This window comes from Lichenibacterium dinghuense (assembly GCF_021730615.1).
In the GTDB taxonomy this organism is placed as follows: domain Bacteria; phylum Pseudomonadota; class Alphaproteobacteria; order Rhizobiales; family Beijerinckiaceae; genus Lichenihabitans; species Lichenihabitans dinghuensis.
The window spans coordinates 559,675-671,553 of record NZ_JAJLMN010000001.1 but is presented as its reverse complement, the minus strand read 5'-3'; the positions used below and the strand labels follow the sequence as shown (position 1 = coordinate 671,553).

Here is a 111,879-nt window from a genome sequence, read left to right as displayed (position 1 = left end):
AAGCGCGCGGGCGGGACGTCGCCGGCCAGGCGGTAGGTGCAGGTCCGTAGGAGGCGGTAGCCCGTGTCGTCCGTCGTGGCCGTGAAGCTCAGGCCCTCGCTGGCCGCCAGGGGGACGGCGCCGGTCCGGGCGAGTTCGGCCCGGGCGTATGGGTCGATCGCCGTGGTGCCGACCTTGGGCCGCGTCACCCAGGGGCCGATCGCGACCGCGCCGGGGTCCCAGCCGCGGCCGACCACGACCGCGGTGGCGGCGAGGCCGAGCGCGAGGCCGACGCACAGGATGCCCAGCGCGCCGGCGCCGGGCAGGACGGGCGAGCGCGCCCGTTCGCCGAGGCCGTCCGTCGCCCGCCGGGGCAGGGCGGGGGCGCGGCCGTGGGGCGATACCGCCGTCACGGGATGCGGGGCGCCGCGGCGTCCCGGGCCTCGGACGCGAAGGCCTCGTCGCCGGCCAGCCGCGGTCGCCCGGCGTCGGACACCAGCGACGCGATGGCGCCGAGCGCCGCCGCGGCGCGCGGCGACAGCGTGGAGCGGTCGTTGCCGGCCGGCCGCGTGTTGCCGGCCAGGGGCGCCGCCGCCGCGACCGCCACGGCCTGACCCGACGGGCCGAGGCCGAAGGGCGGGCGCGCCTCGGTGCCGGCCTGGGCGAATTCCATGATGTCGTGCCAGGTCTGGGCCGGCAGCGTGCCGCCCGTCACCTTGTCCATGGGCGAATAGTCGTCGTTGCCGAACCAGACCACCGCCACGTAGTTGCCCGTGAAGCCGCAGAACCAGGCGTTGCGGTACTCGTTCGTGGTCCCGGTCTTGCCGACCGCGACGGCGTCGTCGAGGCGGGCGGCCCGCCCCGTCCCGTCCGTCACCACCCGGGCCAGCATGGTGTTCAGCATCGCGACGTCGGCCGCGGGGGCCACCTGACGGGGCTGCGGCCCGTCGCGGTCGTGGCGGTACACGAGGTCGCCGTGGCCGTCCTTGATGTCCACGGCCGCGAAGGGCTGCACGCGCTTGCCGCCGTTGGCGAAGCCCGCATAGGCGGTCGCCATGTCGATGGCCGTGACCTCGCGGGCGCCGATGGGCAGCGACACCGTGTCTTCGAGCGGCGTGGTGATGCCGAGCGCGTGCGCCAGGGCGACGATCTTGGCGCGGCCCGCGCGGGGCGAGCCGTTGCCGACGGCGATCGACAGCTTGATCGCCACGGTGTTGAGCGAGTGGGCCAGGGCGGCCCACAGCGGCAGCGTGCCCATCTGCTCGCCCTCGAAGTTGCGCACGCAATAGTCGCCGATGCACACCGGCGAGTCCGTCACGGGCGTGGTCGGCTTGAACCTGCCGGTTTCGAGCGCCGCGAGGTAGACGAAGGGCTTGAAGGAGGAGCCGGGCTGGCGCTGCGCCACGATGGCGCGGTTGAACTGGCTGGCGCCGTAGTCGCGCCCGCCCACGATGGCCCGCACGGCGCCGTCCGGCTCCATCAGCACCATGGCGCTCTGCTTGGCGTGGAAGGCCGGGCCCTTCTCGCGGAGCTGGTCCTCGATCACGGATTCGCTGCGGGCCTGGATGGCGGAGTCGAGCGCCGTGCGGACGGTCAGCACGCGGCTCGACCCGAGCTTGCCGGCCAGGGCCAGCCGGCGCACCTCGTCGTAGGCGAAGTCGAGGTACCAGTCAGGGGCGACCTCGCGGGTGCGGTCCACCGGCGTCGCGGGGTTGCGGCGGGCCGGGTACACCTGCCCTTCGGTCATGTAGCCGGCGTCGACGAGGTTCGACAGCACGTCGCCGGCGCGGGCGCGGGCGGCCGGCAGGTTGATGTGGGGCGCGTATTTGGTGGGCGCCTTGAACAGGCCGGCCAGCATGGCGGCCTCCGGCAGCGTGACGTCGCGCACCGACTTGCCGAAGTAGAATTCCGAGGCCGCCTGGATGCCGAAGGTGCCGCCGCCCATGTAGACGCGGTCGAGGTAGGTCTGCAGGATCTCGCGCTTCGTCAGGTGGTGCTCCAGCCACAGCGCCAGATAGGCCTCCTTGATCTTGCGCGAGAAGGTGCGCTCGTTGGACAGGAACAGGTTCTTGGCGAGCTGCTGGGTCAGGGTCGAGCCGCCCTGCACCACGCCGGACGAGCCGGCGTTGACGGTGAGCGCCCGCGCGGTGCCGATCGGGTCGATCCCGTAGTGGTCGAAGAAGCGCCGGTCCTCCGTGGCCAGCACGGCCTGGATCAGGTAGGGCGGCATCTGCGACACGGGCACGCTGTCGTCGTGCAGGATGCCGCGGCGCCCGACCTCCACGCCCGTGCGGTCGAGGAAGGTGACGGCGAGGTCCTGTTTCTTCAGCCAGTCGTCGCTGGTCTCGTGGAACGCGGGGATCGCCAGCGCCAGGGCCACGATCCCGGCGCCGAGCCCCAGCGTCAGCCCCTCGCAGGCGATCTCAACCGCCCAGCGGCGCCAGCCGAAGACGGCGAAGCGCTCGGTGAAGATGGAGAAGCGCTCGTAAGCGTCCAGCGTGCCGCGGCCGCGCTCGAACACGAAGCTGTCGAACCATCCGTCGAAGGACAGCAGGACCCGCCGCAGCCGCGCACCGAACCCTTCGCCGCCTCGCACCACGCAACGCTCCTGCCGCGACGGCAGCCCGTCGCTGATGGTCCGCACCCGCGCCGCGCCCCGGAAGCGCCCTTGACGGCCCGGGTGCCGAAGCGCAACTCCGGCGAGGCCGCGGCGGGTCCGGCCGGCCCCGCCCATCCTACCCGCAACCGAGCGCGATGACCGACCCTTTCTGGCGTAGACCCCTGTCGTCCTTAACCCAGCTTGAATGGGAAAGCCTCTGCGACGGCTGCGGCCGCTGCTGCCTGGTCAAGCTCGAGGACGAGGACACGGGCCGGATCCTCTATACCGACGTCGCCTGCACGCTCTACGACGCGGGCGCGTGCCGCTGCGCCGACTATCCCGGGCGGCAGGGCCGCGTGCCCGACTGCGTCAAGCTGACCCCCGAGGCGGTCGCCGAGCTCGACTGGCTGCCGCCGACCTGCGCCTACCGCCTGGTCGAGCAGGGGCAGGACCTCGCCTGGTGGCATCACCTGAAGTCGGGCAGCCGCGACACCGTGCACGAGGCCGGCGTCGGGGTGCGCGGCAGGATCGGCGCGATGGAGCACGACGTCGCCGTCGAGGATCTGCCGGACCGCATCGTGACCTGGCCGGACCGATGGCCGAAACGGGCCAAGCGGCCGCGCTGAAGCTTCACCGCCCGGCCGCCTCCGCGATCCAGGCGCGGTAGGGCGCGAGCCAGATCGCCTGCGTGAGCGCGCCGCACCGGCGCCGGCCGTCCCCCGCGGACCACAGCGTCAGGGCCGCGACCGCGCCGGACGCGTCGAGAACCGGGCCGCCGGAATCGCCCGTGCAGGCCCCCGCGCCGCCGTGCGACGGGTCCTCGGCCCAGAGCAGGACATCCGAGAGCGGCGCGCGGGCGGCGAGGTCCGCCGCGCGCAGGCGCCCCGAGGACCGCGGCTCGCCTTCCCGCGCGAGGCCGAAGCCCGCGACGGTGAAGCGGGAGCCGACCGCGGTGCCGGCCTCGCTCCCGAGGACGGCGGGCCGGAAGGCCGTGGGCAGCGGCTCCGGCAGGCTCACCACTGCGAGGTCGACCGAGCGCTCGCGCCTGGCGATGGCGTCGGCGCGGTAGCCGGGATGGCGGACCACGCCCGCGACGGGCAGCAGCACCGGCGCGCCCGCGGCGTCCCTGTAGTGGATGCGGATGTCGGCGCCCGGCGGAACGCAATGGGCGGCCGTCAGCACGGCGCGGGGCGCGACCACGACCCCGGTGCAAAAGCCCGCCGCGGAGCCCTGCCGCTGAAGCACCATGACGGCGCTGTCGGCGACCGCGCTGGAGGCGTCGCGCGAGGGGCCGACCACGGCGAGGGCGGGATGACCGGCGCAGGCCAGCGCAGCGGCGGCGGCGGCGCGGCGGAGGGCGCCACGCCTCGCCGTGATGCCGCGGGCGTCCGCCACCTTCCTCCGCCTCAGTGGATGAACAGCTTCACCGTGATGCCGACCAGGAAGGCGAGACCGAATCCCATCATCCATTTCAGAAGCGTCAACTCCCCTTCGATCCGCGTCACGCCGAGCTTCAGCCCGATGACGTCGGCCTTCACGGCCACCATGTCGCTCCTGAGCCCCGAGATGTCGGCCTTCACGGCCACCATGTCGCCCTTGAGCGTCGAGATGTCGGCCTTCACGGCCACCATGTCGCCCTTGAGCGTCGAGATGTCGGCCTTCACGGCCACCATGTCGCTCTTGAGCCCCGAGACGTCGACCTTCACGGCCACCATGTCGCCCTTGAGCGTCGAGATGTCGGCCTTCACGGCCACCATGTCGCTCTTGAGCCCCGAGACGTCGGCCTTCACGGCCACCATGTCGCTCTTGAGCCCCGAGATGTCGGCCTTCACGGCCACCATGTCGCTCTTGAGCTCCGAGATGTCGGCCTTCACGGCCGCCATGTCGCTCTTGAGCCCCGAGACGTCGGCCTTCGTGGTAGCCATGTCGGTCTTCAGCGTCGCGGTGTCGGCCTTCAGCACCGAAACATCGTTCTTCACGGCGGCCAGATCGGCTCTCAAGCTCGATCCGTCGGCCTTGATCGACGCGATGTCGCTCTTCAGGGCCGCCGCGTCGGCGAGCTGCGGTGCGGAAGCGGAGCCGATCTCGGTCGTCAGGGCGCGCGCGATCGAGGCCGCGGCCCGGAGGGCCTTGTCCTCCGGCACGTCGATGGCCCTGAAAGCCTCGAAAACCTCAGCCTGCATCGCGCTCATGGCCGCTCCTGCCGCGTGCGAGGCTAACCGATCGCGGCCTCGATGGCGACAGGCTCTCCCGCGGACAGGCGGCCGATGCCGCGCACGCCTCCGACGGGGGAGAAGGGCGCGCGCTTTCAGTACACGTCGAGCTGGAAGCGCTTGTCCTTCTTGAGCTGGCTCACGAAGGCGATGGCCTCGTCGGTGGTCTTCTTGCCGGCCGTGGCGGCGATGTCGACCATGGCGGCCTCGACGTCCTTGGCCATGCGCTTGGCGTCGCCGCAGACGTAGACGTGCGCGCCCTCCTCCAGCCAGCGCCACAGATCGGCGCCCACCTCGCGCATGCGGTCCTGCACGTAGAACTTCTGCCCCGCATCGCGCGACCAGGCCAGCGACAGGCGGGTCAGCACGCCGTCCTTGCGCAAGCCGTCGAGCTCCTCGCGGTAGAAGAAGTCCGTGGCCGACTTCTGGTGGCCGAAGAACAGCCAGTTCTTGCCCGTCGCCTTGGAGGCCTTGCGCTCCTGCAGGAAGGCCCGGAACGGGGCCACGCCGGTGCCGGGCCCGATCATGATGACGGGCTTCGACAGGTCCGCGGGCAGCGCGAAGTTGTGCGCCTTCTGCACATAGACCTTCAGCTCCTCGCCGGGCTCGACCGCGTCCGCGAGCCAGGTGGAGGCGACGCCGGTGCGCTTGCGCTTGTTGATCTGGTAGCGCACCGCGTCGACGGTGAGCGACAGGCCGCCGACGTTGAGGTTCGGCGAGGAGGAGATCGAGTAGAGCCGCGGCTGCAGCGGCGACAGGGCGTCGACGAAAGCCTCGGGGTGGGGCCGCACGTTGGGGAACTTGTGCAGCACGGCCAGCACGTCGAGCTGCGCGGCGTCGCCGTCCGGGTCCTCGCCCTTGGCCAGCGCGCGGGCCTTCTCGCGCGCCTTGCCGCCCGAGATGTAGGAATAGAGCTCGAACAGCGAGTCGGGCGCGATCCCGAGGTCGACGTCCTCGCGCAGGACGGCGCGCAGCGTCTTGCCGTCGATCTCCGTGACGTGGGACGCGCCCAGCATGGCGATGATCTGGTCGACGAGGCCCTGGTTGTTCTTCGGGAACACGCCGAAGCTGTCGCCGACGACGTAGCTCACGCCGCTCTGCGACAGGTCGAACTCGACGTGCCAGGTGTCCTTGGCCGAGCCCTCCTGGTTGAGGCGCCGGCGCGACTTGAACACCGCGACGGCCGGGTGCTCGCGCGACGTGCCGGGGATCACGTCGGCCTGCGCGGCCTCGACGGCGCGCGACTTGCCGCCTTCGGCGGCGCCGCTGTCGGCGGCCGTCTTGTCGCCGTTGACGTCGTTCAGCTCGACCGCGAGCCCCTTGAGGAGCCGCGCCGTGATCTTGCCGCCGGGCGCGCAGAGGTTCAGCCGCTCCTCGTTCTTGAGGAAGATGGCGTTGGCGTAGTCGGCGCAGTTGTAGCCGCACTGGCCGCAGTCCTGCTGCGCCATGGCGGCCATCAGGCGGGGGGCGATCGGCCGATCCTTGGCCATCTCCATGCGGGCCTCGGGCTCCAGCGACGGGTCGTGCCAGGGCGCCTCGTCGTTGGTGGCGAGCACGGGGCCGTCGGCCACCGTGGCCGAGGAATCGTTGGAGGCCACCGGCGGTCCCTCGGCCGCCATGGCGGCGACCGAGGCCGAGAAGAAGCCCGACAGCCAGGAGCGCTGCTCGGGCGAGAAGGGCGCGGTGTCGGGGATCGTGACGGTGAACTGCGGCGCGGCGCTCATGCGGCGGCTCCTTCCCCGGCGTGGGACTGGGCGAGGCTCTTCAGGGCCTCGACCTGGTGGCGGTTGGCGAAGCTGTGGAAGCTCTCGGTCGGCGCGGCCCGGTGCGCCAGATAGGCCCTGAGCAGGCTCTCGACGCGCGCCGGCGCGTCCTCGGCCCTGGTGTCGGGGAAGATCGACTTGGCGATGGAGGCTTCCGTGCCCCAGCCGCCGCCGACGTGGATGTTGTAGCCCGGCACCGTGTCGTCGTCGCCGACCGGCACCTTCACGCCGATCAGCCCGATGTCGCCGATGTAGTGCTGCGCGCAGGAGTTCGGGCACCCCGTGAGGTGGACGTTGATCGGCTGGTCCATCGGCACGCGCGGCTCGATGTGGCTGACGATCTCGTTGCCGTTGCGCTTGGTGTCGGCGTTGGCGAACTTGCAGCCGAACGAGCCCGTGCAGGCCACGAGGCCGGCGCGGATCGTGGAGGCCTCGGTGTCGAGCCCGATCGCCTCGATGGCGGCGCGGACGGCAGGCACATCGGCGTCGGTCACGCCCGAGATCAGGAAGTTCTGCCAGACGGTGAGGCGGATATCGCCGTCGCCGTAGCGGCGGGAGATCTCCGCGACCGCGCGCATCTGGTCGGTCGACAGGCGGCCGGCCTCCAGAACCACGCCGACGTAGTTCAGGCCGGCCTGCCTCTGCGGATGCACGCCGATGTGGCCGAGGCGGTCATAGGCGGGGCGGGGCGCCACGTGGGCGGCGTCGACGCGGGTGAGCGTCTCGCCGAGCTTCTCCTCGACGAGGCTCAGGAACTTGTCGAAGCCCCAGGCGTCGAGCACGTATTTCATGCGCGCGTGGTTGCGGTTCGTGCGGTCGCCGTGCTCGGACCAGACGCGGATGATGGCGTCGGCGATCTTGATGCAGTCGCCGGGCGGGAGCACGACGCCCGTGTCGCGCGCGAGGTCCTTGTGGCCCGAGATGCCGCCGATCGCGAGCCGGTAGTAGACGCCGGCCGGGACCGGCGCGCCGTCCATGACCTCGACGGCCTGGAAGCCGATGTCGTTGGTGTCCTCCAGCGTCGCGATCTTGCCGGCGCCGTCGAAGCTCACGTTGAACTTGCGCGGCAGGTTGTACATGGCGCGCGTGTTGAGGATGTGGTGGTGCCAGTCCTTGGCGTGCGGGCGGGTGTCGAGCAGCTCGCCGGGGTCGATGCCGGCCGTGGCCGACCCCGTCACGTTGCGGATGTTGTCCGAGCCCGCGCCGCGCGGCACGATGCCGACGTCCGCCAGCCCCTCGATGAAGTGCGGCGCGCGCTCGGGCTGGATCTCGCGGACCTGGAGGTTGCAGCGCGTGGTGACGTGGCTGTAGCCGCCGCCGTCCCGGTCGGCGAGGTCCGCGATCGCGGCGAACTGCCAGTGCTTGAGGATGCCGTTGTGCACGCGCATGCGGCACATGTAGCTGTCTTGCGCGGGACCCACGTAGAACAGGCCGTGGTAGCGCCAGCGGAAGTTGTCCTCTGGCTTCGGCCGCGCGCCCGTCAGCGCCACGGCCTTCAGGCGCTCGAAGGACTCGAAGGGGTGCTCGGCACGCTTCCACTTCTCCTGGTCGGCGAGCTTCTTGCCGGCGGCGACCTGCCGGTCCTGCGCCTTGATCTGCTCGGCGTCCGGGCCGGTCGGCTCGCTCTGCACGGGGGCGGGAGCGCGGCCGATCGCCCTCATGGCGCCGAGGCCCGAGGCGAAGCCGTCCAGCCAGTGCTTCTGGTCGGAGGTGAATTCCATTCCCATGGCTAAACCCTGTGCGGCCGGGGCGAGCGAGCGCGCGGCGCGAGCCGGACCGCGCGAACGCCCGGACGCCTGCGCGGCAGGCCGGACGGAAGCGTCGTGTCGGTCTTCACTCTCGGCGCGTCCTCTCGGCGGCGTGGATCTCGATGCGCGGGCCCGGCGCCCGGGGATCGAATTTGCCGCAAAGGGCAGCAAGGGCCGTGCCACGCCCGGCTTCGCTCGGGCGCCCTCGGAGCTCGCGAACTCCCGGCGGGCCGCGGGTTGCTGCACTGCACAAGCGGCGGACAGGGGACGCGCGCCGGATCGGGCGCGCCTGCTCAATGAGCGGGCAGTAAATGTCGGACAAAACGGAGATGGCGCCTTTACGGTCGGGCGCGACGCCCGTAATCCTGTCTCGCCCGAGGGCGCCGAGTCGAGCGCCCGCGGCCGGGAGACAGCCCATGACATCCGCCGCGCCGCTCACCGGCATCTTTCCCGTGGCGCCGACGCCGTTCCACGCCGACGGCGACCTCGACCTCGCCGGCAACGCCCGCGTGATGGACTGCATGGTCGACCAGGGCGTCGACGGCATCTGCGTGCTGGCCAACTATTCCGAGCAGTTCGCCCTGACCGACGCCGAGCGCGACGCAGTGATGACGTCGAGCCTGGAGCGGGTGGCGGGGCGCGTGCCGGTGATCGTCACCTGCTCGCATTACGCCACCGCCATCGCGGCCGAGCGCGGGCGCAGGGCCGCCGCGGGCGGCGCCTCCATGCTGATGCTGATGCCGCCCTACCACGGCACCGGGCTGCGCGCCGACGAGAACCTGATGGTGGAGCACTTCGCCCGCGTGGCCGACGCGGCAAAGCTCCCCATCATGGTGCAGGACGCGCCGCTCTCCGGCGTGCCGCTGTCCGTGTCGTTCCTGGTGCGGCTCGCCCGCGAGGTGCCGCTGGTGCGCTACTTCAAGATCGAGGTGCCGCAGGCGGCCGCCAAGCTCCGCGCCCTGATCGCCGCCGGCGGCGACGCGATCGAGGGGCCGTGGGACGGCGAGGAGGCCATCACCCTGATGGCCGACCTCGACGCCGGCGCGCGCGGCACGATGACCAGCGCGCTCCTGCCCGACCTCATCAAGCCGATCGTGACCGCCCATCTCGGGGGCGACCGCAAGACCGCGGCGGCGCTCTATGCCAAGTGCCTGCCGCTCATCAACTACGAGAACCGCCAGTGCGGGCTGCGCGCCGCCAAGGCGGTGATGATGGCCGGCGGCGTGATCGGCAGCGACGCCGTGCGCCACCCGTTCGAGCCGCTCCACCCCGCGACGCGCGCGGGCCTGCTGGAGATCGCCGAGGAGCTCCAGCCGCTGGCGCTGCGCTGGGGCAAGTGATAGCCGAGGCCCTTTCCGCGCGGGGGTGAGTCGGCTTGGGCGTCATCGACACGGATCGCCGCTGGCTCGTCGTCGTGGCCCATCCGGACGACGAGGTGCTGGGCTGCGGCGCGCTGCTGTCGCGCCTTCGCGACGTCGACGTCGTCCACGTCACCGACGGCGCGCCCCGCACCGGCGAGGATGCGCGCCGGCACGGGTTCGAGACGCCGGACGCCTACGCGGCCGCGCGCTGGCGCGAAGCGCGGGCGGCGCTCGACCTCGCCGGCGTGGCGGAAGCTCGGCACCACGGCTTCGGCGTCGCCGACCAGGGCGCGGCGTCGCGCATCGCCGAGATCGCGCGCCGGCTCGCGCCCCTCGCGTCGCGCGCCGACGCCGTGCTGACCCACGCCTACGAGGGCGGCCACCCGGACCACGACGCCGTCGCGTTCGCGGTCCACGCGGCGGCGCGGCGGGCGGGGCGGCCGGTCGTCGAGATGCCCTTCTACCACGCCGGCCCCGAGGGCTGGGTGCGGCAGGTGTTCCTGCCCTCGGGCCCATCGTCGGGCGCGGCGCCAGACCCCCTCATCCGTCGTGGCTTCGCCACGACACCTTCTCCCGCGAGGGGAGAAGGAGGACCGTTCGGCGAAGTCGAAACGCTCACCCTCACCGCGGCGGAGCGCGCCCTGAAGCGCCGGATGGCGGCCTGCCACGCCACGCAGGGCGACACGCTGGCCTCCTTCGACCTCGACCGCGAGGTCTTCCGCCGCGCCCCCCCTCACGACTTCTCGCGGCTGCCGCACGGCGGCGACCTCCTCTACGAGCGCCACGGCTGGAACCTCGACCGCGCCGGCTGGCTCGCCGCCGTCCGCGCCGCCGAGGCCGAACTCGGCGTGACGCCGTGAGCCTCGCCGTCCTGTCCGTCTCCTATCCGCTGGCCCGCGTGTCGCCGGACAGCGCGGGCGGCGCCGAGCAGGTGCTGTCGGCGCTCGACCGCGCGCTGGTGGCCGCCGGCCACCGCTCGATCGTCGTGGCGCCGGCGGGCTCGCGCGTCGCCGGCACGCTCGACGCGATACCCTGGGCCGAGGGCGTGCTCGACGAGGCCGCCAAGGCGCGGGCGCAGGCCGCCAACCGCGACGCCGTCGCGCGCGTGCTCGCCCGCGAGCGGGTCGACCTCGTCCACCTCCACGGCATCGACTTCGACCGCTACCTGCCGGAGCCCGGCCCGCCCGTGCTGGCGACGCTGCACCTGCCGCCCGACTGGTACCCGGCCGAGGCGCTGCGCCCGGCACGGCCCCGCACCTTCCTGAACTGCGTGTCGGCCGCCCAGCACGCCGCCTGTCCCCCCTCGCCGAACCTCGTCGAGCCGGTCGGCAACGGCGTGCCGGTCGCCCGCCTCGCGGCGCGCCATGCCAAGCGCGGCTTCGCGCTGTTCCTCGGGCGCATCTGCCCGGAGAAGGGCGTCCATCTCGCTCTGCGCGCGGCGCATCGCGCGGAGGTGTCGCTGCTCGTGGCGGGCGAGCTCTACCCCTACGCGGCGCACCGCGACTATTTCGAGAGCGAGGTCCGGCCGCTGCTCGACGCGCGGCGCCGCTTCGTCGGGCCGGTCGGCTTCGCCCGCAAGCGGCGGCTGCTCACGGCGGCGCGCTGCCTCCTGGTGCCGAGCCTCGCCGCCGAGACGTCCTCGCTCGTCGTGCGGGAGGCCGCGGCCTGCGGCACCGCCGTGGTGGCCTTCCCCAACGGCGCCATCGCCGAGGCCGTGGAGCACGGCCGCACGGGCTTCCTCGTGGCCGACGCCGACGCCATGGCGGAAGCGATCCCGAGGACGGCCGCGATCGCGCCCGAGCAGTGCCGCGCCCTGGCCCGCGCGCGCTTCGACGAGGGCGCCATGGTGGCGCGCTACCTCGCGCTCTACGCCCGGCTGGCCGCGAGCGCGGCATGAGCCCGCCGCTCCGCATCGAGGTGGTGACCGAGGCCGACCGCCTGTGGGCCGTCGAAGCCGCGTGGTGGGACCTCTTCGCGCGCTGCCCGGCCGCGACGCCGTTCCGCTCGCCGGCCTGGCTGCTGCCCTGGTGGCGGACCTTCGCGCCCGGCCCGCTCAGCGCCGTCGCGGCCTGGCACGGCGACGCGCTCGTGGCCCTGGCGCCGCTCTACCTGGAAGAGGCGAGCCGGCGCCTGCTGCCGCTCGGCATCGGCTTGTCCGACGACCTCGACATGCTCGCCGCGCCCGATGCCGGGCCGGAAGTCGGGGATGCCGTGCTGGACGCGCTCGCGTCGCGGGGCGGCTGGGACGCGGTCTCGCTGGAGGAACTCGCGCCCGGCGCCGCGGGCCTGGGCTGGGATCTGCCGCCCGGCTGGCGCGACGACGTCGCGGCGCAGAGCCGCTGCCCGGTGCTGAGCTGGGGCGACGCGGGCGTGGTCGTCCCGTCCGGCAAGGCCCGCAAGCTCCGCATGGCGCGGCACCGCACCGAGCGACGCGGCGGCACGGTCGAACTCGCCACGGAGGCGACGGCGCCGGACCACCTCGACGCGCTGTTCCGCCTCCACGCGGCCCGCTGGGAGAGCCGCGGCGAGGCCGGCGTCCTCGCCGACCCCGCCGTGCAGCGCTTCCACCGCGACGCCACCCCGCGCCTCGCCGCGGCGGGGCTGCTCCACGCGACGATCCTGCGGATCGAGGGACGCGTCGCGGGCGCCTTCCACGGCTTCCGGCGCGGGCGGATGCTCTACGCCTATCTCGGCGGCTTCGACCCCGCCTTCGCCTTCGAGAGCCCCGGCACGGTGCTGATGGGGCACGCGGTGGACGCCATGGCGGCGGAGGGCGCCGGTGCGCTGAACCTTTTGCGCGGCGAGGAGCCCTACAAATACGAGTGGGGTGCGGTCGACAGGGTCAACAGCCGGCGCCTGCTGAGGAGGCCCGCGCCATGAGCGCCGCCGAGGGCCTCGCGGCGCGGCTGCGGGCCGGCGCGCCGGCCAACGTCGCGCTCATGCATCTGCTGCTGGAATCGGCGACGCCCGAGGCCGCGGCCGGGGCGCTCGCCGCTGCGGCGGCGGAGCGCGACCTCGCCTCGCCCCTGGCCGAGGTCGAGCGCCTCCTCGACGCCCACCCCGAGGCCTGGCGCACCGTCCACGCGGTCGCGGGCGGCGTCGACCACGCGCCCGCGCTGCCGTCCTCCGAGGCGACGCTCGACCATTGGCGGACGAGCTTCGACCGGCTGGCCGCCGCCTCGCCCGAGGCCGGCGTCGCGCTCTACGCGTTGGGCGACCCGGCGCTGCTCGCCGCGGCCACGGCCGAGGTGGTCGCGGCGCTCGACGGCTGGGGCCTGCTCGGGCGCGGGCGCGACGCGCTGGACCTCGGCTGCGGCATGGGGCGCTTCGCGGAAGCGCTGGCCCCCCGCCTCCGCTCCGTGCTGGCGCTCGACCTGTCGCCGGGCATGATCGAGGAAGCGCGGCGCCGCTCGGGGCACGCGAACGTGAGCTACCGGGTCGCCACCGGCCGCGACCTCGCGGGCGTGCCGGACGGGTCGGTCGACCTCGTGCTCGCGGCCGACGTCTTCCCCTACCTTGTCGAGGCCGATCTCGCCGAACACCACGTCGCCGAGGCGGCGCGCGTGCTGCGCCCCGGCGGGGCCCTGGTGATCCTCAACCACTCCTACCGCGGCGACCCCGCGCGGGATCGGGCCGACCTCGCCGCGGCGGGGGCGGGTCTCTTCGCGCTGGAGCGGGCCGGGGAGCGCCCGTTCCGCCTGTGGGATGCGGCGGCCTTCGCGCTTCGGCGACTGGCCTGACCGGGGGCCGAAGCGACTACTTGGCCGTCCCCGGCGCGACCGTGCCGGGCTTGATGACCGGCATGGTGCCGGTCTGCGGGGCCGCCTTGTGCATGTCGGGGTCGACGTTGCCGGTCGGCTTAATCACGCCGTTGGTGTCGCTCAGCTTGTCGCTGAGGGTGCCGGGCTTGGCGTCGAGGTCGGTCCTGGGAGCCTGGGTCGCGGGCGCGGCCGGAGCCGCGGTCTGCGCCGAAGCCGGGCCCGCCGCGAGGCCGAGGAAGGCCGCGGCGAAGGCCGCGTTGCGCATGGGTCTCATCGAAGTCCTCAAAGCCCGTAGTTGAAGCCGTAGAAGCCGAACACGTTGCGCTGGTGCTCGGGGTCGCGCCACGGCTCCTCGCCGGGCGCGAAGCTCGGGGCGCGGTCGAGCGTGGCGGGATCGATGTCGACCACGTAGCCGCCCCGCGCCGGGTCGTAGGTCAGCGCCGCCCAGGGCAGGGGGAAGAAGCGCTCGCCGAGCCCGAGGAAGCCGCCGAAGGACACCACCGCGTAGGCGACGCGGCCCGTCACCTTGTCGACCATGAAGTTGTAGACGGACCCGATGCGGTGCCCGTCGCGGCCGAACACCTCCGTGCCCTCCACCTTGTCGGAGGCGATCAGCCGGTCCGTCTCGTCGACCGCGACCGGCGCCGGATCGGCCGCCTGGGTGATCCCGTCCTCCGCCATGGCGTCCCTCCCCGTTGGCTGCCCGTCCAACGGGACGGGGCTCGCGGGGGTTCCCCGCTCACGCGGAGGGGCCGCCCCAGGCGTCGAGGCAGCCGGGGTGGATGCGGGTCACCACGGCCTCGACGCGGAGGATGTCCGCGCGCGACAGGCTCGTGCGCCAGCGGTCCCGCGGCGACGCGGCGCCGACCGTCGAGGCCGACACGCGGGCGAAGCGGGGCGCCCGGCGCTGCGCGAGGCCGAGCCGGGCGCAGAGGGCCGCGAAGGCCGGGGCGGGGTCGTCCGCGACCTCCTCGTAGACGGCCCCGTGCGCCCAAGCGCGGCCGGCGAGGCTCGCCGCGGCGTGCCGCTCGGTGGCGGCCCACCAGGCCGCGATGCGCGACAGGGCGTCGCCGTCGCAGTCGCGCAGCACGGCGTCGCGGTCCTCCATCGCCGGCAGCAGGTGGCCGAGGCCGACGCGCCCGAAGGTCCAGTCCCAGTCGGCGGCGAGCAGGCTCGCCACCACGGCGCAGGGGTGACGGCGGACGTGGAGCACCGGAACGCCGAAGCGGCGGTGGAACCCGTCGAGGTTGAACGGCATCCGCACGTCCTTGACGACGATGCGGGTCGCGAAGGACTCCCGCAGCGAGGAACGGCAGTTCAGGGTGAAGTTGCTCGTGTGCCGCCCCGTGCAGGCGTCGGCGAGGAAGTCCCACAGCGGGTCATCGTCGGGGAGCGGCCCCGGCATGGCGGCCTGCAGGCTGTCGTAGGGCAGCCCCTGCGCGGCCAGCATGGCGCGCCGGCGCGGGTCGAGCGGCGACAGGGGCTCGAACACCGTCTTGGCGGCGAGCGCCTCGGCGAGGCATTCCTGCACCCAGGTGGTGCCGCTGCGCCAGAAGCCGCTCACGAGCACCACCGGGCGGGCGGCGCGGAGCCGGGCCAGCGTCCAATCGACGGTGCGGGCGCCGCCGATGGCGAGCCGCACCCCGAGCGGGCCCGAGCGCGCGCCGTCGAAGTCGCCGGCGATCAGCCTGCGCGTGTCCCGTCCCGTCGCCATGCCGTCGCCCGCCGATCCCGTCCCGACAACGGGCGAGACCGGGACCTGTGTTCGCGCTGGGATTGCGGAGGAGGGCGCGCGGGCTGCGGCGCAAAGGCACGGAGGACGAGCCGCCAGCTTCATGGCGGTTCGTTGGCGGGCGGGCCGGAGCGAGGATATAAATATTCCGTTACCGCGGGGGCCGCCGGCCGTTGTGCGGTGCCTCGGGCGGGGCCAGCTTGAGCGCGGCGTCGGCGGCCGGCCCCGGATCCCGGGCGGCCCGCCGCGCAGCGAAGGCGGCTCCCGTGTTCACGCGGCTCGTCGTGTCCTGTCTCAAGTGGCTCGCCCTCGCGGCGGCCTCGCTCGCCGCCCTCGTATGGGGCTGGTTCTCGGTCGCCGGGCGCAGCGCCCCGGACCGGGACCAGATGGCCGCGATGATGCGGTCGGGCGAGGTCGTGCGCGACCGCGTCGGCGACGGCTTCGAGCTGAAATGCCTGCTGCCGCTCACCGTGTCGGCCGCCGACGTGTCGCCGAAGCTGCGCGCCGTGCTGCTCGGCGCCGAGGACCGCGGCTTCGCGACGGAGCCCTTCGGCCTCAGCCTGCGCGGGCTCGCCGGCGCCGTGTCGTCCGTCCTGCACGGGCGGGCCCGCGGCGGCTCGACGGTCGCCCAGCAACTCGTCAAGAACCTGATGTTCGAGCCGGGCGACCGCCCGCTCGTGCGCAAGTTCTACGAGATCCCCTGGGCCGTGAAGCTGAGCCGCCGCTTCACGCGCGACGAGGTGCTCGGCGCCTACCTGAACCACCTGCCGTTCCAGCACGGGATCTTCGGGGTCGAGGCCGCCTCGCGCTTCTACTTCGGCAAGCCGGCCTCCGACCTCGGCTACCGCGAGGCGGCGCTGATCGAGGTCATGCTGGCGAGCCCGCGCAACGACCTCGCGTCCCGCGACCCCGCCGTGGTGGCGCGCACGCGGGAGCGCGCCCGCACGCTGCTGGCCGCGCTGGTGCGCCAGGGCGTGGTGCCGGCCGCGGCGCTGCACGAGCGCGAGCGGCGCGGCACGCTGGAGCCGCCCGACCTCGGCTGCGGCTACCTGCGGGACTACGTCGCCGCCGAGGCGAAGCGCATGGGTGCGCCGGACGGCGCGTGGCGCGCCTACGTGACCGTGGACGCGGCGCGGCAGGGCGCGGCCGTGGCGGCGCTCGATGGCGCGCGCGACCGCATGTCCGCCGCCGAGGCCGGGCAGGCCGCCTTCGTGGGGCTCGACCGCGCGGGCGCCGTGCAGGCCTTCATGGGCGGCACCGACTACGCCGCCGACCAGTTCGACCGCGCCGAGCGGGCGCGGCGCTCGCCGGGCTCGCTCGGCAAGGTGATCGTGCTGGCGGAAGCCTGCGAGCAGGGCCTCGGCCTCGACGCGACCGTCGACGACGCCCCCCAGCCCGGCGGGCGGCCGAAGGACGACGACGGCCGCTACCTCGGCCCCATCCGGCTCGGTGACGCCTTCCGGCTGTCGCGCAACGCCGCCATGTTCGGCCTCGAGCGCGCGCTCGGGCGCGGCGCCGTGGCGGCGCGGGCGCGGCTGCTCGGCCTCGCCGGTCCCCTGCCGGAGGACGGCGGCATCGCGGTCGGCGAGTTCTCGGCCTCCCCGCTCGCCATGACGGCGATGCTGGCCGGCATCGCGAACGGGGGCTACCCGGTCGAGCCCCACGCGGTGCGGGGCATCGTCGGGCATTACGGCCGCATCGTCGCCTGGCACCGCGACGTCCTGCCGAAGCCGGCGCTGAGCGCGCGCTGCGTGGCCCTGCTCGACAGCGCCCTGCGCTCGGTCGTGGCCGGCGGCACGGGCCGGCACGCCGACTTCGGCGAGGCCCGCGGCAAGACGGGCACCACCAACGCGTTCCGCGACGCTTGGTTCGTCGGCTACGCGGGCTCCATGGTGGCGGGCGTGTGGCTCGGCAACGACGACGACCGCGGCATGGCCCACGTCGAGGGCGGCGGCCTGCCGGCCGAGCTGTTCCGCTCCTACCTGCTCCGCTATGCGCGGGCGCTGGCGCCGACCCGGCCGCCGGTGGCGAAGGTGGCGGCGGGCTGGTAGCCTCCGGGCCACCGGAGGGGACAGCCATGGTCCGCATCGACCCGAGAACCGACGTGCTCGGCATCATCGACGTGCAGCCGACCTTCATGCCGGGCGGCGAACTGCCCGTGCCCGACGGCGCGGCCGTGGTGGCGCCCTGCAACCGCCTCTCGACGACGCTGTTCCGGCACGCCTTCGCGACGCAGGACTGGCATCCGCCGGGCCACGTCTCCTTCGCGTCGAGCCACGGCGCCGCGCCCTTCTCGACCGCGACCCTCCCCTACGGCGAGCAGGTGCTGTGGCCCGACCACGCCCTCATCGGCAGCCCCGGCGCGGCGCTGCACCCCGGCCTCGACCTCACCCGCGTGGACGCGATCTTCCGCAAGGGCTTCCGCCCCGAGATCGACAGCTATTCCGCCTTCCGCGACAACGACCGCGTCAGCACAACGGGGCTCGGCGGCTGGCTGAAGGAGCGCGGCTTCCGCCGGGTGTTCCTGTGCGGCCTCGCGCTCGACTTCTGCGTCTCGTGGTCGGCGATCGACGCGCGAGATCTCGGCCACGAGGTGTTCGTCGTGACCGACGCCTGCCGGGCCATCGCGGCGCCGCTCCCGGCCGGCCACACCACCATGGAGGAGGCCCATCTGGCGATGGAGCAGGCCGGCGTCCGTCTCTGCGGCGTCGATCAGCTCGTCGCGGCCTGAACGGCGCGGAGCGCCCGCGGCCCGCCCGACAGCGCGGCGAGCGCGGCCTCGGCCGCCGTCACGCCCGTCTCGTAGGCGCCGTGGGCCGTGGTGAAGCGCGTCGGATGCGTGGCCTCGCCGGCGAAGAACAGGCGGCCGTCGACCGGCTCGCCGAGCCGCGCCCGCGCGCCCGCGGCGCCCGGCTTCGCGTAGGCGTAGGAGCCGAGGATGTGCGGCTCGCGGCCCCAGCCGGTGAGATGCAGCGGCCCCACCGCGCCGGCCGCCTCGCCGCCGAGCTGCGAGCGCAGCTCCGAGCGGGCGAAGTCGAGCGCCGCCGCGGTGCCGGCGCGCGACAGGTCGCGGGCGAGGTCGCCGCCGAGGAAGCATTCCACCACCGGCCGGCCGAAGGGCCGGAAGTGGTAGGCGGCGGTGTCGGCCGTCTCGCTGGAGCCGAGGCAGAACTGCTCGGCCGGGAACAGCTCCGGGTCGGTGACGGTCAGCCACAGCTTCTCGACCGAGCCGAGCGGCAGCATCGCCGCGGCCTCGGCCTTGCCGGGCAGGGCGGGGTGGAAGCGGATGCGCCCGCCCGCGATCACGTCCGTCGACGCGGTGACGATCACGGCACGGGCCCGCACCGTGCCGCGCGCCGTCTCGATCCGCACCGGGCCGGCTCCCGAATGGTCGACCAGCGTCACGGGCGCGCCGAGCACCGCGGGCACGTCGCGCCCGTGGTGGGCGACGAGGCGGCCGTAGCCCTCGACGACGCGCCAGTCGTCGCCCTCGCCGGGCCGGTAGTCGGCCGTGTCCCGCACCGAGATGCGGTCCGTCGTGGCGCCGCTGACGTAGGTCGACACGGCGTCGATGATCCCGCGCCAGGGGCTGTCCGGCAGCAGCAGGTCCGACAGGGGGCCGTCGCCGCCGCGCGCCGCGGCGAGCTCGGCCCTCGCCCGGAAGTCCTCCAGCGTGTCGGCATAGGCGGCGTGCTGGTCCGGGGTGAGGCCGAGGTCGCGTTCCTCCTGGTCCCAGGGCGCGGGTCGGCGGTCGACCGTGAAGCCCTCGGCGTCGGCGACCGCGGTCCAGGCGTTGGTCAGGCCGCTGTGCAGCCAGGCGCAGCCGAGGTCGACGGGCAGGGGGCCAGGGAGGGTGTGGGCGCGGCCGCCGAGGCGGTCCTTCGCCTCGATCAGCAGCACCGACAGGCCGTGCTCCCGCATCAGCCGCCGCGCCGCCGCGATGCCCGCCGCCCCGCCGCCGATCACCGCGACGTCCACCTCGTCCCTCATGCCCTCACCCGCGCTCGTTCCGCTGCGGCTGAGGTGGTCCCGGCGGGGTGGCCCGGCAAGTGAGCCGCGACCCGGGGAGGCGTTCAGCCGCCGGCCGCGGCCCGCGGCAGCGCCTGGACGACCGCCGGCTTCTGGTGCTGCATGGGGGCGGCCACCGGGGCGGAATAGACGCCCGCCACGGCGGCGTTCTCAAAAAGGCTGGACACCGACTGCTCCTGGGCGATGCGCGCGATGGCCTCGCCGATCAGCGGCGCCACCGACATGGCCCGGATGTTCTTGGCGACCCGCACCGCCTCGGTGGCGCGGATCGTGTCGGTGAGCACCAGCTCCTTGAGGTTCGAGGAGGCGATGCGCGACACCGCGCCGCCCGACAGCACGCCGTGGGTGACGTAGGCCGACACGTCGGTGGCGCCCTGCGCCAGGAGGGCGTCCGCGGCGTTGCACAGCGTGCCGCCCGAATCCACGATGTCGTCGAGCAGGATGCAGCTCTTGCCGCGCACGTCGCCGATGATGTTCATCACCTCGGACTCGCCGGCGCGCTCGCGGCGCTTGTCCACGATGGCGAGGGGCGCGTTGATGCGCTTGGCGAGGGCCCGGGCCCGCACCACGCCGCCGACGTCGGGCGACACCACCATCACGTTGGCGCAGTCGAACCGCTCGGCGATGTCGCGCACCATCACGGGCGCGGCGAACAGGTTGTCGGTGGGGATGTCGAAGAAGCCCTGGATCTGGTCGGCGTGCAGGTCCACCGTCAGCACGCGGTCGGCGCCGGCGTGGGTGATGAGGTTGGCGACGAGCTTGGCCGAGATGGGCGTGCGCGGCCCCGCCTTGCGGTCCTGCCGGGCGTAGCCGAAGTAGGGCACCACCGCGGTGATGCGCCGGGCCGAGGCGCGCTTCAGCGCGTCGGTCATGATCAGCAGTTCCATCAAGTGGTCGTTGGTCGGGTAGGCGGTCGACTGCACGATGAACGTGTCCTCGCCGCGCACGTTCTCCTGGATCTCGACGAAGATCTCCATGTCGGCGAAGCGCTTCACCACGCAGCGGGTCAGCGGGACGCCGAGGTAGGCCGCGATCGCCTCCGTCAACGGCGTGTTCGAGTTCCCCGACAGGATCTTGATGGTTCCGGCCATGGTTCACCTCGAGGTCGGCAGGAGAAGGCGCCCGCGCGGCGCGACACGGGAGGCTGCCGAGCAACGCACCCGCCCCGGGAACCTTCGGTCCCGAGGCGGGTGCGTCATAACAGCGTTGTCGGAGCCGAACAACGGAGCCGGCCGGACGTCATGAACAGTTCACGCCCGCGTGCCGTCGACGCATCACGCACCCGGCACGCCGGCCGGAGGCGGCCCTCACCGCTGCAGGCGCAGGCCGATCAGCGCGATGTTCTGTCCGAAGCTCGAGCCCGCGAGCGTGCTGTTCAGCCGCTCGTGGCTGTAGGTGGCGGTGGCGACGAGGTCGCGCGACAGGTGGTATTCGGCCTTCAGCGTCTCGGCCAGCGTGTTTTCCGTGATGGGCACGCCGACGTAGTCGGTGTTGAGGAAGGACAGCGCGCCGGTGATCGTCGTATTGCGCAGCAGGGCGTGGGACACTTCCAGCGTCACCGAGCGCGACGTGGTGCCGGAGGAGCCCGGCACGTTGGTCTCGTCGAAGCTCGTCGCCGCGCGGAAGCTGACGGTGGTGAGCGGGGTCGCGGCGTAGGTGATGGCGCCGTTGAACACCGGGCTCGCGATCAGCTTGAGGCGCGGGTCCTGGTAGTCGCGGAAGCCGTAGCCGGCCGACAGCTCGCCCGTCAGCAGCCGCGTCAGCTCGAAGCTCGACCCGACCTGGCCCGTGAAGCCGGTCGAGTCGCGCCGGTAGCCGGTGTAGTCGATCTCGTGGTCGTGGATGCGCTCGTCGCCGAACAGGTCGACGAAGGGCTGCAGCACCGGCGTCACCTCGTAGGTGGTGCGCAGCCGCAGGCCGGCGTCGTTGAAGTTCTGGCTCGCGAGGTTCTGCAGGTAGCTGCCCACGACGCCCGCGCCGGTGCCGTCCGCGTTGTCGTAGGCGGTGCGGTCGAGGGAGCCGTGCAGGGCGACGTTCAGGCGGCCGAAGCCTTCCGCCCCGCCGACGGAGCCGCCGAAGGTGGTGATCAGCGGGCGCGAGGTGCTGTTCGCCGCGACGGCGCTGAGCACGCCGACCTCGGGCGAGCCCAGGCGCTGGGTGTCGATGGCGAAGCGCGTTTCCGCGTCGAGCGTGGTGTCGCGGTCGACGTCGAAACGGTAGTCCGCGACCCCCACGGCGTCGGGCCGGTTCGCCTCGGGCGCCGAGAAGAAGGCGTCGTAGCCGCCGTGGAAGCTCGCCGAAAAGCTGTTGCGCGACCAGGTCGAGGCGAGACTCACGCCGCCCTCGGTGCGCTCGAAGGCGGAGGGGCGCAGGCCGGTCTGGGTCTGGTTCGGGTTGGAATCGTAGCCGATGCTCTGCGTGACGTAGGGCGTCAGCCGGAGCGAGCCGACCTCGTAGCCGACCGGGTCGTAGGGCGCGTCCTCGATGCGCCCGCGGATGCGGGCCGTGAAGGGCAGGGCCGCGACCGTCGGACCGGGGCGGATGACGTCGCCCACCGTGTCGATGGCCGCGCCCGAGCCGCGCAGCGCCAGCGCGGCGTCGCCGCCCGCGCCGCGGGGCCGCTGCGACGGCGCGACCGAGGTCGGGTAGGCCTGGAGCTCGGGCAGGGGCGGCGGCCCCTTGCGGGGATAGCGCAGGCGGTCCTCGGTCTTGGCGGTGCTCCGCGGCAGGGCGAAGCGGCCGCGCGGCTTCTCGGGCTGCTGCGGCCCGTTGGCGGTGGTGCGGTTCGTGCCGACGCCGCCGTCGGCGGGGATCGCGGGCGCGGGATTGTTCGGCCCGTCCGCGTCGCCGCCCGCGCCGGACGCGTCGGCGCCGCGGCCGGCCGCCGGTCCGCCGCTGCCCGGCAGGGCCGTCGCGCCGCCGTCGAGCGCGCCGCGCAGGGTCGGGATCGACGTCGAGGCCGCGCCGGCCGCGTCCTGGGCCGAGGCGGAGCGGGTGCCGGCCGGGAGGGCGGCGATGACGACCGCGAGGCCGGCGGCCTGCAGCAGGGCCGTGGAGCCGACCGGACGGCGGTTCGTCGAAGACACGTGTCGCCCGCCCTTTCCGGCTCGCGAGATGCGATGAACGTAAGGTAAGCATCCTTGGTTAATGCGGGGTTAGAGGCTGTTATGAACCATGGAGGATGGCTCGACCGGAGCCATTTTCGGATGATCGGCAGGAGACTTGCGATGAGCGTGGCTGAGCCACGGTCGAGCAAGTCGACGAACCGAGCGCCGAAAAGGGCCCGGCCCCTCCGGGGTTGCGGCGCAGCGGCCGCCTGGTGCGTCGAAGCTCTTGCCGGTACGGACGTACCGGCTGCAAGCTTCTCCTGCCATTCGGCTCGCCGCGCCGCAATGGAGCCGCCCTCCATGGTTCATAACAGCCTCTAGAAGCCCCGCCGGCCCGGCCCCGCCCGGCGTGCAATGGGCGCGCGCCGGTGGTATCGACGCCCGCATGTCGCTCCCGTCCGCCGAACGCGCCCCTCCCGCCCCGTCCGCCGCCGTGCCCTCGGCCCTGCGCACCCTGCGCCTGGAGCGGGCCGGCATCGCGGCGCTGGAGGCCGCGCTGGCGGGGCCCTTCGCGCGGCTCGGCGGCGAGTTCGCCGCGGCCGTCGCGCTGCTGCTCGGGCTGCGGGGCCGGGTGATCGTCACCGGCATGGGCAAGTCGGGCCACGTCGGCCGCAAGCTCGCCGCGACCCTGGCCTCGACCGGCACGCCGTCCTCCTTCGTCCACGCCGCGGAGGCGAGCCACGGGGATCTCGGCATGATCCAGGCCGAGGACGCCGTGGTGGCGCTATCCTGGTCGGGGGAGACGGCGGAGCTGGCCTCCATCATCACCTACGCGCGCCGCTTCGGCATGCCGCTCGTGGCCATCACGTCGAACCCCGACAGCGCGCTGGGCCGCCAGGCCGACCTGTGCCTGACGCTGCCGAAGTCCGAGGAGGCCTGCCCCAACGGCCTCGCCCCCACGACCTCGACCACGATGCAGCTCGCGCTCGGGGACGCGCTGGCGGTGGCGCTGCTGGAAGCGCGCGGCTTCTCGGCCCACGACTTCAAGACGCTGCACCCCGGCGGCAAGCTCGGCAGCCAGCTCACCTACGTGCGCGACGTGATGCATTCCGGCGCCGAGGTGCCGCGCGTGGCGACGGGCGCCACCATGGCCGAGGCCGTGGTGGAGATGACCGGCAAGCGCTTCGGCTGCGTCTGCGCGCTCGACGCCGAGGGGCGGCTCGCGGGCCTCGTCACCGACGGCGACCTGCGCCGCCACATGGGACCGGGCCTGATGGACCTGCGGGTCGACGCCGTGATGACCGCGCGGCCGCTGACCATCGACCCCGAGGCCCTGGCCGCCGAGGCGCTGGCCCTGCTCAACGGGCAGCGGCGTAGCGTGCTGCCGGTGGTGGACGCGGGCGGCGTGCCGGTCGGCATCCTGCACATCCACGACCTTTACGCGATCGGGGTGGCGTGAGGCGGGCCGTCAGTCCCGCGTGTAGATCGCCGAATTGCCGCCGTGCTCGCGCACCTCGACGCTTTCGAGCCACACCCGCCCGGAGCTGAGGTCGCGCACCATGCCGCTCACGCGCGCGTGGACCAGCCGGGCCGTGGCCTCGCAGCCCACGGCCGGCACCACGCGCACGTCGGCGAGGCCGTGCTGGCCCAGCGCTTCGAGCCGCTCGCGCTCCGGGTCGTCGGCCGCGACCAGCAGCGTGTGGTCGAACATCTCGTGCAGCCAGGCCCGCACGGGCTTCAGCCCGCCGAAGTCGAAGCACCAGCCGCGCTCGTCGAGCGCCCGCGCCACGAAGACGAAGCGGAACGCCAGGGCGTAGCCGTGCAGCAGGCTGCAGTGCGAGCCCCCCGCGCGCCACTGCCGGAAGGTGCAGGACAGGCCCTCGTTGTGGTCGTAGGTCTTGGTCGAGCGGTAGGTGCCGCCGCACGCCCCGGCGTCGAAGGCGGCCCACGCCGCGCGGTCGTCCATGGGATCGCCTCCGCGCGGGCTCAGCCGAGCCCCCGCTCCAGCATGGCGCATTCCTGGAGGAACTCGGCCTTGAGCTGCGGATCGGCGGCGAGCTCGCCGTAGTAGCTGGTGTTGACCATCCGGCTCGCGCGCGACGCCCGCACGCCGCGGTGGGTCTTGCACAGGTGCACGGCGCTGACCCGGACGGCGAGGCCGCGCGGCGCCGTGTGGTCGACGATGAAGCGCTCGATCTGCTTCACCATCTCCTCCTGGATCTGCAGGCGCGACGAGAAGTGGTCGACGATGCGGTCGTATTTCGACAGGCCGATGATCTTGCCGTCGCGGGCCGGCAGAACGCCGATCACGGCGTGGCCGGCGATGGGCATGAGGTGGTGGGCGCAGGTCGAGCGGACGTCGAGCGGCCCCGTCACGATGAGCTGGTCGCAGTTCTCGACGTTGTCGAACTCGGTCAGCTTCGGCGGGGGCGAGAAGCGGCCCTTCAGCAGCTCCTCGACGTACATGCGGGCGACGCGGGCCGGCGTGTCGCGCGTGTTGTGGTCGTTGCGGTGGTCGATCATCAGAACGTCGAACAGCTCTTCGATCTTGCGGGCCGCGGCCTCCTGCATGGCGAGCCTGTCGGCGTCGCGCACCAGCCCCGCCACGGGCTGGTTGCCCAGGCCGGCCGCCATCGCCTTGTCGACGATCCTGTTCACGCCCCCGTGTCCTTCCAACTCTCACCCCGGCGACGCGACAGGTCGACCCACGGATCCGGCGCTCCATACCGCACGCGCACCGTCCTGACGAGGGCGGCGGCCGCATGGGTGCCCTGGGAACGCGCTGGTCCCGCAGATCGCCACCGAGCGGTCCCGATGCAAGGCTCGGGGTGGGGTCTTCTCGGCCCGTCGCGCCTGAACCCGCCGCCCGCATGGGCCGTTGACGGGCACCCGCGACGAGGAGCGCCCCATGGACATCATCCCTCCCAAGCACGAGACCGTCGAGCGCGACGGCACGCGCCTCCACGTCGTCCGCCTCGACACGCAGGCGCGCCCCGAGAACAGCGGCCGCGGCTCGGTGGACGGGCGCACGCTGCTGTTCCTGCACGGATGGCCGGAATATTGGTGGACCTACTCGCCCCTGATGGAGCGGCTGTCGGCGCGCGGCTACGACTGCGTGGCCTTCGACCTGCGCGGCTTCGGCGACAGCGACAAGCACCCCGCGGGCCGCTCGGCCGCGGCCGGCGCGGAGGTCCACGCGCGCGACGCGCTGGCGGTGATGGACGACCTCGGGCTCGGCCGCCTCGGCATCGTCAGCCACGACGTCGGGGCCTATGCGGCGCAGGAGTTGGCGCGGCTCGCGCCGGGCCGCCTCGCCGGCCTGTTCTTCTTCGACTGCCCGTATCCCGGCATCGGCCCGCGCGCCGGCGCGCCCGACCGGCTGAAGGAGATCTGGTACCAGTCCTTCAACCAGCTCCCCTGGGCGGCCGAGATGGTGGGCGCCTCGCGCGACGCGATCCGCACCTACATCGGCTCCATGCTGCGCCACTGGGCGGGCGGCAACCCGGCCGCCTTCGACGACGAGACCGTGGAGCGCTTCGTCGACAACTTCGCCAAGCCCGGCAACCTCCAGGGCGGCTTCAACTGGTACGTCAGCCAGGGGGCCGAACGCCTGAGGGTGCTGAAGGGCGAGGCGGAGCCGAGGCCGCCGATCCCCGTGCCGACCTGCGTGCGCTGGGGCGACCGCGACCCGATCCTGCTCTCGGCCTGGGGCGACAGGCTCGGCGAAACCTTCACCGACCTCGACTTCGAGCCTTTCGCCGGCCTCGGCCACTTCCCGCACCGGGAAGACCCGGACCGCTCCGCCGACGAGATCGACCGCTTCTTCCGCGCCCGCCTGCCGGGCTGAGCTCCGTTCAGCCGCAGGCGAGCTTGTCGCAGCGCTTCATGTCGGCGATGGCCTTCTGCAGCGCGTCCGGCCCCGGGTAGCCCAGGATGCCGATGTTGCCGAGCGAGAAGGACGGCGTCGCCTCGAAGCCGAGCGAGGAGGCGAGCTCGGCCTGCCGCTTGACGACGGCGGCCACCTGCGGCAGGTCGGCGGCGGCCTCGATCGCCCTGGCGTCGAGCCCCATCTCGCCCACCACCTGCAGGGCCAGCGGCCCGTCGATGGGACCGTGCTTGGCGTAGACCGCCTGGTGGAACGCGTAGGCCTTGGCGGGCCCCGCGGTGCGCAGCACGGCCTGCTGCACCTTGGCGGCCTGCACCGAGCTGAGGCTCAGGATCGGGTCGTTGACGAGCCCGAGCCTGAGGCCGGGGTTCATGCGCAGCAGCCCGTCGATGTCGGCCTCGGCCTTGCGGCAGAACGGGCAGTTGTAGTCGAAATATTCGACCAGGATCACGTCCGGATGCTTGGCGCCGGTCCACACCACGCCGGGCAGGCCCTCGACCGACAGGTCGGAGGGGAGGCGGTAGTTGTAGACCTGCTTGCCGTCGTCGGCCGTGAAGGGGAACAGGCTGCCGGCCTGCGCCGCGGCGAGGCGGGGCAGTGCCGCCGCCCCGGCCAGCGCCAGCGCGGCCCTGAGGGCGCCGCGTCGATCCGTCACCATGGCTGAAGGGTCCCTCGTGGCTCCGTTTCGGGCGATCCTACGGGTGTATGGTGAACGGCTTGTCAACCATCGGCCCGCTAGCCTCGGGCCGGGCCGGGCCGGGACGTCGGCGGCCGGAGAGCGGGGGAGTTCCACCATGGCGACATCGACCCGGCGCGCTCGGCTGCGCCCCATCGCCCTCGCGCTGCTCGGCTTCGCGGCGCCGCTGACGGGCGCGGCCCTGTCCGCGACGCCCGCCGCGGCGCAGAGCCAGAACTTCTCCGCCTTCGTGGCGTCGCTGTGGCCCGAGGCCCACGCCCGCGGCGTGTCGCGCTCCACCTTCGACGCCGCCTTCGCGGGCGTCACGCCCGACCCCGAGGTGATCGAGAAGACGAAGACCCAGGCCGAGTTCCACAAGACGGTGGGGCAGTACCTGGAGACCGCGGTGTCGGACAAACGCATCGCCCTCGGCCGCGAGAAATATGCCGCCAACGAGCGCTGGCTCGCCAAGGCCGAGGACCGCTTCGGGGTCGACCGCTACATCGTCATGGGCGTGTGGGGGCTCGAAACCAAGTTCGGCACCTACATGGGCGACGACTACGTGGTGCGCTCGCTCGCGACCCTGGCCTACGCGCGCTACCGCGGCACCTATTTCCGCACCGAGCTCGTCAAGGCGCTGGTGATCCTGGAGGAGGGGCACGTCGACCCCGCCCACATGATCGGCTCCTGGGCCGGCGCCATGGGGCAGACGCAGTTCATGCCGTCGAACTTCAAGCCCTACGCGGTCGACTTCGAGGGCGACGGCCGCCGCGACATCTGGAACAGCACGCCCGACGCGGTCGGCTCCACGGCGAACTTCCTGAAGAAGCACGGCTGGATCGCCGGCGAAACCTGGGGCTACGAGGTGCAGCTCCCCGCCGGGCTCGCGGGCGTCGCGAGCGCGCCGGACCATTACGCCCCCTTCGGCGCCTGGGCGGCGCGCGGCGTCGTGAGGGCCGACGGGGGCGAGATGCCGGGCAGCGGCGCCGCGGCGCTGCTGCGCCCCGCCGGCCCGGCCGGCCCGGCCTTCCTGGTCACCCGCAACTTCAAGGTCATCAAGAGCTACAACAATTCCACCTCCTACGCGCTCGGCGTGTGCCTGCTCGGCGACCGCATCGCCGGCTGGGGGCCGTTGAAGGCGCGCTGGCCGGGGGCTACGCTGGCGCAGACTCGGTGACCCGATGAGCGAGCCCTTCTCCCGCGCCCTCAGGGCGGCCTGCCTCGCCGCCGCGCTGCTCGGCGCGGGTGCCGCGCCGCTGCACGCCCAGGGGGCCGCGCCGCAGGCGGCCAAGCCCGGCGCGGCCCGGCCGCAGCCGGGAACCAAGCCCATCGTGCTCGTCGTCGGCGACCGCTTCGCCACCGCGCTGGCCGACGGGCTGGAGGCCGACCCCAGCATCGCGGTGTCGCGCACCACGGGCGACGGCTTCGGCCTGACCAAGCCGAGCTTCGCCGACTCGCTGCCCACCATCCGCGAGCGCCTCGCCCGCGCCGACAAGCCGTCCCTCGCCGCCGTGATGGTGGGCGCCGACGACCGCGACCCCCTGTCCGACGCGTCCGGCCGCTTCGCCCCCGGCACGCCCGGCTGGACGCGGATCTACGGGGACCGCGTCGACCAGGTGTCCAAGCAGTTCCGCGACGCCGGCGTGCCGCTGGTCTGGGTGGGGCTGCCGGCCGTGCGCTCGGCGGACCTGTCGGCCGACATCGTGCGGCAGAACGGGATCATCCGCGACCGCGCCGCCAGGGACGGCGCCGCCTACGTGGACAGCTTCGACGGCTTCACCGACGCCGCGGGCCGCTACAGCCCCGTCGGGCCGGACGCCGACGGCGCGACCGCCAAGCTGCGCCGCGCCGACGGGCTCGGCTTCACCCGCGCGGGCGCCCGCAAGCTCGCGAGCTTTCTCGCCCCCGAAGTGGCGCGCCTCGGCCGCGGCGCAGCGGCGGCGGGCGCCACCGACCTCGCCAACCTGACGATCGATCGGGCGCGCGGCTTCGACGCGGCGCTCGACGTCGACGTCGGCGCGCAGATCCGCCGCGAGGCGGCGCAGGGCGCGGGCCGGCCCGTCGCGCTCGCGGCGCTGCCGCAGGGGCCCGCCGCGGGCCCGGTGCTGCCGCTCACCGCGCCGCCGGTCGCGCCCGACGGGCAGCTCGCGAGCCTCGCGCTGCCGGCGGGCCCTCCGGTCGCCGCCGACCCCGGCGCGCCGCGGATCGGCCGGGCCGACGACTTCTCCTGGCCCAAGCCTTGAGCACCTTGCGCGATGCACGCGCTTGACGCCCGGAATCCGGGATGGTAGCGATCCCGTACTGATAGCAAGCGTGGCCGTCATGTCGACCCAGCTCATCGTAATCCAGGCGCCGAAAGCGGGTCGAGACTAGGTCTCGCATCCGCTTTTGGCGCATTCCCAAGGCCCCTCGCGGGCCTTTTTTGTTGCCCGAATTCCGTCGCACCCCATCCCCGAAACGGAGCACCCCATGTCGAGACAGATGACCGGCGCCGAGATGGTCGTCGCCGCCCTCGAGGATCAGGGCGTCGACACGATCTTCGGCTATCCCGGCGGCGCCGTGCTGCCGATCTACGACGCGCTGTTTCAGCACCAGAGCGTCAAGCACGTCCTGGTCCGCCACGAGCAGGGCGCCGGCCACGCCGCCGAGGGCTACGCGCGCTCGTCCGGCAAGGTCGGCGTGCTGCTGGTCACCTCGGGCCCCGGCGCCACCAACGCCGTCACGGCGCTGACCGACGCGCTGCTCGACTCGGTGCCGCTGGTCTGCATCACCGGCCAGGTGCCGACGCACCTCATCGGCTCGGACGCGTTCCAGGAATGCGACACGACCGGCATCACGCGCCACTGCACGAAGCACAACTACCTCGTCCGCCGCGTCGAGGACCTGCCGCGCATCCTGCACGAGGCCTTCTGGGTCGCGTCGCACGGGCGCCCCGGCCCCGTGGTCATCGACATCCCGAAGGACGTCCAGTTCTCGACCGGCACCTACGTCGGCCCGCAGAACATCGTCCACAAGACCTACCAGCCGACCGTCAAGGGCGACCTCGACAAGATCCGCCAAGCTGTCGCCCTGATGGCCAAGGCCAAGCGCCCGATCTTCTACACGGGCGGCGGCGTCATCAACGCGGGGCCGGAAGCCTCGGCGCTGCTGCGCGAACTCGTCGGGCTGACCAACTTCCCCATCACCTCGACCCTGATGGGCCTCGGCGCCTACCCGGCCTCGGGCGAGAACTGGCTCGGCATGCTCGGCATGCACGGGACCTACGAGTCCAACCACGCCATGCACGACTGCGACCTGATGATTGCGGTGGGCTCGCGCTTCGACGACCGCATCACCGGCCGGCTCGACGCCTTCTCGCCGGGCTCGACCAAGATCCACGTCGACATCGACCCGTCGTCCATCAACAAGGTGGTCAAGGTCGACCTCGGCATCGTCGGCGACTGCGCCTTCGTTCTGGAGGACATGGTGCGGATCTGGCGTTCGGAGGGCCACCAGTCCGACCGCGCGGCCCTGGCCGAGTGGTGGAAGCAGATCGACGGCTGGAGGAAGCGCAACTCGCTCGGCTTCGCGCCCTCCAAGGAGGTCATCAAGCCGCAGCACGCCATCCGCCGCCTCTACGAGCTGACCCGCGGCCGCGACACCTACATCACGACCGAGGTCGGCCAGCACCAGATGTGGGCCGCCCAGCACTACGGCTTCGACGAGCCGAACCGCTGGATGACCTCGGGCGGCCTCGGCACCATGGGCTACGGCCTGCCCGCGGCCATCGGCGTGCAGATGGCGCACCCGAAGGCGCTGGTCATCGACGTGGCCGGCGAGGCCTCGATCCTGATGAACATGCAGGAGATGTCGACGGCGCTGCAGTACCGGCTGCCGGTGAAGGTCTTCATCCTCAACAACAGCTACATGGGCATGGTGCGCCAGTGGCAGGAGCTGCTGCACGGCTCGCGCTACTCGGAAAGCTACTCGGAGGCCCTGCCGGACTTCGTGAAGCTGGCCGAGGCCTACGGCGGCGTCGGCATCCGCTGCTCGGACCCGGCCGAGCTCGACGCCGCCATCCTGCGCATGATCGAGGCGCCGCATCCGGTGATCTTCGACTGCGTGGTGGAGCGCGAGGAGAACTGCTTCCCGATGATCCCGTCGGGCAAGGCCCACAACGAGATGCTGCTCCCGGCCGCCATCGACGACTGGGGCGCGCCCGACCTCGGCGCCGTGATCGACGAGAAGGGCAAGATGCTGGTGTGACGCGCGCCGCGCGGCCCTTCTCCCCTCCGGGGAGAAGGTGCCTCGGCGAAGCCGAGGCGGATGAGGGGTTCAGGGCATGGATCGTCCCGCACTGGCCACCCATCGCGCCCGCGCCCTCCGGCGCGACATGACCGACGTCGAGAGATGGCTGTGGGGCAAGCTGCGCGACCGGCGCCTCGGTGGTCACAAGTTCGTGCGTCAGATGCCAGTCGGCCCCTTCTTCGCCGACTTCGGCTGCCGCGAGGCCAAGCTGATCGTCGAGCTGGATGGCTCGCAGCACGCCGAGAGCCTCAGCGACGGACTCCGGGACGCCTTCCTCGTGGGTCAGGGTTACGGCGTCCTCCGCTTCTGGAATCACGAGGTCGCGCGCGGTATCGCCGACGTCTGTGAAACCATACTGGCCGCGGTGGAAGGACGGTTGGCACCCCACGACCGCTACCGGACCGCTCTGCCCCACAACCCCTCATCCGGCCCTTCGGGCCACCTTCTCCCCGGAGGGGAGAAGGGCGCTAACCCCAACGACCGAGACACGCCATGAACGCCCTCACGCCCCCGCCCGCCTCGCCGCCCTCGCCCTATTCTTCCGCGCTCGTCACCTCCAAGGCCGAGTCCCACACGCTGTCCGTGTTGGTCGACAACGAGCCCGGCGTCCTCGCCCGCGTCGTCGGCCTGTTCTCCGGCCGCGGCTACAACATCGAGAGCCTCACGGTCGCCGAGGTGGCGCATGCCGAGCACCAGTCGCGCATCACCATCCTGACCTCCGGCACGCCCGAAGCCATCGAGCAGATCCGCCACCAGCTCGAGCGCCTCGTGCCCGTGCACCGCGTCACCGACCTCACGGCGCGGGGCAACTTCGTCGAGCGCGAGCTCGCCATGGTGAAGGTGCGCGGGCGCGGCGAGAACCGCATGGAGGCGCTGCGCCTGTCGGAAGCCTTCCGCGGCCGCGTGGTCGACGCCACGGTCGAGTCCTTCACCTTCGAGCTGACCGGCGCGCCCTCCAAGATCGACCACTTCGTCGAGCTGATGCGCCCCGTCGGCCTCGTCGAAGTGTCGCGCACGGGCGTGGCCGCGATCTCGCGCGGCCCGGACGGGATGTGACGCCCGTGCCGGCCGCGCTGCTCTGGGGTCTCGCGGTCTTCTGCTTCGTCAGCTCGATCACGCCGGGCCCCAACAACATCATGCTGATGACCTCGGGGGTGAACTTCGGGGTCCGGCGCACGATGCCGCACATGCTCGGCGTCGGCTTCGGCTTCACCGCCATGGTGGCCGGCGTCGGCCTCGGCCTCGCCGGGGTCATCGCCCGCTACCCCGGCTTCCTCGCCGCCCTGCGCTGGATCGGGGCGGCCTACATGGTGTGGCTGGCGATCAAGCTCGCCCGCGCGGCGCCGGTGAGGGCCGGCGACGCCCGCGGCCGGCCCATGACCTTTCTCCAGGCCGCCGCCTTCCAGTGGGTCAATCCCAAGGCCTGGATCATGGCGCTGACGGCGGTGGCGACCTACACCGACCCCGCCGACTACACCCGCACGGTGCTGTTCGTCGCGGCGATGTTCGGCGTGGTCAACCTGCCCTGCATCTCGACCTGGGTGGTGTTCGGCACAGCGCTGCGCGGCGCGCTCCAGCGGCCCGCCGTGCTGCGGGCCTTCAACTGGACGATGGGCCTCCTGCTCATCGCCTCGCTCTACCCGGTCTTCACCGAGTAGCTCTTGACGCGGCAGCGAACCCATCGCCACATCGTCCGATGGTGATCACCTTCGACCCCCGCAAGCGGGACGAAACTCTCGCCGACCGAGGCCTCGACTTTCTGACCGCGGCCGAAGTCTTCGAGGGTGGGACGTTGGACATCCGGGATCTCCGCAGGGACTACGGTGAGGATAGGATCATCAGCGTCGGTTTCCTGCGCGGGCGCATGGTGATCGTCGTTTGGACGCCCAGGGGCGAGGCTCGCCACGTCATCTCGATGAGGAAGGCCGATGGACGAGAGCAAGCGAGATACGCCGATCGATTTGGCGCGGATCGACGCCCACGTCGTCTCGGACCGGGAATATGAGGAGGTGCCCGAGCTGACCGACGCTGATTTCGCTCGCGGCGTCTGGATGCCCGGAGGAGGCGACGCGAGCGCGGCGGCCCGCCAGCTCATCGACGATGATGTCCTGGACCGCTTCCGAGCCACGGGGCCCGGCTGGGAGCGCAGGATCAACCGCATCCTGCGCGACGCCGCCGAGGCACTCGGGCCAATCTGAGCGCGAAGCCTTTTCTCAAGCGGCAGCCTCCTCGCCTCGCCGCTCCTCCGGGATCAGCGCGTCGTCGACGCGCGCGGGCTCGAGGTGCCACGGGATGTTGACCACCACGACGCCGTCGCCGCCGAAGCGCATCAGCGCCTGGCCGAGGCGGGCGGCGTTGTGGGTGTGGAGCAGGTGCTGCCACAGGTGCGTCTTCGCGACCGTCGGCACCAGCACCGCCACGGTGCGGTCCGGGTGGTCGCGCCGCAGCCGCTCGACGAGCCGCAGCAGGGGTGCGTGGATGCGCCGGAACGTCGCCTGCAGCAGCATCAGCCGCGGCGGGTTCAGGCCCGCGGCCCGCGCGGGCGCGGCCACGTCGCGCTCCCAGGCGTCGCGCAGCCGCCCCGCCGCGCCCTCGTCGTCCTCGCCGTCGAGGTCGAGCAGGTGCACGGCGATCACGTCGGGCGAGATCTGCAGGGCGAAGCGCACCGCCTTGTCGGTCAGGCGGTCCCAGCCGCGGGTCGCCACCAGCACCAGCGGCGCCTCGGAGCGGCCGAGCACCAGCGGCTCCTCGTCGCGGAGCTGCTCGTCGAGCCGGGCGTAATAGCCGTGGATGCCGCGCAGCAGCAGGATCACGGCGGGGATCGCGATCACGGTGATCCACGCGCCCTCGGCGAACTTCGCGGCCAGGATCACGAGCAGCGCCACGCCCGTGGTGGCGGCGCCGAGCGCATTCACCCCGAGCCGGAGGCCGTGCCGGCGCGCGCCCTGCCGGGCCCAGTGCACCACCATGCCGGCCTGCGACAGCGTGAAGGTGAGGAAGGCGCCGATGGCGAAGAGCGGGATCAGCCGGTCGGTGATGCCCCCGAAGGCGATCAGCAGCAAGGCCGCGGTGGCGGCGAGGTAGAGCACGCCCACGGAGAAGACGAGCCGCCGGCCCGCCACCGCGAAGGGCCGCGGCAGGAAGCCGTCCTTGGCCACGAGGCGGCACAGGCGCGGGAAGTCGACGAAGGACGTGTTGGCCGACAGGCACAGGATGCACAGCAGGCTGCCGATGGCGACGTCGTAGAACCAGCCGCGGCCCACCACCGCCCCCACGAGCTGCGACAGCACGCTCTGGTAGCCGGCAGCGCTCTGGTCCATGGCGTCAATGTTGTAGGCGCGGGCGAGGGTGCCGATGCCGAGCAGCAGGAAGCCCAGCGTCACCACGATCACCGTGAGGGTGTTGTGGGCGCGCTCGACGACGGGCTGGCGGAAGGCCGCGACGCCGTTCGACACGGCCTCGACGCCCGTCATGGCGGTGCAGCCGGCCGCGAAGGCGCGCAGGAACAGCCACAGGCCGAGCGTCTCGGTCGCGGCCGGGATCGCGGGCGGCGCCACCACGGGCGCGGGATGGCCGCCGCTCCGCAGCGTCGCCCAGGCGCCGAGGACGATCACGACCACGAAGCAGAGAATGAACAGGTAGGTCGGCAGCGCGAACAGTCGCCCGCCGTCGAGCGTGCCGCGCAGGTTGACCAGCGTCAGCGCGGCCAGCACGACGAGGCACAGCGCCAGCGTGTAGGGCGCGAGCGCCGGCACGGCCGAGATCAGAGCGCCGATGCCGGCCGAGATGCCCACCGCGACGTTGAGCACGTAGTCGACCATCAGGGCCGCGGCGGCCAGGAGGCTCGCGCCCGTGCCGAGGTTGACCTTGGACACCGAGTAGGCGCCGCCGTTGCTCGGGTAGGCCAGCACGGTCTGGCGGTAGCTCACGTAAAGCACCGCCAGCAGCGCCACGAGCAGCAGCATGATGGGGCCCACGGCCGCGAGCCCGCCGGCGCCGAGCGGCAGGAGCACGGTGAGGGCCGCCTCCGGTCCGTAGGCCGAGGAGCCGAGGCCGTCGAGCCCCATGGCGGGCACGGCCTCGAAGGTGCCGAGCTTGCGCTCCTCCGCGCCGTGGGTCGCGAGGAACCCGCCGAACAGGAACCGGCTCACGCGTTCGCCGAGCGGCTGGGGGCGGTCGGCGGGCGGGATGGGCTGGATCAAGGGTGGGGCGTCCTGGGCCGAGGTGAGCCAGCGGCAACGGCAGGAGGGGGGCGTTGTTCCTGCCGCGGATGCCGCGGGCGGATCGGGCCGGGGGATTGCTTAACTCATCGCAGGCGCCCTTCAGGGGCGCCGGGCGCGGTCCCCCGGATCGAGGTGGAGGAAGGTGGGGTCGAAGTCGCCGAGCCGCGCCAGCGCGTCCCAGTCCAGGATCTCCAGCCGCTGCCCGTCGAGCGTGACGAGGCGCCGCTCGCGCAGCTCCCGCACCATGCGGTTCATGTGCACGGGCGACAGGCCGAGCGCGTCGGCGATCTCGACCTGCGTGATGGGCATCGCCGTGGCCCGGTCGGAGGCGAGGCCGACCGCGGCGAGGCGCATGAAGATCTCGCACAGGAAATGCGCCGTGCGGGTCAAGCCGTCGCGCTGGCCGATCGACACGATGCGCTCGCGCAGGATCGCGGCGTCGACCAGCGTGTCGCGCCACAGCGCGCCGGTGATGCGCGGGAAGCGCGCGCTCACCTCGTGCACCGCGTCGTGGTGGATGAAGCCGGCCGTGAGCGGCGTCAGCGCCGCGAGGTTGTGGTCCAGCACCGGCAGGTGCAGGCTCTGCAGGTCGGGGATGTCGCCCGGCACGTGGACGTTGAGGATCTGGCGACGGCCGTCGCCGACCAGCTTGTAGCGGAAAGCGAAGCCGCTCAGCACCAGGCAGCAGTGCGTCGGCCGGTCGCCGATGCGGACGATGTCCTGCCGCGCCGGGATCGCGCGCACCGCCATCGGCAGGTTCTCCAGCGCATGTCGCTCCTCGGCCGACAGTTTGGCGACGCTCGCCACCTTGCGGACGAGCAGATTCCCCGCCCCGTCGTCACCCATGCCGAACTCCACCCCGCGGGACCGCCGCTCCGTCCCGCCACAATAGGCGCGGGGCGCGCGGCCGAACAGGGCAGGGCGCCGCGGAGGGGCTGCACAACCGATCACGCCTTGCCTCGCCGAAGCGCCCATGTCAGCAAAAGCGACCATTTGACAGCGAAGGTGGAGCCGCCGGCATGGCCCGTAAACCGAACTACGATTTCGAACGCCGCGAACGGGAGAAGGCCAAGGCCGCCAAGGCCGAGGAGCGCGCCAAGCTGAAGGCCGAGAAGAAGAGCGCCGCCGCGGCCGAGGGCGAGGGAGCCGCCTCGGGCGGGGCCGACGCCGGCTCGGCCGAGGCCGCGCCCGAAGGCGCCGACGCTTCCGCCAACAAGATCTGAGGTTTCGGCCGGTGCGGGCGCAGCGCCCGCGCCGGCCCGTCAGGACGCGAGCATGCGCCGGCGGAGCGGCTTCAGGGCCGCGAGGGCGAGCACGGCGGTCAGCACGTCCGCGCCGATCGCCGCGGCGAAGACCACGCTCCACGATCCCGTCCCGTCGTGCAGCAGCGACGCCATCGGGCCGCCCAGCACCGAGCCCACGCCCTGCGCGATGTAGAGGCAGCCGTAGTTGGTCGTGGCGTTCCTCGTGCCGAAGGTGTCGGTCAGGGTGGACGGGAACAGCGAGAAGATCTCGCCCCAGCCGAAGAACACGACGCCGGACAGCAGCACGAAGAGCACGGGGTCGCCGCGCGTCAGCAGCCACGCCGTCATGGCGATGGCTTCGAGCAGGAAGGCGACGAACATGGTGTTCTCGCGCCCGATCCGGTCCGACAGCGCGCCGAAGAAGGGCCGCGTCAGCCCGTTGCAGAACCGGTCGACCGTGAGCGCCAGCGGCAGGGCCGCCATGCCCAGCACGGTGGCGCCCGTGACGCCGAAGTCGCCCGCGAAGAAGCCGATCTGCGTCGTCACCATCAGGCCGGTCGTCGACATCAGTGCCATCATGGCGAACATGAGCCAGAACGCCGGATGGCGCAGCATGGCGCCGGTCGCGGTGTCGCGCGCGCTCGACGGCGCCTCGGCGACCGCGGCCACCGGCGGGCGGCGCAGGCCGGCGGCGGCCAGCACGCCGACGACGGCGAAGATCAGGCCGAACTCGAACAGCGCCGCTCGGTAGCCCGAGGCGGCGAGGCGGTCGGCGATCGGGAACGTCGTCAGGATCGCACCCATGCCGTAGCCCGCCGCGACGAGGCCGGCGGCGAAGCCCCGCCGCTCGGGGAACCAGCCCATCACGAGGCCGACCACGCCGATGTAGACGATGCCGGTGCCGAGGCCGCCGACGAGGCCGTAGCTGAGGTAGAGTGCCGCGAGCGAGCTCGCATAGGAGGCCAGGACCCAGCTCAGGCCGGTGAGCAACGCGCCGAGGCCGATCAGCGGCGCCGGCCCGAAGCGCTGGACGAGGTAGCCCTGGAACGGCGAGAAGAAGGTCTGCAGCACGATCAGCACCGTGATCGTCACCTGCAGGGCCGCGGCGCCCGCGCCGAGTTCCGCCGCCATGGGCTTGGTGAACAGCGCCCAGACGTATTGCGGGCTCGACACCGTCATCATGCAGACGAGGCCGAGGCCGAGCTGGACCCGGCGCGCCAGGCCCTCCGAGGTTCTGGCGGCCGCGCCGCCGATCGTCGTCGTGCTCACGATGTTCCATCCGCTTGCGATGATGCCGCGGACTTGCATGCAAAGCGCCTGCCAGCCGTTCGCGGGCGAGGGGCGGCCGCGATGGCGTCACGGGATGGGCGGAGCCTCGTCGTCGGCGTCGTCGACCACAGCCACGCTTCGCAGGGTCGACACGTCGTCGTAGACGGTGCCGAGATCGATGTCGAAGCCGATGGCGTCGAGCGTGAGGCGGTCCGTCGAGCGGGTGGACTCCGACAGGACCCAACCCCGATTGGTCCGGCGATAGTGCTCGACCCGCATCTGGCTCTGGTAGGCGAACACGATGTGATGCAGCGTCGGTAGGCTTCTGTAGAAATCGAACTTCGCGCCGCGATCGCGGTGCATGGTCGAGCGTGACAGCACCTCGACCACCGCGACGGCGTTGAGCGTGTAAGCCCTGTTCGGCCGGGGACCACACTGCACGACGATGTCCGGAATGGCCGCGAAGCTTTCGCCCGCATCGTTTGAACGCTGCACGCGCAGGCCGCCTGCGAAGGCCCGGCAATCTCCGCCGCTGAGGTGGGTCTTGAGGGGAGCGAAGATGTTTCCGACGATCAGGCCGTGGTTCAGCAACGGGTTGGTCATCATCTCCGCGGCACCGCCGATCAGTTCCCAGTGCTCGTGCTCCGGACGGTTCGACAGGAAGCTGTCGAACTCCGCGAGCGTCATGGATGTCGTGCGGAGGGCAGCATCGGACATGGCTTCGCTCCCGGCTGGAACCGCAGCATAGCGCGTCCGCCCCGCGCCACCATATGCACCCCGGTCACCGGAGGGGCGCGGCATCCATGTGCGGACGGTTCACGCAGAGCTACACCTGGGACGAGATCCACGCCCTGTTCGAGGTCGCTGGGGCGGCCAGGAACCTGCGCCCGCGCTACAACATCGCGCCGACCACGGAGGTCGACGCCGTGGTGGACCGCGGGCAGGGGCGCGAGGTCGCGTCGATGCGCTGGGGCCTCGTGCCGGCGTGGTGGAAGAAGGGCCTGAAGGAGGTGCCCGCCACCTTCAACGCCCGCGCCGAGACGGTGGCGTCAAAGCCGATGTTCCGCGACGCCTTCCGCCGCCGCCGCTGCATCGTCCCGGCCTCCGGCTTCTTCGAGTGGACCGACGCCGCGGGCGGCAAGCAGCCGCACTTCTTCTCCGCCGCGGACGGCGGCGTGCTGGCCTTCGCGGGGCTGTGGGACCGCTGGACCGACCCGGCCTCGGGCGACGAGCTCCTGTCCTGCACCGTGATCGTGTCGGGCGCCAACGGCTGGATGGCACCCTACCACGACCGCATGCCGGTGCTGCTCGGCGCGGCCGACGTCGCGGGCTGGCTGTCCGTCGAGGCCGGGCCGGAGGTGCTGCGCCCCGCCGCCGAGGCCGCCCTGCGGGAATGGCCCGTGTCGAAGCGGGTCAACCGGCCGGGCGCCGACGACGACCCGGCGCTGGTGGAGCCCGTGGACCTCGAGCCGGAGGCCGGCGCGCTGCTGTGACGGGCACGGGACGCGCGATGCCGTCGCGGCCGCTGCCCCCCGGCGGCGGAACCGGCATGCGCCGAGGCCGATTAATGCACCGCACAATGAGGGGGCGTCCGTGGCGAAGCGTGTTCTGGTGGTCGAGGACGACCCGGTGCTCCGGATGGACGCCGCGACCATGCTGGAGGACGCCGGTCTCGAGGTCGTGCAGCTCGAGACGGGGGACAGCGCCCTGTCCTACGTGCTCGAGCAGTCCGACGAGGTCGGCGCGGTCTTCTCCGACGTGCAGATGCCCGGCGACACCGACGGGCTCGACCTCGCGCAATACTTGGCCGTCAACTGGCCCGCGATCACCATCGTGCTGACCTCGGGCCACGTCCACCCGACGCAGGACCTGCCCGACAACATCCGCTTCGTGTCGAAGCCCTGGGTCGCCGCCGAGGTGCTGGCGGCGCTGACGGCGGGCCCGCGGCCCGACCCCGCCGCGGACTGAACCGCCGCGGCGGGGCGCATGCGACCCTGGGGTGCGTCGGCTCGGATCGCGGCGGCGTCGACGCCGCAGGGATGAAACCGCGGACCGCCGCCGTCGTATCTACCATGGCGGAACGCGGTCGAGGCGGGAGGGGCGCATGTCGGTGCGGCGATGGAAGGCGGCCTCGGCGCTGGCCGCCTCGGTGCTGGCGGGTTCGGTCGTGCCCGCGCGTGCCGATTGGCAATATACCCGGTGGGGGATGACGCCGGATCAGGTCACGGCCGCCTCGAACGCGGCGGCGCAGCCCAACCCCGACCGCAGGCTGGATGCCGACGGCCTCAAGGCCGCGCTGACCGCGCCCTACCAGGGGGCCGCGATCCCGTTCACGGCCGTGTTCCTGTTCGACCCCGAGAACAGGCTGCAGGTCGTGACCCTCGATCCGGTGGGGGGCATCGCCTGCCCGGTGATCGTGCAGGCGCTGGTCGCCAACCACGGCGCCCCCGAGAACGACGCAGACCCGCTGCGCGCGAGGACGCTGCGCTGGGACGACGCGGACAACGACAACCTCGTGGTCTACGCCGACCTCGGCGAGGGGAGCTGCACGATCCAGTATTCCCGGCTGCCGCCGACGCGGCCGGACGGGAAGGGCCTGTAGCCCCTCCGCTCAGCCCTTGAGCCCGGCCCGCCGGTGGGCGACCTCGGCCAGGGCCGACCAGTCGTGCTCGCCGAGCCCGCCCTCGACGCCCTCGACCAGCGCGTCGCGCACCACGGCGGCGGCCGGCAGCGTGGCGCCCTTGGCCGCGGCGGCGTCGAGCGCCAGCCGCACGTCCTTCAGCCCCAGCCGCAGCTTGAAGCCGGCCGGCTCGTACGACCCCTTCGCGATGTGGGCGCCGTAGCTCTTGTAGGAGGGGCTCGCGAACAGCGTGTTGGTGACGATGTCGAGGAAGTCGGCCGCCGTCACGCCGTAGCTTTCGGTCAGCGCGGTAGCCTCCGCCATGGCCTCGATGGCCTGGGCGATCATCATGTTGCCGGCGAGCTTGGCGGCGTTGGCGCGGGTCGGCTCGTCGCCGAGCGGCCACGTCTTCGTGCCGAGCGCGTCGAGGACAGGCTGCACCCTGGCCCGCGCCGCGGGATCGCCCGCCGCCACGATGTTGAGCTGCGCCGCGGCCGCGGCCGGTGGCCGGCCGAACACGGGGGCCGCCACGTAGCCGATCCCGGCCCGGGCGTGGCGCGCCGCCAGTTCCTCGACGAGCGGGATCGAGATCGTCGCCATCATGACGTGGACGAGCCCCGGCGCCGCGGCGTCGAGCGCGCCGGAGTCGAGGATCACGCTCCGCACCGCCGCGTCGTCGGCCAGCATGGTGCAGACGGCCTCGCCCTTGAAGCAGTCGGCCGGCGAGGCCGCCGCCGTGGCCCCCGCCAGCGCGCGCGCCGCCTCGGGCGAGCGGTTCCACACCGTCACCTCGTGCCCGGCCTTGACGAGGTTGGCCGCCATGGCGCTGCCCATGCTGCCGAGGCCGATGAAGCCGATCCTCATGTCCGTCGCCTCCGATGCTGGGGGGCCTCGCCCGGCCCCGAACATGCGTGCATAACGGCGGCGGCGGGCGTTGGATGCCCGCACCGCGGAGGGACGGGGCAGCCATGCAGAACACCGAGGAGATCTGGCGCCTGGTGGACGCCAAGGGGCGCGACTTCGCCGCCCTGGCCGACCGCGTCTTCGACACGCCCGAGCTGAACTTCTCCGAGCACCGCTCCGCCGCCGAGCACACGGCCATGCTGCGCGCGCAGGGCTTCAGCGTCACGGAGGACGTCGCCGGCATCCCCACCGCCATGCTGGGCGAGTGGGGCGAGGGCGGGCCGGTGATCGCCATCATGGGGGAATACGACGCCCTGCCGGGCCTCAGCCAGGAGGCCGGCGTGGCCGAGCACCGCCCGCTGCCGGGCGACGGCGTCGGCCACGGCTGCGGCCACAACCTGCTGGGCTCGGCCTCGCTGCTCGCCGCGACGGCCGTGAAGGACTTCCTCGAAGCCTCCGGGCTGCCGGGCCGCGTGCGCTACTACGGCTGCCCGGCCGAGGAGGGCGGCTCGGGCAAGACCTACATGGTGCGGGCCGGCGCCTTCGCGGACGTCGACGCCGCCATCTGCTGGCATCCGTCGGCCTTCACGGGCGTGCGGGTCGCGGCCTCGCTGGCCTGCATGGAGGCGGACTTCACCTTCACGGGCCGCTCCGCCCACGCGGCCGCGGCGCCCCACCTCGGCCGCTCGGCGCTCGACGCCGTCGAGCTGATGAACGTCGGCGTCAACTACATGCGCGAGCACATGCCGTCGAGCGCGCGCGTCCATTACGCGCTGATCGACGGCGGCGGCATCGCCCCGAACGTCGTGCAGGCGAAGGCGACGGTGCGCTACCTCGTGCGCTCGCGCGAGCTGCCCGAGCTCTACGCGCTGTTCGACCGCGTCGTGAAGGTGGCCGCGGGCGCCGCCCTGATGACGGAAACGCAGGTCGAGCACCGGATCTTCTCGGGCGACGCCAACCTCATCGCCAACGCGCCGCTGGAGGAGGTGATGGCGGCCGAGTTCCGCCACCTCGGCCCGCCCGTCTTCGACGACGCCGACCGCGCCTTCGCGGCCGCCATCCAGGCGACGCTGCGGCCGGAGGACATCGCGGCCTCGTTCAAGCGCGCCGGGCAGCGCCCGCGCGAGGGCGCCGCGCTCGGCGACTGGCTGGTCGACCGCGACGACTGGTCGAGGGACGACATCGGCTCGACCGACGTCGGCTCCGTGAGCTGGGCCGTGCCGACCGTGCAGGCCGCGGGCACCACCTACGCGATCGGCACGCCGGGCCATTCCTGGCAGCTCACCGCGCAGGGCAAGTCGCCCGCAGCCCACAAGGGCATGGTGCACGTGGCGAAGGCCATGGCGGCGACCGCCGTGGCGCTGATGCGCGACCCCGACGCGGTGGCCCGCGCCAAGGCCGACCACCGCGCTCGCGTCGGCGACGGGCCTTTCGTGCCGCCGATCCCGGAGGGCGTCGAGCCGCGGCTCGACATGGCGAAGGGGATCTGAGGTCCGCGGCCCGCCGGCGACGAGCGACCGCCGCCGGCAGGCTGGCCCTCGGTGTCAGTGCGGCACGAGGTCGAAGCCGAACCACTGGACGGACAGCTTCTGGGCCGTGCCGTCCGCCATGGCCTCGTCGAGACCCTTGTCGAGGAGGGCCTTGAGGTCGGCGTCCTCCTTGCGGAGGCCCATGCCGGAGCCCTTGCCGAGCAGCCCGTTCTTGAAGAGCGGCCCGGCGTAGACGATCCCGCCCTTCGCGGCCTTGACCGCGGCGGTGAGGTTCGTCTGCGAGCCGATCCAGGCGTCGATGCGGCCGGAGTCGAGGTCGAGCGCGACCTCGTCGTTGGTCTTGTAGCTGCGTGTCTCGACGCCGGGCAGGAACTGCGCCATCAGGTCGGCCTGGATGGTGGCGACCTGCACGCCGACGGTCTTGCCCTTCAGCGCGTCGCGCAACGGCGCGAGCTTGGCCAGGGCGGCGTCGTGATCGGCGAGGTCGACCTCGACGCCCGTCAGCGGCATCTTGGCGAGCGGGCTGTCGGCCACGACCGCGAAGGTGGTCGGACCCTGGCTGTAGGGCACCGTGAACGCGATGGCCTCCTCGCGCTTCGGCGTGATGCTCATGCCCGACATGATGGCGTCGAACTTGCCGGCCTTGAGGCCGGGGATCAGCCCGTCCCAGTCCTGCACGATCGTCTCGCAGGTGATCTTCAGCCTGTCGCAGACGTTTTTGAGCAGGTCCGGCTCGTAGCCGACCACCTTGCCGTCCGGGGTGAGGGCGTTGAAGGGCGGGTAGCCGCCCTCCGTCGCGACCCGGACGCGGGTCCAATCCTTTGCCTCGGCGAGCCCGGCGGACAGGCCGAGGACGAGGGCGGCGGCGAGGAGGGGGCGGGCGAAGGGCATGGATGTCTCCGGGATGCTGGCGAAGCGCATGCAACGCGTGTTCCGGCGTGTCAAAGGACCGTCCCCGGATTTCCTTTGATCCGCATCGCGTGTTCGGAGACGCTTTGCCCCGTCCGTGTCCGATCGCTGTCGGCGTCCCGTCCCTCCTTCCCCTGCCAGGGGAAGGTGGCGCCGCGGAGCGGCGACGGATGGGGTGCCACGCGTGCGGAGCCGCCATGACCGACGAACGTGCCCGAGCGTTGCGCAAGGACCTGACGCGCCACGAAGCGCGGCTGTGGCTGCGCCTCCGCACCCTGCGTCCGCAGGGGATCCACATCAGGCGGCAGGTGCCGATGAACGGCTACATCCTCGATTTCGCCTGCCTGCGGGCCAAGCTCGCGATCGAGGTCGACGGCGAGCACCACGGCATCGGCCGCCAGCAGGCCCATGACGTCCTTCGCGACGCGGCGTTGGCGCGGGCCGGATTGCGCGTGCTGCGGTTCTGGAATCATGAGATCGACGCGAACATCGACGGAGTCGTCGAGACGATCATTGCCGCGGCCGAGCAGGGCTTGAAGGCTCGTCGATCATCGGACCTTCGGTAGGGCGCGGTGCGGCCCCGAGGACCCCATCCGTCGCCGCTTCGCGGCGCCACCTTCCCCTGGCAGGGGAAGGAGGGGCGCTCGGAGGTCTTCACAGATCCTGCAAGACGTCGGAAAAGCTGATCACGCGACGCTGGGACTCCTTCCCCTGCCCGGGGAAGGTGGCGCCGCGCAGCGGCGGCGGATGGGGTGCGGCGCGCAGCGCCGCACCGCTACCCCATCGTCTCCAGCGCGTTCGCGCATTCGCCCGCCGACACCTCCACAACCTCGCCGCTCGCCGTCCAGACGAGGTGCGTGCGGACGCGGTGGTCCGGGTAGAGCGGCTCGACGGCGGCGCGGTAGAGCGCGAGCTGCAGCGCCTGCCGCGGCGTCACCGCGCCCGGCGCGCCGGTCTTGAAGTCGGCGATGTGGACGGCGCGCTCGGTCACGCCGATGCGGTCGATCTGCCCCGTCACGTCGATGCGTCGGCCGCTCGGCAGCCCCACGCTGGCCGTCACCGCCACCTCGGCGCGCGACTCGGGCCCGAACAGCCCCGCCAGCGCGGGGTCGTCCAGCAGCGCCATGGCCTGCGAGGCCAGCGCCGCCCGGTGCTCCTCGTCGAGCATCGCGCCCTGCGCGGCGAGGAAGCGCGCCGCGGCGGCCGCGCGCCGCGCCGGCGGCACGTCCGGCAGGTGCTGGAGCAGGCGGTGCATCAGCCGCCCCGCCGCGGCGGCCTGCTTGCGGGCGCCGCTGCGGGTGCGGTCGACGTAGGGCCAGGCCGGCGGCCCGTTCTGGTCGGCGGCGCCGAGCGCGTTGGACGGGCGCACGGGCGGTAGATCCGGCTCGGCCTCCGCGCGCGGCGGGCGGAGCAGCCATCCGGGCAGTTCGATGGCCACCGCTTCCGCCGCGGCGGGGGGCGGGGCCCGTCCCGCCGCGGCGCCCCCCTCCGGCGGGGGATCCTGCATGCGCAGCACCTCGTCCGAAAGATCCCACGGCGCCGGCGCGGGCTCCATCGGCAGGTCGGCCGCCTCGATCATGGCGTACCAGCAGCCCTCGGCCGGCCCCTTCTCGCCGCAGAAGCCGGCGACGTACAGCCGCTCCTCGGCGCGGGTCATGGCCACGTAGAGCAGGCGGTTGTGCTCCTCGACGGCTCGCCGGCGCGACAGCCTGCGGGCCTCCGCGACGCGCGCCGGGTCCGCGTCGGTGCGCGGCGACCAGGCGATGAGGCCGCTCTCGGCCTCGCCGGGGTGGTCGTCGAGGCCGAACAGCGACGGGTCGTGGCGCCCACTCGGCACCGCGCAGGTGTCGGGCAGGAACACGATCTTGGCTTCCAGCCCCTTGGCGGCGTGCACCGTCATCACCCGCACGGCGTCGCCGGCCGCCTCCATGTCGCGCTTGACCGACAGGTTGGTGCCGTCGAGCCGCGCCAGGAAGGCCATCAGCGAGGGCGCGCCGTCGCGCTCGTGCGCGAGCGTCAGGCCCAGGAACTCGTCGATGGCGTCGCCGGCCTCGGGGCCGAGCCGGCCGAGCAGGCTGCGGCGCCCGCCGTCGGCGCCGAGCACCCGCGTGTAGAACGCGAAGGGCGTGAGGAAGGCGGAGTCGTTGCGCCAGGCCGCGATCCGCCGGTGGGCCTCGCGGTGGTGCGGCGCGTCCGAGGCGCCGAGCGCCGCGAAGAGCGTGCCGCGGCGCTTGGGCGCGAGCGCGATGAGGTCGTCGTCGTCGAGGCCCACCAGCGGCGACTTCAGCACGCAGGCGAGGGTGAAGTCGTCGGCCGGGCTCAGCGCCGCGCGCCCCGCCGCGATGAGGTCCATCACGGCGATGTGCTGGGTCAGCGCCAGCCGGTCGGCGCCCGCCACCGGCACGCCGCGCTCCTTGCAGGCGCGGATCATCGCCTCGAAGAAGCTGTTGCGCGACCGGACCAGGATCATCACGTCGCCCGGCCGCACGGGGCGGCGCCCGTCGCCCTCCGCCACCGTCTCGCCGGAGCCGGGCCGGCACATGCGCCAGATCGCCTCCGCGATGCGCCGCGCCACGACGACCGGCGGGTCGCCGGGCTCGACCACGTCGACGGGCAGCTTCCAGTCGCCCGGCTCGGGCTGGGCCACCGCGGTCACGGGCCGCCACAGCTCGACGCGCCCCGGCGCGCGCCGGAGCGCCTGGTGGCGCTGCGGCCCGGCGGGGTCGTGCGTGAGCCCCTGGCCGTTGGTGCCGTGGGCGAAGACGCGGTCCACCGCGCGCAGCACCGCCTCCGACGAGCGGAACGACAGGATCAGGTCGACGCCGGCGAAGCGCTGCTCGGCGTCCTCGGCGCGTTCCTTGAAGTAGGAGCGCATCTCGTCGAACATGTCGGGGCGCGCGCCCTGGAACGAGTAGATCGATTGCTTCTCGTCGCCCACCGCGAAGAAGGTGCGGATCGGACCCGGCCGGCCCGCGCCGGAGAAGAAGTCGTCCGACACCGCGCGCAGGATCTCCCACTGCTCGGGCGAGGTGTCCTGGGCCTCGTCGACCAGGATGTGGTCGATGCCGCGGTCGAGCTTGTACAGCACCCAGGCCGAGCTCGACGTCGCGAGGAGGTTGCGGGTGCGCTCGACGAGGTCCTCGAAGTCGAGCAGCCCGCGACCGCGCTTCAGCGCGTCGTAGCGGTCGAGGATGGCGGCCGCGACCGACATCAGGGCGGCGGTGCGCTCGGCCGTCTCGGCGCCCCGGCGCTTGCCGAGGAGGCCCACGAGGCGCCGCGCCTCCTCGTCCAGGGACTCACACAGCGCCGGCTCCTTCTTGCGCAGCGCCTGCGGCAGGTAGCTCGCGGCGCGGGGCTCGCGCTTGGCCGTGAGGAACACGTCGAGGTAGGGCTCGGCCTGCGCGCCCTCCGGCGCGTCGAAGGCCGCCATCAGGCGGTTGCCCGCCTTGCCGGGGCCGCCGCCGTCGGCGCCGATGCGCCGCGCCGTCTCGGCCCAGTCCGACCACGGGATGCCGCCCTCGACCATCTCGGCCTCGACGGCCGCCGGCGTGTCGCCGGGCCCGAGCCCGAGCGAGGCGCGGAGCGCGCGCAGGAGCCCGTCGAAGTCGCGCGCGTCCCGCACGGCGTCGCGCACGAGGTGGCGGTGGTGCAGGGCCTCGTCGATCAGCGCCTCGAAGGTCGAGGTCGAGACCTGCCCGGTGAGGGCGGCGAGGCCGCGGCCGAGCCCCGACGCCGGGGCGCGCAGCGCCTCGGCCAGCACGGCCTCGCAGGCGCGCAGCAGCAGCTCGGCGGCGCGCAGGTCGTCCAGCACCTCGAAGCGGGCGGGGACGTTGCTCTCGAAGGGGAAGAGGTGGAGCAGGCGCTCGCAGAAGGCGTGGATGGTCTGGATCTTCAGGCCGCCGGGCGTCTCCACGGTGCGGGCGAACAGGCGCCGCGCGTCGTCGAGCGCCGCCGAGCCCCCGGCCAGGGACGGCACCGGCGCGCCGGTCTCCGCGATGGCGCGGCGCAGGTCGTCGTCGTCGAGGCGCGTCCAGCGCGCGAGGTCGCGGAACACGCGGATCGACATGTTGGCCGCGGCCGCCTTGGTGAAGGTGAGGCACAGGATGCGCGCCGGCGCCACGCCCGCGAGCAGCAGCCGCAGCACGCGCTGGGCCAGCACGTGCGTCTTGCCCGAGCCCGCGTTGGCCGACACCCAGGCGGAGGTGCCGGGGTGGGAGGCGCGGCGCTGGCGTTCGATCGTGTCGGCCGGGACGGCGGGAGCTTCAGCCACGAGCATAGGCCTCCGAGCCCGCAGGACGTGGTCCCCTTCTCCCCTCGCGGGAGAAGGTGGCCGGCCGAAGGCCGGTCGGATGAGGGGGAAAGCTCCGTCTCCTCCGACCGGCGGGAACATCGTCGAGCGCGGCGCCATGCCCCCTCATCCGCCTCTGCTCCGCAGAGGCACCTTCTCCCGCAAGGGGAGAAGGGGGCAGCCCCCCGGTTCGCACGAGGCGCGACGGCGCGCTCACGGCTCCGCCCCCTCGCCCGCCCCGCCCGTCGCCGACCATTCCTTGACCCGCGCCAGGTGGTCGTAGGTGCCGAACCGCGACGCGTATTTCGGGAAGGGCCGCGCGAGGTAGCCCGTCGACTCCGAGCGGAAGCTGTTGAGCAGGCGCACAAGCTCCTCGCGGTGCTCCGCCACCACGTCGGCGAAGGGCGGGTCGCCCTTCCAGTCGAGGTCGATGCGCTTGGCGGCGTCGTCGGCGCCGAACTTCACGTAGACGGCCGCCGACACGCCCGTGACCTTGGGCAGCGCCGGGAAGGCGCCCGCCTTGACCATCTCGGCCTCCAGCGTGAGCTGCGGCGCGAAGCCGACCTTGACCTCGCGGATCGAGGGCGAGGCGCCGGTCTTGAAGTCGACGATCGTGGCGCGCCCCGCCGCGTCCACCTCGATGCGGTCCGCCGTGGCCGTGAGGGTGAAGACCGAGCCGTCGTGGAGCGGGATCGGCAGGGTGCCCGATTCCTCGACGAAGACGCGGGCCGGCTCGCGGCGCTGCTCGGCGTCCCAGGCGAGGAAGGCCCGCGCCCAGCCGAGGATGCGCGGCCATTGGAAGGCGCGGAACGAGGGATCGCGCAGCGCTTCGGCGAAGGCCTCGCGCATCAGCGCCTCCATGCCGTCCAGGTCGGGCACGCGGCCGGTCTCCTCCAGCGCCCGCGTCACGGCCGAGATCACGCCGTGGAAGCTCGTGCCGTATTCGCGCGAGGACATGGCGGCCGCGAGCGGCTCCAGCGGGGTCAGGCGCAGCACCTTCTCGGCGTAGATCGCGTAGGGGTCGCGGCGCAGCGTCTCGATGCGGGTGACGCTGAGCCTCGTGGGCCGCAGCGCCACCGGGGGGCGGGGCGAGGGGCGCGCGACCGAGCGCACCGCCGCGGGCCGGTCCAGCGCGCCCGCGAAGGCGAGGAAGCGCTCCCCGCGCCGGCGCGCGGCGTCGAGCGCGTCCGGCGCCACGGCGCCGAGCCGCTGCAGGAAGCGCGACGGCACGGTGGGCGAGCCCCCGCGCTTCTTCGCGCGCGTGAGGAGCACGTTCGGCTGGCCCATCGCCATCTCGAAGTCGTGGGCGGTGCGCCCGAGCCGCCGCTCGGGCGGGCTCAGGCCCAACGCGGCCCGCATGGGCCGGTTGAGGAACGGGTCCTGGCGCGCCGCGGGCGGCCACACCGTCTCGTCGAGGCCGCCGAGCACCATCAGGTCCGCGGACAGCAGCCGCGCTTCGAGCAGGCCGAGGATCTTCAGCCGCGGGTGGCTGCGGTTCGGCCCGCGCACCGGTGCCTCGGCGGCGAGCCGGTCGAACAGCGCCGCGTAGCCCGGGCAATCGAGCCTGATCGCGGGGTCGGCCGCGCCATCGAGCTCGGCGAAGAGCTCGCCCAGCACGGAATAGTCGGCGCCTTCGAGCGACACCTCGCCCTCGGCGTCCCGCGTCAGGGCGGCCAGCACCGCCTCGTGGGCGGCGAGCCAGGCCGGCAGCGGCGCCTCGCGGGGCAGGATGCGCAAAGGGTGCAGGGCGGCGAGGAGGTCGCGCAGGAAGCCGGAGAGGGCCGCGAATTCCGCGTCCGGGATGGTGCGCAGCTCGTGGCCGGCGTGAGGCGCGTCGCGGCGCTCGCGCGCGCGCGCCATCAACCGCTCGGGGTCGCCGAGCGCGGAGGGCGGCAGCACGCCGCGCAGCACCGCGAGCTCCAGGTGGCGCGCGCAGCGGATCACCTCGCCGCGCCCGCGGCCGAGCTTCACGGCCGGGTGGTGCAGGAGCGCCAGCACCTCGACCGGCGCCAGCTCACGCAGCGCGCAGTCGACGACGAGCCGCGCCAGCGCGCCCGCCGCCGTCTGGCCCAGCGGCTCGCCGCTCGACTCCTCGATGTCGATGCCCCAGCGCGTCAGCTCCTCGCGCACGCGGCGGGCGAGCTCGCGGTCGGGCGTCACCAGCGCGGCCGTGCCGGGCCCCTCCAGCACCTCGCGCAGCGCGACTGCGATGCCGCGCGCCTCCTCGTTCTCGTCGGCGGCCTCGATCAGCGTCACGCCGGCCATCGCCGCGCCGGCGTCGAGCGACGCGTCCTCCGCGACGCGCCGCCACAGCTCGGTCGTGGCGGCGGGGCGCAGGGCTTCGCCGATGAGCCGGCCGCGGGCCGCGAGGTCGGGCGGGACGGCGCCCAGCGGCCGCACCGCGGCGCGGTCGACGTTGATGGCCGCGACGAGGCCGCGCAGCGCCGCCTGCGGGTGGCCGGCGACGGGGTCGGTCTCGGCGTCGCCCGGCCCGGTCCCGCCGATCAGCCGCCAGGACGCCTCGTCGATGCCCTGGTCGAGCCCCGGCAGCACCACGGCGCCCTGCGGCAGCAGCGACACGGCGGCGATCAGCCGGGCGGTGGCGCTGTTGGTGCCGGTCGAGCCCGCCACGATGACGGGACCCTGCGGCTCGCCCGAGAGCAGGCGGTCGCATTCGGCGTCGATCAGCGCGATCTGGTGCGTGGCGGCGTCGACCCGGTCGAGGTCGTGGAGGATGGCGGGATACTGCGTAATGGCGACGTCGAGGAAGTCGAGCGTGATGCGCCAGTAGCGGTCGAAGTCGTCGGTGCCGAGCGGCTCGACGCGGTGCCACTCCACGTTCTCGATGGCCAGCTCGTCGATCAGGGTGGCGAGCTCGCCCGACAGGTGCCAGGCGTCGGCCGGCGAGGTGGCGACGAGCAGCGGCTCGTCGGCCCTGGTGGCGCGCCGCCCGTCCGGCTCCACCGCCACGATGGCGTGGCGCACGGCCCGGCCCCAGGCGAGGATGAGGCGCGTCAGGATCATGCGCCGGTGGATCGCGCCGAGCGCGACCGGGAGGCCGGCGCCGAACTCCCCGCCGAGCGCGGGCTCCTCGAAGAGCAGCTCGGTGTCGTCGAGCGCCCCGAGCGGCACGATGCGGGGCAGCAGCGCGGAAGCGCCGCCGAGCCGCGACGCCATCACGGCGCCGAGCGCGCGGGCGGAGCGGCGGGTGGGCACGTAGACCGTCGCGGCGGCGAGGCCGAGCGGGCCCACGTCGCGCGAGAAGCCCGGCACGAGCGTGCCGTCGAGCAGCGCGTCCGACAGCGTCTGCAGGAAGGGCGCGCCGGGCGGGATGGTGAAGACGCGGGGGGCGCCGTCGGGGGGATCGATGGACGTATCGCTCATGACGACGATCCCGCTTGCTCGCCCGAGCCGGACGCGCGCCCTCCTCCCCTCGCGGGAGAAGGTGTCAGGCGAGGCCCGACGGACGAGGGGGCCTGAAGCGCCGCTCGGCGATGGAGCCGACGCCGGAGGGCGCGGCGCACGCCCCTCCTCATCCGACCGGGCTACGCCCGGCCACCTTCCCCCGCAAGGGGAGAAGGGGCAGCGTCACGCGACCACCTCGACACCGGCCTCGGCGCAGGCCGCCTCGGCTTCCGCGATCGCCGCCGGCGTGCCGACGTGCAGCCAGCGGCCGTCGAGGCGCGTGCCGAAGAGGCGGCCCTTCGCGGCCGCGTCGAAGAAATAGGGCGCGAGCCGCACCGGCACGCCGTCTTCGAGGTCCGTGAAGGCCTCCGCCTTCATGATCCCCACCCCGGCGTAGACGAAGGACGAGACTTCGCCCTCGGCGCGGCGCGACAGGCGGCCGTCCGGATCGCGGTGGAAGTCGCCGGGCCAGTCGACGCCGACGCTGCCGGCCGTCTCGGCCACGAGCAGCAGCACGTCCATCCGCTCCGGGTCCCAGTCGGCGAAGAGCCGGGGCAGGGCGGGCTCCGCCCCCTCGATCCACACGGCGTCGGTGTTGCAGATCGCGAAGGCGCCGGGGCCGAGGTGGGGCAGGGCGCGGCGGATGCCGCCGGCCTGGTCGAGCAGGCGGGCGCGCTCGTCTGACACGACGACCGCCGGCGACGTGCGATCCTTGAGCCGTTCCTCGATCTGGTCGGCCCGGTAGTGCACGTTGACCACCGCGCGGCGGACGCCGGCCTCGCCGAGCCGGTCCAGCATGTGGTCCAGCATGGTCCGCCCGGCGATCCGCACCAGCGGCTTCGGGATCGCGTCGGTGACGGGCCGCATGCGCGTGCCGAGGCCGGCGGCGAACACCATGGCGGCTGGGGGGGCGGCCACGGTCAGGCGCTCTCGCGCTGGGCCGCGGAGGCGCGCGGCGCCACCACGCGGGGCATGTAGGTCTCGTACCAGCCGCGCAGCTCGGCCAGCGCCGGGTGGGCCAGCCCCTTGGTGAGGTAGCCCTCGATGCGCGGCAGCATGGCGAGGTACTGGGGCTTGCCGTCGCGCTTGTCGAGCCGGGCGAAGATGCCGAGGATCTTGGTGGCGCGCTGCGCGCCCAGGATCGCGTAGGCGCGCACGAAGCCGGCCATGTCGAAGGCGGGATCCATGCTGGCGCGGAGCTGCGCGTAGGCGCCGAGCAGCTTCAGCTCCAGGGCGTCCGGCACGGTCACGCGCGCGTCCTGCAGCAGGGCCGCGACGTCGTAGGCCGGGTGGCCCAGCACGCAGTCCTGGAAGTCGATCACGCCGACGCGGGCCAGGCCCTCGCGGCCTTCCAGCCAGATGAGGTTGGGGGAATGGAAGTCGCGCAGCGTCCAGGTCGCGTCGCGGCCCACCACCTCGCCGAAGAGCCGCGTGCAGATGGCCGTGAAGGCGTTGCGCCCGGAGGCGGGGATCGCGATCCTGGCCACGTTGGGCGCGTACCAGTCGACCACGAGCTCCGCTTCCACCAGCAGCGCGTCGAGGTCGTAGGGCGGGATGGAGTAGAGGCCGTCGCCCTGCGGCACGGCGGCCGGCAGGGCGGTGGCGTGGAGCCGCGCCAGCAGCGCCACGGCTTCGAGGTAGCGCTCGGCGATCGGCCCGCTTTCCTCGACGAAGGGCTCGGAGCCGAGGTCCTCGATGATGGCGATGCCGTGCTCGGCGTCGGCCGCGTAGACCTCCGGCGCCGACACGCCCTGCTGGCGCAGCGCCGCGTCCACGGCCAGGAACGGCCGGATGTCGCCGGCGAGGCGCGCGATCTCGTGGTAGGGCTTGCCGAAGCGCAGCACCGGCGCGTCGGCCCGGGGCGGCGAGGTCATGAAGAGGGCGGTGCGGCCGTCCGCGGCCGTGAGCCGCTCGTAGGCGCGGGTCGAGGCGTCGCCGGTCAGGTAGGCGCGCTGGGCCTGCGCGAAGCCGGCCTTCTCCAGCAGCGCTTCCACGGCCTGCGTCTGGGCGATGCGGGCCGAGAAATAGCCGAAGCCCGTGACCACGGCGCCGCGGGCCGTCTCGGGATCGTCGGCGTCGATCGACAGAGCGACGTCGAGCCGGTCGGCCGGCAGGGCGTCGCCGATGCGCTCGGCCCATTCGACCAGCAGCAGCGCGCCGTCGGACGCCTCGTCCCAGCCGAGCTCGGCGAGCTCGGTGGCGGAGCGGATGCGGTACAGGTCCGCGTGGACCACCGGGAAGGCCGGGGTGTCGTAGAGCTGCATCAGCGTGAAGGTGGGGCTCGGCACCTCCAGCTCGCGATCGCCCGCGAGGTGGCGGATCAGGGCGCGCGCGAAGGCCGTCTTGCCGACCCCGAGGTCGCCCGACAAGGTGACGAGGTCGCCGGCGCGCAGGAAATCCGCGATGCGGGCCGCGAACCGCACGGTGTCGTCCGGCGTCGGCAGGAGCACCGACCAAACCGCCTGCGATGCCGCTTGCTGGACCAAACCGTGGAACTCCGAACCGCCCGGACCCGCGTCACCGGCGCGGCCCGTCCCTACATAAGGCGTCCATCCTCGACAATCATGGTGAACGGCGGGTAAACCGCGCCGGTCCGCCGCACCGCGCGCGAGGGGACCGCCGCGCGAAATGCGCCGCCGGGCGGGGGCGGGCGGTTGACAGCGGCCGAGCGTCATCCTTATGTGCGCGACACTGATCGAAGGCCGACGACTTTGCCCCCGCGCGCCGATTTTTCGGACGCACGCTTAAGACCTCCCCCCGACCGATTGGTTGCGGAGCCGATCCACAGGCGCCGTACCGCAGCTAGGAACGAAAGGGTTCGGTCATGAGCACCGGCACCGTGAAATGGTTCAACGCCCAGAAGGGTTACGGCTTCATCCAGCCCGACGACGGCACCAAGGACGTGTTCGTGCACATCAGCGCCGTCGAGCGTGCCGGCTTCAGCGACCTCCGCGAAGGTCAGAAGCTCGATTACGAGCTGACCACCGATCGGCGGTCGGGCAAGGTTTCCGCCGACAAGCTCCAGGCCGTCGAGTGATCATCCGAGCTCAGGCGTTCCGCCGGGCGTGAGAAGAGGACAAATCGTTGCAGATTCTGGTTCGCGACAACAACATCGAGCAGGCCCTCAAGGCGCTGAAGCGCAAGCTGCAGCGCGAAGGCGTGTTCCGTGAGATGAAGCGCCGGGCGGAATACGAGAAGCCCTCCGAGAAGCGCGCCCGCGAGCGGGCCGAGGCGATCCGCCGCGTCCGCAAGCTGGCCCGCAAGCAGGCCCAGCGCGAGGGGCTGCTGCCGGCGCCGAAGCGCAAGCCGGTGATGCCGCCGCGCCCCGTGGCGCCGAGCGCGTCCTGATCCGGCCGCGGCCCGCATCGCAGGGCCGCCGCCTCCGAACCTGATCCGAAAAGCGCGGCGCGAGCCGCGCTTTTTCGCGTTTGAGGGCAAACATCGAGGAATTTCGGCAACTTACGCCCGGTCAAGGCGTTGGTGAACTGTTGAGCAGCCAGGATCGTTCCCGCGTCGCGGGCGTGCTTGTTCGACGGTGTCGACCTGGGCCAAGGCCCGATGAGGACTGGACGGATGGCCGATAATTCCGAAGCCGCGCGCCTGCGGGCCGAAGCGCGGTTCGAGAAGCTGCAGAAGACCACGCAGGAGAATGCCGCGGTCTGGGCACAATACGAGGCGTCCTGCGCCGCCGTGCGGGACAGGACCGTGGTGCTGCGGGAGCTTCGCATGGCCAAGGAGGCTCAGGAGGCCGAAGCCGCCGCGGCCGCGGCGCTGGAGAAGGCCGCGTCCAAGAAGAAGCGCAAGGTCGCCGTCAAGGCGTGACCGTCAGGCCCGTGCGCCGGTCCGGATCAGGAGGCGCGCGAGGTCGGCCAACTGGTGGTGATGCAGCAGCAGCACGCCGTTGGCGTCGGCGAGCTGCTTCGCCGAGCGCGTGAAGCTGGCGTTGGACACCACGACGGCGTGGTCCCCGGCGTGGAAGCCGAGGGCTGCGTGGGCCTCCTGGACGGCCTTGTTGCCGACCGGCTTCGAATAGAACTTGCACTGCACGATGACGCGGCAGCCGTCCGCGTCCGCGATGAGGTCGGCGCCCTGGTCGCCCGTCACCGGCGTCGCGTCCACCTGCCACCCCTGCGCCTGCAGGAGGTTCCGGCAATAGGTCTCGTAGTGTTCGCCGGAGATGATGTCGGCGTCTTCCAGAGCGGCCGCGGCGTCGTCCTGGTCCTGGAGCGCCGCCAGCAGCGCGCGCGTGATGCCGGACCAGACCCGCGTGCCCCGCGTGACCGCGCCCGTGTCGATGCCGCGCTCCCGGGCCTCCCGCAGCACCACGTGCGCGATGAAATAGTCGACGTGGTCGATCCAGGGCCGGAGCTCGTAGTTGCCGTAGCCGTCGTGGACGACGAGCTGCTTGCGCTTGACCGTGAGCAGGCGCGCGTAGCGGCGCGTGACGTCGCGCGCCACCGCGAGCAGCCGCGACCGCCGCCGGAGCACCAGCCACGTCCGGCCCGACACGCCGGCCGCGACCAGGGCCCCGCCGGCGCCCGCCACCTCCGCCCATCCCCACGCCATGTCGCCCGTCCACCCCGACCGTCGCTCGGCCGGCAGCATAGGGCGGCGATCGTGTAGAAAGGGTGGGGCCCCGCGCCGTTGAGCCCGATGGGCCTCGGGCGCGGCGCTCAGCTCCTCATACGAAATCCGTTCGATCCCTTCGGGATGCGGATTTCGGCTTCGCTCATGCGCCGCGCGGGCTGGTGATACCGCACCCCGGCCTGTTCGGCCGGATGCCGTATCACTCAGCGGCCGTGATCGCCCCCCCGACGGCGCGCGTCGCCGGGAAGATGCAGGTCACCGCCGTGCCTTCGCCGGGCGCCGAGTCGATCAGCACCTGTCCGTGGTGCAACTCCACCAGCGATTTGACGATCGACAGGCCGAGGCCGACGCCGCGATGCCGGGATCCGGTCGAGTCGGAACGGAACCGGTCGAAGACCCGCTCCACCACGTCGAGCGGGATGCCGCGCCCCTGGTCCGACACCTTGAACACCACGTGGCCGTCGCGGCGCAGCGCCGCCAGCGTCACGGTCTGGCCCGGGGTCGAGAAGCCGATCGCGTTGGACAGGAGGTTGAACAGGATCTGCCGCAGGCGCTTGCCGTCGGCCGTGAAGCTGCCGATCCCGTCCAGCGCCACGATGCTCAGGCGGATGTCGTTCTCGGCCAGCCGGTCCTGCACACCCTCGGCGGCCTCCTCCATGGTCTGCACGATGTCGACGGCGCCGAGGTCCAACTCCATCGCGTCCATGTCGATCGTGGCGAGGTCCAGGATGTCGTTGATGATGGCGAGCAGCGCCGCCGAGGACTTGGTGATGTAGCCGGCGTATTCCTGCTGCTTGGGGTTGAGCGAGCCGACCGCGCCGTCGCCGAGGAGCTGGATGAAGCCGATGATGTTGGTGAGCGGCGAGCGCAGCTCGTAGCTGACGTGGTGGACGAAGTCGTTGCGCAGCCGCTCCGCCGCGAGCAGCGCCTCGTTGCGCTCCGTGAGCATGCGCTCGACGTTCACGCCCGCCGTCACGTCGATGAAGGTGAGCAGGGACGCGCCGTCGGGCAGGGGGGCGGCGGCGCAGTCCACTACCGAGCCGTCGCGCCGCGACAGCCGGCGCTCGAAGCCCGAGCGGGCGTCGTGCAGCCCCGCCACGGAGGAGCGCACCTCCGACCACACCGCGATGTCGACGCTCTGGGGCACGCAATGGGCCGCGATGGCGTCGATGTGGGGCTGGTCGGCGAGCTTGCCGGCGTCGAGGCGCCACATGTCCGCGAAGGCGGGGTTGAACAGCTTCAGGCGGCCGTCGGTGCCGAACACCGCCACGGCCTCCTTCAGCGTGTCCAGCGTCTCGCCCTGGGTGCGGATCATGGCGTTGAAGCGCGACTCGAGGTGGTAGCGCTCGGTCACGTTGTCGAAGAGGTAGATGACGCCGCCCTTGAGGTTGGGGTTCGTCACGACGCGCAGCGTGCGGCCGTCCGGCAGATACCAGATGGCCTCCGACGTCTCGACCGCCTGGTAGCTCGCCATGAGGCCGGCCTTCCAGGCGCGGTAGTCGGCCTGCTCGGGCAGGCGTCGCTCCGCGCGCAGCCGGTCGAGGATCTCGCCGTCGCTGGGCCGGCTGTCGAGGAAGGCCGCGTCGAGGCCCCACAGCGCCGCATAGGCGGTGTTGTGGAAGACGAGGCGCTTGGCGCGGTCGAAGATCGCCACCGCGGTCGACAGCTGGTCGAGCGTGCGGGCCTGGCTGTCGAGCTGCTTGGCGAGGTCGTCGCGCAGGGCGTCGATCTCGGCGAGGTCGGCGGCGACGCCGGCGGCGCCGACGGGGCCGGGGACCTCCACCACGTCGAGCATGTGGCGGCCGCCCGCCACGACCGCGCCGACGCGCCCGACGTAGGGCTGCCCGGACGCGCGGGACGTCGCCGCGGCGCCGCGCGCCGGCGCGTCCAGCAGTTCCACGGCGCGGGCCACGGCCTCGGTGCCGTCGCGCGCCTCCACGGCGCGGGCGTAGGCGGCGTTGACCCAGGCGATCCGCCCGGCGGCGTCGCGCATCCAGGCGGGGTCCGGCAGGGCGTCGTGAAGCGCGCGCCACAGGTCGTTCTCGCCCGCCACGGCGGCGTGGTGGTCGCGCAGCCGCGACAGCTCCAGCCGGTCGCCCGACACGTCGCGCAGGCGCAGGATGGCGCGGCCGCCGATGGCCCGGCCCTCGGCCTCGACGTGGCGCCCCGCCGAGGTGACGAGCGCCATGCGGAAGCCCTCGCCGCGGGAGCGCAGCCGCTCCACGGCGTGTTCCACGGCCTGGGCCGAGGCGGCGGGCAGCCACGTCCCGAAGCCCAGGATGCGGCGCGGCACCATCACGTCCGACAGCAGCGACAGGTCGCCCTCGATGTCGGGATCGTCGCCCGACGAGCCCCAGGCCACGACGATCTGCTGCTCGGACGACAGGAACATCTGGGCGCGGTCGAGCCGCGCGCGCAGGTCGGCCACCTCGGTGCCGAGCAGGCGCTCGGTGGCGAGCCAGCGGCGGCGCCCGGCGAGGTGCAGCAGCGCCGTCACGGCGGAGAAGATCGTCAGCCCGACGAAGAGCGACACGCCGGCGGTCTCGCCGCGGTCGGCCAGATTGTCCAGCGACAGGAGCGGCAGGTCCGGCGCCGCCAGGGCGGCGGGCGCGACGAGGCACCCCACGGCCGTGCCGGCCAGCAGCAGGCCCCGCGCGATCCGGCCCGCACCCTCATGCGGCTGGTCCACCCCGGTTCGGCATCCGCCTCGACGACGCCGTCCGTCCGCAGACTCAGCCCTTTTCAGGCGCTGCCGCCACTTCATCCCCGTGCCCCCTCGCGTCCCCGCGCCCGCGGCCCCGCATGGGGGCCGACGACGCGCATCCGGGACGCTTCCGCCAAGGGCGCCCCGAATCGGTCCACCTTAATCTCTGCCGGGCGCGATCAGGAAGGCGTTAATCATGTTCGGGTCCGTCCCCCGCGGGCTGTGTCCTCGGCACCACGCGCCCGGTTGCATCCCGAACGCGAAGGGGCCGGGCGACGTGTCGCCCGGCCCCTTCGTCGACGCGCTGGAGATGGCCGGCGAGGTCGCCGGCCGGCGCTCAGTAGCGGTAGTGGTCGGGCTTGTAGGGGCCCTTCTGGTCGAGGCCGAGGTAGGTGGCCTGCTCGCCGGTGAGCACCGTCAGCTTCACGCCGATCTTGTCGAGGTGCAGCGCCGCGACCTTCTCGTCGAGGCTCTTCGGCAGCACGTAGACCTTGTTCTCGTACTGGCCCGGCTTGGTCCAGAGCTCGATCTGGGCGAGCGTCTGATTGGTGAAGGAGGCCGACATCACGAAGGACGGGTGGCCGGTCGCGTTGCCGAGGTTCACGAGGCGACCCTCCGACAGGAGGATGATGCGCTTCTGGTCGGGGAACTCGACCTCGTCGACCTGCGGCTTGACGTTGTGCCACTTGAGGTTCTTGAGGCCGGCGACCTGGATCTCCGAGTCGAAGTGGCCGATGTTGCACACGATGGCGCGGTCCTTCATGGCCCGCATGTGGTCCAGCGTGATGACGTCGACGTTGCCGGTGGCGGTCACGAAGATGTCGGCGCGGGGCGCCGCGTCCTCCATGGTGGTGACCTCGTAGCCCTCCATGGCGGCCTGCAGGGCGCAGATCGGGTCGACCTCGGACACCATCACGCGGCAGCCGGCGTTGCGGAGCGAGGCCGCCGAGCCCTTGCCGACGTCGCCGAAGCCCGCGATCATGGCGACCTTGCCGGCCATCATCACGTCGGTGCCGCGGCGGATGCCGTCGACCAGCGACTCGCGGCAGCCGTACAGGTTGTCGAACTTCGACTTGGTGACCGAATCGTTGACGTTGATGGCCGGGAACAGGAGCTTCCCCTCCTTGGCCATGTTGTACAGGCGATGAACGCCCGTGGTGGTCTCCTCGGTCACGCCCTTGATGGCGGCGCCGTTGCGGCCGTACCAGCCGTGGTCGGAGGCGAGCTTCTTCTTGATCGCGGCGTAGAGGACTTCCTCCTCCTCATTGCCGGCCGTGTCGAGGAAGGCGGTGTCGCCCTTCTCGGCGCGGATGCCGAGGTGGATCAGCAGCGTGGCGTCGCCGCCGTCGTCCAGGATCATGTTCGGCGTGCCGCCGTCGGCCCAGTCGAAGATGCGGTGGGTGTAGTCCCAGTAGTCCGTCAGGCTCTCGCCCTTGATGGCGAAGACGGGCGTGCCGGTCGCCGCGATGGCGGCGGCGGCGTGGTCCTGCGTCGAGTAGATGTTGCAGGACGCCCAGCGCACGTCGGCCCCGAGCGCCTTCAGGGTCTCGATCAGCACGGCCGTCTGGATCGTCATGTGCAGCGAGCCGGCGATGCGCGCGCCCTTCAGGGGCTGCGCGGCGCCGTATTCGGCGCGCACGGCCATCAGGCCGGGCATCTCGGTCTCGGCGATGGCGATCTCCTTCCGGCCCCAGCCCGCGAGGGCGATGTCGGCGATGGCGGAGTCGGCGGTGAAGGCGTCGTGCGTCATGGGAGGGCCCGTGCTGATGGCGTCGGGCGGGATGTAGCAGGGCCGCCGCGATAAGGCAATAAAGATATAAGGATGCCTTTATGTGCTCTGGGCCACGCGCGGCCCCGTCACCCTGCCGCGTGCGCCGACGACGCGTAGAGCGCGCGGTAGCGCCCGTAGCGCTCCGCATAGGCGCGGGCCAGCGCGGGGTCGGGCTCCACCGTGCGCTGGACCGGCGGGGGCGGCATCAGGGCCGCGGGGTCGCGGGCGCCGGTCGCCGCCGCCTGGCCGAGGCGGGCCGCGCCGTAGGCCGCGCCGACGTCGGCCGCGGCGGAGACGTCGAGCGGCCGGTCGAGCACGCTGGCCATGATGGACAGCCACACGGGCGAGTTGGCGCCGCCGCCCACCGCGAAGGCGCGGGCCACCTCGGTGCCGGCGTCGCCGAGCACGCGCAGGCAGTCGCGGAACGCGAAGGCGACGCCTTCCAGCACCGCCTGGGTGAGGTCGGCCCGCGAGGTCGTGCCGTCGAGGCCGAGGAAGCCGCCGCGGGCGCCGACGTCGTTGTGCGGCGTCCGCTCGCCCGACAGGTAGGGCATGAAGAAGGCCGGCGACGGCCGCGCGACGCTCGGGCCCAGCGCCGACGTCAGCTCCGGCGCGGGGGCGCCGACGAGCCGCGCGAACCAGTTGAGGCTGTCGGTCGCGGACAGGATCACGCCCATCTGGTGCCACGTGTCCGGCAGCGCGTGGCAGAAGGCGTGCACCGCCCCGTCCGTGTTGGGCGAGAAGCGGGCGTTGGACACGAAGAGCACGCCCGAGGTGCCGAGCGACAGGAAGGCCGCGCCCGGCGTCACGGCGCCGATGCCGCAGGCCGAGGCGGCGTTGTCGCCGGCGCCGCCCGCCACCACGGGGGCGCGGTCCATGCCGAAGCGGGCGCGCAGCGGCTCGCGCAGCCGCCCCGTCGCCTCGGTGCCCTCGAACAGCTCCGGCATCTGCGATCGGTCGAGCCCCGTAGCGCCGAGCAGCGCGTCCGACCAGCGGCGGGCGCCGACGTCGAGCCAGTGGGTGCCGGCGGAATCAGACATGTCGGAGGCGTAGCCGCCCGTCAGCCGCAGGCGCACGTAGTCCTTGGGCAGCAGCACCTTGCGGATGCGGGCGAAGAGCGCGGGCTCGTGCCGGCGCATCCACAGCAGCTTCGGCGCCGTGAAGCCCGGCATGGCGATGTTGCCCGTGATCGCGCGGGCGTCGGGGCAGGCTGCTTCGAGCGCGGCGCATTCGGCCGCGGCGCGGCCGTCGTTCCACAGGATGGCGGGGCGCAGCACGGCGTCGCCCTCGCCCAGCACGGTGGCGCCGTGCATGTGGCCCGACAGGCCGATGCCGGACACGGCGGCCATGAGCTTCGGCTCGGCGGCCGCGAGGGCGTCGAGCGTGTCGCAGACCGCCGACCACCAATGCTCCGGGTCCTGCTCGGACCAGCCGGCGCGGGGGCGGGACACCGGGACTGGAAAGGCCGCGGAGGCGTGCAGCGCGCCGTCCTCGCCCATCAGGACGGACTTGACCGAGGTCGTTCCGATGTCGATGCCGACGAACATGATCTTCCCCGCTCCCGCCTGTCCGGCGGCAATCTGCCCGAAAGGCAGGCCGCGCGGAAGGCCGGGCGGAGGCTCAGCCGTGGGGGAGCTTGTTCAGCTCGATCACGGTCTTCTTCATCTCCGGCGCCACGGTCTTGGCGGCCGAGACCGCGATGAAGTCGCCGTCCGCGTAGGGGTGGTCGGGCGAGAAGCGGCCGCCGGCGAAGACCTTCATGCCGTCCTTGGTCATCACGGCGTCGCCGGAGCGCAGCGTCGGGTCCTCGTAGATCGACACGGGGCCGGTCCTGACCGGCAGGCGGGCGAGGTGCGCGCGGCCGGTGCCGGGGGCGTGGGCCGCCTTCTTCGGGGCGCGCCGGACGGTGAGCGGGCGCACCTGCTCCCCCTCGCTGGCCATGGGGGGCTTGCCGGCCGGGGCCGGCGCGGGGTCGCCCCCGCCGAGCGCGGACCGCAGGAAGCCGAACAGGCCCCCGTCCTCGGCGCGCGCCGGCGCCGGTCCCAGCGCGACGCCGAACGCCAGGGCCGCCAACAACGCGAGGGCCGCGTTCCGGCCCGCCGCCGCCCGTCCCTTCAAAGCCCGCCCAACGAGGCCCCGCATGCTGTGCCGCCCTGACTCGAGTCGACGATCCCGGCGCGACGACGCCCCGTCTGGGTGCCCGCCTCGCGTCATCCGATGCTCGTCGAAAGTTGATGAAATCCTGTCGCAGCGGCCCGCCCGAGGCGCAAGGGGGTAGGCCGCCACAATCGTGTGGTGCAGCGAAACCGCCTCGGCCCTGTGGCGGCGGGATCACGCCCCGGCGGCGCCGGCCCGGAACCGCGACCCGCCGCCGCGGCTTGGCCCGGCACGGTTCCAGGCGAGCGCGAGACGACGACGATGCGACAGGCCCTCCACCGCTTCACCCAGGCGACCCGCGGCAAGAACCTCTACGACGTCACGCCCGAGGTCGGGCGCTGGGTCGCCGCGCAGGACATCGGCACCGGGCTCCTCACGGTCTTCTGCCGCCACACCTCGGCGTCGCTGCTGATCCAGGAGAACGCCGACCCGACGGTGCGGGCCGACATGGCGCGCTACTTCGAGCGCATCGCCCCCGAGGGGGCGGGTTACGCGCACCACGACGAGGGGCCCGACGACATGCCGGCGCACCTGCGCACGGCCCTGACGCAGACGAGCCTCGCCGTGCCGGTGGGCGGGGGACGCCCGCTGCTGGGGACGTGGCAGGCGATCTACCTGTTCGAGCACCGGATCCGTCCCCACCGCCGCGAGATCGTTCTCCACCTCGTCGGCGAGTGACGCGGATCGGCCGGCGCGGTCCCCCATGAGGAGCCCGACTCGGCCGTGCAGGACGACGGGTTGGAGGCGGCATGAACGGCCGCGAAACGCCGCATTCAGCCCCCGTCCAGCGGCGAAAGCCCAGTCTGCGATCCGTGGCCGCGACGGGCGGCCCCGATCGAGGGAGACGGGCGATGACGAGGAACGGGGCGAGGATCGCGGCGCTGTGCGCCGTCGCGGTGGCCGGGATCGTCGGCGGCGGTGCGGCCCGGGCCGACGACGCGCGCGAGGCGCAGCTCATCGGCTTCCACCAGCTCTGCGACCACGGCGACCGCGGCGCCTGCGTCAAGTTCGGCATGCTGCTGCAGCAGAACCGGGATCGCCACGACGAATGGCGCCGAAGCCATCCCGAGTTCTTCTTCTTCGAGCGATGAGCTCGAAGGCGGAGCCGGCCGCGGGCCGGCCCCGCAGGCTTCAATAGCCGAAGCGCCGGCCGTAGCCGAAGCCGCCGTAACCGAACCGGCGGTAGCCGTAGCCGAAGCCGACGCGGCGGAAGCCGTAGCCGTAGTAGGGGCGGAAGAAGGCCCGGCGATAGAAGGGGCGGAAGCCGTAGCCGAAGCGGCGATACCCGTAGCCGTACGGGTATCCGTAGCCGTAACCCAGGCCGTAGCCGATGCCGAAGGCCGGGAAGCCGAAACCGTAGCCGAAGCGCCGGCCATAGCCGAACCCCCGACCATAGCCGAACCCGCGGCCGTAGCCGAAGCCCCGGCCGAAGCCGATGCCGCCATAGCCGCCGCGGAAGCCGCCCCGGAACCCGCCGTAGCCACCCCGAAAGCCGCCGAAGCCGCCGCGCCCGAACCCGCCGCCGAAACCGCCGTGGCGGAACACGCCGCCGCCGCCGAACCCGCCGCCGAAGCCGCGCGCCTGCGCGGGTTCGGCGGTCGCCACCAGCACGGCGCCGAGCGACGCCGCCGCGACACCCGCGACGGCGACCTTCTTCAACGTGCCACCGTAAGACCGGAAATTTTCAAACATCGAACCGCTTTCCTCGACGTCGCGTGATGTCGCCCTCGCCGAGGAAACCGCGATAAACGGTCATGGTTCCGTCGCGAATCGGAGCAACGCGAAGCAGAGACGCCCGTTCATCCGCCATTCATCTTGGCTGCCGCGGGCGAGGCCAAGCATCGGCGGGCGGGCGGGAAGCATCCGAGAGAAGGGGCGTCGTCGACCGCACGATCGCCGCGTCCGCGATCTGCTACCAACGTCGCCCGCGGATTTCACCGGTGGACGTAGCGGAACGAGACCGATAGAGAGTTTCAACAGCCCATTAAGGCTGTCTTAGCGGAACCTGAACCTGATCAGGGTTCGTTAAAGGCCCTGCCGTCAAGGGTGAGAGCACCGAATGCGCGCCGGTTGTCTTCCGGCCGCAGAGCGTAAATGGAGACAGACATGGCTGCTTACTACTCCTACGGTGCTGGCTACGGCTACACGGGCTATGGTTACACCGGGTATGGGTATGCCGATTACGGGTATACGGGCTACGGCTACACCGGATATGGCTACGCCGGCTACGGGTACGGCTACGACGCCTCGGCCGGCTACGGCTACACCGGTTACGGCTATGCCGACTACGGGTACACGGGCTACGGCTACACCGGATATGGCTACACCGGCTACGGGTACGGCTACGACGCCTCGGCCGGCTACGGCTACACGGGCTACGGCTATGCGGGCTACGGTTACGCCGGATACGCGGGCTACACCGGTTATTCGAGCTACGGCTACTCGGGCTACAACTACGGCTACGGCCAGGCCGCGTAAGGCGGGTACGGGGAGCGGCGGCCCGCGGGCCGCCGCTCCCTCCGGATCGGTCGGCGGGTCCGGCCGCAACAATATCGCGGCGGGGCCGTTCTCAACCCTGATCGCGAGGTGACGTCGAGCCCATGTCCAGCCCCGCCGCCCCGGCGGATGATCGCATCGTCGCCTGGCCGGCCTGGTTGGAAGCCGCGGCGCCGAAGCTCCTCTACGGGGCGAAGCTGGCCTTCGCCGTGGCGCTGGCCCTGTTCATCGCCTTCGCGCTCGAGCTCGACAACCCGTCCTGGGCCGGCACCTCCGCCGCCATCGTCTGCCAGCCCGTGCTCGGCGCGTCGCTGCGCAAGGGCTTCTTCCGCATGGTCGGCACCGTGGTGGGTGCCACGATGGCGGTGATCCTGACCGGCATCTTCCCGCAGAGCCGCGTCGGCTTCCTGGTCGGCATGGCGCTTTGGACCGCGGTCTGCTCCTTCGGCAACACGCTGACGCGGAACTTCTCCGCCTACGCCTTCGCGCTGTCGGGCTACACGCTGGCGATCATCGCGGGCGATTCCATCTCGGAGCCGGGCCAGGCCTTCCACCTCGCCATCACGCGCGCGACCGAGATCATCATCGGCATCTCCTGCGCCATGGCGGTGACGGGCCTGTCCGAGATCGGCACGTCGCGCGACAAGCTCGCCGGCGCCGTCGAGGCGATCGGCCGCGAGATCCTCGGCCACTTCCGCGACCTGCTGCGCGACCCGGCCTCCCGCGTCGAGGCGGGGCCGGACGTCCGCCGCGCCCTCATCGCCCGCGTGGCCGCGCTCGACCCCGTCATCGACCAGGCCATCGGCGAGGAGCCGGAACTGCGCCAGCGCGTCGCCATCCTGCGCGACGCCACGGCGGGCCTGTTCGCGGCGCTGACGGGCTGGCGCATCGCCGAGAGCCACCTCGTCCACCTGCCGGGCGACGAGGCGCGCCGCCGCGCGCGCCCGGTCGCCGAACGCCTGCCCGAGGCGTGGCGCGCCTTCGGCCCGGCCCCCAGTGGCTCCGCGGCCTTCGACGCCGCCGAGCCGGCGCTCCGGTCCGTGGACGCCGCCGCAGGCGACCGGCGGCGCGACCTCGCGGCGGCGCGCGCCCTCGCCGGGCTCAAGCCGGGGGGCGGCGTGTCGCAGCGCCTGCTGGCCGACGCCGCGGCCAGGCTGGCGCTGGGCCTCGCCGCGGCGGCCAACGGCTTGGCGCTCCTGCGCGATCCCGCCCGCGCCCGCGATCCGGGGCGGGGTCCCGGCTTCGTCGTGGCCGATTACCTGCCCGCGGTGGTCAACGCCATGCGGACCTTCGTGTCCGTTCTGGCCGGCCTCCTGTTCTGGATCCTCACCGAATGGCCGAGCGGCCTCGGCGCCGTGACCTTTCTGTCCGTCACGGTGCTGCTGATGGCGCCGCAGCAGGAGAAGTCCGGCAAGGCGGCGCTGGGCTTCGGCATCGGCACGGTGCTGACCGCCGTGCTGGCCGCGATCGTGAACTTCGCCCTGCTGCCGAACCACGAGAGCTTCTTCGCCCTCGCCGGCATCCTGTCCTGCTTCCTCGTGCCCATGGCGGCGCTGTCCACCGTGCCGGCCTTCGCGCCCTATTTCGTCGCCGCCACGATGAACTTCGTGCCGCTGGTCGGGCCCACTAACCAGATCACCTTCAACACGCTGAGCTTCTACAATTCGGCGCTCGGCATCGTGGGCGGGTGCCTCGCCGGGGCGCTGGCGCTCGTGCTGATTCCGCCCGTGCCGAGGGGGATGCGGGCCGACCGGCTCGTCGCGCTGTCGCTGCGCGACCTCCGCCGCCTCGCCTCGGGCCGCTGGTGCCCGAGGCCCGAGGCGTGGCAGAACCGCCTCCACGCGCGGCTGATCGCGGTGCCGGAGGGCGTCGACCCGGTCTACGGCTCGCAGCTCGTGGCCATCCTGTCGACGGGGCTGCAGGTGCTCCGCCTGCGCGGCCTCGCCGGCCGCGACGCCGCCGGGAACCGCCTGCGCGGCGCGCTGGAGCGCCTGGCGCATCAGGACGTCGACGGCATGCTGGCCGGGCTCGACGCCGTGGACGCCGACCTCGTCGGCGGCCCGGACCTGCGCGTGCCCACGGCCATCCAGGTGGTGCGCGACGTCGTGCGCCAGCATCGGCACGAGTTCGGGGAAGGGTGAGGCGCGTGAGCTTCGTCGAGATCGACATCTTCGGCGTCTACGTGGCGCCGATCGTGCCCTTGATGCTGCTGGCGCTCGTCGCCACCCTGGCCCTGCGGTGGGCCGCGGTGGCGGTCGGCCTGTTCCGCTGGATCTGGCATCCGGCCTTGTTCGAGTTCTCGGTCTACCTCATCGTCCTCACCGCGCTGGTGCTGGCCGCGGGGGCGCTGAAGTTGCACATCTGAGGCCGGCGGCCGGGCGATCGACCGCCGGCGCCCTCGTCGGCCGGTATGAGGCGGGAAACCCATGTCCGAGATCACAGCGCGCTCCCCCTCGCGCGACGAGGGGCGCGGCGATGAGCACGACGCTCCCCAGGCGCGCGGGCCGGCGCCCGACCGCTCGGCGCCGCGCCGCGACGGCGACGGCGACGCGAAGGCCGACGGCTCCGGGCGGGACGACGCCGCCAAGGGCGGCGGGCCGCCGCGCCGCAGGCTGCGCATCCTGCCGGTGCTGGTGACGCTGTGCGTCGCCGTCGTGGCCGCCTACGCGTGCTGGCTCCTGTGGCTCACCTACATGGCGTCGCCCTGGACGCGCGACGGCACGGTGCGGGTCTACGTCATCACGGTCGCGCCCGAGGTGGCGGGGCAGATCGTCGACCTGCCGGTCCGCGACAACCAATATGTCCACAAGGGCGACCTCCTGATGAAGATCGACCCGCGCGACTACCGCGTGGCGGTCGAGCTGTCCCAGGCGGCGCTCGACCAGGCCCAGGCCGACTACGTCAACAAGCAGTCCCAGGCGGCGCGGCGGCTGCAGCTCACGGACCTAGCCACCACGCCGGAACAGAAGGAGCAGTACGTCTCGGCGGCCAAGATGGCCCAGGCCAGCGTCGAGCAGCAGAAAGCCAACCTCGACAAGGCCAAGATCAACCTCGCCCGCACGGAGATCCGCTCGCCGGTCAACGGCTGGGTGACCAACCTCCTGAGCCAGCAGGGCAACTACGCCAACACGGGCACCACGGCCCTGTCGGTGGTCGACGCCGACTCGTTCTGGGTCGACGGCTATTTCGAGGAGACCACGATCGCGCCGATCCGCGAGGGCGACCCCGCCAAGATCTACCTGCTCGGCTACAAGCAGGTGGTTCTCGGCCACGTCGACTCGCTGGCGCGCGGCATCGTGGTGTCCAACGCCACGCCGGGCGGCAGCGGCCTCGCCACGGTCAACCCCATCTTCACCTGGGTGCGGCTCGCCCAGCGCGTCCCCGTGCGCGTCCACATCGACAGCGTGCCGCCCGACGTGCGGCTCGTCCAGGGCATGACCGCGACGGTCGAGATCGACGTGCCGCCGGGCGCGCGGGGCACCCCGGTCGCCGACACCGGCTCCGCGCCGGGGCAGGGCGGCCCCGACGGCGGCCAGTCCGGCCCCCTGGTCGAGGCCGCGCCGGCGCCGGTGAAGATGCAGGACCCCATCACCTTCACGGCGCCGATCGCCAAGGCCGGTGGCCCGCTCGGCGGGCCGAACCCGCCCACGGCCAACAAGGCGTCGAAGCCCTGACCGGCTCCGCGCGGGGCGCCGCGCCGGTGCAGCGACGGGTAGCAGCCGGACCGGTCCGGCCGGCCGGCTTCGACCGGGCCGGCTTCGGTTTGGAGCGGCCGGCGGTACGCCCTAGAATGCCTGCGGCGGATGGCGCCGGGCGGGGGCTGTCTCCCCGCCGGGCGCGGCTCGAGCTCACGAGGGCGCATTGACCGACGAAACCCAGACGGGCACGGCGCACCACGGGCGGCTCAGCCGGTCGGCGGTCGTCGCCGGCGCGCTCCTGATCGTCGCGCTGGCCTGCGGGGTCTGGTCGACCGTGGAAGCCACGCGCTCGGCCGCCGTGGCGGACCGCGCCAAGGAGACCGTGATCCGGCTCCAGCGGCTGCTGTCGTCCGTGAAGGACCTCGAAACGAGCCAGCGCGGCTTCCTGCTCACCGCCGACGAGTCCTACCTCGGCCCCTACAACGACGCCCTGCGCGACATCGGGCCGGAGCTGCAGGCCCTGGACGGGCTCGACGTCGACCTGCCGCAGCTGACCCGGCTCGTCGACGACCGCCGCGCCACGGCCGCCGCCACCGTGGCGCAGTTCCGCGCGTCCGGCGTCGGGCCCGCGATCGCGAACCTCCGCACCGGCGCCGGCAAGGCCGCGATGGACCGGCTGCGGGCCTTCGTGTCCGAGACCGAGCTCCGCGCGACCGACACGATCACCGCCCGGCGCGCGCGGGACCGCGCGGCCCTGTGGCCTTTCGCGGCCCTGGCCGTGGTCGGCACCGTCGCCGCCTTCGCGCTCATGGGCTGGCTCGCCGCCAAGCGCCGGCAGGAGCAGCGCGCCGCCGACGCCCTGCTGGAGGGCGTGCTCGAACACGCGCCCGTGGGCCTCGGCTTCCTCGACGCCAAGCTCGACGTCCGCCACATGAACCGCGCGCTCTCGACCATGAGCGACAGGGCGCTGAGCGCCTCCGGGGGCGCGGTGGTCGGCGCCTCCATCTGGGACGTGCTGCCCCAGCTGCGCGAGCCGCTGGAAGCGCGCCTGCGGCAGGTCGTGGAGGGCGGCCGCCCCATCCCCAACATCGAGGTGAGGGCCGGCGACGGCAAGGTCCGCGACTATCAGGTGACCTTCTACCCCATCCGGGCGACCGGCCGGGCCGAGCGCGTGGAGGGCGCCGGCATGGTGGTGTCCGACATCACGGTGCGCAAGCGCACGGAAGCGCGGCTGCGCGACAGCGAGGAGCGCTTCCGCACCCTCACCGAGGCCTCGGTCGCGATCGTGTGGACGGCCGGCCCCGACGGCTCCTTCGAGCCGCCGCAGGCCGAATGGTCCGAGTTCACCGGGCAGGGCCCGGAGGATTACGGCGCCGGCGGCTGGCTCGGGGCGATCCACCCCGACGATCGCCGGCTGACCCTGGACAACTGGAAGGCCGCGGTGGCGGTCCGCTCGCGCTACGTGGTGGAACACCGCGTCCGGCGCGCCGACGGGCTGTGGCGCCACATGGACGTGTCCGCCGTGCCGATCCTCGACGAGGAGGGCGAGGTCAAGGAATGGGTCGGCCAGCACACCGACATCACCGAGCGCAAGCTGGCCGAGCTGGAGCTGTCCGCCGCCAAGGAGGCGGCCGAGAGCGCCAACCGCGCCAAGAGCGCCTTCCTGGCCAACATGAGCCACGAGCTGCGCACGCCGCTCTCGGCCGTGATCGGCTACTCGGAGATGATGGAGGAGGAGTTGGAGGACGCCGGGCAGGACGCGCTCTTGGGCGACCTGCGCAAGATCGAATCCAACGCCCGCCACCTGCTCAGCCTGATCAACGACGTGCTCGACCTGTCCAAGATCGAGGCGAACCGCATGGACACCTACGCCGAGACGGTCGACGTCGCGGCGCTGATGCACGAGGTGGCGTCGACCGTCGAGGGTCTGGCGAAGAACAAGAACAACAGCCTGTCGCTCGACCTCGCCGAGGGGCTCGGCAGCATGCGGACCGACGCCGTGAAGCTGCGCCAGTGCCTGTTCAACCTCCTCGGCAACGCCGCCAAGTTCACGGAGAACGGCCGCATCACGCTCACGGCGACGCGGACCGGCGCCGGGCCGGACGGCTCGCTCGCCTTCGCGGTGCGCGACACCGGCATCGGCATGTCGGCGGAGCAGCTCGGCCGCCTGTTCCAGCGCTTCACCCAGGCGGACGAGACCACCACGCGCAAGTTCGGCGGCACGGGGCTCGGCCTCGCCATCACCCGCGCCTTCGCGCGCCTGCTCGGCGGCGACATCGCGGTGGAAAGCGCGCCCGGCGAGGGGACCGTGTTCACCGTCACGCTGCCCGCCACCATGCCGGAAACCGCGCGCGAGGAAGCGGCCGTGCCCGCGCCGCTCGGGCCGCTGCCGCTCGACCACGCCGGCGTGCTGGTGATCGACGACGACGCGGCACAGCGCGACCTGATGCTGCGCTTCCTGGAGCGCCAGGGCTTCACCGCCATCGCGGCCGCGGACGGCGCCTCGGGTCTCGAGATGGCGCGCACGCACCTCCCCCGCGCCATCCTGCTCGACGTGATGATGCCGAAGATGGACGGATGGTCGGTGCTGACCGCCCTCAAGGCCGACGCCAAGCTGGCGGCCATCCCGGTCGTGATGGTGACCTTCGTCGACGAGCGCACGCTCAGCGCGACGCTCGGCGCCGTCGACCTCGTCAACAAGCCGGTCGACTGGGACAGGCTGAAGGCGGTGCTCGACCGGCTGCGCGAGGCCGAGGGCGAGGTGCTGGTGGTGGACGACGACCCCGGCGTGCGCGAGCGGCTGCGGACCGTGCTGGAGCGGGCGGGCTATTCGGTGGGCGAGGCCGGGGACGGCGCCGAGGCCCTGGGCCGCGTCGCCCACGGGCCGCCCCGCGCCATCCTGCTCGACCTCACCATGCCGGTGATGGACGGCTTCGCCTTCCTCCACGCCCTGCGCGAGCGGCCGGGCTGCGCCGACATCCCCGTCATCGTGTTCAGCGCGCGCGACATCTCCGCCGCCGACCGCGAGCAGCTCCGCGACGCCGACCGCATCATGTCCAAGACCGCGAGCCTGCGCGAGCTGACGGGCGAGCTGCTCGCCCTGGCGCCGCCCGAGCACGAGGCCGCCTCGCAGTGACCGGGGCCGGCGCGAGCGAGGCCGCGCCGCGGCGCGGCTACGCGATCTGCACCACGATCCGCTCGGGCAGCACCTGGCTGGCCGAGCTGCTGGCGAGCACGGGGCGGCTCGGCCGGCCGGCCGAATATTTCTCGACCCGCTTCCAGCGGCGGGTCGTCTCGCCCGACTACCCCGCAGCCTTCCGCGACCAGGTCGCCTACGCGCTGGAGCACGGCACGACGCCCAACGGCGTCTACGCCCTCAAGATCTACCCGCTCCAGCTCGAAGCGCTGTCCGAGCGGCTGAGCTGGACCGCGTGCTTCCCGGACCTCCGTTTCGTGCATCTCGCGCGGCGGGACATCCTGGGGCAGGCGATCTCGCGCGTCCGCGTCAACCAGACCCTCCAGTGGCGCTCTACCCTCGAAGCCTCGGCCGAGCCGCGCTACGACGGAGCCGCGATCCTGGCCGCGATGCGGGAGGTCGTCGCCCAGGACGCGCGCTGGCAGCTGTTCTTCGCCCGCAACGGCCTCGCGCCGCTCCGCCTCGTCTACGAGGACGCGCTCGCGGCGCCCGACGCGGCGGTGGCGGCCGTGGCGCGGCTCGTCGGGCTGGAGGGCGGCGCGGAGGCCGCGCCCGAGCGCATCGGGGTCGCGGTGCAGCGCGACGGCGTGAACGCCGCATGGCGGGAGCGGTTCGTCGCGGACTACGGCGACCGCGACGCGATGGATGCGCCGCTGGGCGGTTGATGCACCCTCCGAGCCGCCTCATTCTCCCGCGAGGGGTGAAGGGGGGCGGCGCACGAAGAAGGCCGCCGACGGAGCCCGTCGGCGGCCTGGCCTCGCCCGCGGAGCCGGGCGTCGTCAGTCCATGTTCTTGATGATCGTGTCGACCATCTTCTTGGCGTCGGCGAACAGCATCATCGTGTTGTCGCGGAAGAACAGCTCGTTCTCGACGCCCGCGTAGCCCGAGCCCATGCCGCGCTTGATGAACAGCACCGTCTTGGCCTTCTCCACGTCCAGCACCGGCATGCCGTAGATCGGCGAGGCCTTGTCGGTCTTGGCCGACGGGTTGGTGACGTCGTTGGCGCCGATCACGAAGGCCACGTCGGCCTGCGCGAATTCCGAGTTGATGTCTTCGAGCTCGAACACCTCGTCGTAGGGCACCGAGGCTTCCGCCAGCAGCACGTTCATGTGGCCCGGCATGCGGCCCGCGACCGGGTGGATGGCGTATTTGACCTCGACGCCCTCCTTCTTGAGCATGTCGGCCATCTCGCGCAGGGCGTGCTGGGCCTGGGCCACCGCCATGCCGTAGCCCGGCACGATGATGACCTTGGACGCGTTCTTCATGATGTAGGCCGCGTCCTCGGCCGAGCCCTGCTTGACGGGGCGCGTCTCGACCGCGCCGCCCGCCACCGCCGTCTCGCCGCCGAACCCGCCCAGGATCACGCTCACGAAGGAGCGGTTCATGCCCTTGCACATGATGTAGGACAGGATCGCGCCCGACGAGCCCACGAGGGCGCCGGTGATGATGAGGGCGAGGTTGCCCAGCGTGAAGCCGATGCCGGCCGCGGCCCAGCCCGAGTAGCTGTTCAGCATCGACACGACGACCGGCATGTCGGCGCCGCCGATCGGCACGATCAGCAGCACGCCCAGCGCCAGCGCGATGAGCACGATGATCCAGAAGGCGAGCGCCGAGCTGGACGTCACGAAGTAGATGATCAGCGCGAGCACCAGCACGCCGAGGCCGATGTTGATGGCGTGGCGGTTGGGCAGCATGATCGGCTTGCCCGACATGCGGCCGTCGAGCTTGGCGAAGGCGATCACGGAGCCCGTGAAGGTGAGCGCGCCGATGGCGGCGCCGATCGACATCTCGATCAGGCTGTGGCCCTCGATGGCGCCGGGCACGCCGATGCCGAAGGCCTGCGGGGCGTAGAGGGCGCCCGCCGCCGTGGTGACGGCCGCGAGGCCCACCAGCGCGTGGAACAGCGCGACGAGCTGGGGCATGTCGGTCATCTTGACCGAGCGCGCCTTCCAGGCGCCGATGCCGGCGCCCGCGGCGAGCCCGACGATCACCATCAGCCACGCGAAGGCGTCGGCCGGCGGCCGGTACCACAGCGTGGTGACCACCGCGATCGTCATGCCGGCGATGCCGAAGCGGTTGCCCTGCCGCGAGGTGGCGGGGGACGACAGGCCGCGCAGGGCCAGGATGAAGAGGATGCCCGAGACGAGGTAGAGCAGGCTGGCGAGGTTGGCTCCCATGGCGCTCAACCCTTCTTCTTGTACATGGCGAGCATGCGCTCGGTGACCAGGAAGCCGCCGAAGATGTTCACCGAGGCGAGGACGAGGGCGATGAAGCCGAAGATGCGCGCCGCGACCGCCCCGCCCCAGTTGTCGGGCGTCACGCCGACGCCGATCGACAGCAGCGCGCCGACCACGATCACGGACGAGATGGCGTTGGTGACGCTCATCAGCGGCGTGTGCAGCGCCGGCGTCACCGCCCACACGACGTAGTAGCCGACGAAGCACGCCATGGCGAAGATGGCGAGCTGGAACACGAAGGGGTCGACGGCGCCGCCCGTGGCGGCGTGGACCGCGCCGGCGGCGCCGTGGCCGATCTGGTCGGCGTAGGCGCGGGCCGAGACGGCAGCCTGCTGGGCGATGTCGGCGGCGGCTTGCGCCTTCTCGTAGAGTACCTGTTGGCTGTCGGCCGCCATCGGCGCGTCCTCGTCGGTGAAGGGTCAGGGAGGGCAGGGGGCTCGGCGCGGAGCGCCGGCGACCGGCGCGGGGCGCCGGACGGGATCACACGATGGCCGGCTCGGCGGGCTTGGGGGCGAAGTTCGGGTGGGCGACCGCGCCGTCGCGGGTCAGCGCCGTGGCCTTCACCAACTCGTCGTCCCAGTTGATGGCGAGCGACTTGGTGTCCTTGGACACCAGCGTCTCCAGGAAGGCCACGAGGTTGCGGGCGTAGAGGCTCGACGCGGTGGCGGCGAGGCGGCCCGGCACGTTGTGGTAGCCCACGACCTTGACGCCGTTCTCGTCCACGACCTCGCCGAGCTTCGACAGCTCGCAGTTCCCGCCGCGCTCGACCGCCATGTCGAACACCACCGAACCGGGGCGCATGGAGCGCACCATGGCGGCGGTGACGAGCTTCGGCGCGGGGCGGCCGGGGATCAGCGCCGTGGTGATGACGACGTCCTGCTTGGCGATGTGGCTCGCCACCAGCTCGTTCTGCTGGCGCTGGTAGTCGTCCGACATCGCCTTGGCGTAGCCGCCGGCCGTCTCGGCGTTGCGGAACTCCTCGTTCTCGACCGCGATGAACTTGGCGCCGAGCGACTCCACCTGCTCCTTGGTGGCGGGGCGCACGTCGGTGGCGGTCACTACGGCGCCGAGGCGGCGCGCGGTGGCGATGGCCTGGAGGCCCGCCACGCCGACGCCCATGATGAAGACCTTGGCGGCCGGCACGGTGCCGGCGGCCGTCATCATCATCGGGAAGGCGCGGCCGTACTGCTCGGCGGCGTCGATCACGGCGCGGTAGCCGGCGAGGTTGGCCTGCGACGACAGCACGTCCATCACCTGGGCGCGGGTGATGCGGGGCATCAGCTCCATCGAGAAGGCGCTGATGCCGGCCTCCGCCATGGCGCGCAGCGCCTCGTCCTGCCCGTAGGGGTCCATGATGGCCAGCACGGCGGCGCCGCGCTTGTAGTGGGCGAGGTCGGCCGCTTCGGGGCGGCGCACCTTGAGCACCACGTCGGCGTCCTTCAGCGTCGCGGCCGCGTCGGACTCCACCGTCGCGCCGGCGGCGCGGAAGCTGTCGTCGGTCAGGCCGGAGGACCGGCCGGCGCCGCTCTGCACCGCGACCGAGCCGCCGAGCCCGATCAGCTTCTTCACCGTTTCCGGCGTCGCGGCGACCCTCGGCTCTCCCATGGTCTCGGCAGGCACGGCGATGCGCATCGTTGTTTCCTCACCCTGGATGTGGTGTCGGCCGCGGTCGGGCCGCTCGTGTGGTCTGGTCGAGCCCGGACCGGAGCCGGGCGGGGCGTCACATCACGAAGAGCGCCAGGAAGATCAGCAGCGCCGCGACGGCCACCACGCCCCACTTCGTCACGTTGATGAAGCCGCTGTAGGTCCGCTCGTGCTCGGCGTAGTCCATGTATTCCGGGTTCATCGGAACGTCGTCGTGGATCGCCATGCCGCTCCAGCCTCCCGTGCTCGGCCGTCCCGCCGCGGGTGCCGCGCGGGACGCATCATTGTGTCGAGACTTAGCCCAAAGCCGGCAGGCCCGCAAACGACACAACCGCCGCAAGTCGCTGCTTTCGCGGGCGTCCTGCGGCTTTCGAAAGCAGACGGGCCGTTGAACGCGCGGTTACACCCGCATGGCAGGCCTGCGCATCTCGCCCGGCCAGGGGTCAGCCGCGGCGCGGCTCCGGCGTCACGCGCGTCACGTGACCCATCTTGCGCCCCGGGCGGGGCTGCGCCTTGCCGTAGAGGTGCAGGCTCGCGCCCGGCTCGGCCAGGATCGCGCGCCAGGCGTTGACGTCGTCGCCGATCAGGTTGCGCATCTGGATCGCGCCGAAGCGCTGCGTCGAGCCGAGCGGCCAGCCGCAGACCGCGCGCACGTGCTGCTCGAACTGCGACGTCGCGGCCCCGCCGAGCGTCCAGTGGCCGGAATTGTGGACGCGCGGGGCGATCTCGTTGACGACGAGCCGCTCCGGCCCGCCGTTCGCGCCGGGCACCACGAACATCTCCACCGTCAGCACGCCCACGTAGTCGAGCGCGTCGGCGATGCGCCGCGCCATCTCGGCGGCGAGCCGCTCGGTGTCGGGCGCCACGCGGGCCGGCAGGGTCGTGGTGGCGAGGATGCCGGCCGAATGGTTGTTCTCGTTGAGCTCGTAGGCGCGGAAGCCCCCGTCGACCCCGCGGGCGACGATCATGGACACCTCGCGCACGAAGGGCACGACGCCTTCGAGGATCGATTTCTGCCCGAGCGAGCGGAACACCACCGCGAGGTCCGAGCCCTCGCGCACCATGGCCTGGCCCTTGCCGTCGTAGCCGAAGCGCCGCGTCTTCAGGATCGACGGGCGGCCGAGCTGCGCCACGGCGCGGGCCAGCGCGCCGGGGTCGTCCACGGCCACGAAGGGCGCCGTCTCCAGCCCCAGCGAGCGGATGAACTGCTTCTCGACCAGCCGGTCCTGCGAGGTCTTCAGCGCGTCGCCGTTCGGCCGCACGGGGGCGTGGCGCGACAGCACGGCGGCGGTCTCGGCCGGCACGTTCTCGAATTCGTAGGTCACGACGGCGACCGATTTGGCGAAGCGCGCCAGCGCCGCCTCGTCGCGGTAGTCCGCCACCGTGTGGGCGTCGGCGACCGCGAAGGCGGGGCTGTCGGCGTCGGGGCAGTAGACGTGGCTCTTCAGGCCGAGGCCGGCCGCCGCCATGGCGATCATGCGGCCGAGCTGGCCGCCGCCGAGGATGCCCAGCGTGTCGCCGGGGGAGACGGCGGGCTCAGCCACCCGTCGCCTCGTCGCGCGGGACGTCCGCCACGCCCGCGGTCTGGCGCGCCCGGTGGGCGTCGAGCCGGTCGGCGAGGGCCGGGTCCGACAGGGCCAGCACGGCGGCGGCGAGCAGCGCGGCGTTGATGGCGCCGGCGCGGCCGATCGCTAGCGTGCCGACCGGCACGCCGGCCGGCATCTGGACGATGGAGTAGAGGCTGTCCCGGCCGCCGAGCGCGTGTGTCTCGACCGGCACGCCGAACACGGGAAGGGGCGTCATGCTCGCCGTCATGCCGGGCAGGTGCGCGGCCCCGCCGGCGCCGGCGATGACCACGCGATGCCCGGCCGCCTTGGCGCCCTGGGCAAAGGCCACCAGCCGGTCCGGCGTGCGGTGGGCCGACACGATGCGCGCGGCGTAGGGCACGCCGAGGCTGTCGAGCGTGTCGGCGGCGTGCCGCATCGTGGCCCAATCGGACTGGCTGCCCATGATGATGGCCACGGGCGCGCCATCCACGCCGGATCGGGCTGTCTGAGTCTGCACCGGTTCCCTCGCACCCGCCCGCGCCCGGCCGCGTGCCGGGATGCCAGGGCTCCGAAGCCCGGCAATCTAGGCAAATCGCGCCGCGCGCGGAAGGGGGCGCGGGCCGCTGTCAACCGCCAAGACGCCCCGAGACGGGCGTTGCATCGGCGCGGGATTCCGCTGTAGCCTGCGCCGACCGAACCCGCCGCGCCCGAGCGCCCGGCCGCGGGGCTCGGGCCGTTAGCTCAATGGTTAGAGCCGGCCGCTCATAACGGTCTGGTTGCAGGTTCGAGTCCTGCACGGCCCACCGGCTCCCGCCGCGCGTCAGCCCTCGACGCATTCCCGGCCCCCGCAACGCCGCCGCCCCCTCCCAGGCTGCGAGGCTTTCGGTTGGCGGGACCGGGCTTGTCCGGCCGTCACGGACTGCCCCGGCGGAAGCTGTGGAGCGCGAGCCGCTTCATGTCGCACCACGGAACCACACAAGAGGGCGCCTGTTGAACAGGCCCCGGTGGCAGTCGTGAGCATCCTGTGCAGTTTGAGAGCAGTCGAGACATGCAGACCGATGCCGAACCCTGCGGCCATCCGCGGGCGGAGGCTCTGCGCGCCTTCATCAGGAACCCGCCCTTTCCCTGCGTCGGGGCCAAGTCGGCGCTGTCGAGGGGGCGCATGCACGTCATCGTCGCCCGCGACATCACCTCGGCATGGGACGACCTGCGGATCTATCCCGAACTCCTAAACTTCATCGCCTCGTACCGTCGCCAGCCGGACCTGTTCCAGAGCTTCGCGGTGGTGTTCGAGGGGCCGGGCGACCTCACCGAGGAGGAGTTCGAGCGCAGCCTGTGGGCCAGGGCGCAGAGCCTGTCCGACAAGGATGCCTGGCACGGCGAGGACTACGACGCGCGCGTCGCGTCCGACCCCGACAACTCGCATTTCTCGCTGAGCTTCGGCGGCGAGGCCTTCTTCATCGTCGGGCTCCATCCGCGCGCGAGCCGGCCGGCCCGCCGCTTCTCGTCCCCGGTGCTGGTCTTCAACCTCCACGTCCAGTTCGAGCGGCTGCGGGCCGAGGGCCGTTACGAGAAGCTGCGCGACAGCATCATGCGGCGCGACGAGGACCTCGCCGGAAGCCTCAACCCGATGCTGGCCCGCCACGGCGAGATCTCCGAAGCGCGCCAGTACAGCGGGCGCAGCGTCGACGCGGAATGGCGCTGCCCACTGCGGCCCCGGATCGAGGTCGGCCCCGAGGCGGCTTGGCCCACAAACCCCCCGCTCTCGCTGGACGAGCTGCAGGTCGGCCCGTAGAGCCAAGCCGCGCCACCCGCGGGCCGGACCGATGCCGCGGGAGCCGCCCGGCTCCGGCCCGTCCCGGCCGACGCCCTCGAAGGAACACCAAGCATGTCAGTCGCCGAACACGCCGAGCCGCTGGAGATCCAGCCCCGGTCCGGGGTCGCCTTCACGCTCGACAAGGGCCAGCGCCTGACCGTGATCGATCCGCGCGGCGAGCAGGTGGCCGACCTCGTGGCCTACGACCGCCGCGACACGGACGAGGTGATCTCCTCCGGGCGCACGCTCGACTACGCCAGCCGCGTCTACCTGACGACGGGTGATCCGCTCTATTCCAACCGCTCCAACGTCATGCTGCGCATCGTCGAGGACACGGTCGGGCGCCACGACTTCCTGCTCACGCCCTGCTCGGCCGACACGTTCCGCATCATCTACGGCGACGCCGATCCGCACCGCGGCTGCTTCGGCAACCTCGCGGCCGCGCTGGCCCCCTACGGGATCGCGCCCGACCGCATCCCGGTGGCCTTCAACTGCTTCATGAACGTGCCGATCGACGCGGCGACGGGCGAGCTGCGCGTCGAGCCCCCGCTGAGCCGGGCCGGCGACCACATCACCTTCGTGGCCGAGGCCGACCTCATCATCGGCCTGACCGCCTGCTCGGCGCCGCAGTCCAACAACGGCAGCTTCAAGCCCATCCACTACCGCATCGACTGAGCGGCGTCCCCGCCTAGGCGACGGCCTCGTGCGTCGCCTGGAAGCGCTCGTCGCCGTAGAGGCGGATCGACTGCGTGGCGACGTCGCGGGTGATCCAGTCGCCGCGGCGGGCGACGCGGCGGCCGTAGGCGGTCGACACCTCCAGGGTTTCGGCCCGCGCGCGGGCCGCGGCCCGCGGCAGCGCCGCCGCGGCCCGGGTCGCGGCTTCGGTCCCGTCGAGATGGATGGCTTCCACGAGCGATGCGGAGCGGCGAAACAGCATGGTCGACCTCGCGTGTGGCCCGGGCCTCTTCCGTGATCCGTGAAGTCTCGATTCGAAGTTTCAACGGACTCTTGCGAGTCCGCGCCGTCGCGGGAACGTGATCGGCTTCCACGCCGCGACGGCGGAGCCCCCCGGCCCGGGTTCCCCCCGCGACCTGATCGGCGCGCCCTCGGACGCGAAGAAGCCCGCGGAGGGCTTCCCCCGCGGGCTTCGGATCCATCCGTGACGGGCGGGGCCGCGTCACATGTCGGTGCGCATGGCGAGGCCGCGGTTGAAGGCGAGCGCGCCGAGCGTGCAGGCGGCGCCGGACAGGAGGTAGACCACCACGGCCCACAGGCCGAACAGCGTGTAGCCGCCGAGCGCCGCCAGGGGGGCGAAGCCGGCGCCGAGCAGCCACGCCAGATCCGAGGTCAGCGCCGAGCCGGTGTAGCGGTTCGCCTTGGAGAAGTTCGCCGCCACTGCGCCCGCCGCCTGGCCGAAGGACACGCCGAGCAGCCCGAAGCCGACCAGGATGAACACGAGGTGGCCCTGCAGGCCGCCGTTCAGCAGGAACGGGATCGCGAAGGAGAAGCCCGCGATGCCGGCCGCGCTGGAGCCCAGCAGCGTGCGGCGGCCGATGAAGTCGGCCAGCAGGCCCGACACCACAACGCCGATCGTCAGCGACACGGCGCCGAGGCATTCGAGCTCGAGGAAGGACTCGGGCGTCCGGTCGGTGAAGAGCTGCACGAAGGACAGCGGGAAGATGGTGACGAGGTGGAACAGCGCGTAGGAGGCGAGCGGCACGAAGGCGCCGATCAGGATGTCCCTCCACTGCGTGCGCACCAGGGTGCGGATCGGCACCGGCAGGAGGTCGCGGGTGTTGAGCAGCTCGGCGAACTCCTCGGTGGCGATGAGGCGCAGCCGGGCGAACAGGGCCACGACGTTGATCGTGAAGGCCACGAAGAACGGGTAGCGCCAGCCCCAGCTCAGGAAGTCGTCGATGTCGAGGTTGGCCATGAAGAAGGCGAAGAGCCCCGCCGCCACCATCAGGCCGATCGGCGCGCCGAGCTGGGGCACCATGGCGTAGAGGCCGCGGCGGTTCCGGGGAGCGTTGAGCGCCAGCAGGGACGCGAGGCCGTCCCACGCGCCGCCGAGCGCCACGCCCTGGCCGATGCGCAGCAGCACGAGCAGCACGACCGACCAGGAGCCGATGTCGTCGTAGCCCGGCAGGAAGGCGATGCCGGCGGTGGAGATGCCGAGCAGGAACAGCGCGGTGGTGAGCTTCACGCCGCGGCCGTGCCGCCGGTCGATCTGAAGGAAGATCACGGAGCCGACCGGGCGGAACACGAAGCCGAGGCTGAACACCGCGAAGGCCAGCAGCGTGCCGTCGACCGCACTCACGAAGGGGAAGACCACCTTCGGGAACACCAGCGCGCAGGCGATGCCGAAGACGAAGAAGTCGAAGGCTTCCGAGGTGCGGCCGATCACCACGCCGAGCGCGATCTCGCTCGGAGACACGTGGTGCTCGTCCGCCGACACCAGCCGGGCGTCGCGTTCGACCTGCCTCGACGTTGGCGTGCCTGCAACGATGTTGGTCATCTCCGCTTCCTCGTTTGACGCCGCGCCGGGCATCCGTCGCCGTCCGCCGCGCGGGCCCGAGCCCCGCGCGGACCGTCCCGCATGGCACGCATACCGCGCGCGGGGCCGGGCTCCAACCGCTCTGGCCTGGACAAAACGTCCAATGCTAAGAGGGTGATGACGATCGTACATGAGGCTCGACCCTCGCAACAGATGGCCCGTCCGTGAGACTTCTGCGATTCTTCGGCCTGCTTCCGCTCTTCGCCCTGCTGGGCGGTTGCGATTTCGTGATCCTGAACCCGTCGGGCGACGTGGCCCTGCAGGAGCGCAACCTCATCCTGGCCTCGACGGGGCTGATGCTGCTCATCATCGTGCCGGTGATCGTGGCGACGGCGCTGTTCGCATGGCGCTACCGCGCGTCCAACACCACGGCCGCCTACGCGCCGGACTGGAACCACTCCACCCAGCTCGAAGTGCTGATCTGGACGGCGCCGCTGCTGATCATCATCGCGCTCGGCGCCCTGACCTGGATCAGCACTCACGTGCTCGACCCGTTCCGGCCCATCGGCCGCATCGACGCCAAGCGCGCCGTGCCGATCGGCGACAAGCCGCTGGTCATCGACGCCGTGTCGCTCGACTGGAAGTGGCTGTTCATCTACCCCGACCAGGGCATCGCCACGGTCAACGCGCTGGCGGCCCCCGTCGACAAGCCGATCGAGTTCCACATCACCTCCGGCACGGTGATGAACACGCTGTTCATCCCGGCCATGGCGGGCCAGATTTACGCCATGGCGGGCATGGAAACGAAGCTCTCCGCGGTGATGAACAAGGAGGGCACGTTCGACGGCTTCTCCGGCATGTATTCCGGTGCCGGCTTCTCCGACATGAAGTTCAAGTTCCAGAGCCTCCAGCCCGACGCCTTCAACGCCTGGGTCGACAACGCCAAGCACGCCGACATGAAGCTCGACGCGGCGAAGTTCGACGAGCTGTCGAAGCCCAGCTCCAAGGTGCGCCCGCAGTTCTACGGCTCGGTGCAGCCGGACCTGTTCAACAAGATCCTCAACATGTGCACCGACCCCAACAAGATGTGCGAGGACCAGATGATGGCCATCGACGCCACCGGCGGAGTGGCGGGCGAGAAGGGCGCGGAGAACCGCGAGAAGCTGATCTACGACGGCGCCCGCCTCGAGGAGGGCAACGAGGCCCCCGGCGCGACCTTCCCGGCCTCGGGCCGCCCGCCGAACGAGCTGAAGACCGCGCCGCAGGGCGTCGAGCCCAGCGGCATGGCGACCCAGTCCAACCAGGGTGGCTCGAAAGCCGACGACGCCCAAGGTAAGGGTAAGCCCCACGAGGACGGGATGCCCGTCGACAACGGCAAGATGAATCCCGCCCCGGCGCAGATCAACCCGCACTGACGCCGGACCACCGCCCCAAGACGAACCGAACGACGAACGACACCTGACGAGACCCGCCGCATGTTCTCGAACATCAACCTTCAGCAGCTGATCTTCGGGCGTCTCACGCTCGAAGCCATCCCCTATCACGAGCCCATCCTGATCGTGACCTTTCTCGGGGTGGCGGTCGGCGGCGCCGCGCTCCTCGGCGCCCTGACCTACTACAAGGTCTGGGGCTATCTCTGGAGCGAGTGGTTCACCTCGATCGACCACAAGAAGATCGGCATCATGTACTGCGTGCTGGCGCTGGTCATGCTGGTGCGCGGCTTCTCCGACGCGCTGCTGATGCGCTCGCAGCAGGCCCTGGCCTTCAACGGCTCCGAGGGCTACCTGCCGCCGCACCACTACGACCAGGTGTTCACGGCCCACGGCGTCATCATGATCTTCTTCATGGCGATGCCCTTCGTCACCGGCCTGATGAACTTCGTCGTGCCGCTGCAGATCGGCGCGCGCGACGTCGCCTTCCCGTTCCTGAACAACTTCTCGTTCTGGATGACGGTGGCCGGCGCCATGACGGTCATGCTGTCGCTGTTCGTCGGCGAGTTTGCCCGCACCGGCTGGACCAACTTCGCGCCCCTGTCCGAGTCGTCCTACAGCCCCGGCGTCGGCGTCGACTACTACATCTGGTCGCTGCAGATCGCCGGCATCGGCACGCTGCTGTCCGGCGTCAACCTCATCGCCACCATCGTGAAGATGCGGGCGCCCGGCATGTCCTTCATGAAGATGCCGATCTTCACCTGGACGGCGCTCTGCACCAACGTGCTGATCGTGGCCGCCTTCCCGATCCTCACCGCCGTGTTGGCCCTGCTGTCGCTCGACCGCTACCTCGGCTTCAACTTCTTCACGAACGACCTCGGGGGCAACCCGATGATGTATGTGAACCTGCTGTGGATCTGGGGCCACCCGGAGGTCTACATCCTCATCCTGCCGCTGTTCGGCGTCTTCTCCGAGGTCACCTCGACCTTCTGCGGCAAGCGCCTGTTCGGCTACGCCTCGATGGTCTACGCGACCGTCGTCATCACCATCCTGGCCTACCTGGTCTGGCTCCACCACTTCTTCACCATGGGCAACGGGGCGAGCGTCAACTCGTTCTTCGGCATCACCACGATGATCATCTCCATCCCCACGGGGGCGAAGATCTTCAACTGGATGTTCACCATGTACAAGGGGCGCATCCGCTTCGAGCTGCCCATGTACTGGACCGTCGCCTTCATCATCACCTTCGTGATCGGCGGCATGACGGGCGTGCTGCTCGCCGTCCCCCCGGCCGACTTCCAGCTGCACAACAGCCTGTTCCTCGTCGCCCACTTCCACAACGTCATCATCGGCGGCACGTTCTTCGGCATCATGGCCGGCGTAGCCTACTGGTGGCCGAAGGCCTTCGGCTTCAAGCTCGACGTGTACTGGGGCAAGTGGTCGTTCTGGCTGTGGGTGTCGGGCTTCTACTTCGCCTTCATGCCGCTCTACGTGCTCGGCCTGATGGGCGTCACCCGACGCCTGAACCACTTCGACGACCCGTCGCTGCGCATCTGGTTCGTGATCGCGGCCTTCGGCGCACTGCTGGTCGCGGGCGGCATCGGTACCTTCTTCTACCAGATCTACGTCTCGATCCGGGAGCGCGACGTGCTGGCCGACGTGACCGGCGACCCGTGGGACGGCCGCACCCTGGAGTGGTCGACCTCGTCGCCCCCCCCGGCCTACAACTTCGCCTTCACACCGATGTGCCACGACCTCGACGCCTGGACCGACATGAAGAAGCGCGGCTACGTGCGCCCGCTGGACGGCTACAAGGCCATCCACATGCCCAAGAACACGCCCGCCGGCATCATCCTGTCGGGCCTGTCCCTGGCCTTCGGCTTCGCCATGATCTGGTACATCTGGTGGCTCGCGGCCTTGAGCTTCGTCGCCATCGTGGTCTACACGATCGCCCACACCTTCAACTACAACCGGGACTACTACATCTCGGCCGAGGAGGTGACGCGGACCGAGGAGCAGCGCTCGCGCCTGCTCGGCCTCAAGGCCTGAAGGGGGGCTGACGCATGACCCGCGCACCCGAAGCCATCGCCGACGACCACGTCCTCAAGTTCTACGTGGCCGGCGAGGACGGTCATGGCCACGCCGAAGGCGGGACCATGATCGGGTTCTGGATCTACCTGATGAGCGATTGTCTCATCTTCGCCAGCCTGTTCGCCTGCTACGCGGTCTACGGCCACGCCTATGCGGCGGGGCCGTCCCCGGCCGACCTGTTCGAGCTGCCCACCGTGGCGCTCAACACGGCGCTGCTGCTGTTCTCCTCCATCACCTACGGCTTCGCCATGCTGATGATGGAGAAGAACAAGCTGCCGCTCACCATCATGTGGATGCTGATCACGGCGGCCTTCGGCATCGGCTTCGTGTATCTCGAGCTCAACGAGTTCGCGCACCTCATCCACGAGGGCGCGGGCCCGCAACGCTCGGCCTTCCTGTCGTCCTTCTTCACGCTGGTCGGCACCCACGGCCTGCACGTGTCGGTCGGCATCCTGTGGATGTTCGTGCTGATGGCTCAGCTGCTGTGGAAGGGCATGGGCCACGAGAACAAGCGCCGCATGATGTGCCTGTCCATGTTCTGGCACTTCCTCGACGTCGTGTGGATCGGCGTCTTCTCCTTCGTGTACCTCGTGAGTGTGCTGCCATGAGCGCCGGAAACGCCGCCGGAAACGTCCACGTCGAGGTCCTGCACGACCACGACGAGGCCGCCCACGGGACACTGCAGAGCTACACGATCGGCTTCGTGCTGTCGGTGATCCTGACCGCGATCCCGTTCTGGCTCGTGATGAAGCACGTCATCGTCGACAGCCAGACCACCACGCTGATCGTCATGGGCCTCGGCTTCGTGCAGATCATCGTGCACATGCACTACTTTCTGCACATGAACACCAAGTCCGAGGGCGGCTGGACCTTCCTGGCCCTCACCTTCACCGTGGTGATGGTGGTGATCACGCTCGCGGGCTCGATCTGGGTCATGTACCACATGAACGGGAACATGATGCCGATGCGGCCCGCCGACATGAGCACCATGAAGATGTGACGATGCGCGACGCGCGCGCCGCCGAACCCGCGCCCGGCCCGGCGCCGGCCCCGCCCGATGCGGCGGGCCGGCGCCGGTCCCGTTTCGGGCGGGTCGCCCTCCTCGCCGCCGGCAGCCTCGCGGTCGCGCTGCTGCTGGCGCTCGGCTGCTGGCAGGTCTACCGCCTCCGCTGGAAGCTCGACCTCATCGCGGCGGTGGCCGCCCGCGTCCACGCCGCGCCGGTGGCGCCGCCCGGCCCGGCCGCTTGGCCGTCCGTGACGGCCGACGCCGACCAGTACCTCCACGTCACGGCGCGCGGCACCTTCGACAACGCCCGCGAAACCTTCGTCCAGGCCGTGACCGACTACGGCCCCGGCTTCTGGCTCCTGACCCCGTTCCGCACGGACGCCGGCTTCACGGTGCTGGTGAACCGCGGTTTCGTGCCGCCGGACCGCCGCGACGCCGCGACGCGCGCCGCGGGCGAGATCGCCGGCCCGACGGAGGTCACCGGCCTCCTGCGCGTCGACGAGCCCGGCGGCGCCTTCCTGCGCCACAACGATCCCGCGGCGGACCGCTGGTTCTCGCGCGACGTGGCGGCGATCGCGGCGAAGCGCGGGCTCGCCGGGCCGGTCGCGCCCTACTTCATCGACGCCGGCGGCGCTCCCGTGCCCGGCGGCTTCCCGATCGGCGGGCTGACCGTCGTGGCCTTCCCGAACAACCACCTCGTCTACGCGATTACCTGGTTCGCCATGGGGTTAGGCCTCGCCGGCGCGCTGGTGTGGGTCGTGCGCGAGGAGCGGAGGCCGGGGAACCCGCGGTGAGCGACGCGATGCCCGTGCCGGACGCGCTCGCGGCCTCGTTCGCCGACGACCTCGGCTCCGCGGCGGCGGACGGCGACGCCTCGGGCTCGAAGAACCTCCTGCTGCTGATCCAGCTCCGCTGGATCGCCGTGGTCGGGCAGATCGTCACGCTGGCGGTCGTGGGGGCGGGGCTGCACGTGCCGCTGCCGGTCGGTCCCATGGCGGGCGTGCTGCTCGGGCTCGTGCTGGTCAACGCCGGCAGCCTCATCCGCCTGTCCATGCCCCACCCCGTGCGGCGGGGAGAGTTGGCCCTGGCGCTGGTGCTCGACGTCGTGGCGCTGACCGCGCAGCTCGGGCTGACGGGTGGCGCCGCCAACCCCTTCGCGTTCCTGTACCTGATCCCGGTGACGCTGGCCGCCGTGCTGCTCGACGCCGCCGCGACCTGGGCGCTGGTGGCCGTCACGGCCCTGTGCTTCGGCGGCCTCACCCGCATCGCCCTGCCGCTCGACTTCTCGGGGCTGCCGGCGCCGGAGCTCCGAGCCGTGCAGACCGCGGGCCTGCTGATCTGCTTCCTGCTCGACGCCGGCCTGCTCGTCGCCTTCATCACGCGCGTCGCGCGCAACCTCGGCGAGCGCGACGCGCGGCTGGCCGCCCTGCGCCAGCGCGCCGCCGAGGAGGACGGCATCGTGCGGATGGGGCTGCTGGCCTCGGGTGCCGCCCACCTGCTCGGCACGCCGCTGTCGACGCTGTCCGTGATCCTCGGCGACTGGCGGCGCATGCCGGCGCTCAACGCCGACCCGGAGCTGATGGGCGAGCTCGACGTGCTGGAGGCCGAGGTCAGGCGCTGCAAGGCGATCCTGACCGGCATCCTCGTCTCGGCCGGCGAAGCGCGGGGGGAGGGCGCCGCCGCGACGACGCTGCGGCGGTTCCTCGACGGACTCGTCGCGGGATGGTGCGACGCCCACCCCGGGGCGCGGCTCCACTACGACGGCGTCGCCGACGATCCGGCCATCGTGTCCGACACGGCGCTGAAGCAGGTGATCCTCAACCTGCTCGACAATGCCGCCGAGGTCTCGCCCGAATGGCTGAGCCTGAGCGTGGAGCTCCGGAGCAGCGTTCTGCAACTTCGGGTCGAGGACCGCGGCCCCGGCTTCGCGTCGGAGATCCTGGCCGACATCGGCGCGCCCTACCGCTCCACCAAGGGCCGGCAGGGCGGGGGGCTCGGGCTGTTCCTGGTGTTCAACGTGGCGCGCAAGCTCGGCGGCCGCGTGACGGCGGGCAACGGGCCCGCCGGGGGGGCGGTGGTCACCATGACGCTGCCCCTGGCCGCGCTGGCCGTGGCGGACCGGCCCGCCGCGCGGTCCGAGGCCGAGCGGGAGCCCACGCATGTCGGATGAGCGCCTGCTGGTCGTGGTCGACGACGATGAGAGCTTCGCCCGCACGCTGAAGCGCTCCTTCGAGCGCCGCGGCTACGAGGTCGTCGTGGCGCCGGCCCTGCCCGACGTGAAAGCGCTCCTGGAGGAGCGCACGCCGGGCTTCGCGGTGGTGGACCTGAAGCTCGCCGGCGCGTCCGGCCTCGCCTGCCTCGACGCGCTCCACGCCCACGATCCCGACATGCTGATCGTGGTGCTGACGGGCTTCGCCTCCATCGCCACGGCGGTCGAGAGCATCAAGCTCGGCGCCTGCCACTACCTCGCCAAGCCCGCCAACACGGACGACATCGAGGCGGCCTTCTCGAAGCGGACGGGGGACGCCGCGGTGCCGGTCGGCGACCGGGCGACCTCGATCAAGACGCTGGAATGGGAGCGCATCCACGAGGTGCTGGCCGAGACGGGCTTCAACATCTCCGAGACGGCCCGCCGCCTCGGCATGCACCGCCGAACGCTGGCGCGGAAGCTGGAGAAGCGGCAGGTGACGTAGCGCGGAGCGGGTTGCCTGTTCGAGGTTTGACGCGATCAAAGGCGGAGCATGCGCAGCCCTGTGCCTCTGCCGACCGGCAACTCGAATAGGAATGGCGGTTGAAACCGGGCGGCGGCGTTTTCGATGTCCGGCCAACGCCACAGGATCGTCGAGGCTCGCTGGTGCATCGGCATGGTCTGGAAGGACGGTGCGAGCGCAATCCCTTTCAGGTTGCACTGCGTGAAGGCAAGACGCTCGGGGCGATTCCTGGAGATCCGAACGTCTCCGGTCAGCACCAACCAGTCGTCACCTGTCGCTCGCAACGTCGCCATCCAGACGACGTCTGTCGCATGAGGTCCGCAAGGCAGATCGCGAACGTGCACGGCGTCGTGGCCGAGATGGGCCACGTAGCCGTTCAGAGTCGACGCGACGACGTGCGAGATGCAGTTATCGACGAAGATCCTCACGCTGCCTGCCGCAGGGCGACATGCTGCTCGAACTCGACGGCCCGCCGGATGGAGCGGAGGGACACTCCCCAAGCCCGAGCCGCAGCCTGCGGCGATGCCTCAGCCTTCGCCGCCGCTGCCAAGGTTGCGGTCGGGATCGACGTCTCGGCCTCGATCGGCTGTCCGAACGAGCGGGCCGGATCGACGACCACTGACCTGTTCTTGCCCAAAGGCCACCACAGCATCGGAGATCCCAAGTCGTCGTATTCGAGGTTGGTCAGGCTCTGCTCGATGATCTCGCGAAAGGCGAACTGACGTCGGAACAGGTCGATGAGCTTCGTCTGCCCGTCTTCCTCGATCACCTGCAGGAAGATAGAGCGCCCGTCGGTGCGGAACCGCTTCGTGGACAGAGGCCGCTCATCGCCGACGAGGTCGCGGGCGAGCCCGATCGCCTGCCGCACGCGCTGCGGGCTGAGCCCCTTGGCGATGAAAGCGGCCACGACCCTGATCTCTTGGAGGTCGCGAAAGCCCAAGAACGTGCCGTCTTCGCCGAGGTCAACCTGCGAGCGCCACAACGGCTCATAGCGCCGCCCGCCGATCGCGTGACCCCGCAGCCAACGGGAGATTTTCGATGGGGACACCTGCACCAGCCGCCCGGCCTCGGCAGGAGTGTAAAGGCCGATTCCGACCAAACCTTCGGAGGATCTGGGTAGAATTTGGTCCACCGACTCACCTGAGCGTTTCGCAGGCCATCCTCCATCAAGCAGCGGCGAAAGGCAAAGAACTCATGGAGAGCCGGGCCCTCGCGAGCCCGGCCCCTCAACTCACTCCGCCGCCGGCACGTAGAGCTTCCCACCCCCGTCCAGGAACTCCTTCGACTTCTCCTCCATGCCCAGCATGGCCTCGGCCTCGCGGCGCAGGTCCTGGGTGATCTGCATGGAGCAGAACTTCGGCCCGCACATCGAGCAGAAATGCGCGACCTTGTGGGCGTCCTTGGGCAGGGTCTCGTCGTGGAAGCGGCGCGCCGTGTCGGGGTCGAGCGCGAGGTTGAACTGGTCCTCCCAGCGGAAGTCGAAGCGCGCGCGGCTCAAAGCGTCGTCGCGCACCTGCGCGGCCGGGTGGCCCTTGGCGAGGTCGGCCGCGTGGGCCGCGATGCGGTAGGTGATGACGCCGGTCTTCACGTCGTCGCGGTCGGGGAGACCCAGGTGCTCCTTCGGCGTGACGTAGCAGAGCATGGCCGTGCCGAACCAGCCGATCATCGCGGCGCCGATGCCAGACGTGATGTGGTCGTAGCCCGGCGCGATGTCGGTGGTCAGCGGCCCGAGAGTGTAGAAGGGGGCTTCGCCGCACTCGGCGAGCTGCTTCTCCATGTTGACCTTGATCTTGTGCATGGGCACGTGGCCCGGCCCCTCGATCATCACCTGGCAGCCCTTGGCCGAGGCCACCTTGGTGAGCTCGCCGAGGGTTTCGAGCTCGCCGAACTGCGCGGCGTCGTTGGCGTCTGCCAGCGAGCCCGGCCGCAGGCCGTCGCCGAGCGAGAAGCTCACGTCGTAGCGGCGCATCAGGTCGCAGATCTCGTCGAAGCGCTCGTAGAGGAAGCTCTCCTTGTGGTGGGCGAGGCACCAGCGCGCCATCATCGAGCCGCCGCGGCTCACGATGCCGGTGACGCGGCGCGCGGTCAGCGGCACGTGGTGCAGCCGCACGCCCGCGTGGATGGTGAAATAGTCGACGCCCTGCTCGGCCTGCTCGATCAGCGTGTCCTTGAACACCTCCCAGTCGAGCTTGATCGGGTCGCCGCCGACCTTCTCCAGCGCCTGGTAGATCGGCACCGTGCCGATCGGCACCGGCGAGTTGCGCACGATCCACGAGCGGATGTTGTGGATGTTGCGGCCCGTCGACAGGTCCATGACCGTGTCGGCGCCCCAGCGGATCGCCCAGACCAGCTTCTCCACCTCCTCGGCAGCGCCGGACGTCACGGCCGAGTTGCCGATGTTGGCGTTGACCTTGACCAGGAAGTTCCGGCCGATCGCCATCGGCTCGAGTTCGGTGTGGTTGATGTTGGCCGGGATGATGGCGCGGCCGAGCGCGATTTCGCTCCGCACGAACTCCGGCGTCACGAAGGCCGGCAGGCTGGCGCCGAACGACTCGCCGTCGGCGAGCTTGGCCTCGGCGTCGGCCTGCGCCGCCTCGCGCGCGAGGTTCTCGCGGTGCGCGACGTAGGCCATCTCTTCCGTGACGATGCCCGCGCGGGCGAACTCGTATTGCGTCGCCATCTGGCCGGGGCGCGCGGCGCGCAGGATGCGGTGGGCCGGGCAGGGCTCGGCGACGCGGTCCTCGGGCAGGTTGCCGTTGTCCTCGGGGCGCACGGCGCGGCCCTCGACGGCCTCGAAGCCGCGGGCCGCGATCCAGCCCTCGCGGATGGCGGGCAGGCCCTGGCGCAGGTCGATGCGGGCGCCGTCCTCCGTATAGGGGCCCGACGGGTCGTAGACCCGCACCGGCGGTTCCTTGGGGTCGGTGAGCGTGATCTCGCGGAACGGCACGCGGAGCTGCGGGTGGGACTTCGGCGAGGCGTAGACCTTGCGCGAGCCGATGATCGGGCCCGTGGTGACGGTGTCGGGCGCCGGGGCGGCGTTGCGGGGTTCGGACGGTTGAAGCGACATGGATCTCCTCCCGAGAGCACGGGCGCGTGCTCGCTGCTGAGAACAGGCCGCGCGGGGCGGCCTGCGTTGGAGATCCGGGCGCGATGGGTGAGGAGGAGCCGGGCGCGGGGGCGCGGCAGATCCGTCCCTTCGCCGGCATGACCCGGATCAGGTTCAAAGGGATCGGCTCGCCGCCGTCTCAGCCCCGGTCATGGGACGCCCCTCGGACGGGGTGAGACTGCGCTCCCCGGCGGGCGGTCGTCAAGCACGCCCGCGGCCGTTTGCGATCCGTTTCCTCGCGCGGGCGTTGACGGCCCGAGCCGCATCTCCGCGGCGGAGGTCCCCCGCATGCGCCATCTCCTCGCGGTCCCGCTCCTCGCCGTCCTGGTCGCTCCGGCCGCAGCGGCGCCCGCCTCGCGCGCCGCCCACATGGACGAGTACCTGTCGATCTGGGCGCACAACGACGCGATCAACCCCGACACCGTGACGCGTCTCTACGGGCAGCGCGTCGACTATTACGGGCGCGCGATGTCGGCCGGGGACGTCTATCGCGACAAGCTCGCCTTCGTGCGCCGCTATCCCGTGCGCTCCTACGCGGCCGTGCCCGGCACCGTCAGCAACGACTGCTCGGACGCGACTCCGCGCTGCCGCGTCTCCGCCGTGATGCGCTGGAGCCGGGCGGGCCGCGGCGGGGGGCGGGAAAGCGGCACCAACACCGTGCGGCTCGACCTCGCGCGGGAGGACGGCACGCTGAAGATCGTGCGCGAGAGCGGCGAGCCGGTGTCGGGTCGGCGCTGACATCCAGAGCTGCAATAAAGATCGCGGTCCTCTTCAACGGGGCCGCGATCAGGCGTAGAAGATGCGCGGCCAGCCGGGACGGCCCACGGTCCGATTCGAGTACCATGACGAGGCGCCGGCGGCCGTCGGTATCCACCCATGTCGGACCTGTCTTCGCTGCTCGGCTTCCTGGTCGAGCATCCCCTCTACGACGCCCTCGCGGTCGTCCTCCTCGCCCTGTTCGGCGCCGTGCTGCGCGGCAGCTTCGTCTACATCCCCAACACGCAATACGGCATCGTCGAGCGGCGCTGGAGCGCCCGGCGCACGCGCGAGCCCTTCGCCCCCATGGCGGTCAACGGCAACGCCGGCTTCCTGCCCGAAGTGCTGCGCGGCGGCTGGCACACGCTGCAGCCCTTCCAATACGTGGTGCACAAGCGCTCGCTGATCGGCATCGACCAGATCGCCTATCTGGTGGCCCGCGTCGGCCGCCCGCTCGAATCCGGCCAAGCGCTCGGCGAGTGGCCGCACGACGTCGCGGTCGACGACGCGCGCGGCTTCCTCGACGGCGGCGGGCAGGCCGGCCCGCAGCGCCGGATCCTGCGCTCGGGCACCTACGCGATCAACACCGCGCTCTTCGCCGTCATCACCGAGGACGACATCCACCACCTCGACGCGGCCAAGAAGGATGACGCCCAGTTCCAGGCCACCCTGCTCGACCGCGCCGGCTTCCAGCCCGTCGTGATCAAGGACGACCGCATCGGCATCGTCACGGTTCAGGACGGGCCGGCGCTCCAGCACGGCGAGATCATCGCGCCCACGGTCGGCACGGACGCCGCCAACCCGGACCACTTCCACAACTCGTTCCAGAACATCGGGCGCTTCCTCGCCGCCGGCGGGCGGCGCGGCCGGCAGGAGCAGGTGCTGGTCGAGGGCACCTATTTCCTCAATCGCCTCTTCGCCACCGTGGAGGTGACCGGCAAGCGCCGCATCGAGATCGGCACCGTCGGCGTCATCAACTCCTTCGTGGGGCGCGAGTCGGACGAGGCCATCACGGCCGAGAACGGCCGCGGCCGCACGGTCGAGGTCGGCAACCGGGGCATCTGGCGCCGGCCGCTGGAGCCCGGCAAATACGCCATCAACCCCTACGCGGCCGAGGTCGTGGACGTGCCGACCACCAACTTCCAGCTCCGCTGGATCGACGGCGTGGTCAGCGCCGCCGCGATCCCCAACGGGCGCTCCTACGACGACGCCCTGCGCGAGATCCCCGTCATCACGCGCGACGCCTTCGAGATTCTGGTGCCGCTGTCGATCGTCGCCCACATCTCGCCGGTCAACGCCCCCCACGTCATCCAGCGCTTCAGCCAGATCGAGCGGCTGGTGAACCAGACGCTCGACCCCTTCGTGTCCTCCTACTTCAAGGACACGGCGCAGCGGAACACGCTGCTCGACTTCATCGAGCGGCGCGTCGAGATCGGCAAGGAGGCGCTCGCCGCCATGAAGGCGCGGCTCGCCGAGCACCGCATCGAGATCGAGGAGGTGATGATCGGCACGCCGCGCCCCGCGCCCGGCGACACCCGCATGGAGGCGATGCTGGAGCAGCTGCGCGCCCGCCAGCTCGCCCGCGAGGAGCAGAAGACCTTCGCGGACCAGCAGGAGGCGGCCACCAAGCGCAAGGCGCTGAACGAGCAGATCGCGCTGGCCGAGCAGCAGGCCGGCATCACCCGCTCGGAGCTGTCGATCTGCATCGCCGAGAACGAGGGCGCTGCCGAGACGGCGAGGAAGCGCAAGGCCGCGGACGGCATCCGCGTCATGGCCGAGGCGGAGGGCGCGGCCGAGACGGCGCGCAAGACCCGCGCCGCCGAGGGCATCCGCGTGATGGCCGAGGCGGAGGCCTACGCCGCCAAGGCGAGGGCGGAATCCTTCGGCGGCACCGAGAACCTGATGCGCTAGGCCATGATCACCGCCCTGGTCGAGATCGCCAAGGACAGCCGGACGCCGCTCGTGCCCTCGGTGGTGATGGGCGGCGCGGGCGGCGAGGCGGGCACCATGGCGGGCGGCCTGCCCGGCCTGCTGCTCGCCCTCGCGGCCAAGGACCTCGTGCCGAAGACGGAGGCGCTCCTCAACGGCGCGGCGGACGGGCCGGGGCGGCGCTGACGCGCCCCGATCCCGCCAGCGGGGGTGCGGGTCCCGTCGGGGAGCGTTCCCCGACGGGGGAGAGCGTCAGAACGGCAGGTTGAACACGCGGTAGGGCTGGAGCGCGCCCTGCTCGACGGGGCCGAAGGCCACCACCGTGCCGCCGCAGTTGGCCCAGGCCATGCCCTCGGCCGGCGCGTCGCGCCCGCGCAGGATCAGCGCCTGGCCGCGCCGCAGCCGCGCCGCGTCCTGGCGCACGATGTCGACGTGCGGCACCTCGCCGAGGCCCGCCTCGACGCGGCGGAGCTGGCCCGTGAAGGCCGCGGGATCCTCGCCCTCGCCCGGCAGCACGGCGCCGTCGGCCTCGAGGAAGGGCCCGACGCGGGTGCGGCGCAGGGCGTTGACGTGGCCGAGGCAGCCCAGTGCGTCGCCGAGGTCGCGCGCGATGGCCCGCACGTAGGTGCCCTTGCCGCAATGGGCTTCGAGCACCGCCTCGTCGACCGAGCACTCGATCAGGTCGAGCGCGTGGATGGTGATCGGCCGCGCCGCGAGCTCGAACACCTCGCCCTCGCGGGCGCGGTCGTAGGCGCGCTCGCCGTTGACCTTGATGGCCGAGTAGGCCGGCGGGCGCTGCATGATGGTGCCGAGGAAGGACGGCAGCAGTGCCTCGATCTGCTCCCGCGTCGGGCGGAGGTCCGAGGTCGCGACGACCTCGCCCTCGGTGTCGTCGCTGTCGGTCTTCACGCCCCAGCGGATGCGGAAGCGGTAGCTCTTGGCGCCGTCCTGCACGAAGGGCACCGTCTTGGTGGCCTCGCCGAAGGCGATCGGCAGCAGGCCGGAGGCGAGCGGGTCGAGCGTGCCGGCATGGCCGGCCTTCTTGGCGTTGAACATGTGCTTCAGCCGGCCCACCGCGTGGGTCGAGGTCATGCCGACGGGCTTGTCGAGCACCAGCCAGCCGTTCACCTCGGCCTTGCTCCGGCGCGGCGGCCGGTTGACGGGGCGTGGATCGGCGGGGCGCGCGTCCTGCGCTTCGGTCGTGCTCATCGTGTCAGTCCTGATCGTGTTCGTCGTCGGCCCGGATGTCGCGCTGCACCGCCGGGGAAGCCAGCAGCGCGTCGATCCGGGCGGATTTCTCGAAGCTCTCGTCGACGCGGAACTTCAGGTCGGGGGCGAACTTCAGCGCCACCTTGTGGGCGAGCTCGCTGCGCAGCAGCTTCTTGTGCTTCTCCAGCGCCTCGACTACCGGCTTCACGTCGCCGCCGCCGAGCGGCATGACGTAGACGTTGGCGATCTTGAGGTCCGGCGACATGCGGACCTCCGGCACCGTGACGACGAGCCTGTCGAGCACGGGGTCGTTCAGCGCGCCGCGCGACAGCATCTCGGCCATGACGTGCCGGATCAACTCGCCCACGCGCAGCATACGCTGCGACGGCTGGGCGCCGGAATGATGGACTCTGGACATGGAGGTTCTCGGTCCTGGACCTGTGGGCGGCCGTCCCGCGGCCCCCTGACAATGGCGTCGGCGCGTCTTCGCCGCCACGCCGGGCCGGGCGCTGCGCCGGCCTCAAACGAGATGCGGGAAGGCGGACCGTCCGGCCCGCCTTCCCGCCGACTTCACCCCGGAGGGCGCCCGCCAATCAGAGCGAGCGCTTCTCCTCGTGGACGCGGTAGCACTCGATCACGTCGCCCGAGCGCATGTCCTGGTAGGACTCGAAGGCCATGCCGCATTCCTGGCCGGCCACCACGTCCTTGACCTCGTCCTTGAAGCGCTTGAGCGTCGACAGCTTGCCCTCGTGCACCACGACGTTGTCGCGGATCAGGCGCACGTTGGCGCCGCGCTGGACGTTGCCGTCCGTGACGCGGCAGCCCGCCACCTTGCCGACCTTGGAGATGTGGAAGACCTCCAGGATCGTGGCGTTGCCCAGCATCTCCTCGCGCAGGTTCGGCGGCAGAAGGCCGGACATGGCCGCCTTGGCGTCGTCCACGAGGTCGTAGATGACGTTGTAGTAGCGGATCTCCTGGCCGTTCTGGTCGGCGGCGGTGCGCGCCTCCTTGTGGGCCCGGACGTTGAAGCCGACGATCAGCGCGCCCGAAGCCTGGGCCAGCGTGACGTCCGACTCGGTGATGCCGCCCACGCCGGCGTGGATGATGCGGGCGCCGACCTCGTCGTTGCCCACCTTCTCCAGCGTGGCGATGATGGCCTCGACCGAGCCCTGCACGTCGCCCTTGATGAGCAGCGGCAGCTCCTTCTTCCCGGCGGTGCCGAGCTTGTTCATCATGTCGACCAGCGAGCCGCGCACCGAGGCGCCGCGGGCGGCCGCCTTCTCGCGCTTCACGCGCTCGCGGTATTCGGTGATCTCGCGGGCGCGGGCCTCGCTCTCCACCACCGCGACGCGGTCGCCCGCCTCCGGGGCGCCCTGGAAGCCCAGGACCTCCACGGGAAAGGACGGACCCGCCGACGTGACGGGATCGCCGGTGTCGTCGAGCAGCGCGCGCACGCGGCCCCACTGCGAGCCGGCGACCACGATGTTGCCGATCTTCAGCGAGCCGCGCTGCACCAGCACGGTGGCGACCGGGCCGCGGCCGCGGTCGAGCCGCGCTTCCACGACGGTGCCCTCCGCCACGCGGTCCGGGTCGGCCTTGAGGTCGAGCACTTCGCTCTGCAGCTCGATCGCCTCGAGCAGCTTGGGCAGGCCCGTCTTCTGCAGGGCCGACACCTCCACCTCGAGCGTGTCGCCGCCCATGCTCTCCACCTGCACGTCGTAGTGCAGCAGCTCGGAGCGGACGCGCTCGGGCTTGGCGCCCGGCTTGTCGATCTTGTTGATCGCCACGATGATCGGCACCCCGGCCGCCTTGGCGTGGTTGATGGCCTCGATGGTCTGGGGCATCACGCCGTCGTCCGCCGCCACCACGAGGATGACCACGTCCGTCACCTTGGCGCCGCGGGCGCGCATCGCCGTGAAGGCGGCGTGGCCGGGCGTGTCGATGAACGTGATGGCGCCGCCGGACGGCGACGTCACCTGGTAGGCGCCGATGTGCTGCGTGATGCCGCCGGCCTCGCCCGACACCACCGCGGTCTTGCGGATCGCGTCCAGCAGCGAGGTCTTGCCGTGGTCGACGTGGCCCATGATGGTCACGACGGGCGGGCGCTGCAGCAGCTCCTCGTCGGTGCTCGGCTCGTCGAAGAGGCCCTCCTCGACGTCCGACTCGGACACGCGGCGCACCGTGTGGCCCAGGTCCTCGGCGATGAGCTGCGCCATGTCGGCGTCGATCACGTCCGTGATCTTGGCCATGTGGCCCTGCTTCATCAGCATCTTGATCACGTCCACGGCCCGCTCCGACATACGGTTGGCGAGTTCCTGGATGGTGATGGTCTCGGGGAGCACGACCTCGCGGGCGAGCTTCTCCTTGACCTGCTGGTTGCCGAAGCCCCTCATCTTCTGCGTGCGGCGGCGGAAGGCGGCGACGGACCGCGTGCGATCCTCCTGCTCCGTGGTGGCCGTGGACACGGTCAGGCGGCCGCGGTCCTTGGCGGGGCCGGAGCGCGACGGGCGCGGCACGGCGAGGCGGGCCGGCGCGTTGGCGAGCGGACGGCGCAGCACGGGCTGGAGCCCGCCCTCCGGGCGCGCGGCGCTGGCCGTGGGCGGGCCGCCCGCGGGCGCGAGGCGGCGCGCGGCCTCCTCCTCGGCGCGGCGCTTGGCTTCGAGCTCGGCGGCGCGGCGGGCGTCCTCCTGGCGCTGGCGCTCCTCGGCGGCGGCGCGCTCGACCGCGGCGGCGGCTTCGCGCTCGGCGCGGCGCTTGGCCTCCTCCTCGGCCTTCCGGCGGTCCTCCTCCTCGCGCGACTTGGCGCCGACGAGGGCGCGGGCGCGGGCCTCGCGCTCCTCCTCGGTCAGGGTGCGGAGCACCACGCCGGTCTGCGGGCGGTTGCCGCCCGGACGGGCCGGGGGCGCGCCGCGGCCGCCGGCCGCCGGGGTGGGCCCGCGACTGCCGGACGCGGGCGCACCCGCGCCGGGGCGGCCGCCAGCCGGCGACGGAGCGCGGCCGGCCGGCTGGCCGGGACGCGCGGGCTGGCCCGGGCGTGACGGGACCGGCGCACCGCGGGGCGGCACGGAGCCGGTCGCCGGGCGGGTGGCGGGCGCGGCCGGGCGCGCCGGGGCGGCCTGGGCCGTCGGCGCCGCGGTGCGGACCGGAGCGGCCGGCGACGGCTGTGCGGCTGCGGGTGCCGGGGCGGCCGGCTGCGGGGCCGGAGCGGGCTGCTGAGCGGGAGCGGCGGCCTGCGGCGCGGGCGCCTGCGGGGCCGGAGCCTCAGCCTTGACGGGAGCGGGGGCCTCGACGGGCTTCGGCGCGGGAGCAGCCTCGGCCTTCGGCGCCTCGGCCACGGCCGCGGGCGCCTCGACGGGCTTCGGCGCAGGGGCGACCGGGGCGGCCGGCGTCTCGGCCTGCGGGGCGGCCGGGGCCGCCGGCTTGGCGAGCTCGGGCGCGCGAGCCTGCACGGGCGCGGGCTGGGCCGCAGCCGGGCGCGGCGCGGCGACGGGCGCCGCCGGTGCGGTCGAACGCTGCGGCGCCGCGGCGGGGGCGGCCTGCGCGGGCGCGGCCGGGCGCGCGGGGGCGGCCGCGGGCGCCGCCGGTTTCGCGGGCGCCACGACGCGGCTCTTCACCTTCTCGACGACTACCTGCTTCGTACGGCCGTGGGAGAAGCTCTGGCGGACCGTGCCCTGCTCGACCGGCCGCTTCAGCGACAGGGTGGCCTTCGGGGTCACGCTCAGAGTCTTCTCGCCAACGTTGTTCGGTTCACTCATGAATGATTCGTCCTGAGGGCCGTGTCCGTGCCCTGATCCTGCGAGCGCCGAAGCCGATCTTCGGCAAGCCTCTCGCTCAGTCCTCGATAAGTTCCGTCTCGATCGTCGGTTCGGACACCGCGGTCTCGGCCTTCGGTGTCCCGCGATAGCGCGCCAGTCGCCGCGCCCGCGCCACAAATCCCTCGGCGGCCGTACCCCCGGCCACCGCTGCGTGTATCACATTTGTGCGCCCCAGCGCCAAATCCAATTGGTCGGAGCGAAAATCTCGGATGCGGGCGATGGAATCCGCGTCGTCGCCCATCAGGCGGCGGACGGCGGCCTCCATCTTGCGGATGCCGTCGGCGCTGCCGTCGCTCGCCGAGATGAGCGCGACCGGCACCTTCGGCCCGATGGACCCCTCGACCTTGGTGGCTCCCGCCACCACCAGGCCGGCCTTGTTGGCGAGGCTGAGCGCCTGCAATGCGTCTTTTTCCATGAGGCCGTCGATCATGTCGGCCAGCGTGGGCGGCACCTCCACCTCGGATTTGAACGCGCGCTTGAAGCTTCGACGCTTCACCGCTTCGAGAACTCTCGGCCGTTCGGCCGTCACCCAGGCGCCACGCCCGGGAAGCTTGCAGCGCAGGTCCGGGGTAACCTGCCGGTCCGGGCCCACCACGAAGCGGATGAACCCGTCCGGCGGCCCCTTGACCCGCGTGACGATGCAGGTCCGCTCCGGGCCCGAGTCCGGATACGCCGCCGGGTCGGACGCGTCGTCCGGTCCGGCCGCGGGATCCCGCGTCGTCGCGCCTGTCATGGACCTCCTCCGCGCGTCGGGCAAGCTCAGGCCAGCGCTTCCTCGCCCTCGGCGCCCTCGCCGTCCAGGCCTTCCTCGCCCTCGCCATCCTGCTCGGCCTCGATCCAGCCGGCCTTGAGGCGCGCCTGCATGATCATGGCTTCGGCGTCCTCGCGCGACAGCTCGAAGCCGTCGAGGTAGCCGGGAACGCGGGTCGCTTCTCCGTCCTTGCGCTCCGTGTAGCCGACGAGGTCGTCCGGCACGCAGCCGGCGAAGTCCTCCACCGACTTGATGTCGTTCTCGCCGAGCGGCACCAGCATGGCCGTGGTGAGCCCCTCGATCTCCTTCAGCTCGTCGAGCACGCCGAGCGCCAAGCGCTTGTCGTCGTGCTCCTTCTCGATCGCGTCGAGGTGGGCGCGGGCGCGGGACTGGATCTCCTCCGCGGTGTCGGCGTCGAAGCCCTCGATGTTGCTGAGCTCCGCCGGCTCCACGTAGGCCAGCTCCTCCAACGAGCGGAAGCCTTCGGAGGCCAGCAACTGGGCCACGACCTCGTCGACGTCGAGCGCGCCCATGAACAGGGCGGTGCGCTCCACGAACTCCTTCTGGCGGCGCTCCGATTCCTCGGCCTCGGTCAGGATGTCGATGTCCCAGCCGGTGAGCTGCGAGGCGAGCCGCACGTTCTGGCCGCGGCGGCCGATGGCGAGCGACAGCTGGTCGTCCGGCACCACCACCTCGATGCGCGACGAGTCCTCGTCGAGCACCACCTTGACCACCTCGGCCGGCTGCAGCGCGTTGACGATGAAGGTCGCGGCGTCGGGCGACCAGGGGATGATGTCGACCTTCTCGCCCTGCAGCTCCGTCACCACGGCCTGCACGCGCGAGCCGCGCATGCCCACGCAGGCGCCGACCGGGTCGATCGACGAATCGCGCGAGGTCACGCCGATCTTGGCGCGCGAGCCGGGGTCTCGGGCGACCGCCTTCACCTCGATGATGCCGTCGTAGATCTCCGGCACCTCCTGGGCGAAGAGCTTCGCCATGAACTGCGGGTGGGTGCGCGACAGGAAGATCTGCGGACCGCGCGGCTCGCGCCGCACGTCGTACACGTAGGCGCGGATGCGGTCCGCCGGGCGGAAGGTCTCGCGCGGCACCAGCTCGTCGCGGCGCACGATGGCCTCGCCCCGGCCCGCGAGGTCGACGACGACGTTGCCGTATTCGACGCGCTTCACCGTGCCGTTGATGATCTCGCCGATGCGGTCCTTGAATTCGTCGTACTGCTTGTCGCGCTCGGCCTCGCGCAGCTTCTGCACGATGACCTGCTTGGCCGACTGGCCGGCGATGCGGCCGAACTCGAAGGGCGGCAACGTTTCCGAGATCCAGTCGCCCACCTGGGCGGCCGGGTTGCGGCGGCGCGCCTCGGGCAGGGTGATGTGGATGGCGTCGTTCTCGATCTCGTCGACCACGAGCAGGAGGCGCGAGAAGCGCGTCTCGCCCGTGCGCGGGTTGATCTCGGCGCGGACCTCGGTCTCCTGGCCGTAGCGCGAGCGCGCGGCCTTCTGCAGCGCCTCCTCCATGGAGGAGATGACGATCGAGCGGTCGATGTTCTTCTCGCGGGCGACCGCGTCGGCGATCTGCAGAAGTTCGAGCCTGTTGGCGCTGACGGCCATGGGGGTCTCCTCGGAGCGGTCGGGGCGGCGGCTCAGCGGCCGCGCGGCGCCGGCGAATGGGGGTTGGGGCGGGCGCGGCCCTGCACGCCCGCCGGGACGGCGCGCTTGGCCTTGTTGCGGTCGGCGAAGCGGCCTGGGCCGCGCCGGGCTTCCGCCGGGGTGGCGGGCTGGGCCGCGGGCTCGCCGCCCTCGGCGTCGGGCGCGGCCGTCTCGGCGGATACGGCAGCCTCGGCCTGGGCCTGCGCCCGCAGCGATTCGCGGATCAGCGCGTCGGTCAGCACCAGGCGGGCGTCGCCGACGTCCCGGATCGGCACCTCGACCGTGTCGGGCTCGGTGGCCTTGTTGTCCATGCGGCGGATCGCGAGGCGCTCGCCGTCCACCGCGTGGATGAAGCCGCGGAAGCGGCGGCGGCCGTCCATCGGCACGGCGAGCTCGACCTTGACCTCGTGGCCCAGCGCGCGCCGGTAGTCGCTCAGGCGCACGAGCGGACGGTCGATGCCCGGCGAGGAGATCTCCAGCCGGTATTCGCCGGTGATCGGGTCGTCGAGGTCGAGCACGGGGGACAGGGCCTTCGAGGCCGCCTCGCAGTCGTCGATGGTGAAGGTGCCGTCCGGCCGCTCGGCCATGATCTGCAGCACCGTGGGCGAGCCCGCCGAGATCTTCACGCGCACCAGCCGGAAGCCGAGGTCGGCCAGCACCGGCGCGGCCGCGTGTCCGACGCGGGCCGCGGCGCCGTGTTCGGTCGCGAATCGCGGCTCGTCGAGCGGAGCGTCGACGGCGGGCGCGGCATCGGCCGGGGAGTCGGGAGGCGTGAGGGTCAAGAAGGCGCTGTCCATGGGGGCCGGGCTGGCGGCCCAAAAGCAAAAGAGCGGGTCCGGCAGGAGCCCACTCTTCATCGATCTACCGGACCGTATCGAGGATCGTCGATACGGAAAGCGATGTAGCCCTTTCGGGGCGGCCGCGCAAGGCGGGGCGATCGACCGACACGGGAAGTGCCTGCCTATTCCCCCAACCACGCCGCCACGCGGTCCACGACCTCGCGCTCGATCCCGCGGTAGCCGTGCGGCGACAGCGACCCGCAGGCGCGGCCGCTGCCCCCGTCCGGCCCCGCGCCGTCCACCCGCAGCACGGCGACGCGGCGCGATCCGGTGAAGGCGCCCGCCACCCGGTCGGCGTCTTCGGGCGGGGTCACGGGGCAGCGGTCGGCCGCGTTGGCGACCACGAGCACCGGGGCCGTCACGGCGCCGGGGTCGGCGTCGAACAATGTTTCGCCGCTGCCGCCCCTTCGCGACACGGCTTCGAGCAGCACGAGGGCGGACACGCCGGGCGCGCGGGCGGCGCCGTTCGTGGCCGCGATGGCGCCCTGGCTCGTGCCGACCACCACGACCCGGCCCGGCACACGGCGCTCCGCCTCGGCCACCAGGGCCGCCACCGCGGCGCCGTAGTCCGGCGAGGCGCGCGAGCCGCGCAGGTTGCCGGCCGCGTCGGGGATGAGCAGCGCCCATCCCCGCGCGAGCCACAGCGGCGCGGTCCGGATCACGACGTTGTCGGCGTGCTCCATCGTGCCGTCCGGCGCGATGCCGACCTCGCCGTCGCCGCCCGGCAGCATCACCAGCGTGCCGCGCGGGTCGGCCGGGCGGAGCAGGAGCGCCCGCTCGGCGCCGCCGCCCGGCACGGCGACGTCGAGCACGGCCGGGCGCCACGCGGCGGGGGGCGTCAGGGAGGCGGCCGCCGCGGCCGCGGGCAGGGCGGCGGCGAGCAGAGCGAGGAGCGCGCGCCTCATCGCTTGAAGAAGGCGTCGGCGGCGCTGCGCGAGGCCTGCTTGGCGGCGATCTCGGCCTCGATCCGGGCGATCTCGTCCCGCAGCAGCGCGACGCGCTCGCGCAACTCGTCGACCGACACCGCGTCGAGCGGCTCGCCGACCGCGTGGCGGGGCTTCGGGGCGGGCCGGTCGGACGGATCCCGGAAGTCCTCGTCGCGCGCCATCGTCAGCCCTCCACCCGCAGGACGATCTTGCCGACGTGGTCGCCGCGCTCCATCCAGCGGTGGGCGTCGGCGGCTTCGGCCAAGGAGAACACCCGGTCGACCAGCACCCGCACGCGGCCGGCGGCGACGAGCGGCCAAACCTTCTCCTCGAGGGCGCGCGCGATCGCGCCCTTCTCCTCGACCGTGCGCGGCCGCAGCGTCGAGCCCGTGTGGACGAGGCGCTTGGTCATGAGCAGCGAGAAGTTCACCTCGGCCTTGGCGCCGCCCAGGAAGGCGATCTGCACGATGCGGCCGCTTTCCGCCGCGGCGCGGTAGTTCCGCTCGACGTAGGAGCCGCCCACCATGTCGAGGATCACGTCGGCGCCGCGCCCGCCGGTGGCGTCCCTGACGGCCTCGACGAAGTCCTCGGCGCGGTAGTCGATGGCGCGGTCGGCCCCGAGGGCCCGCACGGCCTCGCATTTGGCGGGGCTGCCCGCCGTGGCCAGCACGGTGGCGCCGAAGGCCTTGCCGAGCTGGATCGCCGTCGTGCCGATGCCCGACGTGCCGCCGTGCACCAGCAGCGTCTCGCCGGGCTTCAGGGCGCCGTGGCCGAAGACGTTGACCCACACGGTGAAGTGGTTCTCCGGCAGGCCCGCGGCCTCCACCATCGACAGGCCGCCGGGGATCGGCAGCGCCTGCGGCTCGGGCGTCGCGACGTAGGGGGCGTAGCCGCCGCCGGGCACCAGGGCGCAGACGCGATCGCCGACGCGGAACCGCGCCGCGCCCTCGCCGAGGGCCGCGACCTCGCCCGCCACCTCCAGCCCCGGCAGGTCGGAGGCGCCGGGCGGCGGCGCGTAGCTGCCGGAGCGCTGCAGCACGTCCGGCCGGTTCACGCCCGCCGCGGCGACGCGGATCAGCACCTCGCCGGCCCGCGGGCGCGGAACCGGGCGCTCTTCGGGCCGCAGCACCTCGGGGCCGCCGGGCTCGGCGATCGCGATGGCGGTCATCGTGTCGGGGATCGTCATGCTCAGGTTCTCACTCGGCTTCGAGCGCCGCGCGGGCCGCGGCGAAGCTCGCCCTCACCTCGTCGGACACGGCGGGCGGCTGGAGGTCGAGTGAGCGGAGCGCCTCGACCACGGCCGCCACGACGATGAGGCGCATCAGCCATTTGTGGTCGGCCGGTACCACGAACCAGGGCGCGGCCTCGGTGGCGGTGGCGCCGATAGCCTCCTCGTAGGCCGCCATGTAGTCGTCCCAGCGGCCGCGCTCCTCGAGGTCCGCGGGCGAGAACTTCCAGTTCTTGTCGGGCTCGTCGAGCCGGTCGAGGAAGCGGCTCTTCTGCTCGTCGCGGCCGACGTGGAGGAAGAACTTCAGCACGCGGGTGCCCGAGCGGCCGAGGTGGCGCTCGAAGGCGGCGATGTCCTCCAGGCGATGGTCCCAGAAGCGCTTGCCGTCCGTCAGCGACGGGGGCAGGCGCTGCGCGGCCAGCACCTCGGGGTGGACGCGCGCGACCAGCACCTCCTCGTAGTGGGAGCGGTTGAAGATGCCGATCGTGCCGCGCGCCGGCAGGTGCCGGCTGATCCGCCACAGGAAGTCGTGCGCGAGGTCCTCGGGGCCGGGCTGCTTGAACGACGTGACGGAGACGCCCTGCGGGTTCACCCCAGTCATCACGTGCTTGATGGTGGAGTCCTTGCCGGCCGCGTCCATGGCCTGGAACACCAGCAGCAGCGACCAGGTCGAATTGGCGTAGAGCGTCTCCTGCATGGACGACAGCTCGGCGATGCCGCGCCCGAGCAGGGCCCGGCCCCTCGCCTTGTCGAGCAGGTCCGCCACCGGGTTGCCGGTGGTGTGGGACGCGAGCCTGAAATGCTTGCCGGAGGTGACGCGGCAGCGCGCGACGAGGTCGCGGATGTCGTCCGGGCCCACGGGCGCGTCGTCGGATCGGTGAGACATCGCGGAAGCGCTCCGGGAGGGTGAGGACCCCGGCGAGGATGTCACGCGACCGCAGCGAAGGCCATCGGCCTCGATGCACGCGATCCGTGGTAAGGGCCGAGACGCAGGGGCTGGAGGTCGCGATGGAGATCGAACTGACACCGGACGCCGCGCGGTGGGTCGAGGCGGAGGTCGCTTCCGGCACCTATCCGTCGCCGGAAGAGGCGGTCCGGCAGGCCGTCGACCAGCTTCGACTTTCCGCCCTCAGGGCCAAGATCGACGCGGCGATCGCCGGGGGAGGGCGCAACACGTCGGAAGAAGCCCTGCATTTCGTCCAGAAGTACCTCGATTCGGGTGGTCGGTCGGTGGACGACGGCTGATGCCCCGGCTCGTCTATCTCGACAGCGCCCTCGACGATCTGGCTAAGATCGCCGCCGACATCGAGGCGTTCACCGGCGACCGAGAAGCCGCGCTGGCTTCCGTCACCAGACTGACGCGGCATTGCGAGCGCATCGCCGGACTCCCCGGCCTGCTCGGTCGCCGTCGCCCCGAACTCCGATCGGATTGCCGCAGCATCACGGCCGGATCGTACCTCGTCTTCTTCCGCTACCTCGACGAGGGCGGACCCCGTGCCATCCTGGAGGTGATCCACGTCCTGCACGGAGCACGCGACCTGAAAGCCTTCTTCCGCAGGACCTACGGAGATCGGTGAGCCCGTTTCCCGGACCTGACCGGCTGTTCCACCGCGCCGTTCCCGAGCGCCCCCTCGCATGAATCGAGTTGCCCCCGCGGGGGGACGGCGCTATGGCGGCGCCTCACGGGCGCGGGTCTGGGCCGCGGCAGCACGGACGAGGCGACATGCGCGGCATCATCCTGGCGGGCGGAAGCGGCACGCGGCTTCACCCCATGACGCACGTCGTGTCGAAGCAGATGCTGCCGATCTACGACAAGCCGATGATCTTCTATCCGCTGTCGACGCTCATGCTGGCCGGCATCCGCGAGATCCTGATCATCTCGACGCCGCGCGACCTGCCGCAGTTCCGCGACCTGCTCGGCGACGGCTCGCAGTGGGGCCTCGAGCTCAGCTACGCCGTGCAGCCCTCGCCGGACGGCCTCGCGCAGGCCTTCATCATCGGGGCGGATTTCGTCGGCGACCAGCCCTGCTCGCTGATCCTCGGCGACAACGTCTTCTACGGCCACGGCCTTCCCGAGATGATGCGCCCGGCCGCGGCCCGCACCGAGGGCGCCACCGTCTTCGCCTACCACGTCAACGATCCCGAGCGTTACGGCGTGGTGGACTTCGACCGCGACGGCATCGCGGTGTCGATCGAGGAGAAGCCCGCGAAGCCCAAGACGAGCTGGGCCGTGACGGGCCTCTACTTCTACGACGCCGAGGTGGTCGAGATCGCACGCGCGCTGAAGCCCTCGCCGCGCGGCGAGCTGGAGATCACCGACCTCAACCGCGTCTACCTCGAGCGCGGCGCGTTGCGGGTCGAGCGGATGGGGCGCGGCTTCGCCTGGCTCGACACCGGCACGCCGGACAGCCTGCTCGAAGCCGGCGAGTTCGTCCGCGTGTTCGAGAAGCGCCAGGGCTTCCGCATCGCCTGCCCGGAGGAGATCGCGCTGAGCCAGAACTGGATCGACGAGCGGCTCTTCGTGGAGCAGGCCGAGCGGCTCAAGAAGAGCACCTACGGGCAGTACCTGTTCAAGGTGCTGGCGGAGCGCGGGCCCGCCGAAAGCGCGCGCCGCTGAGCCCAGCGCCGATCCTGCCGCCGGGCTGGCGCGCCGAGCCCGCCCCGGCGTGGCAGGCGGGCACCGAACCCGTCACGCTGCGCCACCCCGAGCCGGGGCTGCGCCTGGTGAGGGAGTTCGCGCCCCCCCTCCCGGTCGGCTGGTCCGCCCTGACGCTGCGCTACGGCGGGCCGGGGATCGCCGACGCCCGCCTGACCTTCGGCTTCGACGACGGCACCGCACTCGTCCAGCACGTCGCCAAGGCGGGCCGCAACAGCTTCTTCGCCATGGTGCGGCCGCCGCGCCCGCTCGTCCGCGTCACGGTCGCGGTGACGGGCTCGGCTGCGCTCGGAAATCCCGCCGTCCTGGAGTTCCGCCCCGTGCCGGCCGGGGAGCGGCGGATCGCGCTCCTGCGCCGCGCCGCCGCGGTGCTGCGCGGCGACCCGCGCTCCTTCCCGTGGCGACTCGCCCGCTTCGCCGTGCAGATGAGCCGCTCGGGCCGCACGGTGATCCCCGCCTCGACGGCCGCCGCCACCCCGGAGGCCGCCTACGCGCTGTGGCGGGAGCGCTTCGACGAGCGGCCCGAAGCCGAGGCGGAGTTCCATCGCGGGCGCCTCGCGGGGCCGGCGGCGCGGCCGCGCTTCACCGTCCTGGCCGGGCCGGACCTCGACGCCGCGGCGCTCGGCGCGCTGCTGGCGAGCCTCGACGCGCAACTCCGTCCGGATTGGGAGCTGCTGGCCCCGGCCGGACTCCCGGCGCCCGACCACCCGGCGCTGCGCCGCTACGACCCCGCCGATCCCGACGGCGCGCTCGCCGCGGCGCGCGGCGCCTTCATCCTGCTGCCGCGCCCCGGCACGCGCCTCAGGCCGCACGCATTGCTCGTCCTGGCGCTGGCCATCGACCGCCACCCCGACGCCAAGCTCGTCTACGCCGACGAGGACCGGATCGGCGCCGACGGCGCCCGCTCGGATCCGCTGTTCAAGCCGGCCTGGTCGCCCGCGCGGCTCTTGTCTTCGAACTTCGTCGGCGACCCGTGCTGCATCGCGGCGGGGTCGCTGCGCGGCGTCGGCCTGTCAGCCGAGGACGGCGCGGCGGAGTTCGGCGTCGCGGCCTGGCGGCACGACCTCATGCTGCGGCTCGGCGAATGGTTCGAGCCGCGCGACGTGGTCCACGTCGCGCAGGTGCTGAGCCACGGCACCGGGCCGGCCGCGCCCCCCGCCGCCGAGGCGCGCAAGGAGGCGATCCGCCGGGCGCTGCGGCGCCGCGGCGCCGACGCGCGCGTTCTGTCCGACCCGCGCTCGCCCGACCCCCGCGTCGCCTTCGCGGCCGACGACAAGCCGCTCGTCACGCTGATCGTTCCGACGCGCGACCGCGCCGACCTGCTGCGCATGTCGGTCGGCAGCATCCTCGCCAAGACGGCCTACCGCCGCTTCGAGGTGGTGGTGGTCGACAACGGCTCGGTCGAGGACGAGACGTTCAAGCTCTTCGACGGCTGGGCAGGCGACCCGCGCGTGCGGGTGCTGCGCGACCCCGGCCCCTTCAACTACGCGCGGCTCAACAACGCCGCGGCGCACACCGCCAGGGGCACGCTGCTCGGCCTCGTCAACAACGACGTCGAGGTCACGGACGCCCACTGGCTGGAGGAGATGGTGGGCTGGGCCGCGCAGCCCGGCATCGGCTGCGTGGGCGCCAAGCTGTGGTACCCGGACGGGCGGCTGCAGCACGGCGGCGTGGTGGTGGGCGTCGCGGGCGCCGCGGGCCACCGCCACAAGCGCGCCGGCAGGGACGACCGCGGCGGACGCGACGACCTCGTCACCGTCAACGAGGTGTCGGCCGTCACGGCCGCCTGCCTGGTCGTGCGCAAGAGCGTCTACGACGCGGTGGGCGGCCTCGACGAGGCGCGCTTCGCGGTGGGCTACAACGACGTCGACTTCTGCCTCAAGGTCGCGACCGCCGGCTACCGCAACCTGTGGACGCCCTTCGCCGAGATGGTCCACCACGAGAGCGTGAGCCGCGGGCGCGACCTCAGCCCGAAGACGGCGGAGCGCTTCAACCGCGAGGTCGCGGCGCTCAGGGAGCAGTGGGGCGAGCGGCTGCTCGACGATCCCTATTCGTCGCCGAACCTGACCGTGGACGCGGAGGACGGGTCGATCAGGGTGCAGTGACGGCGCGGGGCGGTGTTCCTCAGTCCTGCCGTCCCGTGAGCGGGTTCAGGATCTGTGACGTTGAGATCCCGGTGCAACTTCGTGCTCTACTTCGCCTACGGTTCGAACCTCCACCACGCCGGCATGCTGGGCCGCTGCCCGGCGGCGGTGCCGCTCGGCCGTGCCCTGCTCCCCGGCCACGCGCTCGTGTTCCGTCTCTGGGCCGACGTCGAGCCCCGCGCGGGCAGCGCCGTGGCGGGCGGCTTGTGGCGGATCACGCCAGCGTGCCTCACCGCACTCGACGACTACGAGGACGTGGCGTCCGGCCTCTACAGTCGCCTCTCGCTGCCCGTATGTCCCGAGGGCGCGGCAGAGCCCGTCGAGGCGCTGGTCTACCGCATGACGGCGACGCACGGGGCGATGCCCGAGCCCGGCTACCTCGCCGTGATCCTCGCCGGCTGCCGCGACTTCGGGATCGACGAGGGGCCGGTGCGCGACGCGGCCGCGGCGGCAGGGCGGCGCGGGTGATCGAGCGCTACGCCGCCAGGCTCACCCGGTCCCGCCCCTCGCGTTTCGCGCCGTAGAGCGCGGCGTCGGCGCGGCGGGACAACATGTCGGCGGTTTCGCCGGGGCGCAGAGTGGCGAGGCCGAGGCTCACCGTCGCCCGAAGCTCGCCGCCGTCCTGCAGCGACACCGTGGTCTCGGCCACGGCGCGGCGCAGCCGCTCGGCCGCGGCGGCGGCGAAGCCCCCCTCCAGCCCCGGCACGATCACCACGAACTCCTCGCCGCCCACGCGGCAGGGCGTGTCGAGGTGGCGGCTCTTGGCCGCGATCAGCGTCGCGACCTGCTTCAGCACGAGGTCGCCGGCCGCGTGGCCGTGCGTGTCGTTGACGCGCTTGAAATGGTCGATGTCGAGGGCGAGCAGCGACAGCGGCAGGCCGATAGCCCGCGCGCGGCGCACCTCGTCGGCCAGGCGCTCGTCGAAGCGGCGACGGTTGGCGAGGCCCGTCAGGGGATCGACGAAGGCCGCCTCCTCCAGGGCCTCGATGCGCAGCAGGTCGTGCGCGGTGCGGCGCGACAGCGACACCACGCCCAGCACGAAGCAGGGGCCGAGCACGTGGATGCCGGATGCCGCCAGATCCCAGCCGTCGAGCGGCCTCGCCAGGTCGGCCGCCGAGGCGGCCAGCAGCAGCCCGATGCAGCACACCATGATGAACGTCAGGCCGGTCCAGGCCAGACGCAGCCCGGGGGCTCGCACGAGCCCCGTCACGTCGCGAAGGGGGATGATCGCCGACGAGGCGATGCAGGCGCCCGCGACGTTCATCGCGAGCACGGGGCCGTTGAGCGACAAGGGAAGTCTCCCAGAGGTAGCACGGCGCCGCATCCGGCGCCGCTTCGGGACGCCACCTTTGTAAGTTGCGCGTCCTGAAAGAGCCGTTGCCGCTTCCGCTCGCATTCGAGCGATCCCGTTATTCAACCGCGCCGCCTCGGCGTGCCGCGCGCGTCCTCCGGCCCGCGTGCGTCGCCCGTCAGGGGTCGAGCCCCGGCGGCACGCCGAGGCGGCCGCGGAGCCCGTCGGCGAGGCCGCGCAGCATCGGCCGGACGGCCTCCGCCCGGAAGCCGTGATGGCGCGCGAAGCCGAAGCCCTGCAGCGGCAGGTAGGCGATCTGCTTCAGCTTCCAGCCGAGCGGCACGTGACGGAGGCGCAGCGCGTAAAGGTTGTTGCGGAGGTAGGTGCCCATGCGGAACGGGCGCTGGTTCGGCATCGACAGGCCGAAGCCGAGCGGGATCGTGCCCGTGCCTACCGTGTGCTCCATCGGCACGTCGGGGGCCAGCCAGCAGGACCGCCCGCGCGCCCAGGCGCGGAAGCACCATTCGGTGTCGATCGCGTCGATGAAGAAGTCGGCGCGGAACAACCCCGTCTCGCGCAGGGTCACGAGGTTGAACAGCGTGCCGGAT

The 111,879-nt window shown here is 72.4% G+C and carries 105 protein-coding genes, 1 tRNA gene, 1 pseudogene and 1 riboswitch (2 of these 108 cut by a window edge); of the genes and pseudogenes, 53 read left to right on the top strand and 54 right to left on the bottom strand.

Annotated elements, in window-relative coordinates:
• Both L7N97_RS30120 and L7N97_RS03180 read right to left on the bottom strand, forming a co-directional pair.
• Window positions 1-392, bottom strand: partial view of a DUF1214 domain-containing protein gene (locus tag L7N97_RS30120; protein WP_237476924.1) — the 5' portion only. It extends 283 nt beyond the left edge of the window; only the first 392 of its 675 coding nucleotides appear in the window; its start codon is at window positions 390-392; its stop codon lies off the left edge, out of view.
• A complete protein-coding gene (locus L7N97_RS03180) occupies window positions 389-2,578 on the bottom strand; it encodes a transglycosylase domain-containing protein (protein ID WP_237476923.1) in 2,190 nt (729 codons plus the stop codon). The genes L7N97_RS30120 and L7N97_RS03180 overlap by 4 nt, the downstream gene beginning before the upstream one ends.
• Window positions 2,579-2,733: 155 nt before the next feature.
• Here L7N97_RS03180 and L7N97_RS03175 point away from each other — a divergent pair, with 155 nt between their 5' ends.
• On the top strand, window positions 2,734-3,204 hold the full coding sequence (locus L7N97_RS03175) for a YcgN family cysteine cluster protein (protein WP_237476922.1): 471 nt from the start codon (window positions 2,734-2,736) through the stop codon (window positions 3,202-3,204).
• 4 nt (window positions 3,205-3,208) lie between these two features.
• On the opposite strand, the gene L7N97_RS03170 is transcribed toward L7N97_RS03175, so the two are convergent.
• The 4 genes from L7N97_RS03170 to L7N97_RS03155 form a co-directional block, all read right to left on the bottom strand.
• Complete coding sequence (locus L7N97_RS03170) at window positions 3,209-3,973, bottom strand: S1 family peptidase (RefSeq protein ID WP_237476921.1); 765 nt, start codon at window positions 3,971-3,973, stop codon at window positions 3,209-3,211.
• Between the two features lie 11 nt (window positions 3,974-3,984).
• Window positions 3,985-4,770, bottom strand: coding sequence for a hypothetical protein (locus L7N97_RS03165; RefSeq protein ID WP_237476920.1), 786 nt, complete (start codon window positions 4,768-4,770; stop codon window positions 3,985-3,987).
• A 116-nt stretch (window positions 4,771-4,886) separates the two neighbouring features.
• Complete coding sequence (locus L7N97_RS03160; protein ID WP_237476919.1) at window positions 4,887-6,515, bottom strand: sulfite reductase subunit alpha; 1,629 nt, start codon at window positions 6,513-6,515, stop codon at window positions 4,887-4,889.
• Window positions 6,512-8,281 carry a NirA family protein gene (locus L7N97_RS03155; protein WP_237476918.1) on the bottom strand — a complete coding sequence of 590 codons (1,770 nt, stop codon included), beginning with the start codon at window positions 8,279-8,281 and terminating at the stop codon, window positions 6,512-6,514. Before L7N97_RS03155 ends, L7N97_RS03160 begins: the two co-directional genes overlap by 4 nt.
• Window positions 8,282-8,718: 437 nt before the next feature.
• On the opposite strand from L7N97_RS03155, the gene L7N97_RS03150 reads away from it, so the two are divergent.
• From L7N97_RS03150 to L7N97_RS03130, 5 genes are read left to right on the top strand one after another with little or no spacing between them, the layout of a single operon-like run.
• Complete coding sequence (locus L7N97_RS03150; RefSeq protein WP_237476917.1) at window positions 8,719-9,642, top strand: dihydrodipicolinate synthase family protein; 924 nt, start codon at window positions 8,719-8,721, stop codon at window positions 9,640-9,642.
• Between the two features lie 35 nt (window positions 9,643-9,677).
• Window positions 9,678-10,523, top strand: a complete 846-nt coding sequence (locus L7N97_RS03145) for a PIG-L deacetylase family protein (protein ID WP_237476916.1) — start codon at window positions 9,678-9,680, stop codon at window positions 10,521-10,523.
• Window positions 10,520-11,560, top strand: a complete 1,041-nt coding sequence (locus L7N97_RS03140; RefSeq protein WP_237476915.1) for a glycosyltransferase — start codon at window positions 10,520-10,522, stop codon at window positions 11,558-11,560. The genes L7N97_RS03145 and L7N97_RS03140 overlap by 4 nt, the downstream gene beginning before the upstream one ends.
• Window positions 11,557-12,543, top strand: coding sequence for a GNAT family N-acetyltransferase (locus tag L7N97_RS03135; RefSeq protein ID WP_237476914.1), 987 nt, complete (start codon window positions 11,557-11,559; stop codon window positions 12,541-12,543). The genes L7N97_RS03140 and L7N97_RS03135 overlap by 4 nt, the downstream gene beginning before the upstream one ends.
• Complete coding sequence (locus L7N97_RS03130) at window positions 12,540-13,403, top strand: class I SAM-dependent methyltransferase (protein ID WP_237476913.1); 864 nt, start codon at window positions 12,540-12,542, stop codon at window positions 13,401-13,403. The genes L7N97_RS03135 and L7N97_RS03130 overlap by 4 nt, the downstream gene beginning before the upstream one ends.
• Before the next feature lie 16 nt (window positions 13,404-13,419).
• Here the strand turns inward: L7N97_RS03130 and L7N97_RS03125 are convergent, their stop codons facing one another.
• From L7N97_RS03125 to L7N97_RS03115, 3 genes are read right to left on the bottom strand one after another with little or no spacing between them, the layout of a single operon-like run.
• Window positions 13,420-13,698 (bottom strand): hypothetical protein, encoded by a 279-nt coding sequence (locus tag L7N97_RS03125; protein WP_237476912.1) that lies wholly within the window; start codon window positions 13,696-13,698, stop codon window positions 13,420-13,422.
• A gap of 8 nt (window positions 13,699-13,706) precedes the next feature.
• Entirely contained in the window at window positions 13,707-14,105 is a 399-nt protein-coding gene (locus L7N97_RS03120) for a PRC-barrel domain-containing protein (protein ID WP_237476911.1), read from the bottom strand.
• Window positions 14,106-14,163: 58 nt separating this feature from the next.
• A complete protein-coding gene (locus L7N97_RS03115; protein WP_237476910.1) occupies window positions 14,164-15,138 on the bottom strand; it encodes a sulfotransferase in 975 nt (324 codons plus the stop codon).
• A 284-nt stretch (window positions 15,139-15,422) separates the two neighbouring features.
• Between L7N97_RS03115 and L7N97_RS03110 the strand changes: the two genes are divergently transcribed.
• Window positions 15,423-17,207 (top strand): transglycosylase domain-containing protein, encoded by a 1,785-nt coding sequence (locus L7N97_RS03110; RefSeq protein WP_237476909.1) that lies wholly within the window; start codon window positions 15,423-15,425, stop codon window positions 17,205-17,207.
• A gap of 26 nt (window positions 17,208-17,233) precedes the next feature.
• Window positions 17,234-17,887, top strand: a complete 654-nt coding sequence (locus L7N97_RS03105) for a nicotinamidase (RefSeq protein ID WP_237476908.1) — start codon at window positions 17,234-17,236, stop codon at window positions 17,885-17,887.
• Here L7N97_RS03105 and L7N97_RS03100 read toward each other — a convergent pair.
• The 3 genes and pseudogenes from L7N97_RS03100 to L7N97_RS03090 all read right to left on the bottom strand — a co-directional run bounded on the left by L7N97_RS03100 (window position 17,869) and on the right by L7N97_RS03090 (window position 22,271).
• The gene (locus tag L7N97_RS03100) at window positions 17,869-19,146 is read right to left on the bottom strand and encodes a flavin monoamine oxidase family protein (protein ID WP_237476907.1); all 1,278 of its coding nucleotides are present in this window, start codon (window positions 19,144-19,146) and stop codon (window positions 17,869-17,871) included. The two genes, L7N97_RS03105 and L7N97_RS03100, sit on opposite strands and share 19 nt — an antisense overlap.
• Window positions 19,147-19,334: 188 nt before the next feature.
• A pseudogene (locus tag L7N97_RS03095) lies at window positions 19,335-20,276 on the bottom strand (ribose-phosphate pyrophosphokinase); the annotation flags it as partial.
• Window positions 20,277-20,492: 216 nt separating this feature from the next.
• On the bottom strand, window positions 20,493-22,271 hold the full coding sequence (locus tag L7N97_RS03090; RefSeq protein ID WP_237476905.1) for an outer membrane beta-barrel protein: 1,779 nt from the start codon (window positions 22,269-22,271) through the stop codon (window positions 20,493-20,495).
• A 406-nt stretch (window positions 22,272-22,677) separates the two neighbouring features.
• Between L7N97_RS03090 and L7N97_RS03085 the strand changes: the two genes are divergently transcribed.
• On the top strand, window positions 22,678-23,691 hold the full coding sequence (locus tag L7N97_RS03085) for a KpsF/GutQ family sugar-phosphate isomerase (protein WP_237476904.1): 1,014 nt from the start codon (window positions 22,678-22,680) through the stop codon (window positions 23,689-23,691).
• Between the two features lie 9 nt (window positions 23,692-23,700).
• Here L7N97_RS03085 and L7N97_RS03080 read toward each other — a convergent pair whose 3' ends face one another.
• Window positions 23,701-24,198, bottom strand: coding sequence for a 6-pyruvoyl trahydropterin synthase family protein (locus tag L7N97_RS03080; RefSeq protein WP_237476903.1), 498 nt, complete (start codon window positions 24,196-24,198; stop codon window positions 23,701-23,703).
• Window positions 24,199-24,218: 20 nt separating this feature from the next.
• A complete protein-coding gene (gene folE / locus L7N97_RS03075; protein WP_237476902.1) occupies window positions 24,219-24,890 on the bottom strand; it encodes a GTP cyclohydrolase I in 672 nt (223 codons plus the stop codon).
• Window positions 24,891-25,146: 256 nt separating this feature from the next.
• On the opposite strand from folE, the gene L7N97_RS03070 reads away from it, so the two are divergent.
• Window positions 25,147-26,079, top strand: a complete 933-nt coding sequence (locus tag L7N97_RS03070; RefSeq protein ID WP_237482020.1) for an alpha/beta fold hydrolase — start codon at window positions 25,147-25,149, stop codon at window positions 26,077-26,079.
• Between the two features lie 7 nt (window positions 26,080-26,086).
• On the opposite strand, the gene L7N97_RS03065 is transcribed toward L7N97_RS03070, so the two are convergent.
• Window positions 26,087-26,776, bottom strand: coding sequence for a DsbA family protein (locus tag L7N97_RS03065; protein ID WP_237476901.1), 690 nt, complete (start codon window positions 26,774-26,776; stop codon window positions 26,087-26,089).
• Window positions 26,777-26,912: 136 nt separating this feature from the next.
• Here L7N97_RS03065 and L7N97_RS03060 point away from each other — a divergent pair, with 136 nt between their 5' ends.
• From L7N97_RS03060 to L7N97_RS03025, 8 genes are all read left to right on the top strand, one after another.
• A complete protein-coding gene (locus L7N97_RS03060) occupies window positions 26,913-27,971 on the top strand; it encodes a lytic murein transglycosylase (protein ID WP_237476900.1) in 1,059 nt (352 codons plus the stop codon).
• A gap of 4 nt (window positions 27,972-27,975) precedes the next feature.
• Window positions 27,976-29,037, top strand: a complete 1,062-nt coding sequence (locus tag L7N97_RS03055) for an SGNH/GDSL hydrolase family protein (protein ID WP_237476899.1) — start codon at window positions 27,976-27,978, stop codon at window positions 29,035-29,037.
• Window positions 29,038-29,263: 226 nt separating this feature from the next.
• A complete protein-coding gene (locus L7N97_RS03050) occupies window positions 29,264-31,039 on the top strand; it encodes an acetolactate synthase 3 large subunit (protein ID WP_237476898.1) in 1,776 nt (591 codons plus the stop codon).
• A gap of 76 nt (window positions 31,040-31,115) precedes the next feature.
• Window positions 31,116-31,577, top strand: a complete 462-nt coding sequence (locus L7N97_RS03045; protein WP_237476897.1) for an endonuclease domain-containing protein — start codon at window positions 31,116-31,118, stop codon at window positions 31,575-31,577.
• Window positions 31,574-32,137 carry an acetolactate synthase small subunit gene (gene ilvN, locus L7N97_RS03040; protein WP_237476896.1) on the top strand — a complete coding sequence of 188 codons (564 nt, stop codon included), beginning with the start codon at window positions 31,574-31,576 and terminating at the stop codon, window positions 32,135-32,137. Before L7N97_RS03045 ends, ilvN begins: the two co-directional genes overlap by 4 nt.
• Before the next feature lie 5 nt (window positions 32,138-32,142).
• Window positions 32,143-32,739: a LysE family translocator gene (locus L7N97_RS03035; RefSeq protein ID WP_237482019.1), complete on the top strand. Its 597-nt coding sequence runs from the start codon at window positions 32,143-32,145 to the stop codon at window positions 32,737-32,739.
• A 38-nt stretch (window positions 32,740-32,777) separates the two neighbouring features.
• Window positions 32,778-33,086 carry a BrnT family toxin gene (locus L7N97_RS03030; RefSeq protein ID WP_237476895.1) on the top strand — a complete coding sequence of 103 codons (309 nt, stop codon included), beginning with the start codon at window positions 32,778-32,780 and terminating at the stop codon, window positions 33,084-33,086.
• A complete protein-coding gene (locus tag L7N97_RS03025; protein WP_237476894.1) occupies window positions 33,010-33,279 on the top strand; it encodes a BrnA antitoxin family protein in 270 nt (89 codons plus the stop codon). Before L7N97_RS03030 ends, L7N97_RS03025 begins: the two co-directional genes overlap by 77 nt.
• Window positions 33,280-33,294: 15 nt before the next feature.
• Here the strand turns inward: L7N97_RS03025 and L7N97_RS03020 are convergent, their stop codons facing one another.
• Window positions 33,295-35,283 (bottom strand): APC family permease, encoded by a 1,989-nt coding sequence (locus L7N97_RS03020; RefSeq protein WP_237476893.1) that lies wholly within the window; start codon window positions 35,281-35,283, stop codon window positions 33,295-33,297.
• A gap of 120 nt (window positions 35,284-35,403) precedes the next feature.
• Window positions 35,404-36,150, bottom strand: coding sequence for a Crp/Fnr family transcriptional regulator (locus tag L7N97_RS03015; protein WP_237476892.1), 747 nt, complete (start codon window positions 36,148-36,150; stop codon window positions 35,404-35,406).
• A gap of 173 nt (window positions 36,151-36,323) precedes the next feature.
• Here L7N97_RS03015 and L7N97_RS03010 point away from each other — a divergent pair, with 173 nt between their 5' ends.
• A complete protein-coding gene (locus L7N97_RS03010; protein ID WP_237476891.1) occupies window positions 36,324-36,527 on the top strand; it encodes a hypothetical protein in 204 nt (67 codons plus the stop codon).
• Between the two features lie 39 nt (window positions 36,528-36,566).
• On the opposite strand, the gene oxlT is transcribed toward L7N97_RS03010, so the two are convergent.
• Together oxlT and L7N97_RS03000 are read right to left on the bottom strand one after the other, a co-directional pair.
• The gene (gene oxlT, locus L7N97_RS03005) at window positions 36,567-37,820 is read right to left on the bottom strand and encodes an oxalate/formate MFS antiporter (protein ID WP_428981043.1); all 1,254 of its coding nucleotides are present in this window, start codon (window positions 37,818-37,820) and stop codon (window positions 36,567-36,569) included.
• 84 nt (window positions 37,821-37,904) lie between these two features.
• A complete protein-coding gene (locus L7N97_RS03000; protein ID WP_237476890.1) occupies window positions 37,905-38,504 on the bottom strand; it encodes a Uma2 family endonuclease in 600 nt (199 codons plus the stop codon).
• A gap of 116 nt (window positions 38,505-38,620) precedes the next feature.
• Between L7N97_RS03000 and L7N97_RS02995 the strand changes: the two genes are divergently transcribed.
• From L7N97_RS02995 to L7N97_RS02985, 3 genes are all read left to right on the top strand, one after another.
• Entirely contained in the window at window positions 38,621-39,310 is a 690-nt protein-coding gene (locus tag L7N97_RS02995) for an SOS response-associated peptidase (RefSeq protein WP_237476889.1), read from the top strand.
• A gap of 100 nt (window positions 39,311-39,410) precedes the next feature.
• The gene (locus tag L7N97_RS02990; protein ID WP_237476888.1) at window positions 39,411-39,785 is read left to right on the top strand and encodes a response regulator; all 375 of its coding nucleotides are present in this window, start codon (window positions 39,411-39,413) and stop codon (window positions 39,783-39,785) included.
• A 136-nt stretch (window positions 39,786-39,921) separates the two neighbouring features.
• A complete protein-coding gene (locus L7N97_RS02985) occupies window positions 39,922-40,419 on the top strand; it encodes a hypothetical protein (RefSeq protein ID WP_237476887.1) in 498 nt (165 codons plus the stop codon).
• Window positions 40,420-40,428: 9 nt separating this feature from the next.
• On the opposite strand, the gene L7N97_RS02980 is transcribed toward L7N97_RS02985, so the two are convergent.
• Window positions 40,429-41,301, bottom strand: a complete 873-nt coding sequence (locus tag L7N97_RS02980) for an NAD(P)-dependent oxidoreductase (protein ID WP_237476886.1) — start codon at window positions 41,299-41,301, stop codon at window positions 40,429-40,431.
• Between the two features lie 104 nt (window positions 41,302-41,405).
• Here L7N97_RS02980 and L7N97_RS02975 point away from each other — a divergent pair, with 104 nt between their 5' ends.
• Entirely contained in the window at window positions 41,406-42,830 is a 1,425-nt protein-coding gene (locus tag L7N97_RS02975) for a M20 family metallopeptidase (protein ID WP_237476885.1), read from the top strand.
• 54 nt (window positions 42,831-42,884) lie between these two features.
• Here the strand turns inward: L7N97_RS02975 and L7N97_RS02970 are convergent, their stop codons facing one another.
• Entirely contained in the window at window positions 42,885-43,721 is an 837-nt protein-coding gene (locus L7N97_RS02970; protein WP_237476884.1) for a transporter substrate-binding domain-containing protein, read from the bottom strand.
• Between the two features lie 215 nt (window positions 43,722-43,936).
• Here L7N97_RS02970 and L7N97_RS02965 point away from each other — a divergent pair, with 215 nt between their 5' ends.
• The gene (locus tag L7N97_RS02965) at window positions 43,937-44,305 is read left to right on the top strand and encodes an endonuclease domain-containing protein (RefSeq protein WP_237476883.1); all 369 of its coding nucleotides are present in this window, start codon (window positions 43,937-43,939) and stop codon (window positions 44,303-44,305) included.
• Window positions 44,306-44,514: 209 nt separating this feature from the next.
• Here L7N97_RS02965 and addA read toward each other — a convergent pair whose 3' ends face one another.
• The 4 genes from addA to tsaE form a co-directional block, all read right to left on the bottom strand.
• Window positions 44,515-48,015, bottom strand: a complete 3,501-nt coding sequence (gene addA, locus L7N97_RS02960; protein ID WP_428980955.1) for a double-strand break repair helicase AddA — start codon at window positions 48,013-48,015, stop codon at window positions 44,515-44,517.
• Window positions 48,016-48,240: 225 nt separating this feature from the next.
• Complete coding sequence (gene addB, locus L7N97_RS02955; protein WP_237476881.1) at window positions 48,241-51,411, bottom strand: double-strand break repair protein AddB; 3,171 nt, start codon at window positions 51,409-51,411, stop codon at window positions 48,241-48,243.
• A gap of 204 nt (window positions 51,412-51,615) precedes the next feature.
• Window positions 51,616-52,350 carry a nucleotidyltransferase family protein gene (locus L7N97_RS02950; RefSeq protein ID WP_309242750.1) on the bottom strand — a complete coding sequence of 245 codons (735 nt, stop codon included), beginning with the start codon at window positions 52,348-52,350 and terminating at the stop codon, window positions 51,616-51,618.
• A 2-nt stretch (window positions 52,351-52,352) separates the two neighbouring features.
• Entirely contained in the window at window positions 52,353-53,918 is a 1,566-nt protein-coding gene (gene tsaE / locus L7N97_RS02945) for a tRNA (adenosine(37)-N6)-threonylcarbamoyltransferase complex ATPase subunit type 1 TsaE (protein ID WP_237476880.1), read from the bottom strand.
• A 338-nt stretch (window positions 53,919-54,256) separates the two neighbouring features.
• Between tsaE and L7N97_RS02940 the strand changes: the two genes are divergently transcribed.
• The 3 genes from L7N97_RS02940 (at window position 54,257) to L7N97_RS02930 (ending at window position 55,254) form a co-directional block, all read left to right on the top strand.
• Window positions 54,257-54,469: a cold-shock protein gene (locus L7N97_RS02940; RefSeq protein WP_237476879.1), complete on the top strand. Its 213-nt coding sequence runs from the start codon at window positions 54,257-54,259 to the stop codon at window positions 54,467-54,469.
• Window positions 54,470-54,516: 47 nt separating this feature from the next.
• Window positions 54,517-54,780 carry a 30S ribosomal protein S21 gene (rpsU, locus tag L7N97_RS02935; RefSeq protein WP_237476878.1) on the top strand — a complete coding sequence of 88 codons (264 nt, stop codon included), beginning with the start codon at window positions 54,517-54,519 and terminating at the stop codon, window positions 54,778-54,780.
• Between the two features lie 225 nt (window positions 54,781-55,005).
• On the top strand, window positions 55,006-55,254 hold the full coding sequence (locus L7N97_RS02930; RefSeq protein WP_237476877.1) for a hypothetical protein: 249 nt from the start codon (window positions 55,006-55,008) through the stop codon (window positions 55,252-55,254).
• Window positions 55,255-55,257: 3 nt separating this feature from the next.
• On the opposite strand, the gene L7N97_RS02925 is transcribed toward L7N97_RS02930, so the two are convergent.
• The 5 genes from L7N97_RS02925 to L7N97_RS02905 all read right to left on the bottom strand — a co-directional run bounded on the left by L7N97_RS02925 (window position 55,258) and on the right by L7N97_RS02905 (window position 62,636).
• A complete protein-coding gene (locus tag L7N97_RS02925) occupies window positions 55,258-55,998 on the bottom strand; it encodes a restriction endonuclease (protein WP_237476876.1) in 741 nt (246 codons plus the stop codon).
• A gap of 220 nt (window positions 55,999-56,218) precedes the next feature.
• Window positions 56,219-58,708, bottom strand: coding sequence for a sensor histidine kinase (locus L7N97_RS02920; protein ID WP_237476875.1), 2,490 nt, complete (start codon window positions 58,706-58,708; stop codon window positions 56,219-56,221).
• A 352-nt stretch (window positions 58,709-59,060) separates the two neighbouring features.
• Window positions 59,061-60,473 (bottom strand): adenosylhomocysteinase, encoded by a 1,413-nt coding sequence (ahcY, locus tag L7N97_RS02915; protein WP_237476874.1) that lies wholly within the window; start codon window positions 60,471-60,473, stop codon window positions 59,061-59,063.
• Between the two features lie 107 nt (window positions 60,474-60,580).
• Window positions 60,581-62,041 (bottom strand): xylulokinase, encoded by a 1,461-nt coding sequence (xylB, locus tag L7N97_RS02910; protein WP_237476873.1) that lies wholly within the window; start codon window positions 62,039-62,041, stop codon window positions 60,581-60,583.
• 73 nt (window positions 62,042-62,114) lie between these two features.
• On the bottom strand, window positions 62,115-62,636 hold the full coding sequence (locus L7N97_RS02905) for a hypothetical protein (RefSeq protein WP_237476872.1): 522 nt from the start codon (window positions 62,634-62,636) through the stop codon (window positions 62,115-62,117).
• Window positions 62,637-62,912: 276 nt separating this feature from the next.
• Here L7N97_RS02905 and L7N97_RS02900 point away from each other — a divergent pair, with 276 nt between their 5' ends.
• Both L7N97_RS02900 and L7N97_RS02895 read left to right on the top strand, forming a co-directional pair.
• Window positions 62,913-63,329 (top strand): secondary thiamine-phosphate synthase enzyme YjbQ, encoded by a 417-nt coding sequence (locus L7N97_RS02900; RefSeq protein WP_237476871.1) that lies wholly within the window; start codon window positions 62,913-62,915, stop codon window positions 63,327-63,329.
• 173 nt (window positions 63,330-63,502) lie between these two features.
• Window positions 63,503-63,742, top strand: a complete 240-nt coding sequence (locus L7N97_RS02895) for a hypothetical protein (protein ID WP_237476870.1) — start codon at window positions 63,503-63,505, stop codon at window positions 63,740-63,742.
• A 40-nt stretch (window positions 63,743-63,782) separates the two neighbouring features.
• On the opposite strand, the gene L7N97_RS02890 is transcribed toward L7N97_RS02895, so the two are convergent.
• Entirely contained in the window at window positions 63,783-64,310 is a 528-nt protein-coding gene (locus L7N97_RS02890) for a hypothetical protein (protein ID WP_237476869.1), read from the bottom strand.
• Window positions 64,311-64,757: 447 nt separating this feature from the next.
• Between L7N97_RS02890 and L7N97_RS02885 the strand changes: the two genes are divergently transcribed.
• The 6 genes from L7N97_RS02885 to L7N97_RS02860 all read left to right on the top strand — a co-directional run bounded on the left by L7N97_RS02885 (window position 64,758) and on the right by L7N97_RS02860 (window position 72,646).
• Entirely contained in the window at window positions 64,758-65,129 is a 372-nt protein-coding gene (locus L7N97_RS02885) for a hypothetical protein (RefSeq protein ID WP_237476868.1), read from the top strand.
• Window positions 65,130-65,251: 122 nt separating this feature from the next.
• Window positions 65,252-67,288, top strand: a complete 2,037-nt coding sequence (locus tag L7N97_RS02880; RefSeq protein ID WP_237476867.1) for an FUSC family protein — start codon at window positions 65,252-65,254, stop codon at window positions 67,286-67,288.
• Window positions 67,289-67,293: 5 nt separating this feature from the next.
• Window positions 67,294-67,512, top strand: a complete 219-nt coding sequence (locus tag L7N97_RS02875; protein ID WP_237476866.1) for a DUF1656 domain-containing protein — start codon at window positions 67,294-67,296, stop codon at window positions 67,510-67,512.
• Window positions 67,513-67,573: 61 nt separating this feature from the next.
• Window positions 67,574-68,821, top strand: coding sequence for an efflux RND transporter periplasmic adaptor subunit (locus L7N97_RS02870; RefSeq protein WP_237476865.1), 1,248 nt, complete (start codon window positions 67,574-67,576; stop codon window positions 68,819-68,821).
• Window positions 68,822-69,008: 187 nt separating this feature from the next.
• Window positions 69,009-71,921, top strand: coding sequence for a response regulator (locus tag L7N97_RS02865; RefSeq protein WP_237476864.1), 2,913 nt, complete (start codon window positions 69,009-69,011; stop codon window positions 71,919-71,921).
• A complete protein-coding gene (locus L7N97_RS02860; protein WP_237476863.1) occupies window positions 71,918-72,646 on the top strand; it encodes a Stf0 family sulfotransferase in 729 nt (242 codons plus the stop codon). Before L7N97_RS02865 ends, L7N97_RS02860 begins: the two co-directional genes overlap by 4 nt.
• Window positions 72,647-72,760: 114 nt before the next feature.
• Here L7N97_RS02860 and L7N97_RS02855 read toward each other — a convergent pair whose 3' ends face one another.
• The 6 genes from L7N97_RS02855 to purE form a co-directional block, all read right to left on the bottom strand.
• Window positions 72,761-74,158: an NAD(P)(+) transhydrogenase (Re/Si-specific) subunit beta gene (locus tag L7N97_RS02855; protein WP_237482016.1), complete on the bottom strand. Its 1,398-nt coding sequence runs from the start codon at window positions 74,156-74,158 to the stop codon at window positions 72,761-72,763.
• A 5-nt stretch (window positions 74,159-74,163) separates the two neighbouring features.
• On the bottom strand, window positions 74,164-74,613 hold the full coding sequence (locus L7N97_RS02850; protein WP_237476862.1) for a proton-translocating transhydrogenase family protein: 450 nt from the start codon (window positions 74,611-74,613) through the stop codon (window positions 74,164-74,166).
• A gap of 85 nt (window positions 74,614-74,698) precedes the next feature.
• Window positions 74,699-75,850 carry a Re/Si-specific NAD(P)(+) transhydrogenase subunit alpha gene (locus L7N97_RS02845; RefSeq protein ID WP_237476861.1) on the bottom strand — a complete coding sequence of 384 codons (1,152 nt, stop codon included), beginning with the start codon at window positions 75,848-75,850 and terminating at the stop codon, window positions 74,699-74,701.
• 88 nt (window positions 75,851-75,938) lie between these two features.
• Window positions 75,939-76,088, bottom strand: coding sequence for an aa3-type cytochrome c oxidase subunit IV (locus L7N97_RS02840; protein ID WP_237476860.1), 150 nt, complete (start codon window positions 76,086-76,088; stop codon window positions 75,939-75,941).
• A gap of 217 nt (window positions 76,089-76,305) precedes the next feature.
• Window positions 76,306-77,406 carry a 5-(carboxyamino)imidazole ribonucleotide synthase gene (locus L7N97_RS02835; protein WP_237476859.1) on the bottom strand — a complete coding sequence of 367 codons (1,101 nt, stop codon included), beginning with the start codon at window positions 77,404-77,406 and terminating at the stop codon, window positions 76,306-76,308.
• The gene (gene purE / locus L7N97_RS02830) at window positions 77,399-77,872 is read right to left on the bottom strand and encodes a 5-(carboxyamino)imidazole ribonucleotide mutase (RefSeq protein WP_237482015.1); all 474 of its coding nucleotides are present in this window, start codon (window positions 77,870-77,872) and stop codon (window positions 77,399-77,401) included. The genes L7N97_RS02835 and purE overlap by 8 nt, the downstream gene beginning before the upstream one ends.
• Before the next feature lie 267 nt (window positions 77,873-78,139).
• Here purE and L7N97_RS02825 point away from each other — a divergent pair.
• From L7N97_RS02825 to L7N97_RS02815, 3 genes are all read left to right on the top strand, one after another.
• Window positions 78,140-78,212, top strand: a tRNA-Ile gene (locus tag L7N97_RS02825).
• 245 nt (window positions 78,213-78,457) lie between these two features.
• Window positions 78,458-79,204 (top strand): guanitoxin biosynthesis heme-dependent pre-guanitoxin N-hydroxylase GntA, encoded by a 747-nt coding sequence (gene gntA, locus L7N97_RS02820; protein ID WP_237476858.1) that lies wholly within the window; start codon window positions 78,458-78,460, stop codon window positions 79,202-79,204.
• 93 nt (window positions 79,205-79,297) lie between these two features.
• Window positions 79,298-79,900: a DUF1989 domain-containing protein gene (locus L7N97_RS02815; protein WP_237476857.1), complete on the top strand. Its 603-nt coding sequence runs from the start codon at window positions 79,298-79,300 to the stop codon at window positions 79,898-79,900.
• Between the two features lie 13 nt (window positions 79,901-79,913).
• Here L7N97_RS02815 and L7N97_RS02810 read toward each other — a convergent pair whose 3' ends face one another.
• Together L7N97_RS02810 and L7N97_RS02805 are read right to left on the bottom strand one after the other, a co-directional pair.
• A complete protein-coding gene (locus L7N97_RS02810) occupies window positions 79,914-80,162 on the bottom strand; it encodes a hypothetical protein (RefSeq protein WP_237476856.1) in 249 nt (82 codons plus the stop codon).
• Between the two features lie 240 nt (window positions 80,163-80,402).
• The gene (locus L7N97_RS02805; protein ID WP_237476855.1) at window positions 80,403-81,740 is read right to left on the bottom strand and encodes an MFS transporter; all 1,338 of its coding nucleotides are present in this window, start codon (window positions 81,738-81,740) and stop codon (window positions 80,403-80,405) included.
• Window positions 81,741-81,943: 203 nt separating this feature from the next.
• Here L7N97_RS02805 and cyoA point away from each other — a divergent pair, with 203 nt between their 5' ends.
• From cyoA to L7N97_RS02770, 7 genes are read left to right on the top strand one after another with little or no spacing between them, the layout of a single operon-like run.
• Window positions 81,944-83,134, top strand: a complete 1,191-nt coding sequence (gene cyoA, locus L7N97_RS02800; RefSeq protein ID WP_237476854.1) for a ubiquinol oxidase subunit II — start codon at window positions 81,944-81,946, stop codon at window positions 83,132-83,134.
• 60 nt (window positions 83,135-83,194) lie between these two features.
• Window positions 83,195-85,198 carry a cytochrome o ubiquinol oxidase subunit I gene (gene cyoB, locus L7N97_RS02795; RefSeq protein WP_237476853.1) on the top strand — a complete coding sequence of 668 codons (2,004 nt, stop codon included), beginning with the start codon at window positions 83,195-83,197 and terminating at the stop codon, window positions 85,196-85,198.
• Window positions 85,199-85,212: 14 nt separating this feature from the next.
• Entirely contained in the window at window positions 85,213-85,848 is a 636-nt protein-coding gene (gene cyoC / locus L7N97_RS02790; protein WP_428980954.1) for a cytochrome o ubiquinol oxidase subunit III, read from the top strand.
• A complete protein-coding gene (gene cyoD / locus L7N97_RS02785; RefSeq protein WP_237476852.1) occupies window positions 85,845-86,240 on the top strand; it encodes a cytochrome o ubiquinol oxidase subunit IV in 396 nt (131 codons plus the stop codon). Before cyoC ends, cyoD begins: the two co-directional genes overlap by 4 nt.
• 2 nt (window positions 86,241-86,242) lie before the next feature.
• Window positions 86,243-87,040, top strand: a complete 798-nt coding sequence (locus tag L7N97_RS02780) for an SURF1 family protein (protein ID WP_237476851.1) — start codon at window positions 86,243-86,245, stop codon at window positions 87,038-87,040.
• Window positions 87,037-88,416 (top strand): ATP-binding protein, encoded by a 1,380-nt coding sequence (locus tag L7N97_RS02775; protein WP_237476850.1) that lies wholly within the window; start codon window positions 87,037-87,039, stop codon window positions 88,414-88,416. Before L7N97_RS02780 ends, L7N97_RS02775 begins: the two co-directional genes overlap by 4 nt.
• Complete coding sequence (locus L7N97_RS02770) at window positions 88,406-88,939, top strand: response regulator transcription factor (RefSeq protein WP_237476849.1); 534 nt, start codon at window positions 88,406-88,408, stop codon at window positions 88,937-88,939. The genes L7N97_RS02775 and L7N97_RS02770 overlap by 11 nt, the downstream gene beginning before the upstream one ends.
• Before the next feature lie 35 nt (window positions 88,940-88,974).
• On the opposite strand, the gene L7N97_RS02765 is transcribed toward L7N97_RS02770, so the two are convergent.
• The 3 genes from L7N97_RS02765 to thiC all read right to left on the bottom strand — a co-directional run bounded on the left by L7N97_RS02765 (window position 88,975) and on the right by thiC (window position 92,024).
• Entirely contained in the window at window positions 88,975-89,385 is a 411-nt protein-coding gene (locus L7N97_RS02765) for a PIN-like domain-containing protein (RefSeq protein WP_237476848.1), read from the bottom strand.
• Entirely contained in the window at window positions 89,382-90,056 is a 675-nt protein-coding gene (locus L7N97_RS02760; RefSeq protein WP_237476847.1) for a hypothetical protein, read from the bottom strand. The genes L7N97_RS02765 and L7N97_RS02760 overlap by 4 nt, the downstream gene beginning before the upstream one ends.
• A 132-nt stretch (window positions 90,057-90,188) precedes the next feature.
• Window positions 90,189-92,024, bottom strand: a complete 1,836-nt coding sequence (gene thiC / locus L7N97_RS02755) for a phosphomethylpyrimidine synthase ThiC (RefSeq protein ID WP_237476846.1) — start codon at window positions 92,022-92,024, stop codon at window positions 90,189-90,191.
• A gap of 107 nt (window positions 92,025-92,131) precedes the next feature.
• Window positions 92,132-92,237: riboswitch (TPP riboswitch) on the bottom strand.
• A gap of 114 nt (window positions 92,238-92,351) precedes the next feature.
• On the opposite strand from thiC, the gene L7N97_RS02750 reads away from it, so the two are divergent.
• From L7N97_RS02750 to L7N97_RS02740, 3 genes are all read left to right on the top strand, one after another.
• Entirely contained in the window at window positions 92,352-92,801 is a 450-nt protein-coding gene (locus L7N97_RS02750; protein WP_237476845.1) for a hypothetical protein, read from the top strand.
• Between the two features lie 138 nt (window positions 92,802-92,939).
• A complete protein-coding gene (locus L7N97_RS02745) occupies window positions 92,940-94,730 on the top strand; it encodes an SPFH domain-containing protein (protein ID WP_237476844.1) in 1,791 nt (596 codons plus the stop codon).
• Window positions 94,731-94,733: 3 nt separating this feature from the next.
• Window positions 94,734-94,934: a hypothetical protein gene (locus L7N97_RS02740; RefSeq protein ID WP_237476843.1), complete on the top strand. Its 201-nt coding sequence runs from the start codon at window positions 94,734-94,736 to the stop codon at window positions 94,932-94,934.
• A gap of 66 nt (window positions 94,935-95,000) precedes the next feature.
• Here the strand turns inward: L7N97_RS02740 and truB are convergent, their stop codons facing one another.
• The 10 genes from truB to L7N97_RS02690 all read right to left on the bottom strand — a co-directional run bounded on the left by truB (window position 95,001) and on the right by L7N97_RS02690 (window position 106,066).
• On the bottom strand, window positions 95,001-95,957 hold the full coding sequence (gene truB / locus L7N97_RS02735) for a tRNA pseudouridine(55) synthase TruB (protein WP_237476842.1): 957 nt from the start codon (window positions 95,955-95,957) through the stop codon (window positions 95,001-95,003).
• A gap of 4 nt (window positions 95,958-95,961) precedes the next feature.
• Window positions 95,962-96,375 (bottom strand): 30S ribosome-binding factor RbfA, encoded by a 414-nt coding sequence (gene rbfA / locus L7N97_RS02730; RefSeq protein ID WP_237476841.1) that lies wholly within the window; start codon window positions 96,373-96,375, stop codon window positions 95,962-95,964.
• Window positions 96,376-96,550: 175 nt separating this feature from the next.
• Window positions 96,551-99,712: a translation initiation factor IF-2 gene (gene infB, locus L7N97_RS02725; RefSeq protein WP_237476840.1), complete on the bottom strand. Its 3,162-nt coding sequence runs from the start codon at window positions 99,710-99,712 to the stop codon at window positions 96,551-96,553.
• 76 nt (window positions 99,713-99,788) lie between these two features.
• Complete coding sequence (locus L7N97_RS02720; RefSeq protein WP_237476839.1) at window positions 99,789-100,505, bottom strand: RNA-binding protein; 717 nt, start codon at window positions 100,503-100,505, stop codon at window positions 99,789-99,791.
• A 26-nt stretch (window positions 100,506-100,531) separates the two neighbouring features.
• Complete coding sequence (gene nusA, locus L7N97_RS02715) at window positions 100,532-102,148, bottom strand: transcription termination factor NusA (protein WP_237476838.1); 1,617 nt, start codon at window positions 102,146-102,148, stop codon at window positions 100,532-100,534.
• Between the two features lie 32 nt (window positions 102,149-102,180).
• Complete coding sequence (gene rimP / locus L7N97_RS02710; protein ID WP_237476837.1) at window positions 102,181-102,969, bottom strand: ribosome maturation factor RimP; 789 nt, start codon at window positions 102,967-102,969, stop codon at window positions 102,181-102,183.
• Window positions 102,970-103,148: 179 nt separating this feature from the next.
• Window positions 103,149-103,931, bottom strand: coding sequence for an alpha/beta hydrolase (locus L7N97_RS02705; RefSeq protein ID WP_237476836.1), 783 nt, complete (start codon window positions 103,929-103,931; stop codon window positions 103,149-103,151).
• On the bottom strand, window positions 103,928-104,134 hold the full coding sequence (locus L7N97_RS02700; protein WP_237476835.1) for a DUF1192 domain-containing protein: 207 nt from the start codon (window positions 104,132-104,134) through the stop codon (window positions 103,928-103,930). The genes L7N97_RS02705 and L7N97_RS02700 overlap by 4 nt, the downstream gene beginning before the upstream one ends.
• 2 nt (window positions 104,135-104,136) lie before the next feature.
• Window positions 104,137-105,138, bottom strand: coding sequence for an NAD(P)H-quinone oxidoreductase (locus tag L7N97_RS02695; protein ID WP_428980953.1), 1,002 nt, complete (start codon window positions 105,136-105,138; stop codon window positions 104,137-104,139).
• 10 nt (window positions 105,139-105,148) lie between these two features.
• Entirely contained in the window at window positions 105,149-106,066 is a 918-nt protein-coding gene (locus L7N97_RS02690) for a polyphosphate kinase 2 family protein (RefSeq protein ID WP_237476834.1), read from the bottom strand.
• A 122-nt stretch (window positions 106,067-106,188) separates the two neighbouring features.
• On the opposite strand from L7N97_RS02690, the gene L7N97_RS02685 reads away from it, so the two are divergent.
• From L7N97_RS02685 to L7N97_RS02665, 5 genes are all read left to right on the top strand, one after another.
• The gene (locus L7N97_RS02685) at window positions 106,189-106,425 is read left to right on the top strand and encodes a ribbon-helix-helix domain-containing protein (protein ID WP_237476833.1); all 237 of its coding nucleotides are present in this window, start codon (window positions 106,189-106,191) and stop codon (window positions 106,423-106,425) included.
• Window positions 106,425-106,757, top strand: coding sequence for a type II toxin-antitoxin system RelE/ParE family toxin (locus L7N97_RS02680; protein ID WP_237476832.1), 333 nt, complete (start codon window positions 106,425-106,427; stop codon window positions 106,755-106,757). Before L7N97_RS02685 ends, L7N97_RS02680 begins: the two co-directional genes overlap by 1 nt.
• 146 nt (window positions 106,758-106,903) lie before the next feature.
• A complete protein-coding gene (rfbA, locus tag L7N97_RS02675; RefSeq protein ID WP_237476831.1) occupies window positions 106,904-107,797 on the top strand; it encodes a glucose-1-phosphate thymidylyltransferase RfbA in 894 nt (297 codons plus the stop codon).
• Between the two features lie 107 nt (window positions 107,798-107,904).
• A complete protein-coding gene (locus L7N97_RS30115) occupies window positions 107,905-109,941 on the top strand; it encodes a glycosyltransferase family 2 protein (RefSeq protein WP_237476830.1) in 2,037 nt (678 codons plus the stop codon).
• 60 nt (window positions 109,942-110,001) lie between these two features.
• Window positions 110,002-110,448 (top strand): gamma-glutamylcyclotransferase family protein, encoded by a 447-nt coding sequence (locus tag L7N97_RS02665; protein WP_237476829.1) that lies wholly within the window; start codon window positions 110,002-110,004, stop codon window positions 110,446-110,448.
• Window positions 110,449-110,455: 7 nt separating this feature from the next.
• Here the strand turns inward: L7N97_RS02665 and L7N97_RS02660 are convergent, their stop codons facing one another.
• Together L7N97_RS02660 and L7N97_RS02655 are read right to left on the bottom strand one after the other, a co-directional pair.
• Window positions 110,456-111,271, bottom strand: coding sequence for a GGDEF domain-containing protein (locus tag L7N97_RS02660; protein WP_237476828.1), 816 nt, complete (start codon window positions 111,269-111,271; stop codon window positions 110,456-110,458).
• A 178-nt stretch (window positions 111,272-111,449) separates the two neighbouring features.
• Window positions 111,450-111,879, bottom strand: the end of a protein-coding gene (locus L7N97_RS02655) for a glycosyltransferase family protein (RefSeq protein ID WP_237476827.1). 482 nt of this gene lie beyond the right edge of the window; 430 of the gene's 912 nt are visible here — the last part of the coding sequence; its start codon lies off the right edge, out of view; it ends in the stop codon at window positions 111,450-111,452.

What these genes read in the sequence shown, in the direction of transcription:
- L7N97_RS03175 (WP_237476922.1), top strand. Translation starts at nt 2,734, where the DNA reads ATGACCGACCCTTTCTGGCGTAGACCCCTGTCGTCCTTAACCCAGCTT.
- L7N97_RS03165 (WP_237476920.1), bottom strand. Translation starts at nt 4,770, where the DNA reads ATGAGCGCGATGCAGGCTGAGGTTTTCGAGGCTTTCAGGGCCATCGAC.
- L7N97_RS03160 (WP_237476919.1), bottom strand. Translation starts at nt 6,515, where the DNA reads ATGAGCGCCGCGCCGCAGTTCACCGTCACGATCCCCGACACCGCGCCC.
- L7N97_RS03155 (WP_237476918.1), bottom strand. Translation starts at nt 8,281, where the DNA reads ATGGGAATGGAATTCACCTCCGACCAGAAGCACTGGCTGGACGGCTTC.
- L7N97_RS03150 (WP_237476917.1), top strand. Translation starts at nt 8,719, where the DNA reads ATGACATCCGCCGCGCCGCTCACCGGCATCTTTCCCGTGGCGCCGACG.
- L7N97_RS03135 (WP_237476914.1), top strand. Translation starts at nt 11,557, where the DNA reads ATGAGCCCGCCGCTCCGCATCGAGGTGGTGACCGAGGCCGACCGCCTG.
- L7N97_RS03130 (WP_237476913.1), top strand. Translation starts at nt 12,540, where the DNA reads ATGAGCGCCGCCGAGGGCCTCGCGGCGCGGCTGCGGGCCGGCGCGCCG.
- L7N97_RS03125 (WP_237476912.1), bottom strand. Translation starts at nt 13,698, where the DNA reads ATGAGACCCATGCGCAACGCGGCCTTCGCCGCGGCCTTCCTCGGCCTC.
- L7N97_RS03120 (WP_237476911.1), bottom strand. Translation starts at nt 14,105, where the DNA reads ATGGCGGAGGACGGGATCACCCAGGCGGCCGATCCGGCGCCGGTCGCG.
- L7N97_RS03115 (WP_237476910.1), bottom strand. Translation starts at nt 15,138, where the DNA reads ATGGCGACGGGACGGGACACGCGCAGGCTGATCGCCGGCGACTTCGAC.
- L7N97_RS03105 (WP_237476908.1), top strand. Translation starts at nt 17,234, where the DNA reads ATGGTCCGCATCGACCCGAGAACCGACGTGCTCGGCATCATCGACGTG.
- L7N97_RS03100 (WP_237476907.1), bottom strand. Translation starts at nt 19,146, where the DNA reads ATGAGGGACGAGGTGGACGTCGCGGTGATCGGCGGCGGGGCGGCGGGC.
- L7N97_RS03085 (WP_237476904.1), top strand. Translation starts at nt 22,678, where the DNA reads ATGTCGCTCCCGTCCGCCGAACGCGCCCCTCCCGCCCCGTCCGCCGCC.
- L7N97_RS03080 (WP_237476903.1), bottom strand. Translation starts at nt 24,198, where the DNA reads ATGGACGACCGCGCGGCGTGGGCCGCCTTCGACGCCGGGGCGTGCGGC.
- L7N97_RS03065 (WP_237476901.1), bottom strand. Translation starts at nt 26,776, where the DNA reads ATGGTGACGGATCGACGCGGCGCCCTCAGGGCCGCGCTGGCGCTGGCC.
- L7N97_RS03060 (WP_237476900.1), top strand. Translation starts at nt 26,913, where the DNA reads ATGGCGACATCGACCCGGCGCGCTCGGCTGCGCCCCATCGCCCTCGCG.
- L7N97_RS03055 (WP_237476899.1), top strand. Translation starts at nt 27,976, where the DNA reads ATGAGCGAGCCCTTCTCCCGCGCCCTCAGGGCGGCCTGCCTCGCCGCC.
- L7N97_RS03050 (WP_237476898.1), top strand. Translation starts at nt 29,264, where the DNA reads ATGTCGAGACAGATGACCGGCGCCGAGATGGTCGTCGCCGCCCTCGAG.
- L7N97_RS03045 (WP_237476897.1), top strand. Translation starts at nt 31,116, where the DNA reads ATGGATCGTCCCGCACTGGCCACCCATCGCGCCCGCGCCCTCCGGCGC.
- ilvN (WP_237476896.1), top strand. Translation starts at nt 31,574, where the DNA reads ATGAACGCCCTCACGCCCCCGCCCGCCTCGCCGCCCTCGCCCTATTCT.
- L7N97_RS03030 (WP_237476895.1), top strand. Translation starts at nt 32,778, where the DNA reads ATGGTGATCACCTTCGACCCCCGCAAGCGGGACGAAACTCTCGCCGAC.
- L7N97_RS03025 (WP_237476894.1), top strand. Translation starts at nt 33,010, where the DNA reads ATGGACGAGAGCAAGCGAGATACGCCGATCGATTTGGCGCGGATCGAC.
- L7N97_RS03015 (WP_237476892.1), bottom strand. Translation starts at nt 36,150, where the DNA reads ATGGGTGACGACGGGGCGGGGAATCTGCTCGTCCGCAAGGTGGCGAGC.
- L7N97_RS03010 (WP_237476891.1), top strand. Translation starts at nt 36,324, where the DNA reads ATGGCCCGTAAACCGAACTACGATTTCGAACGCCGCGAACGGGAGAAG.
- L7N97_RS03000 (WP_237476890.1), bottom strand. Translation starts at nt 38,504, where the DNA reads ATGACGCTCGCGGAGTTCGACAGCTTCCTGTCGAACCGTCCGGAGCAC.
- L7N97_RS02995 (WP_237476889.1), top strand. Translation starts at nt 38,621, where the DNA reads ATGTGCGGACGGTTCACGCAGAGCTACACCTGGGACGAGATCCACGCC.
- L7N97_RS02985 (WP_237476887.1), top strand. Translation starts at nt 39,922, where the DNA reads ATGTCGGTGCGGCGATGGAAGGCGGCCTCGGCGCTGGCCGCCTCGGTG.
- L7N97_RS02980 (WP_237476886.1), bottom strand. Translation starts at nt 41,301, where the DNA reads ATGAGGATCGGCTTCATCGGCCTCGGCAGCATGGGCAGCGCCATGGCG.
- L7N97_RS02975 (WP_237476885.1), top strand. Translation starts at nt 41,406, where the DNA reads ATGCAGAACACCGAGGAGATCTGGCGCCTGGTGGACGCCAAGGGGCGC.
- L7N97_RS02970 (WP_237476884.1), bottom strand. Translation starts at nt 43,721, where the DNA reads ATGCCCTTCGCCCGCCCCCTCCTCGCCGCCGCCCTCGTCCTCGGCCTG.
- L7N97_RS02965 (WP_237476883.1), top strand. Translation starts at nt 43,937, where the DNA reads ATGACCGACGAACGTGCCCGAGCGTTGCGCAAGGACCTGACGCGCCAC.
- addA (WP_428980955.1), bottom strand. Translation starts at nt 48,015, where the DNA reads ATGCTCGTGGCTGAAGCTCCCGCCGTCCCGGCCGACACGATCGAACGC.
- addB (WP_237476881.1), bottom strand. Translation starts at nt 51,411, where the DNA reads ATGAGCGATACGTCCATCGATCCCCCCGACGGCGCCCCCCGCGTCTTC.
- L7N97_RS02940 (WP_237476879.1), top strand. Translation starts at nt 54,257, where the DNA reads ATGAGCACCGGCACCGTGAAATGGTTCAACGCCCAGAAGGGTTACGGC.
- L7N97_RS02930 (WP_237476877.1), top strand. Translation starts at nt 55,006, where the DNA reads ATGGCCGATAATTCCGAAGCCGCGCGCCTGCGGGCCGAAGCGCGGTTC.
- L7N97_RS02925 (WP_237476876.1), bottom strand. Translation starts at nt 55,998, where the DNA reads ATGGCGTGGGGATGGGCGGAGGTGGCGGGCGCCGGCGGGGCCCTGGTC.
- ahcY (WP_237476874.1), bottom strand. Translation starts at nt 60,473, where the DNA reads ATGACGCACGACGCCTTCACCGCCGACTCCGCCATCGCCGACATCGCC.
- xylB (WP_237476873.1), bottom strand. Translation starts at nt 62,041, where the DNA reads ATGTTCGTCGGCATCGACATCGGAACGACCTCGGTCAAGTCCGTCCTG.
- L7N97_RS02905 (WP_237476872.1), bottom strand. Translation starts at nt 62,636, where the DNA reads ATGCGGGGCCTCGTTGGGCGGGCTTTGAAGGGACGGGCGGCGGCGGGC.
- L7N97_RS02900 (WP_237476871.1), top strand. Translation starts at nt 62,913, where the DNA reads ATGCGACAGGCCCTCCACCGCTTCACCCAGGCGACCCGCGGCAAGAAC.
- L7N97_RS02895 (WP_237476870.1), top strand. Translation starts at nt 63,503, where the DNA reads ATGACGAGGAACGGGGCGAGGATCGCGGCGCTGTGCGCCGTCGCGGTG.
- L7N97_RS02885 (WP_237476868.1), top strand. Translation starts at nt 64,758, where the DNA reads ATGGCTGCTTACTACTCCTACGGTGCTGGCTACGGCTACACGGGCTAT.
- L7N97_RS02880 (WP_237476867.1), top strand. Translation starts at nt 65,252, where the DNA reads ATGTCCAGCCCCGCCGCCCCGGCGGATGATCGCATCGTCGCCTGGCCG.
- L7N97_RS02870 (WP_237476865.1), top strand. Translation starts at nt 67,574, where the DNA reads ATGTCCGAGATCACAGCGCGCTCCCCCTCGCGCGACGAGGGGCGCGGC.
- L7N97_RS02855 (WP_237482016.1), bottom strand. Translation starts at nt 74,158, where the DNA reads ATGGGAGCCAACCTCGCCAGCCTGCTCTACCTCGTCTCGGGCATCCTC.
- L7N97_RS02850 (WP_237476862.1), bottom strand. Translation starts at nt 74,613, where the DNA reads ATGGCGGCCGACAGCCAACAGGTACTCTACGAGAAGGCGCAAGCCGCC.
- L7N97_RS02845 (WP_237476861.1), bottom strand. Translation starts at nt 75,850, where the DNA reads ATGCGCATCGCCGTGCCTGCCGAGACCATGGGAGAGCCGAGGGTCGCC.
- L7N97_RS02840 (WP_237476860.1), bottom strand. Translation starts at nt 76,088, where the DNA reads ATGGCGATCCACGACGACGTTCCGATGAACCCGGAATACATGGACTAC.
- purE (WP_237482015.1), bottom strand. Translation starts at nt 77,872, where the DNA reads ATGGGCAGCCAGTCCGATTGGGCCACGATGCGGCACGCCGCCGACACG.
- gntA (WP_237476858.1), top strand. Translation starts at nt 78,458, where the DNA reads ATGCAGACCGATGCCGAACCCTGCGGCCATCCGCGGGCGGAGGCTCTG.
- L7N97_RS02815 (WP_237476857.1), top strand. Translation starts at nt 79,298, where the DNA reads ATGTCAGTCGCCGAACACGCCGAGCCGCTGGAGATCCAGCCCCGGTCC.
- L7N97_RS02810 (WP_237476856.1), bottom strand. Translation starts at nt 80,162, where the DNA reads ATGCTGTTTCGCCGCTCCGCATCGCTCGTGGAAGCCATCCATCTCGAC.
- L7N97_RS02805 (WP_237476855.1), bottom strand. Translation starts at nt 81,740, where the DNA reads ATGACCAACATCGTTGCAGGCACGCCAACGTCGAGGCAGGTCGAACGC.
- cyoB (WP_237476853.1), top strand. Translation starts at nt 83,195, where the DNA reads ATGTTCTCGAACATCAACCTTCAGCAGCTGATCTTCGGGCGTCTCACG.
- cyoC (WP_428980954.1), top strand. Translation starts at nt 85,213, where the DNA reads ATGACCCGCGCACCCGAAGCCATCGCCGACGACCACGTCCTCAAGTTC.
- cyoD (WP_237476852.1), top strand. Translation starts at nt 85,845, where the DNA reads ATGAGCGCCGGAAACGCCGCCGGAAACGTCCACGTCGAGGTCCTGCAC.
- L7N97_RS02780 (WP_237476851.1), top strand. Translation starts at nt 86,243, where the DNA reads ATGCGCGACGCGCGCGCCGCCGAACCCGCGCCCGGCCCGGCGCCGGCC.
- L7N97_RS02770 (WP_237476849.1), top strand. Translation starts at nt 88,406, where the DNA reads ATGTCGGATGAGCGCCTGCTGGTCGTGGTCGACGACGATGAGAGCTTC.
- thiC (WP_237476846.1), bottom strand. Translation starts at nt 92,024, where the DNA reads ATGTCGCTTCAACCGTCCGAACCCCGCAACGCCGCCCCGGCGCCCGAC.
- L7N97_RS02750 (WP_237476845.1), top strand. Translation starts at nt 92,352, where the DNA reads ATGCGCCATCTCCTCGCGGTCCCGCTCCTCGCCGTCCTGGTCGCTCCG.
- L7N97_RS02745 (WP_237476844.1), top strand. Translation starts at nt 92,940, where the DNA reads ATGTCGGACCTGTCTTCGCTGCTCGGCTTCCTGGTCGAGCATCCCCTC.
- L7N97_RS02740 (WP_237476843.1), top strand. Translation starts at nt 94,734, where the DNA reads ATGATCACCGCCCTGGTCGAGATCGCCAAGGACAGCCGGACGCCGCTC.
- truB (WP_237476842.1), bottom strand. Translation starts at nt 95,957, where the DNA reads ATGAGCACGACCGAAGCGCAGGACGCGCGCCCCGCCGATCCACGCCCC.
- rbfA (WP_237476841.1), bottom strand. Translation starts at nt 96,375, where the DNA reads ATGTCCAGAGTCCATCATTCCGGCGCCCAGCCGTCGCAGCGTATGCTG.
- infB (WP_237476840.1), bottom strand. Translation starts at nt 99,712, where the DNA reads ATGAGTGAACCGAACAACGTTGGCGAGAAGACTCTGAGCGTGACCCCG.
- L7N97_RS02720 (WP_237476839.1), bottom strand. Translation starts at nt 100,505, where the DNA reads ATGACAGGCGCGACGACGCGGGATCCCGCGGCCGGACCGGACGACGCG.
- nusA (WP_237476838.1), bottom strand. Translation starts at nt 102,148, where the DNA reads ATGGCCGTCAGCGCCAACAGGCTCGAACTTCTGCAGATCGCCGACGCG.
- L7N97_RS02705 (WP_237476836.1), bottom strand. Translation starts at nt 103,931, where the DNA reads ATGAGGCGCGCGCTCCTCGCTCTGCTCGCCGCCGCCCTGCCCGCGGCC.
- L7N97_RS02700 (WP_237476835.1), bottom strand. Translation starts at nt 104,134, where the DNA reads ATGGCGCGCGACGAGGACTTCCGGGATCCGTCCGACCGGCCCGCCCCG.
- L7N97_RS02695 (WP_428980953.1), bottom strand. Translation starts at nt 105,138, where the DNA reads ATGACGATCCCCGACACGATGACCGCCATCGCGATCGCCGAGCCCGGC.
- L7N97_RS02690 (WP_237476834.1), bottom strand. Translation starts at nt 106,066, where the DNA reads ATGTCTCACCGATCCGACGACGCGCCCGTGGGCCCGGACGACATCCGC.
- L7N97_RS02685 (WP_237476833.1), top strand. Translation starts at nt 106,189, where the DNA reads ATGGAGATCGAACTGACACCGGACGCCGCGCGGTGGGTCGAGGCGGAG.
- L7N97_RS02680 (WP_237476832.1), top strand. Translation starts at nt 106,425, where the DNA reads ATGCCCCGGCTCGTCTATCTCGACAGCGCCCTCGACGATCTGGCTAAG.
- rfbA (WP_237476831.1), top strand. Translation starts at nt 106,904, where the DNA reads ATGCGCGGCATCATCCTGGCGGGCGGAAGCGGCACGCGGCTTCACCCC.